This is a genomic window from Bacillus sp. JK62, assembly GCF_053663455.1.
Genome location: NZ_JBSJQA010000001.1, coordinates 230,687 through 346,029, shown reverse-complemented (window position 1 = coordinate 346,029; position 115,343 = coordinate 230,687). Strand labels below are relative to the sequence as shown.

The 115,343-nt window shown below is 45.0% G+C and carries 96 protein-coding genes and 2 pseudogenes (1 of these 98 cut by a window edge); 34 read left to right on the top strand and 64 right to left on the bottom strand.

All coding sequences use genetic code 11. The features are described 5' to 3' along the window. The 15 genes from ACWJJ4_RS01660 to ACWJJ4_RS01590 form a co-directional block, all read right to left on the bottom strand. Positions 1–1,627 carry the 5' portion of an ABC transporter ATP-binding protein gene (locus ACWJJ4_RS01660; RefSeq protein WP_101562537.1) on the bottom strand. It extends 62 nt beyond the left edge of the window, so the window shows 1,627 of its 1,689 coding nt (coding positions 1–1,627); it begins with the start codon at positions 1,625–1,627; its stop codon lies beyond the left edge, outside the window. Positions 1,628–1,722: 95 nt separating this feature from the next. After that, positions 1,723–8,145 carry an amino acid adenylation domain-containing protein gene (locus ACWJJ4_RS01655; RefSeq protein ID WP_454021380.1) on the bottom strand — a complete coding sequence of 2,141 codons (6,423 nt, stop codon included), beginning with the start codon at positions 8,143–8,145 and terminating at the stop codon, positions 1,723–1,725. Positions 8,146–8,196: 51 nt separating this feature from the next. Continuing rightward, on the bottom strand, positions 8,197–17,310 hold the full coding sequence (locus tag ACWJJ4_RS01650; RefSeq protein ID WP_101562539.1) for a non-ribosomal peptide synthetase: 9,114 nt from the start codon (positions 17,308–17,310) through the stop codon (positions 8,197–8,199). A gap of 30 nt (positions 17,311–17,340) precedes the next feature. Then, positions 17,341–24,948 (bottom strand): non-ribosomal peptide synthetase, encoded by a 7,608-nt coding sequence (locus ACWJJ4_RS01645; protein ID WP_158300408.1) that lies wholly within the window; start codon positions 24,946–24,948, stop codon positions 17,341–17,343. A 993-nt stretch (positions 24,949–25,941) separates the two neighbouring features. Then, positions 25,942–26,397: a dTDP-4-dehydrorhamnose 3,5-epimerase family protein gene (locus ACWJJ4_RS01640; RefSeq protein WP_003150986.1), complete on the bottom strand. Its 456-nt coding sequence runs from the start codon at positions 26,395–26,397 to the stop codon at positions 25,942–25,944. Continuing rightward, positions 26,394–27,242 carry a dTDP-4-dehydrorhamnose reductase gene (gene rfbD, locus ACWJJ4_RS01635; RefSeq protein WP_024085934.1) on the bottom strand — a complete coding sequence of 283 codons (849 nt, stop codon included), beginning with the start codon at positions 27,240–27,242 and terminating at the stop codon, positions 26,394–26,396. Before rfbD ends, ACWJJ4_RS01640 begins: the two co-directional genes overlap by 4 nt. Positions 27,243–27,262: 20 nt before the next feature. Continuing rightward, positions 27,263–28,210 (bottom strand): dTDP-glucose 4,6-dehydratase, encoded by a 948-nt coding sequence (gene rfbB / locus ACWJJ4_RS01630; RefSeq protein WP_014306044.1) that lies wholly within the window; start codon positions 28,208–28,210, stop codon positions 27,263–27,265. Positions 28,211–28,212: 2 nt separating this feature from the next. After that, positions 28,213–28,950, bottom strand: coding sequence for a sugar phosphate nucleotidyltransferase (locus tag ACWJJ4_RS01625; protein ID WP_003150981.1), 738 nt, complete (start codon positions 28,948–28,950; stop codon positions 28,213–28,215). A 27-nt stretch (positions 28,951–28,977) separates the two neighbouring features. Then, the gene (locus ACWJJ4_RS01620; protein WP_454021379.1) at positions 28,978–29,982 is read right to left on the bottom strand and encodes a PseG/SpsG family protein; all 1,005 of its coding nucleotides are present in this window, start codon (positions 29,980–29,982) and stop codon (positions 28,978–28,980) included. 1 nt (position 29,983) lies between these two features. After that, the gene (locus ACWJJ4_RS01615) at positions 29,984–30,724 is read right to left on the bottom strand and encodes a cytidylyltransferase domain-containing protein (RefSeq protein WP_454021378.1); all 741 of its coding nucleotides are present in this window, start codon (positions 30,722–30,724) and stop codon (positions 29,984–29,986) included. Continuing rightward, complete coding sequence (locus ACWJJ4_RS01610; RefSeq protein ID WP_102422053.1) at positions 30,717–31,838, bottom strand: N-acetylneuraminate synthase family protein; 1,122 nt, start codon at positions 31,836–31,838, stop codon at positions 30,717–30,719. The genes ACWJJ4_RS01615 and ACWJJ4_RS01610 overlap by 8 nt, the downstream gene beginning before the upstream one ends. Further along, entirely contained in the window at positions 31,838–32,701 is an 864-nt protein-coding gene (locus tag ACWJJ4_RS01605) for a GNAT family N-acetyltransferase (RefSeq protein ID WP_454021377.1), read from the bottom strand. Before ACWJJ4_RS01605 ends, ACWJJ4_RS01610 begins: the two co-directional genes overlap by 1 nt. After that, entirely contained in the window at positions 32,702–33,871 is a 1,170-nt protein-coding gene (locus ACWJJ4_RS01600) for a DegT/DnrJ/EryC1/StrS family aminotransferase (RefSeq protein WP_166705909.1), read from the bottom strand. A gap of 22 nt (positions 33,872–33,893) precedes the next feature. After that, positions 33,894–35,318: a capsular polysaccharide export protein, LipB/KpsS family gene (locus ACWJJ4_RS01595; protein ID WP_326355049.1), complete on the bottom strand. Its 1,425-nt coding sequence runs from the start codon at positions 35,316–35,318 to the stop codon at positions 33,894–33,896. Between the two features lie 4 nt (positions 35,319–35,322). Beyond that, the gene (locus ACWJJ4_RS01590) at positions 35,323–36,093 is read right to left on the bottom strand and encodes a glycosyltransferase family 2 protein (RefSeq protein ID WP_024085938.1); all 771 of its coding nucleotides are present in this window, start codon (positions 36,091–36,093) and stop codon (positions 35,323–35,325) included. Between the two features lie 280 nt (positions 36,094–36,373). Here ACWJJ4_RS01590 and gerQ point away from each other — a divergent pair, with 280 nt between their 5' ends. After that, positions 36,374–36,919 (top strand): spore coat protein GerQ, encoded by a 546-nt coding sequence (gene gerQ / locus ACWJJ4_RS01585; protein ID WP_003150971.1) that lies wholly within the window; start codon positions 36,374–36,376, stop codon positions 36,917–36,919. A 46-nt stretch (positions 36,920–36,965) separates the two neighbouring features. Here the strand turns inward: gerQ and ACWJJ4_RS01580 are convergent, their stop codons facing one another. The 8 genes from ACWJJ4_RS01580 to ACWJJ4_RS01545 all read right to left on the bottom strand — a co-directional run bounded on the left by ACWJJ4_RS01580 (position 36,966) and on the right by ACWJJ4_RS01545 (position 42,347). Beyond that, complete coding sequence (locus tag ACWJJ4_RS01580) at positions 36,966–37,337, bottom strand: DUF423 domain-containing protein (RefSeq protein ID WP_003150969.1); 372 nt, start codon at positions 37,335–37,337, stop codon at positions 36,966–36,968. Positions 37,338–37,400: 63 nt separating this feature from the next. Next, the gene (locus tag ACWJJ4_RS01575; RefSeq protein WP_003150968.1) at positions 37,401–38,720 is read right to left on the bottom strand and encodes a purine/pyrimidine permease; all 1,320 of its coding nucleotides are present in this window, start codon (positions 38,718–38,720) and stop codon (positions 37,401–37,403) included. A gap of 18 nt (positions 38,721–38,738) precedes the next feature. Continuing rightward, the gene (locus ACWJJ4_RS01570; protein ID WP_015387535.1) at positions 38,739–39,161 is read right to left on the bottom strand and encodes a YwdI family protein; all 423 of its coding nucleotides are present in this window, start codon (positions 39,159–39,161) and stop codon (positions 38,739–38,741) included. 58 nt (positions 39,162–39,219) lie between these two features. After that, positions 39,220–39,903 (bottom strand): uracil-DNA glycosylase, encoded by a 684-nt coding sequence (locus ACWJJ4_RS01565; RefSeq protein WP_012118732.1) that lies wholly within the window; start codon positions 39,901–39,903, stop codon positions 39,220–39,222. Positions 39,904–39,917: 14 nt separating this feature from the next. After that, positions 39,918–40,724 (bottom strand): glycosyltransferase family 2 protein, encoded by an 807-nt coding sequence (locus ACWJJ4_RS01560; protein ID WP_173612935.1) that lies wholly within the window; start codon positions 40,722–40,724, stop codon positions 39,918–39,920. A gap of 84 nt (positions 40,725–40,808) precedes the next feature. Then, positions 40,809–41,336, bottom strand: a complete 528-nt coding sequence (locus ACWJJ4_RS01555; protein WP_094247402.1) for a hypothetical protein — start codon at positions 41,334–41,336, stop codon at positions 40,809–40,811. A gap of 44 nt (positions 41,337–41,380) precedes the next feature. Beyond that, a complete protein-coding gene (locus ACWJJ4_RS01550; RefSeq protein WP_454021376.1) occupies positions 41,381–42,016 on the bottom strand; it encodes a permease prefix domain 1-containing protein in 636 nt (211 codons plus the stop codon). Next, complete coding sequence (locus ACWJJ4_RS01545; RefSeq protein ID WP_003150960.1) at positions 42,009–42,347, bottom strand: PadR family transcriptional regulator; 339 nt, start codon at positions 42,345–42,347, stop codon at positions 42,009–42,011. Before ACWJJ4_RS01545 ends, ACWJJ4_RS01550 begins: the two co-directional genes overlap by 8 nt. A gap of 149 nt (positions 42,348–42,496) precedes the next feature. Between ACWJJ4_RS01545 and ACWJJ4_RS01540 the strand changes: the two genes are divergently transcribed. Continuing rightward, the gene (locus ACWJJ4_RS01540) at positions 42,497–43,309 is read left to right on the top strand and encodes a bifunctional hydroxymethylpyrimidine kinase/phosphomethylpyrimidine kinase (RefSeq protein WP_003150959.1); all 813 of its coding nucleotides are present in this window, start codon (positions 42,497–42,499) and stop codon (positions 43,307–43,309) included. Positions 43,310–43,339: 30 nt separating this feature from the next. Here the strand turns inward: ACWJJ4_RS01540 and ACWJJ4_RS01535 are convergent, their stop codons facing one another. The 5 genes from ACWJJ4_RS01535 to ACWJJ4_RS01515 form a co-directional block, all read right to left on the bottom strand. Beyond that, complete coding sequence (locus tag ACWJJ4_RS01535; protein WP_229154584.1) at positions 43,340–43,615, bottom strand: DUF1273 domain-containing protein; 276 nt, start codon at positions 43,613–43,615, stop codon at positions 43,340–43,342. Positions 43,616–43,678: 63 nt separating this feature from the next. Then, positions 43,679–45,118 carry a sucrose-6-phosphate hydrolase gene (locus ACWJJ4_RS01530; protein ID WP_102422056.1) on the bottom strand — a complete coding sequence of 480 codons (1,440 nt, stop codon included), beginning with the start codon at positions 45,116–45,118 and terminating at the stop codon, positions 43,679–43,681. After that, a complete protein-coding gene (locus tag ACWJJ4_RS01525) occupies positions 45,115–46,497 on the bottom strand; it encodes a sucrose-specific PTS transporter subunit IIBC (protein ID WP_153986743.1) in 1,383 nt (460 codons plus the stop codon). The genes ACWJJ4_RS01530 and ACWJJ4_RS01525 overlap by 4 nt, the downstream gene beginning before the upstream one ends. Positions 46,498–46,714: 217 nt before the next feature. Beyond that, on the bottom strand, positions 46,715–47,545 hold the full coding sequence (locus tag ACWJJ4_RS01520) for a PRD domain-containing protein (RefSeq protein WP_003150954.1): 831 nt from the start codon (positions 47,543–47,545) through the stop codon (positions 46,715–46,717). A gap of 23 nt (positions 47,546–47,568) precedes the next feature. Next, entirely contained in the window at positions 47,569–47,883 is a 315-nt protein-coding gene (locus ACWJJ4_RS01515; RefSeq protein WP_003150952.1) for a hypothetical protein, read from the bottom strand. A gap of 526 nt (positions 47,884–48,409) precedes the next feature. On the opposite strand from ACWJJ4_RS01515, the gene ACWJJ4_RS01510 reads away from it, so the two are divergent. Then, positions 48,410–50,821: a S8 family peptidase gene (locus ACWJJ4_RS01510; protein ID WP_046560136.1), complete on the top strand. Its 2,412-nt coding sequence runs from the start codon at positions 48,410–48,412 to the stop codon at positions 50,819–50,821. A gap of 41 nt (positions 50,822–50,862) precedes the next feature. Here the strand turns inward: ACWJJ4_RS01510 and ACWJJ4_RS01505 are convergent, their stop codons facing one another. The 4 genes from ACWJJ4_RS01505 to ACWJJ4_RS01490 all read right to left on the bottom strand — a co-directional run bounded on the left by ACWJJ4_RS01505 (position 50,863) and on the right by ACWJJ4_RS01490 (position 54,727). After that, complete coding sequence (locus tag ACWJJ4_RS01505; RefSeq protein ID WP_046560137.1) at positions 50,863–51,864, bottom strand: LLM class flavin-dependent oxidoreductase; 1,002 nt, start codon at positions 51,862–51,864, stop codon at positions 50,863–50,865. 163 nt (positions 51,865–52,027) lie between these two features. Continuing rightward, entirely contained in the window at positions 52,028–52,777 is a 750-nt protein-coding gene (gene nfsA, locus ACWJJ4_RS01500) for an oxygen-insensitive NADPH nitroreductase (protein WP_021494748.1), read from the bottom strand. A gap of 102 nt (positions 52,778–52,879) precedes the next feature. Then, positions 52,880–54,067, bottom strand: coding sequence for an FtsW/RodA/SpoVE family cell cycle protein (locus tag ACWJJ4_RS01495; RefSeq protein WP_007407709.1), 1,188 nt, complete (start codon positions 54,065–54,067; stop codon positions 52,880–52,882). Positions 54,068–54,268: 201 nt separating this feature from the next. Next, positions 54,269–54,727 carry a GNAT family N-acetyltransferase gene (locus ACWJJ4_RS01490; RefSeq protein ID WP_454021375.1) on the bottom strand — a complete coding sequence of 153 codons (459 nt, stop codon included), beginning with the start codon at positions 54,725–54,727 and terminating at the stop codon, positions 54,269–54,271. A gap of 293 nt (positions 54,728–55,020) precedes the next feature. Between ACWJJ4_RS01490 and ywcE the strand changes: the two genes are divergently transcribed. After that, the gene (gene ywcE, locus ACWJJ4_RS01485) at positions 55,021–55,281 is read left to right on the top strand and encodes a spore morphogenesis/germination protein YwcE (protein WP_003150937.1); all 261 of its coding nucleotides are present in this window, start codon (positions 55,021–55,023) and stop codon (positions 55,279–55,281) included. A 43-nt stretch (positions 55,282–55,324) separates the two neighbouring features. Here ywcE and qoxD read toward each other — a convergent pair whose 3' ends face one another. From qoxD to qoxA, 4 genes are read right to left on the bottom strand one after another with little or no spacing between them, the layout of a single operon-like run. After that, positions 55,325–55,693, bottom strand: coding sequence for a cytochrome aa3 quinol oxidase subunit IV (gene qoxD, locus ACWJJ4_RS01480; RefSeq protein WP_014419185.1), 369 nt, complete (start codon positions 55,691–55,693; stop codon positions 55,325–55,327). Position 55,694: 1 nt separating this feature from the next. Then, complete coding sequence (gene qoxC / locus ACWJJ4_RS01475) at positions 55,695–56,309, bottom strand: cytochrome aa3 quinol oxidase subunit III (protein ID WP_003150930.1); 615 nt, start codon at positions 56,307–56,309, stop codon at positions 55,695–55,697. Positions 56,310–56,323: 14 nt separating this feature from the next. Then, complete coding sequence (gene qoxB, locus ACWJJ4_RS01470; RefSeq protein WP_012118743.1) at positions 56,324–58,273, bottom strand: cytochrome aa3 quinol oxidase subunit I; 1,950 nt, start codon at positions 58,271–58,273, stop codon at positions 56,324–56,326. 27 nt (positions 58,274–58,300) lie between these two features. After that, positions 58,301–59,266, bottom strand: a complete 966-nt coding sequence (qoxA, locus tag ACWJJ4_RS01465) for a cytochrome aa3 quinol oxidase subunit II (protein WP_014306059.1) — start codon at positions 59,264–59,266, stop codon at positions 58,301–58,303. A 502-nt stretch (positions 59,267–59,768) separates the two neighbouring features. Here qoxA and ACWJJ4_RS01460 point away from each other — a divergent pair. Further along, on the top strand, positions 59,769–60,014 hold the full coding sequence (locus ACWJJ4_RS01460; protein ID WP_003150926.1) for a GlsB/YeaQ/YmgE family stress response membrane protein: 246 nt from the start codon (positions 59,769–59,771) through the stop codon (positions 60,012–60,014). A 16-nt stretch (positions 60,015–60,030) separates the two neighbouring features. Here ACWJJ4_RS01460 and galT read toward each other — a convergent pair whose 3' ends face one another. The 4 genes and pseudogenes from galT to ACWJJ4_RS01440 form a co-directional block, all read right to left on the bottom strand. Continuing rightward, on the bottom strand, positions 60,031–61,572 hold the full coding sequence (gene galT, locus ACWJJ4_RS01455) for a UDP-glucose--hexose-1-phosphate uridylyltransferase (RefSeq protein WP_454021374.1): 1,542 nt from the start codon (positions 61,570–61,572) through the stop codon (positions 60,031–60,033). An 82-nt stretch (positions 61,573–61,654) separates the two neighbouring features. Beyond that, positions 61,655–61,764, bottom strand: a pseudogene (locus tag ACWJJ4_RS01450) (galactokinase family protein); the annotation flags it as partial. A gap of 46 nt (positions 61,765–61,810) precedes the next feature. Continuing rightward, positions 61,811–62,197: a GtrA family protein gene (locus ACWJJ4_RS01445; RefSeq protein WP_032857211.1), complete on the bottom strand. Its 387-nt coding sequence runs from the start codon at positions 62,195–62,197 to the stop codon at positions 61,811–61,813. A gap of 79 nt (positions 62,198–62,276) precedes the next feature. Continuing rightward, positions 62,277–62,900, bottom strand: a complete 624-nt coding sequence (locus tag ACWJJ4_RS01440; RefSeq protein WP_003150919.1) for a TetR/AcrR family transcriptional regulator — start codon at positions 62,898–62,900, stop codon at positions 62,277–62,279. Positions 62,901–63,235: 335 nt separating this feature from the next. Here ACWJJ4_RS01440 and ACWJJ4_RS01435 point away from each other — a divergent pair, with 335 nt between their 5' ends. From ACWJJ4_RS01435 to ACWJJ4_RS01425, 3 genes are all read left to right on the top strand, one after another. After that, the gene (locus ACWJJ4_RS01435; protein WP_029972917.1) at positions 63,236–63,397 is read left to right on the top strand and encodes an anti-repressor SinI family protein; all 162 of its coding nucleotides are present in this window, start codon (positions 63,236–63,238) and stop codon (positions 63,395–63,397) included. A gap of 217 nt (positions 63,398–63,614) precedes the next feature. Beyond that, positions 63,615–64,295 (top strand): class I SAM-dependent methyltransferase, encoded by a 681-nt coding sequence (locus ACWJJ4_RS01430; protein ID WP_003150915.1) that lies wholly within the window; start codon positions 63,615–63,617, stop codon positions 64,293–64,295. Beyond that, the gene (locus ACWJJ4_RS01425) at positions 64,295–64,969 is read left to right on the top strand and encodes a glycosyltransferase family protein (protein WP_326374905.1); all 675 of its coding nucleotides are present in this window, start codon (positions 64,295–64,297) and stop codon (positions 64,967–64,969) included. The genes ACWJJ4_RS01430 and ACWJJ4_RS01425 overlap by 1 nt, the downstream gene beginning before the upstream one ends. A gap of 20 nt (positions 64,970–64,989) precedes the next feature. Here ACWJJ4_RS01425 and ACWJJ4_RS01420 read toward each other — a convergent pair whose 3' ends face one another. The 6 genes and pseudogenes from ACWJJ4_RS01420 to cidR all read right to left on the bottom strand — a co-directional run bounded on the left by ACWJJ4_RS01420 (position 64,990) and on the right by cidR (position 69,748). Beyond that, complete coding sequence (locus tag ACWJJ4_RS01420) at positions 64,990–65,592, bottom strand: DsbA family oxidoreductase (protein WP_094247393.1); 603 nt, start codon at positions 65,590–65,592, stop codon at positions 64,990–64,992. Positions 65,593–65,677: 85 nt separating this feature from the next. Beyond that, positions 65,678–66,934 carry an iron uptake transporter deferrochelatase/peroxidase subunit gene (gene efeB, locus ACWJJ4_RS01415; protein ID WP_146283954.1) on the bottom strand — a complete coding sequence of 419 codons (1,257 nt, stop codon included), beginning with the start codon at positions 66,932–66,934 and terminating at the stop codon, positions 65,678–65,680. Between the two features lie 18 nt (positions 66,935–66,952). Beyond that, a pseudogene (locus ACWJJ4_RS01410) lies at positions 66,953–67,275 on the bottom strand (Efem/EfeO family lipoprotein); the annotation flags it as partial. 72 nt (positions 67,276–67,347) lie between these two features. Next, the gene (gene thiE / locus ACWJJ4_RS01405; protein WP_003150910.1) at positions 67,348–68,022 is read right to left on the bottom strand and encodes a thiamine phosphate synthase; all 675 of its coding nucleotides are present in this window, start codon (positions 68,020–68,022) and stop codon (positions 67,348–67,350) included. Then, positions 68,019–68,837: a hydroxyethylthiazole kinase gene (gene thiM / locus ACWJJ4_RS01400; protein WP_146283953.1), complete on the bottom strand. Its 819-nt coding sequence runs from the start codon at positions 68,835–68,837 to the stop codon at positions 68,019–68,021. Before thiM ends, thiE begins: the two co-directional genes overlap by 4 nt. 2 nt (positions 68,838–68,839) lie before the next feature. Continuing rightward, complete coding sequence (gene cidR / locus ACWJJ4_RS01395) at positions 68,840–69,748, bottom strand: cidABC operon transcriptional activator CidR (protein ID WP_426720671.1); 909 nt, start codon at positions 69,746–69,748, stop codon at positions 68,840–68,842. A 106-nt stretch (positions 69,749–69,854) separates the two neighbouring features. Between cidR and ACWJJ4_RS01390 the strand changes: the two genes are divergently transcribed. The 4 genes from ACWJJ4_RS01390 to ACWJJ4_RS01375 all read left to right on the top strand — a co-directional run bounded on the left by ACWJJ4_RS01390 (position 69,855) and on the right by ACWJJ4_RS01375 (position 72,144). Continuing rightward, positions 69,855–70,241 carry a CidA/LrgA family holin-like protein gene (locus ACWJJ4_RS01390; protein ID WP_007407725.1) on the top strand — a complete coding sequence of 129 codons (387 nt, stop codon included), beginning with the start codon at positions 69,855–69,857 and terminating at the stop codon, positions 70,239–70,241. Continuing rightward, a complete protein-coding gene (locus tag ACWJJ4_RS01385) occupies positions 70,223–70,903 on the top strand; it encodes a CidB/LrgB family autolysis modulator (RefSeq protein WP_012118753.1) in 681 nt (226 codons plus the stop codon). The genes ACWJJ4_RS01390 and ACWJJ4_RS01385 overlap by 19 nt, the downstream gene beginning before the upstream one ends. Before the next feature lie 129 nt (positions 70,904–71,032). Beyond that, positions 71,033–71,227, top strand: a complete 195-nt coding sequence (locus ACWJJ4_RS01380) for a YwbE family protein (protein ID WP_003150901.1) — start codon at positions 71,033–71,035, stop codon at positions 71,225–71,227. A gap of 155 nt (positions 71,228–71,382) precedes the next feature. Beyond that, positions 71,383–72,144 (top strand): MerR family transcriptional regulator, encoded by a 762-nt coding sequence (locus tag ACWJJ4_RS01375; protein ID WP_146284630.1) that lies wholly within the window; start codon positions 71,383–71,385, stop codon positions 72,142–72,144. A 185-nt stretch (positions 72,145–72,329) separates the two neighbouring features. Here the strand turns inward: ACWJJ4_RS01375 and ACWJJ4_RS01370 are convergent, their stop codons facing one another. Continuing rightward, entirely contained in the window at positions 72,330–73,517 is a 1,188-nt protein-coding gene (locus tag ACWJJ4_RS01370; RefSeq protein WP_146283952.1) for a class I SAM-dependent rRNA methyltransferase, read from the bottom strand. Positions 73,518–73,611: 94 nt separating this feature from the next. Here ACWJJ4_RS01370 and ACWJJ4_RS01365 point away from each other — a divergent pair, with 94 nt between their 5' ends. Beyond that, positions 73,612–73,995: a VOC family protein gene (locus ACWJJ4_RS01365; RefSeq protein ID WP_003150894.1), complete on the top strand. Its 384-nt coding sequence runs from the start codon at positions 73,612–73,614 to the stop codon at positions 73,993–73,995. 26 nt (positions 73,996–74,021) lie between these two features. Here the strand turns inward: ACWJJ4_RS01365 and celB (ACWJJ4_RS01360) are convergent, their stop codons facing one another. Continuing rightward, positions 74,022–75,356 (bottom strand): PTS cellobiose transporter subunit IIC, encoded by a 1,335-nt coding sequence (gene celB, locus ACWJJ4_RS01360; protein WP_094247389.1) that lies wholly within the window; start codon positions 75,354–75,356, stop codon positions 74,022–74,024. A 161-nt stretch (positions 75,357–75,517) separates the two neighbouring features. Here celB (ACWJJ4_RS01360) and ACWJJ4_RS01355 point away from each other — a divergent pair, with 161 nt between their 5' ends. Next, complete coding sequence (locus ACWJJ4_RS01355) at positions 75,518–77,275, top strand: S8 family peptidase (protein ID WP_326374907.1); 1,758 nt, start codon at positions 75,518–75,520, stop codon at positions 77,273–77,275. A gap of 56 nt (positions 77,276–77,331) precedes the next feature. Here the strand turns inward: ACWJJ4_RS01355 and ACWJJ4_RS01350 are convergent, their stop codons facing one another. The 3 genes from ACWJJ4_RS01350 to ACWJJ4_RS01340 form a co-directional block, all read right to left on the bottom strand. Continuing rightward, entirely contained in the window at positions 77,332–78,192 is an 861-nt protein-coding gene (locus tag ACWJJ4_RS01350) for a glycosyltransferase family 8 protein (RefSeq protein WP_003150888.1), read from the bottom strand. A 259-nt stretch (positions 78,193–78,451) separates the two neighbouring features. Continuing rightward, positions 78,452–79,084 carry a GTP pyrophosphokinase gene (locus tag ACWJJ4_RS01345; RefSeq protein ID WP_007407732.1) on the bottom strand — a complete coding sequence of 211 codons (633 nt, stop codon included), beginning with the start codon at positions 79,082–79,084 and terminating at the stop codon, positions 78,452–78,454. Positions 79,085–79,215: 131 nt separating this feature from the next. Then, complete coding sequence (locus ACWJJ4_RS01340) at positions 79,216–80,151, bottom strand: 1,4-dihydroxy-2-naphthoate polyprenyltransferase (protein WP_454021373.1); 936 nt, start codon at positions 80,149–80,151, stop codon at positions 79,216–79,218. Between the two features lie 443 nt (positions 80,152–80,594). Here ACWJJ4_RS01340 and ACWJJ4_RS01335 point away from each other — a divergent pair, with 443 nt between their 5' ends. The 6 genes from ACWJJ4_RS01335 (at position 80,595) to ACWJJ4_RS01310 (ending at position 86,156) form a co-directional block, all read left to right on the top strand. Then, complete coding sequence (locus ACWJJ4_RS01335; protein ID WP_003150882.1) at positions 80,595–80,744, top strand: teichoic acid D-Ala incorporation-associated protein DltX; 150 nt, start codon at positions 80,595–80,597, stop codon at positions 80,742–80,744. 15 nt (positions 80,745–80,759) lie between these two features. Beyond that, positions 80,760–82,271, top strand: a complete 1,512-nt coding sequence (gene dltA, locus ACWJJ4_RS01330; protein WP_070082563.1) for a D-alanine--poly(phosphoribitol) ligase subunit DltA — start codon at positions 80,760–80,762, stop codon at positions 82,269–82,271. Further along, on the top strand, positions 82,268–83,449 hold the full coding sequence (dltB, locus tag ACWJJ4_RS01325; RefSeq protein WP_012118762.1) for a D-alanyl-lipoteichoic acid biosynthesis protein DltB: 1,182 nt from the start codon (positions 82,268–82,270) through the stop codon (positions 83,447–83,449). The genes dltA and dltB overlap by 4 nt, the downstream gene beginning before the upstream one ends. A gap of 16 nt (positions 83,450–83,465) precedes the next feature. Continuing rightward, on the top strand, positions 83,466–83,702 hold the full coding sequence (dltC, locus tag ACWJJ4_RS01320) for a D-alanine--poly(phosphoribitol) ligase subunit 2 (RefSeq protein WP_003150875.1): 237 nt from the start codon (positions 83,466–83,468) through the stop codon (positions 83,700–83,702). Next, positions 83,703–84,881: a D-alanyl-lipoteichoic acid biosynthesis protein DltD gene (gene dltD, locus ACWJJ4_RS01315; protein WP_015387523.1), complete on the top strand. Its 1,179-nt coding sequence runs from the start codon at positions 83,703–83,705 to the stop codon at positions 84,879–84,881. Between the two features lie 183 nt (positions 84,882–85,064). Beyond that, on the top strand, positions 85,065–86,156 hold the full coding sequence (locus tag ACWJJ4_RS01310; protein ID WP_025853645.1) for a branched-chain amino acid aminotransferase: 1,092 nt from the start codon (positions 85,065–85,067) through the stop codon (positions 86,154–86,156). Between the two features lie 40 nt (positions 86,157–86,196). On the opposite strand, the gene licH is transcribed toward ACWJJ4_RS01310, so the two are convergent. The 7 genes from licH to ACWJJ4_RS01275 all read right to left on the bottom strand — a co-directional run bounded on the left by licH (position 86,197) and on the right by ACWJJ4_RS01275 (position 92,518). Next, positions 86,197–87,525 (bottom strand): 6-phospho-beta-glucosidase LicH, encoded by a 1,329-nt coding sequence (gene licH, locus ACWJJ4_RS01305; protein ID WP_003150870.1) that lies wholly within the window; start codon positions 87,523–87,525, stop codon positions 86,197–86,199. Then, a complete protein-coding gene (gene licA / locus ACWJJ4_RS01300; RefSeq protein ID WP_003150867.1) occupies positions 87,522–87,854 on the bottom strand; it encodes a PTS lichenan transporter subunit IIA in 333 nt (110 codons plus the stop codon). Before licA ends, licH begins: the two co-directional genes overlap by 4 nt. Before the next feature lie 18 nt (positions 87,855–87,872). Continuing rightward, the gene (gene celB, locus ACWJJ4_RS01295; protein ID WP_039253354.1) at positions 87,873–89,231 is read right to left on the bottom strand and encodes a PTS cellobiose transporter subunit IIC; all 1,359 of its coding nucleotides are present in this window, start codon (positions 89,229–89,231) and stop codon (positions 87,873–87,875) included. Positions 89,232–89,246: 15 nt separating this feature from the next. Then, positions 89,247–89,555: a PTS lichenan transporter subunit IIB gene (gene licB / locus ACWJJ4_RS01290; RefSeq protein WP_003150863.1), complete on the bottom strand. Its 309-nt coding sequence runs from the start codon at positions 89,553–89,555 to the stop codon at positions 89,247–89,249. A 98-nt stretch (positions 89,556–89,653) separates the two neighbouring features. Further along, positions 89,654–91,594, bottom strand: a complete 1,941-nt coding sequence (licR, locus tag ACWJJ4_RS01285; protein WP_167860524.1) for a transcriptional regulator LicR — start codon at positions 91,592–91,594, stop codon at positions 89,654–89,656. A 147-nt stretch (positions 91,595–91,741) separates the two neighbouring features. Beyond that, positions 91,742–91,876, bottom strand: a complete 135-nt coding sequence (locus ACWJJ4_RS01280) for a hypothetical protein (RefSeq protein ID WP_369719122.1) — start codon at positions 91,874–91,876, stop codon at positions 91,742–91,744. A gap of 51 nt (positions 91,877–91,927) precedes the next feature. Beyond that, positions 91,928–92,518, bottom strand: a complete 591-nt coding sequence (locus ACWJJ4_RS01275; protein ID WP_003150858.1) for a DNA-3-methyladenine glycosylase — start codon at positions 92,516–92,518, stop codon at positions 91,928–91,930. 241 nt (positions 92,519–92,759) lie between these two features. Here ACWJJ4_RS01275 and ACWJJ4_RS01270 point away from each other — a divergent pair, with 241 nt between their 5' ends. The 13 genes from ACWJJ4_RS01270 (at position 92,760) to katX (ending at position 105,649) form a co-directional block, all read left to right on the top strand. Then, positions 92,760–93,758 (top strand): FecCD family ABC transporter permease, encoded by a 999-nt coding sequence (locus ACWJJ4_RS01270; protein WP_046341504.1) that lies wholly within the window; start codon positions 92,760–92,762, stop codon positions 93,756–93,758. Continuing rightward, a complete protein-coding gene (locus ACWJJ4_RS01265; RefSeq protein ID WP_025853649.1) occupies positions 93,759–94,772 on the top strand; it encodes a FecCD family ABC transporter permease in 1,014 nt (337 codons plus the stop codon). A gap of 16 nt (positions 94,773–94,788) precedes the next feature. After that, positions 94,789–95,685 (top strand): ABC transporter substrate-binding protein, encoded by an 897-nt coding sequence (locus ACWJJ4_RS01260; protein WP_014306080.1) that lies wholly within the window; start codon positions 94,789–94,791, stop codon positions 95,683–95,685. A 102-nt stretch (positions 95,686–95,787) separates the two neighbouring features. Then, on the top strand, positions 95,788–96,138 hold the full coding sequence (locus ACWJJ4_RS01255) for an ArsR/SmtB family transcription factor (RefSeq protein WP_014306081.1): 351 nt from the start codon (positions 95,788–95,790) through the stop codon (positions 96,136–96,138). A 13-nt stretch (positions 96,139–96,151) separates the two neighbouring features. After that, positions 96,152–97,450, top strand: a complete 1,299-nt coding sequence (locus ACWJJ4_RS01250; RefSeq protein WP_070082567.1) for an arsenic transporter — start codon at positions 96,152–96,154, stop codon at positions 97,448–97,450. Positions 97,451–97,602: 152 nt separating this feature from the next. Further along, positions 97,603–97,914: a PTS sugar transporter subunit IIB gene (locus ACWJJ4_RS01245; RefSeq protein WP_454021372.1), complete on the top strand. Its 312-nt coding sequence runs from the start codon at positions 97,603–97,605 to the stop codon at positions 97,912–97,914. Between the two features lie 14 nt (positions 97,915–97,928). Next, positions 97,929–98,246, top strand: a complete 318-nt coding sequence (locus ACWJJ4_RS01240) for a PTS lactose/cellobiose transporter subunit IIA (protein WP_003150849.1) — start codon at positions 97,929–97,931, stop codon at positions 98,244–98,246. 18 nt (positions 98,247–98,264) lie between these two features. Continuing rightward, on the top strand, positions 98,265–99,584 hold the full coding sequence (celB, locus tag ACWJJ4_RS01235; protein WP_029972940.1) for a PTS cellobiose transporter subunit IIC: 1,320 nt from the start codon (positions 98,265–98,267) through the stop codon (positions 99,582–99,584). Between the two features lie 29 nt (positions 99,585–99,613). Next, on the top strand, positions 99,614–101,014 hold the full coding sequence (locus ACWJJ4_RS01230; protein ID WP_107994179.1) for a glycoside hydrolase family 1 protein: 1,401 nt from the start codon (positions 99,614–99,616) through the stop codon (positions 101,012–101,014). A 19-nt stretch (positions 101,015–101,033) separates the two neighbouring features. Beyond that, the gene (locus ACWJJ4_RS01225; protein ID WP_088056377.1) at positions 101,034–101,915 is read left to right on the top strand and encodes an ROK family protein; all 882 of its coding nucleotides are present in this window, start codon (positions 101,034–101,036) and stop codon (positions 101,913–101,915) included. Beyond that, on the top strand, positions 101,912–102,856 hold the full coding sequence (gene manA / locus ACWJJ4_RS01220; protein ID WP_088056376.1) for a mannose-6-phosphate isomerase, class I: 945 nt from the start codon (positions 101,912–101,914) through the stop codon (positions 102,854–102,856). The genes ACWJJ4_RS01225 and manA overlap by 4 nt, the downstream gene beginning before the upstream one ends. 19 nt (positions 102,857–102,875) lie before the next feature. Then, complete coding sequence (locus ACWJJ4_RS01215; protein ID WP_077723033.1) at positions 102,876–103,958, top strand: glycosyl hydrolase; 1,083 nt, start codon at positions 102,876–102,878, stop codon at positions 103,956–103,958. A 77-nt stretch (positions 103,959–104,035) separates the two neighbouring features. Continuing rightward, the gene (katX, locus tag ACWJJ4_RS01210) at positions 104,036–105,649 is read left to right on the top strand and encodes a catalase KatX (protein WP_454021371.1); all 1,614 of its coding nucleotides are present in this window, start codon (positions 104,036–104,038) and stop codon (positions 105,647–105,649) included. A gap of 38 nt (positions 105,650–105,687) precedes the next feature. Here katX and ACWJJ4_RS01205 read toward each other — a convergent pair whose 3' ends face one another. Then, the gene (locus tag ACWJJ4_RS01205) at positions 105,688–106,674 is read right to left on the bottom strand and encodes a choloylglycine hydrolase family protein (RefSeq protein ID WP_454021370.1); all 987 of its coding nucleotides are present in this window, start codon (positions 106,672–106,674) and stop codon (positions 105,688–105,690) included. Between the two features lie 316 nt (positions 106,675–106,990). Between ACWJJ4_RS01205 and ACWJJ4_RS01200 the strand changes: the two genes are divergently transcribed. Next, positions 106,991–108,349, top strand: a complete 1,359-nt coding sequence (locus ACWJJ4_RS01200) for a purine-cytosine permease family protein (RefSeq protein WP_014419229.1) — start codon at positions 106,991–106,993, stop codon at positions 108,347–108,349. 13 nt (positions 108,350–108,362) lie between these two features. Here the strand turns inward: ACWJJ4_RS01200 and ACWJJ4_RS01195 are convergent, their stop codons facing one another. The 5 genes from ACWJJ4_RS01195 to ACWJJ4_RS01175 all read right to left on the bottom strand — a co-directional run bounded on the left by ACWJJ4_RS01195 (position 108,363) and on the right by ACWJJ4_RS01175 (position 115,121). Continuing rightward, on the bottom strand, positions 108,363–109,193 hold the full coding sequence (locus tag ACWJJ4_RS01195) for an NAD(P)H-hydrate dehydratase (protein WP_317461563.1): 831 nt from the start codon (positions 109,191–109,193) through the stop codon (positions 108,363–108,365). Positions 109,194–109,284: 91 nt separating this feature from the next. After that, on the bottom strand, positions 109,285–111,015 hold the full coding sequence (cydC, locus tag ACWJJ4_RS01190) for a thiol reductant ABC exporter subunit CydC (protein WP_077723035.1): 1,731 nt from the start codon (positions 111,013–111,015) through the stop codon (positions 109,285–109,287). Further along, the gene (cydD, locus tag ACWJJ4_RS01185; protein ID WP_070082577.1) at positions 111,012–112,715 is read right to left on the bottom strand and encodes a thiol reductant ABC exporter subunit CydD; all 1,704 of its coding nucleotides are present in this window, start codon (positions 112,713–112,715) and stop codon (positions 111,012–111,014) included. Before cydD ends, cydC begins: the two co-directional genes overlap by 4 nt. After that, positions 112,715–113,731 carry a cytochrome d ubiquinol oxidase subunit II gene (gene cydB, locus ACWJJ4_RS01180; RefSeq protein WP_003150830.1) on the bottom strand — a complete coding sequence of 339 codons (1,017 nt, stop codon included), beginning with the start codon at positions 113,729–113,731 and terminating at the stop codon, positions 112,715–112,717. Before cydB ends, cydD begins: the two co-directional genes overlap by 1 nt. After that, positions 113,715–115,121, bottom strand: coding sequence for a cytochrome ubiquinol oxidase subunit I (locus tag ACWJJ4_RS01175; protein ID WP_014306093.1), 1,407 nt, complete (start codon positions 115,119–115,121; stop codon positions 113,715–113,717). Before ACWJJ4_RS01175 ends, cydB begins: the two co-directional genes overlap by 17 nt. Between the last annotated feature and the right edge of the window lie 222 nt (positions 115,122–115,343).

The following is a 115,343-nucleotide window of genomic DNA, read 5'->3' as shown; positions in this document are numbered from 1 at the left end:
CAAACGATCCTTTCTCTAATATTCTGCCCTCTTCCATATAAATAACCTCATCATATTTACGTAAAAGATCAGAATTTAGGTTGTGGGTGATTGCAATAATAGTTAAATCATTGAAATTAAGAAGTTTATCTTCAAGTAAATAACTTGTTCTTAAGTCTAAAGCGGAAGTGCCTTCATCAAGAATAAGAATAGGTTTATTTCTTATCAGACCTCTAGCCACTGCGATTCTTTGTTTTTGCCCTCCTGATAAGTTTCCACCGCTTTCTCCTACATTGTTATCTAAGCCTTTCTGATCTTTTATGAATTCATTGACACCACTATTCGAAAGTGCCTGATTTACTTCTTCTTCATTAAAGTCCTCAAATAATAAGATGTTTTCTCTTATCGATTTGTTAAACAAATAGATATTTTGATGAATCAATGAATATAGTTTTGTTAGTTCAGTTGTATCTAATCTATTTAATTCTTCTTTATCCCATACAATCTCTCCGCTGTACCCTTTATTCATCCCTAGAATTAACTTAATTAAAGTTGATTTTCCACAACCACTTTGTCCTATGATGACGTACTTTTTATTTTTTTCGATACTGAAATTTATATCTCGAAGGACTTCATTTGAACCATCGTACGAGAAGCTGAGATTTTTAATTTCAATAGCTTTTTCAAAAGTAGTCTTTTTGACTTTTTTGCTATCATCACTGTTTGTAAATATCAAAGTGTTAAATTTTTTTACAATGGGTTTAACACTTTGAAGCTGTGGAATACTCATTGTAATAATCATAATAGGGTTAACAAAAGTATTACTAAGTTGAACTAATGCGATTAAAGTACCTACTAAAACATCTCCTTGTAGCACCATATAAGATCCAATAGCTACTACTGAAAACATTGTAAGTAATCCTAATACATCAGATAAACTCTCATTCAAGGCGCCTGTTTTATCTGCTTGATATTTCTTTTCTACTACAACATCATTCTCATTCTCAAATGCTGCAAAGCTTTTTTTAGTAACATTAAATGATTTTATTACACTGTAACCACCGAATAAATCTTTAATCTTTGAAGTATAGTCTCCAATGGCTACAGAGAATATCTCCTGCTTAGTTTGCAATACTTTACTAATAAAACTTGATACCACGGCCATTACTCCAAAACATACGATTAATGCTATAAGTACAAGCGGACTTAACTTAATTAAAAGTATGATGGAAACTAAGAAAATAATGGAATTCTCCATTACCTTCAATAAAGGAAGGATATAATTTTCTTCAATAATCTTTACATCGTTAGTTAACATAGAAATATATTCAGCTGTATCGTATTGCTCAAAGTCCTTATAGTCTCTATTTAATATCCCTTTACATAGATCTCTTCTTAAATCTTTCGTAATATTTTTCACCATTTTTTTGCTACATAAATGATAAATGTATTTGATCATCCCCAGTACTAGTAAGTAAGCAAATGTAAAAAGAATCATTTGTTTAAATTCTTGTGCCGATCCTTTTGTTGCTGCGTTTACTATATCTTGTAGGATAATTGCTATATAAACTGTTCCTCCGGAAACAATAGCGCTGAATATAAAGGTAACTGCTAAAAGAATTTTGTTTTGTTTTAGATAGATCCCCATTGGGATTCCCCTCTCTTATTCAATTAAGACGACCTTAGAAGTCACTGATTAGCGAAGACCTGTATTTAGGTCTTCGCTATTTATTACTTTTTTCATCAATCTACTTCTAAAGCTACTAGAATCTCTTCTAAGTCATTAGTAGAATCTTTGACATCTTTGGCATCTATAATTGAACTAATTCTTTCAACAGTTTTTTCCTCTACTACATTTCGAGCGGTAATTTTGACCTGAAACTCTCTCTCGATATAGTTTAATAATCTAATAACTTTTAAAGAATGACCTCCTAGGTCAAAGAACGAGTCTTTAATTCCAACGTTCTCAACCTCTAATGTTTTTTCAAATAATTGTACTATAGTCTTTTGAGTTTCGGTTTTAGGTTCAACATGCTCTCCATTAAAATCTATCACAGGGTTTGGCAACTCAGCCTTGTTAACTTTCCCATTTAGTGAAGTTGGTATTTTGTCCAATTGAACAATATAGCTGGGCACCATATAATCAGGAAGTTTTTCAGAAATTTCTTTTTGCACTAGCTTAGCATCTATTCTTTTATTAGCCACTACATAAGCACAAAGATATTTTTCATCATTTAATTCTTTTATTGTCACTACAGCATCCTGGATACTTTCGTGCATTCTGAGAGCCGCATTAACTTCTTGAATCTCTACTCTGAATCCCCTAACCTTTACTTGATCATCTACTCTTCCTAGGAATTCAATCCTTCCTTGGTTAGACCATCTAACTAAGTCACCTGTTTTATACATTCTACTTTTAACTTTAAAAGGATTTGGAACAAACTTTTCATCTGTTAATTCAGGTTGATTTAGATATCCTGAAGAAACTGAGTCGCCTGTAACACATAATTCCCCTACCATTCCAGTTCCACATACATTTCCAAATCTATTAATCACATACAGTTTTGTATTAGAAATTGGTCTGCCGATTGGTATGATTTCATCGCTTTCACTATTTGAAATTTGATGAGATGCAATAGTAACTGTAGTTTCAGTAGGACCATAAAAATGATAAATATCATTTAACTTGTGTGTATTCTCTCCCACTATTTCATTTACTTCCTCTAAGGTGATTGACTCCGCTGCAATAAACAACGTATCGAATTGTGAAAGCAATGGGGTACAATTCACTTCTTTTGCATAAACCACAACTTCTCTTAGTAAGGACGGAATAAAGGTAATTTTATTTCCTGGAATAAGTTGCAACAGTTCGTCTGGTTTCTTTCTTTGGTTCTCATTAACAATTAGTAATTTTCCACCTGATAAAAGAGAAGGGAAGAGCTCTGCTGTATGCCCATCAAAGGTAAAAGCAATAGTTTGAACCATAGTAGATTCACTATTAAAGTTACCATTTTTCATTTGCCATAAAGTATGGTTCAATGAGTTATAATGGCTTACCATAACCCCTTTAGGATTCCCTGTAGTTCCTGATGTGAAAATAATATAAGCTAAATCATTAGGCTTTATAGAAACGTTAATTTCCTCTTGGTATAGGCTTGTCATATTGCATAACTCTAATTGTTTAATATCTAAGGATGTGTTTTCTAAAATTGATGAATCTTTACCGTGTAAAACTACTTTTGCTTTTACTTCATCAATCATATATTGAATTCTTTTTATAGGTTGTTCCGGATCAATTGGTAGGTACGCAGCTCCGGCTTTTAAAACCCCTAGAACACCCACCGCTAATTCTAAAGATGGTTTAGTAATTATAGGAATAATATCTCCTACAGCTGTTCCTTTTTGTATTAATGTAGCTGCTACCGAGTTAGCTTTTAAGTCTAATTCTTTATAACTTAAAGATTGCTCATCAAACTCTACAGCAATATTATCAGGATAGAGATTTACCTGTTTTTCAAATAAAGAAACTAATGTTTCGTTTATTGGAAGCGGATCTTCCGTTTTGTTATACTCTGTGAAGATTTTTTCCTCTTCTCCTGGTACAAAATAATTAACTTCGCTTAGTTGTAGGTCTGGAGTTCTTATCATTTGGTCCAGTAAGATGATCATACGAGTAAGTATTCTGGACACTTCTGACTTTCCATACATATTTAAGTCATACATAATACTTAAATAAAAATTGGTACGTTTCACAGCACCCAATGATAAATTAAAGTTTGTTAATTCACGTATATCCTGTAGTTTAAAAGGATTATTTACCGCATCTTCTAATTGATATTGCTCATAATTCTCAAATGAGAATGCATTTTTGAATAATTCATCTCCCATTTGTGATAACTTCTGAATTTCGGCTAGTGGATAATGTTCATATTGGGTTGTATTAATAGATTGTTCTTGAACGTTATTTAAAAGGGTTGAAACTGTATCATCTTTTTTTAGGTTAACTCTCACGGGAACTGTATTAATGCACATTCCCAGCATTGTCTCAACGTCTGCTAAATCAACATTCCTACCAGATACAACTTTACCGAACACAATGTCATTTTTATTGGAATAGGCCGCTAAAGTAAGTGCCCACATAGTTTCGAAAACTGTATTTATGGTATAACCTTGGTTAGCACAAAATTTTTCTAAACGCTTATACAATTCTTCAGGCAACTTATATTCTACTTTACCTACATCATCTATATCTCCACCTTCTGGATTCCCTTCAGGCTTGATGATAATTTGATCTTCAAAATCCTCTATTAATTCCTTCCAGTATTTTCGCGCTTTTTCATTATCTCCATTTCCAGCTAGTTGAACGTAATCAGAAAATGTTGTATTCTCTTCTTTTTCGTTTAGAAGTAAACTTTCATAAGAAGCACCTTCCGTTAGATGTTGATAAGTATTGAATAATTCATTTCGCAATATACTGCTGCACCAACCATCTAATATGATGTGATGGAATGTGATTAGGAGCTTATAGTCTTTTTCATCAAGTTTAATGACTGTTAGCCTTAATAAACTGTCTTTCTCGAAATCAAAACCTCTTCTTACATCTTCTTTTTTAAGCTTTTCAAATGTATTATTCTTGTCATCTTGAGAAGATAAATCTACAAAGTTAAACTCTAACTTTTTATTTTCAAGAATAAGTTGTCTTGGAATAGTAACTAAACGATGTTCTATTGCCGTTCTTAATATGCTGTATTTATTAGCAATAATTTCAAGACTTTTTTGCATTAAATCTATGTCAACATCTCTTTCCGTATAATTAATCATCTGAACCACATATTCAGAGGAATCAGGAGTGCTTATTTTTCGATAGAGCATTGCTTCCTGCATAGAAGTCAAAGGATGAATCTTCTCGACTTTATAGCCAAGCTCATTATACTTTTCTTGCACTTGTTCAAACTCTTCGTTACTCCACTTATATTCCCCTAAATCAGAGGCGGTAAGGTAATTAGTTTCTTGTTCCTTACAAAACGTTATTACTTTTTCTAACTGCTCAATAAATTGGTCCATTAACTCGCTAACAAAATCCGTAGTAAACACGTTTTCATCATAAGTAACTTCCATTCTTAAAACTTTATTGATTATAGAACCGTTAATAGTAATCGGTGATCTAAAAGCATTTTGCATTGATTTATCTTTTGCTTTTTCTATGTGACTCGTAGAAAATGTGCGACCTTGATAATCCTGTCCGAATTCCCCTAAATAATTGAAGGTAACATCAGGGTCTATATCATTAAATATCTCGGGGGACACACTATGCAAAATAAGATTTCCCATACCACGATTAGGCATTTTTCGTACTGTTTCTTTTACATTAATAATATCTTTAGAAATTGAAGTACCTAGATTCTCTAAAACTACTGGATATTCACTTGTGAACCAACCTATTGTACGATCATTTTTCACATCTTTATGAATGGACTCCCTACCGTGTCCCTCCATATTGATTGAAACAATGGAGTTATCTGTTTGTTTTTGAATAGCACGAGTCAACCCGGTAATTAAGATATCGTTTATTTCAGTGTTATAAGCTTTCCCAGCATCATACAGCATTTCGTTGGTGTATCTTTCGCTTAGCTCAATGTTCATCGTATTTAGCTTAAAGTCTGCAGTGTAAGGTTTTTTGCTAAACTTCCCTTCAGGTATTTTTGAGTTTACCTCTTTCCAGTATGGTATTTCTTTTGCTAATTTATCGCTCTTTCCATACTCTCTTAAAGCTTGACTCCATTCCTTAAATGAAATGGTTTTTAACGGAAGTTTAATTTCTTTTCCATCCAATTGCATTTCATAACCATCAATAAAATCATTAATCAATATTCTCCAAGAAATACCGTCAATGGATAGATGATGAATACAGAAGAATAGATAAAATTTGTTCATACATTTAAACAGTCCTAGCTTAAATAAAGGCCCTGTTTCGATGTTTATACTCTTCTGGATTTCTAAAGTTTCACTTATAAAGGTTTCTCTGAATTCCCCTTCATCTTGAATATGTGTAAGATCAATTACACTAAGCTCAAGATGCTTATCCTTCTCATACGGGAGAATGTACTGAGACTTACCAGAGTAAACCGCTCTTAATAAGTCGTGATGTTTAACAATCTCATTTAAAACATTTTTTATAAAATTTATATCAGGCTCAACATCAGTCTCTAAAATATAGGACTGGTTAAAATAATTTGGCTCATTAATGCGCATCTTTTCAAAAAAAGTTTCCTGAATAGGACTTAATTCTGCAGGACCTGTAATCTCTTCTTGATTGATCTTTAAGTTATCAATGGTCTTTACCTTTGAATAAATCTTTCCAATAATCTTATTTTCCAAGATATCTTTTACTGAAAGTTCATATTTTCTTTCACGAAGTTTAGAGATAATTTGAATAGCCTTGATAGAATCTCCACCGAGCTCAAAGAAGTTATCTTCCATTGAAACACTTTTATTCCCTAATACCTCGGAAAACGATAAAAGTATTTGATCAGTTTCTTCAGTTTTAGATTCATAATTATGACTGTTTATAAAATCTTCAATTAGTTTTCTCTTATCTAGTTTACCCCCTGCTGTTAGCGGGAAGCTTTCCACTTTAGCAATTTCATTCGGAATCATATAGCAAGGAAGATTCTTTTTTAATAAGTCTTTGATTTCATTAGTGGATTCCACTCTACTACCGTGATAAAAAGCAATGAAAAGTGGGGAATCATTAGATTGATCATAAATAACTGCAGCATCATTAATTCCTTCTAGCTCACGAATTCTCGCTTCTACTTCTGCTAATTCAATTCTATATCCATTAATTTTAACTTGTTCATCTGCTCTTCCCAAAAGATTTATTATTCCATCGTGCTTCCAATATCCAACATCTCCAGTTTTGTAGAGACGCTGATCTGAAATATGAGGAATAATAATATATCGTTCGTTAGTTAAGTTCGGCTTATTTAAATAACCCCGTGCAACTCCTGCCCCACCGACATATAACTCTCCTTCCTCATCAATAGCACATAGGTTATTCTCTTTAAGGATATAAATTTCACCATTTTTAATAGGACTTCCAATTGTAACCTCTTCTAAGGAGAATTGATTGTTATAAAAGTACCCACTTGCAACTACTGTACCCTCAGTAGGTCCGTAGAGATTTGCTATATCTTTTACTTTATTGGGACACAGCTTACTAAACTTAACAATTAAATCACTAGGTAAGGGCTCTGCTCCAAGGTAAATCTTCTCAAATTTGAATAGTTCATCAGTCTTATTAAAGGTTTCTGCATAATCTACTACTGCCTTGAATAAACTTGGGATCATAAAAGCCTGAGCATTAACTAGATTATCTAAAATTTCTACAGGATTAACTTTCTGATTATTATCTAATATACGTACTTGACCTCCCGCTGCAAGGCAAGGGAAGATTTCAATTACTGATGCATCAAAGATAAAGGAAGAGCTCTGTAACATCTTAGTTTTGCTATTCATATTACCAATATCAATCATCCAGTTGACCAAATTCACAAGGTTTCTATGCTCTACCATTACCCCTTTAGGATTTCCAGTAGTACCTGAAGTGTAAATGACATAGCATAAGTCTGATATCTCTGGTTTTTCATTTAAGTTATATCTGGACTTTAAAAGTGCTGAGTCCACTTCAATATATTTAATTGACTCAAAGCTTTTTTTGTCGTTGGATTTCCGAAGGCTTGAGTCTACTAATATGGTTCGTAGGCCACTATCTTCAATCATATATAGCAATCTCTCATAAGGCTGGTTAGGATCCAGCGGCAAGTATGAGCCACCGGATTTCAAAACCCCTAAAATAGAAATAAGAGTTTCAATAGAACGATTCATCATTATTCCTATAATATCGTTACCTTTAACACCGCTCTCCTTCAATATGCGGGCAACACTATTTGCTTTTCCGTTTAATTCCGAATAAGTTATGTGATGATCCTTATAAGACACAGCGATACCCTTTGGATTCTTTTTAACGGTTGATTCAAAGTATTCTACAAAGCTACCAGTAAAGTTATAGTTAAATTTAGTATTATTGAAATCCATTTGTGTTTTTGTATTTTCGTTATTATATTTGCCTGATTGTTGCTCTTTTTTATTCTCCTTAATGCTCATCACTGTTTCCCCCAAATTTTCTTTTCACTATGTCATTTTTTATTGGTTTTCTTAGCTTAATGCTTTTTGTGAGTGAGAAGATTCCTCTAATTCATTTAGAGCTGTTTGTATTTCCACTTCAATGTCTTGTTTACAGCCCTTGAATACTGGATAAGTAACAATAAGTTGATTATCTACGTCATTAATAAAGATTTCAGTTGATGTGAAATCCTCGTTCTGACCTGATAACCACTTTTGTAACTCCTCAGGAGAGACATTGTATGCCCCTTGATAGTTAACAATGAGAACTTTAGAAAATAGCTCCTCAATATCTTGTGCTCTATCAAATAGAATTTCTGAAAAGTTTACTGCTTTTTCTTTCTTTAAGGATTGGAAGTACTCAATTCTTTTCTTCAGTAAACCATCTTTAGAAAAGTCGATAGCGGCAGGGATTAAATCTAAGAAACATCCTAGGGTTTCCGCGTAATTCCCATTCATATGATTTCTTTCATCTTGAACAACTAGTACAGGATAAGTTTCATTTTCCATAGTCGTAAGACCGTTATGCTGAGCTATAGACTGAAGGATACACTCAATAATTTCCCAAGGGTTGTCCCTATATCTTTTAAGAGTATTAGGCCCTAATCTAAAAAGTTTATTTACATTGAATTGCAGGGTTTTATCACTGTTGTTATTGAGAATGTCATAAATTAGCGCTTTTTCATTTAATATTTCTCTAACGAGTTCACTATTGTCACCTAAGTTATGAATTGTGTCCTGTACTTCTTCTACATAGGAGACGTAAGATGTATTCTCGGAGATGTTGTAAGAAAAACCCTCTATTTTATTTCTGAGCTTTTCTTCGAATATTTGTGAGCTAGCCTTATCCCATACACAATGATCAATAATTAAATTGATTTGGTATCTTGATTCGGTTAATTGGCTTACAAATATATGAGACAAAGGGTTATTAATACCTGGATAATATTCTTTTAGAGTAATGTAGTCATCAATATTATTGGAGATGCTATCTCCTCCGATTCTATTCCTCATATCAAGGAAAGGAATAAACCAAGAATCGATAAATTGGTGTTCATTAATCTGTTTTTCTCCATTGGAGAAAGAATATGAACTTCTTAATGCGCTATGTTCTTCAATTATTTCTAATATGGCTGCCCTAACAATTGATGAAGCTCCTTCAAACGATATTGATAGTTGTCCACTGATAATCCCCGCGCTTGTTGAGCAATAAAATTCCTGAATTTTTGTCGGAGAGTATGTTCTTACTAAAGGTCCTTTATAGTTATCAGTTTGTTTTTCAATGAAATCAGAGTAATTAATGGCTTTATTATCTAATTGGTTATAAGCCAACAGTAATTTCAATTCATCTACTGTCTTACAACCTTGTGTATGTTCATATTTATCGAGCGGCACAATAAAATCGATAAATGAATTCCTAACTTTCAAGTTCTCAATGAGACCTGCTATATTTTCATATAGAGGTTTTGTAAGGTTCTCAACGTACAGGATTGTAAATATTTCACCATCTATCTTAAGCTCTTCAATTAGAGATGCTTTATTGTAGCTATCCAAAATAACTTGATTGATATCTGCTTTTGTATGATTCTTATCTTGAGTAACATAATCAATAAAGCTAGAAATAGCCTGTACATTTTTGTATTTTAAAATAGCTCTTACATTTATTTCATATCCTAAGCTATTCAATTTGGAAATTACTCTTATTGCTTTAATAGAATCTCCACCGATATCAAGGAAATTATCATCTGTGCTTATATCATCTTTCAAAAGAACTTCCTGGAAAGCACGGTATACGACTTCCTCTGTTTTAGATTTAGGATATAAATTTACACGTTCTTTATTTAGGATTGGCTTTGGTAAGTTTCTTTTATCGATCTTTCCGTTTAGAGTCTTCGGTATCTCGTTAATTTGAACAAGATGTGCTGGTACCATATAATCATTCAGTTTTCTAAACAAGAAATCTTGAAGATCAGTAGGATTAATCGCCTTCCTTGCAGTAAAATAAGCTACAATTTGTTCCGCTGTATTATTTTCATCTACAATAACCACAGCATCTATAACATCTTCAAATTGACGGATACAGCTCTCTATCTCAAATAATTCTATTCTGAAGCCACGTACTTTCACTTGTTCATCAATTCTTCCTAATAACTCAATGTCTCCATCTGTATTCCACTTTGCTAAATCACCGGTTTGATATAATACCTCCCCTTTGCAATATGGATGCTCAATGAACTTCTCTTTTGTTAATTTTTCATTATTTAAATAGCCTGCAGCAACTCCACGACCGCCAACAAAAAGTTCACCAATCATTCCAATGCCCACTAATTGCTTCTGGTTCATAATCAAAGCGGTGGTATTTTTTATAGGTTTTCCTACTAAAATTTTTGAGTCGTTGTAGTTTTCCTTAAATTCATATGAGGTACTACATACTGTTGCTTCAGTCGGACCATAACAATTCCGAATGATAGGTTTGTTTTCAATTTCTTTTGAGGTTTCGAAAAATTCAGAAACGACATCCAGTGTTAGTGCTTCGCCCGCTAAAGAAATGGACTTTAAGGAATGTAATTTATCTAGTACTCCATTGCACTTGGCATAATCTAACAATTCCCGATACATTGAAGGAACCATAACTATATGTGCATTATTAAAGCAACTAACCATTTCATATGGATCAGCTTTTTGATTGTCTGATAAAATGAGTAGTTTACTTCCCCCTAGAAGCGCTGGGAATATTTCGTACACTGATCCATCAAAGATGAAAGAAAAGTTTTGTACGACTATACTATTCTCATCAAGGCTTAGATGAGATATTAACCAATTGGATAGGTTTATAACATTTCGGTGTTCAATTGATACACCTTTTGGATTACCTGTTGTTCCACTTGTATATATGACATAAGCCAAATTAGTTGGATATATAACATTTGATAAGTTTTCTTCGAGGTATCCGATGTTATCACTCATCATTACAAATGGAATGTTATTCAAGTTTCCAATTACCTCTTCGCTATTGGGTCCAACAACGATTAATCTAGCCTTGGAGTCATTGATCATATAGTTGATTCTATCGATTGGCTGTTTTCTATCGATTGGCAAATATGCGGCACCAGCTTTAAGAATGGCATAAATGGCTACAATCATTTCGCAAGTTCTATCTGATATCAGGCCAACAACATCATTAGCTTTAATGCCCTTATCTTTTAGTTGTTTGGCTAGGTAGTTGGAGCGTGAATTTAACTCCTTATAGCTTAAAGTTTCTCCTTCGTATTCAACCGCAATATGATTAGGAAATTCACTTACAACTTTCTCTAACCTTTCAACTATCGTTTCCTCTTCTGGTGTATCATCCATTTCTTCATTGAAACTGTTTAATATTATGTCTTTCTCAATATCGCTTACAACGTTTAATTCAGAAATAGATTTTTCTGGTGTATCAATTACGCTAAGAAGTAAGTTTTTGAAATGATTTAATACTCTAGAAATCTCACCATAATTGTATTTATTCGTCTGATACATTAAGTTTAAGGAAAGTTGTTTTTCAATTATGATACTTAGGGCTAAATCAAAATTAGTTTGCTCACTTGCTTCTTCCATCTGCAGCTCAGCTGGTTCCGAACCTTCTTCTACAAAATAATTCTCAAAGGCTAAAATAGTTTGGATCATTCCTGCTCCTAAATTTGTTTCATTTTGAATGTCTGTTAATGACATATGATCAAATTGCCCGCTATTTAGTGCCTGATTCTGAACATCTTGTAGTAAATCCGTAAACTTTTGGTTTGGCTGACTTTTAATACGTACTGGAATCGTATTTATAAACAACCCTACTATTTGCTCGATACCCGGAATTTCTGCGTTTCTTCCAGAAACCACTTTACCGAAAATGGAGTCTGAAACATTGTTATATTTTTGAAGAAGAATCCCCCATAATGCTTCAATAATGGTGTTTACTGTTACATTGTAGTCTTTGCTTATCTTAACTAATTTTTGTGTCTCATTTTCGTTTAGTGATAATTCATAGGACTTGACCTCTTCACTTCCGTTTTCCGGCTTACCTTCTTCTATAATAGAGGTCTTTTCTTCTAAACCATCTAATAAATTTCTCCAGTACTTTGCGCTACTTTTTCTCTTATTAATTAAATCAACATAATCAGAAAAGCTGGCTTTAGGTTTAGAAAATTCATTAACCTTAAGATTGTTAACAATTGCTTCATAATATTTGAGTAAGTCGCGCACAAGTATAGGTAAACTCCAACCATCCATAATAATGTGGTGTGCCGACATAATCACTCTATAATCTGTTTCCTCCATCTTCACTATAGTGAAACGAAGTAAACTATCCTCTTCTAAGTCAAACCCTCTGTTTCTATCTTTAATTTTAGTATCGTAAAAAACATTTGTTTTATCTTTGTGCTCTGTCAAATCTAGAACATTCAATTCCACATCACGCTGTTCAGATATAACTTGTCGTGGAACACTCACCTTTTTATAGATAACACTTGTTTTTAAAATTTTGTGTTTATTTGTTATTAAGCTTAAACTCTCTATTAGAGCATTTAAATTTAATTTTTCATGCCAAGTAAAGACATTTTGCAAGAAATAATTCGAGGATTCTCCATCCTCCATCTTGTGAAATAACATACCTTGCTGCATAGGTGTTAGCGGATAAATCATCTCTAAATTTTCTCGTTTTCTACTTAATTGACTCACGCAGTATTCAAAGTCAGCAACTCCCCATTCTATTTCATTAAAATCTGAAGCAGTATGTTCGCTAACTTTCTTTAGTAAGCAATGTGACACGACCTTATTTAATTGTTCTTGCCAGTTATGTTCTAATTTCTCAATGAAAGTTGTTGATATAACTTCTGAGTTATAAGAAGTAGTGATTTCTAAGTGCCCATTAATTACTTCGCAGTTTATACTAATAGGTGTTCCAAACCTATTTTTAGAATCAATTTGTTTACCTGAACTTATATCAACAGGATAGAAATAATCACTGTTTGCTATGGCTGTTTGTTCTCCAAAATAATTTAAAGTAATAAACGGCTGTAAATTCTTTTCGTTTATAAAGTTTAATTTTTTTGCTATTCCATATCCTATCCCGTGATTAGGAACTCGTCTCAACGCCTCTTTTGTTCGAATAATATCAAGTCGAATATCATCTCCTACGTTACTTAAGACAACGGGATACATAGTAGTAAACCAACCGACTGTACGATCTATTGAAAAACCATCTAAAATCTCCGCTCTTCCGTGGCTTTCCATATTCAAGCTTACAGTATTATGGCCATTGATTTTCTGCATCGTTCGGAATAAAGATGCAAACAACAGATCTTTGACATCTAAGTTATAGGCTTGTATGGCCTTTTTAGTTAAATTTGCTGTTAACTCTCTTCCGATTTTCAGTTCACTTTCTTTGATCCCTGTACCTTCTGAGTTCCTCGCCTCTTTAGATAAGGAATGGTTAGAATCAACCTCTGTCTGTACCTGTTTCCAATAATCCAATTCTCTTTTTCTCTCTTCGGATTGGAAATAAGTTTCTATGCCCATACTCCATCTCTTATATGACAAAGTTTTTTGGGGAAGTTTAACGTCTGAACCTTTTAAATATCCTTCGTACAGGGTGTTTAAATCCTCTAAAATAATTTTCCAAGAGATATTATCTACAAGTAAGTGATGAATACATAGCAATGCTCCGTTGAATTTTAAAGAATTTATTAGAGCGCATTTGATTAACGGACCGCTCTCAATGTCTAGAGAAGTCTGCAAGTCATTTCCTATAGCTTCAATTTCGTCCAAGCTTGATTGTTGTAGAACTCGCTCAGATAATAGAAATAAATTTTCAGCCGTTTCAGGGCGAACAAATTGTTTACCATTTACATAATGGGCTCTTAATTGATCGTGATGCATTACTAACGCTTTTAAAGCCCTAGTAAACACCGAAACATCAATTTCATTTTTACTCTCCAAAACAATACTTTGGTTAAAATGATTAGGGTTTTCTAAATTAGAATTGAAGAATTCACATTGGATTGGTGTAAAAGGTAATTGACCAATCACTGCTTCATCTAATGATTGAATATCCCCTAGTTTTTTTAGAGTCAGCGCAATTCTTTTAATTGTTTTGTTCTGCATAATGCTTTTAACTGTTGCGCTGTATCCTCTCTCTCTCAATTTGGAGACAATCCTAATAGCCTTAATTGAATCTCCACCTAGTTCAAAGAAACTAGTGTCAATGCCCACTGGTTCAACTCCTAGAATCTCTGAGAAGACCTCGCATAAAACCGTTTCTATAGGATTAGTCGGCTTTTCATAATTAGAGAATTTGTTGACACTAAGTTGACCTAGATACTTTTTATTTATTTTTCCATTTGAAAGTAGCGGTAAGTCATCTAATTTAATAATGAATTCTGGCACCATATATTCAGGTAATTTCTTTAAGAGTACATCTTTAATTACTGAATTTTTTATGGGAGCGTCACTTGTAAAGTATGCTACTAAAAAGTCATTATTGGGATCTTCTTTCCTAACCACTACTGCTTCATTTATATCTGTTATATCTTTTAAAGCAGTTTCTATCTCTTGCAACTCTACTCTAAATCCTCTTATCTTTACTTGTTCATCCACTCGACCGACTAATTCAATTTCATCAAATTGATTAATATAGCCAATGTCGCCGGTTCTATAGATTAATTCATTATCTAGAGCTGAGCAGCGTACAAATGAAGCTTCTGTTAATTTCTTGTTATTTAAATATCCCTTTGAAACCCCAAGTCCACCTACACAAATTTCTCCTAAAACACCTTTTGCACAAAGCTCACTTTGATTTAAAATATAAATTTTGTAGTTGGAGACTGGTTTGCCAATTGGTATATTATCTAAATTTGTATCTTCTCTTAACTGATACGAAGTTGACGTAACAGTAGCTTCTGTTGGTCCATAAAAATTACAGATCTTTGATAACTTACTCCCTTTTATTGATTGATATCTCCTGATAAGATCACCTGAAATCTTTTCTGCTGCAAGGTTTAATCTTTCAAAAGAGTTTAAGGTTTCTTCCATCTTGTTATCAATTGCATATTCCATTAAAGCTCTGAACATTGACGGTAAGAAACTAATGTGTGCACCTGGTAACAATTTTAGGATTTCTTCAGGTTCTTTTTTCTTTTCAGGATGTATTAATAAGAGCTTTGCACCGGAAAGTAAAGTTGAAAAGATTTCCAATGCTGATCCATCAAAGATAAATGCGGTATTTTGAATATACTTTGACTGATTTGTTAACTCTGCTTCTGTTATATGCCAGTAAACTTGATTAATAATATTTTTATGAGTTATCATTACTCCCTTAGGATTACCGGTCGAACCGGAAGTGTAGATAACGTATGCTAGATCTTCTTCGGATATATTCTGCTTCACAGAAAAGCTACTTCTACCGTCTAATTCATCTAAGTGAATGATTTTTTTGTCACTTAAATCAAGTATTTGCGATTTGAAATGGTCTACTATTAAAGCGTTCATATTGCTATCGCTTATAATATAAGACAAACGTTCTTTTGGTGTATTTGGATCTAGTGGTAGGTAAGCTGCTCCAGTTTTTAGAACGCCGAGAACCGCAGCCATTGTATCAATAGAAGAATTGGCTATTATGCCGACAATCGAACCGCTGTAAACTCCTTTTTGGGATAACTCTAAGCTAATATAATTTGCTCTTTCATTTAGTTCTGAATAAGTTAAACTTTCACCTTCAAATTCAATCGCTATCTGACTCTCATTTGTGCTAACAGTCTCTTCAAATATGTCAATTAACGATTTATTTGTAGGAAATTTATCTTCTTTTTTATTTAAGCCCCTTTTTAAATCTGTCTTCTCTTTTTCTGACATATAATCAAGTTTAGAAACAGAACATTCAGGGTTCTGTAATATATTAGTGAGCAAAATTTCAAAATGATCGGCCATACGCATAATTGTAGCTTCTGTGAATATATCTGTACTGTATTCCCAGTACAAATCATAGGATTCTTCACCTTTATCAATCATTAATGTAAGATCGAATTTAGCCGTTTTGTGACAATGACTAATACCTGATAACTCTGCTTTACCTAGCTTCAAATCTGATTTAGCACCATTCTGCAGACCAAACATCACATCAAAAATTGGATTTCTAGATGTATTTCTTTCAACGTTAAGTTCTTTAACTAATTCGTCGAAAGGATAATCTTGATTTTCGTATCCTTTTAAACATTTAGCTTTGAGGAACTCTAAGAATTCTAGAAAAGAATGTTCTGGTCTCACTTCACCTTTAATTGCCAGGGTATTAACAAACATCCCTAACATATTATGAGTATCTGGGTGCGTTCTGCCTGCAATAGGGGTACCCAGAATTATTTCTTCTTGATGAGAATACTTTTGTAGTAACGTCATAAACGCAGACATAAATAACATATATTCCGTAGTCTTCGTTTTTTTACAAAGATCCTCGATGAGCACAGTATGTGCTTTTTTCATTTCCCTATTGAAACTATTTCCTTTGTTACTTCTCCAAGCTGGGCGCTGAAAATCAGTCCTTAATTCTAAAGGAGTTATTCCATTCTTAAATTCACTTAGCCAGTATTGTTTTTGTGGGTCTATATTTCTCTTATTTTCCCACGCACTATAGTTTTTGTATTGAGCTTTTAGCGGTGGTAGGGGAAAATCATTATATAACTTTCCCAATTCATCAAAAATCAGAGCTAGGGACTCTCCGTCACAAATAATATGGTGAACGTCAATTAGCAAGTAATTGTCATCGCTCGTTAAATTCTTTACTACTCTCATTCTCATCAGGGGCGCCTTCTTTAAATTGAAAGGTTGTACAAACCCTTCTAAAATTTCTCTCTCCTCTACTCCCTGTACCTCTTCATAAACTACTTTCGCTTCTACCTCTTCTTCTACTACTTGAATGAAATTATTTTTTGAGTGCATAAAATGTGTTCTTAGTAACTCGTGCCGTTCGCATAACTTCCTAAATGCTCTTTCCAAAGTGTTTAAATTTATTTGACCTTCAACTTTTAGTAAAGTAGGAACATTATAAGAAGTACTGCTTTCTTGCAAGACTTCTAATGCATAAATGCGTTTCTGGGCCGAACTCATTCTGTATTTGTGGCTCAAACTCTACACCTCTTTTAACCGTAGTTTCTATTAGATTAGTTCTTCTACTTCTTCGTCTTCTAAACTCCCCCAACTCTTTTGGTAATTTTCACTCATCTCTTTATATCCAATTAGTTTACTAATCTCTCTAACTGTTCGAGCTTCAAAAATTTCTGTCACTTTCAATTGAATGCCAGTTCTCTGCTCAATCATTGTAATGAATTGAACAGCTTTTAATGAGTGTCCACCTACCTCGAAAAAGTCATCATCTAGACCGATGAAGGTTCCTCCAAGAATATCTTGGAATACTGATAATACGGTTTTTTCCGTATCGTTTGTTGGTTCATTTGTTTGATTAAGTGATATTACTTCTGGCATTTCTAACTTTCCAAAGTGAATTTTTCCGTTTGACTTCATTGGAAGAGACGTAACAACACTAATATGTGTAGGAACCATATAACTTGGGAGCTTAGCCTTTAACTCTTGATAAATTTCTTCTTTTGTTACAGTGTCACTCTGTACATAAAGACAAATAATTTTTTCCTCATCTCTTGTTTTCACAGTTACTGCTACGTCAAATACATCAATATTATCCCTTACATTAGCTTCTATCTCGCTTAGTTCAATTCGATAACCCCTTAATTTAATTTGATTATCAATGCGTCCTAAGTACGTTATAGTTCCATCAGGCATCCATTTTCCAATGTCTCCTGTGCGGTAAAGTTTCCCTCCACCAAATGGATTAGGTACAAACTTTTCATTTGTTAATGATTCTCGATTTAAATAACCAGCTGTTATGCCCTTTCCTGCTACGCAAATCTCTCCAGGAGAGTTGATGCCACAAAGTTGATTATCATCAGAGAGAATGTAGACTTGTACATTCGAAATTGGTTTTCCAATCGATACGTTATTTAATTGCTCTCCGCTAATTTTAAAGTATGTGCAACACACAGTTGCCTCAGTTGGACCATACGTATTGTATACACTAGCATTCTGGATTAAGTTATCATAATAAATAGGTTTGATTTCCTCTCCCCCACTAATGTATGTTTTTACAGATTTAGTCCTATTCAGCTTATTAATTTCACTTAATGCTAGCGGTGAGCAGCTGATAATATTTACTTCTTTTTGGTTGATATAATCACATAATTCCTCGAAGTCAATCCCATAGAACTTTGGATAAATGCATAATGTGCCCCCAAATGATAAAGTTGGGAAGACCTCTTCGATGAACATATCGAAAGTATAGGTTGCTTGTTGTAGGAATCTAGTGTTTTCATCTACGGAAAACTCTTCTCTAAATGAATATACATATGCAAGAATATTGCTGTTTTTCAACGTAACCCCTTTAGGTTTACCTGTGGTTCCAGACGTATAAATTATGCAAAACAGATCTTCAGGATAGTACATACGTTGAAATTCCAAATTTGTATTACCTTCCTGAGGGTTAAATATCATTGTTTCCACTTTTAGTGAAATTAGATTTTCACCCCTATATTCTTCATCATCTTCGTTAGACAGTAATACATTTGCCCCGCAATCCTTAAGTATTAAGTCAATGCGCTCTTTCGGATAATTCGGATCTAAAGGTACATAAGCTGCCCCAGTTTTGAGAATGCCAATTATTGAAATAATCATTTCAGGAGAGTTTTGTAATTTTAGAGCTATGACACTATCTCGATTTATTCCTCCCTGATAAAGGTGATTAGCAATGAGATTAGACTTTTCGTTTAGTTCTTTATAAGTCAGTTTAATATCGCTATATACCACGGCTTCCTTTTCAGGGTTCAGGTTTGCATTCTCTTCGATTAGATCAATAATTGATTTATTTGCATCAAAATTTAAAGCAGTCTTATTAAAGTTCTCTAGGATGTTCTCTCTTTCATATTCAGAAATAAGTTGAAGATCTCTGAATTGAATATCTGGATTATGAACAATTTGTTTTAATATATTTTCAAGCCTTTCCATCATATTTCCGACTTCTATTTCCTGATATTTGTTCTTATTGAATAAAAGATCAAAAGTTAAGGTTTCACCTGCTTCTACTGATAAAGTAAGATCATAATTGGTTTCTTCCCTTACAGTATCTAGAACAGGAACTAACCCTGTACTACTTTGATTTGTATTGTCAGCTATATAATAGTTCTCGAAGATCAGTAGGGTCTGAATTAATTCTGGCCCTAATTCTGTTAGACTTTGGATATCCGCCAAAGAACTATACCCATTTTCCATAGAATCTATTGCCTGATTCTGTAGTTTGCTTAACACCTCTCTAACTAAATCTGTTGGCTCATTACATACACGGACAGGAATTGTATTAATAAATAACCCTATAACTTCTTCGACATTTTTGACTATACTATCTCGCCCAGATACGACCTTCCCAAACACAACATCGCTCGATAGATTATAGCTTTGAAGTAACATTCCCCAAGCTAATTCAATTACGGTGTTGAGGGTACTATTATTTTTACGTGCATATTCTTGAATAGAACTGAAAAGATTTACTGGTAAAGAATACAGTGTTCGATTAATAGTTTTTTCTTGCTTTCTAGACTCAAATGCAGGCTTAATATCATTTGCTCCGTCAAAATCATTTAGCAAGTCTCTCCAGTAATTAATTACTTCTTCGTCATCCTTATTTCGGATGATACGAACATAGTCTTCATAAGTCCCTTGTGTTTTAGTTGTAATATCTTCTTTAGATAGCTCCTTGTAATTGGTTAATCTCTCATATATATCAAATAAATCATTCATTAATATAGACATACACCAACCATCCATAATAATATGATGGAATGTCATTATTAATTTGAACGATTCTTCTGCTTGTTTTACAAATGTAAATCTAATCAAACGTTCTTTTTCAAGATTAAATCCACGCTGTAAATCATCTTTTGCTATGGATTTAATTAAAAGTTCTACATCGTCATTACTTGAAATGTCTATATATTTAAGATCAATTTCTTTGTTTTCAACTATTACTTGTCGAGGCTCGCTTAATTGTGATCTGAAAATATTAGTCTTTAAAACCTCGTGTTTTTCACTTAATAATTGAAGTGCTTGTTTAAAGGGTTCTATTTCAATTGGCTTGTCTGTGTTAAAGATTCCTTGTACAACATAACTTTCATTGCTTTCATCTTGTAATGTATGAAACAGTATTCCCTCTTGCATCGGTGTTAATGGATATATACGCTTTATTACTCCATTATCACTTTCTACTTTATCCTTAATAGCATTGAATTCATTTAAGGATAAATCTAACTCTCCAAAATCGGAAGGAGTTGTAATAATATTCGCTTGCACTCCACAATGCTTAACGATGTTTTGAACCTCTTTTTCGAATTTATCTATTAGAGATTCAATGAACTCTGTTGTAAAACGTGAAATGTCATATGATACAGAGAAATGTAGTTCGCCATCCACAATAATGCCATCCATTGAGATTGGCGTTCCAAATATATTTTCTAAAGAGATTGGGTTAGCGCATTTAAGTTCACTAACAATAAAACTCTCTTCATCTTGATGTTTTTGTTGTTCTCCTAAATAATTAAAAGTGATGTCTGATGTACTTTCTTTGAATAGATGCTCTTTATAATTATTTTTTAAAATTTGATAACCTATCCCACGATTCGGAACACGTTTTAGCGTCTCTTTAACATTTATAATATCTTGTTCAATGTCTTTTCCAATATCGTTGACAACCACAGGATAGATATTTGTGAACCACCCTACCGTCCTTTCAATCCTTAGAGTTGATAGAGGATTTTCCCTTCCGTGTGTTTCGAGATGGACTGCTGCCGTATTATTACTGTTAATTTTCGCTATTGATCTAAACAAAGCAGCCAGTAGTAAGTCTTTTACTTCCAATCCATATGGTTTAACAGATTTATAAATTAAGTTAGAAGTAACTTCTTTAGAAAAACATAAATCTATTTGATGAAGGAAGGTAGACTGGTGTTTTGGAAAACTTGGCTCAAACAGACTTTTACTTAGTTCAAGTTCAACCTTTTTCCAATACGCTAACTCTCTTTTCACACTATACTTCGTTGCCAATCTGTCTTGCTCTTCTACCCATTTTTTATAGGAATCGCTCCTACTTGGAAGGTTTTTTTCCTTTCCTTTTGACAATGAGTTATAAATATCATTTAAATCATCAATGATAATTTGCCAAGAAACACTATCCACTACTAAATGGTGGATTGTTATAAATAAATAATCCTTTTCCTTGATCATAAAGTGTCCTACTTTGACTAGAGGTCCACTGGTTAAGTTAATTGAACTTGTAATTTCTAATGTTTTATCCAAAAATAATTTCTTAAATTCATCCTTGGATTGTATTGCTGAGAAATCCTGCTCAATAAATTCATATAAACTATGGTTATCTGATGACTTAATGACCTGATGTCTGTTATCAAAGGTTGCTCGTAACATATCGTGATGCTGAACGATTTTAGAAAGAGCCGTCTTTAATATTACCGAGTTAATACTTTTCTTAGATTCTAAAACTACCGATTGATTGAAGTAATTTGGATTAGGTAAATTGCTTTTCATAAATTCATTTTGAATTAGAGAAAGTTTCACCTCACCTGTTAACTCCTTTTGTTGATTACATCCACTATTTAGAACTTTAATATTATCGATAATATTCTCTATTGCTTTACGCTCCATAATCTCTCTAAGCGTTAAAAAGTACCCTTCTTCTCTTAGTTTCGCTATAATTCTGATCCCCTTAATAGAATCTCCACCTAAGTCAAAGAAATTATCTCTCATTCCCACTCTAGTTCCAAGTACTTTTGAGAAGACATTTACTACTGCTGTTTCAAAGTCGTTACGAGGTGCTACATAATTTACATGGGATTGAAGAATCGGATCAGGAAGTTTACCTTTGTTCACTTTCCCATTGCTTGTTAAAGGTATATTTTCAACATTAATAATGAACGTTGGAATCATATAGTCAGGAACAAAATTCCCTAACATATCTTTAATCTCTTTTTCTGAGGAGTTGTTCCCTACTAAATAAGCACAAAGATAGTCTCCAACATTTAAGTTCTTAATGAGTACACTTACATCGCTAATATTTAACTCATTCTTCAGAACCCTTTCTATTTCTTCCAGATTAATTCTGAATCCCTTGAGCTTAGTTTGATCATCCATTCTTCCGCAATAAACTAAATTACCATCGGAACATTTATAAACAAGATCTCCTGTAGCATACATTTTAGCCCCTGGAATGAATGGGTTTTCAATAAATTTCTTGCTAGTAAGTTCTTGATTATTAACATATCCATAAGCCAGACATTCTCCAGAAATATATAACTCTCCGATCACTCCATATGGTTGATGTTTTAATTCAGAGTTTAAAACATACAACTGAGTGTTATTTATTGCACGACCAATAGGAACTAACATATCGTCAGTATTTATATTGTATTTGTGAGTAGCGCATCCAATGGTAGCTTCAGTTGGGCCATACTCATTAATAATAGAAATAGGATGTTTTACTTTTAGTGTTATTTCTTTGCAAGTTTGTACAGTTAACTCTTCTCCACCTACAATTAAAGTATGGAAAATTGCATTTTCTATATCTAACTGATTAACCATCTTCAAATGAGAAGGAGTTAATTTTAAAATGGTAACTTTATTTTCCTTAACTAAGTCTATTAATGCTGTAGCGTAATCTTTTGAAGGATAGATATGCATAGTTAAGCCTGATACTAACGGTAAAAAAATGGAAGTTATGGTCAAATCAAAAGAAAGTGGTGAATAGAACCCGAATGTATCTTCTTCAGAAATAATATACTTTTGTTTTCCCCAGTCTAAATAATTCAATAAGCTATTTTCCTTAATCGCTACCCCTTTCGGTCTTCCAGTAGAACCGGAAGTGTAGATGACATACGTCAACATATGTTCGTCTCTTTGGATATTGATTTCTTTATTGGGCAATTTAGAAAAATCAATTTCCTTATAGCGAAGAATATCGCCATGTAAGGAACTAAAATTAAATTCTTCTAAATTAGAAATTAATAGACTAGCATTACTATTTTCTAAGATGTAATTGATTCTATCTTTTGGAAGGTTAGGCTCAATTGGCAAAAAGGCTGCGCCAGCTTTTAGAACTCCGAGGATTGTGACGATAGTTTCAAAAGATCTATCAAACAGCAAGGCGACTACCGATTTAGGCTTAAGTCTTTGCTGTACAAGGTGCAATGCCAATTTATTAGAGGCATGGTCTAATTCTATGAACGTCATTGAACGATTGCCCATTCTTAGAGCTCTTTTATTCGGTTTAATCCGAACATTGTGATTGAATGTATCCAATACTGATCTTTTCAATTTCATTCGTGGTGTTTTTCGAAAACCATCAATTAGCAATGAATACTCTGTTTCATTCAGCATACTGATAGTTTCCAAATGTCGGGAAGGGGTTGATATTACATTTCTTAAAAATTCGTTAAACAATTTATCTATATACTCAACAGTTTGCTTTTTAAACAGCTCCGAACAATACTCCCAATTGAATTCATAACCTGATTCAGTTGCATCAATTGTTAAAGTTAAATCAAATTTAGAAACGGGATAATCGATGTCCTTGATTTCATTAAGTTCTTTTCCATCTAAAATATATTTTTTATCTTCAACATTCTGGAAAACGAACATGATGTCAAACAGCGGATTTCTGGATACATCTCTTTCTATGTCTAATTTTTCAATTAACTCTTCGAATGGATACTCTTGATGGTCAAAAATCGAATAAACTTTATCCTTCATTGTCGATAACAGGGAAGTGAATGATTGACTTTTATCAATTCTATTATTTACTGCGAGAGTATTAACGAACATCCCAACCATATTATGAGATTGAGGGTGTGTACGATTCGCTACAGGAATTCCCACAGTTATATCATCTTGCGAATTGTATTTGCTTAAAAAAGCCATAAATGCTGATAACAACACCATAAATTCTGTTGTATTATTACTACTGCAAAATGTTTTTACTAACTTACTTAATTCGTTATTTGGAGTTTTATGTATTGTCTTCCCCTTAATACTTTTCCACTTTGGGCGGTTAAAGTCTGTCCTTAAGTCCACAACCGGTGGTAATTCAGAGAATTCCTTTAACCAAAATTCTTCGTGCACTGACATATCCTTAGAGTTTTGCCAAGCGGTAAAATCTTTATATTGAATTTTATTATCTTTGAGTGACCCCCCTTTATATAAAGAAAGTAATTCATCAATAAAAATGTTGACCGAGATTGCATCGCAAATAATATGATGAAAGTCAATCATTAATAATGAACCTTCGTCAGTTTCTTGAACTTTTACACGCATTAGCGGGGCCTTTACTAAATCAAATGGTCGTAAAAATTCTTTAAAAGACTCTTGCATATCCTTAGTTACTTCTAGGTCTACTTCTAGTTTAACAGCCACTTCTTCGTGTACGATTTGGTAGAACTTATCATCCTTATTTGTAAAGGTAGTTCTAAGTAATTCGTGCCTTTTACAGAGCTCATTAAATGCCTCAGTTAGTCTATTGACATCAAACCGTCCAGAAAAATCTAAAACCTTAGGGGTGTTATAAGAAATATCATTTCCTTGTAATTGGTTTATGATATAGAGGCGCTTTTGGTTATTACTCATATAGAATTTTTTTGCCACAATCATTTCTCCTTAAGATTTTAATTTCTCTGCTGCTATTCTTTGCTTAAATTCTTCACTTTAACGTTTTATCAATTATAGTAATCAGGAGAGTATTCAAATTCATCTTTCATGGCTTTACTTACCTGATTCTTTAAATAGCACAATTATAACTTAAGAATTCATTGTATTTTTTTGGTAATTGATTTTGTTAAGTTTATTACAATCCTGCTATACACCTAAAATATTTTTTCCTTTTTAAAATGGACTAGTTTTCCTCTTTTCTGTTATGAGTATGACTATTATATCAGCCCTCTCTTTTTAAGGATACGTTAAATATATCAATCAATTCCATATATGGCAAACATTCGTAACGATTTTACCATATAATATTATATAATTCCATATTTTTCGAAAAACAAATAGAGAGCAAATGCAATAAGCATCTTTTTCAGATGTATTTCTTCTTTAAATTTGAATATATGATTTTGGATTTTCTGATAAATAAGTGAAACAGGGATATGTTCCCTCCACTTTCTGAAATAAGGATTAGGTCATAGTTGCACTGGTTTACCTTCTGTTTTGACAAAAAATAAACAAAGGGGTAGTAAGAGAGTATAAAAATGCGCCACATTAGGGATTTTTTCGAAGATAAATTGAGCGAATATGAAATAACAGGTTATTTTTAAAAACGTTCAGCCAACGTTAAAGCGCAAAATATATCCAGATTTATTCTAGCCTTAAAAAGTTACCGTATGAAGGGATTTATTACGGTACAACGACTCAAGTACACAGCAGCATAACGGCTATCACTTTATGTGATTCATAAGCTTAACCACGAATCGATGGAGACGAAGGACCTATACCTGAAACGAATGATTATTCCAATGGGCGTCTAATGGTTCCATTCGTGAAGGGAGTTTCTCTTTTCCTGGAAATAGCCCATAGTTTTTCCAGATATCACATCCACTTAAAAACAAAAAACGAAGACATCCGCTGTCTTCGTCTTGTGCGCTACCGGTGAGCCGTCTGCCAGTCAAATCCGATGGTGTCATCATTCCACGGGATTCTTTTTTCGTCAGGCTGATCCGGATTGTAGGACATTGTCGTGAAATAAATAATGGTCAGCGGGGTTTCGCCCAGCACTCTGTACCCGTGTGCGACGCCTTTGGGAATGAGAAGGAGCATCGGATTGTCTTCTCCCATGTAGTAGACATCCGTTTCTCCCTTGGTTGCCGACTCTTCGCGAAGGTCATGCAGCACGACCTGGGCGTGGCCCGTCGGGAAAAACCACAGGTCATCCTGTTTCTCATGATAGTGAAACGCTTTAATGACGCCGGGATAGCTTTTGGACCAGGAAGCCTGCCCGAAACGCTCTAAGAGATGTTCATCGTCACGGACGAGTTCTGAGAAAAAACCCCGGTCATCGCTGTGTTTGATCAGCTTTTTAATTTTTACGCCTTCGATCACTTGCACTGTCCCTCCCTTTGTAAATAATCCTGCAGCGCTTCCCGCCAATGCCTCATGCCGAGCCCCTGCCGTTCAATCGACTCAAGGCTCAACACCGAGTAAGCGGGGCGCGGCGTCTCATTTCCGTATTCCTCCGTCGTGACGGGCAGCACGGCGGCGGTTCTGCCGCTTTCTTCAAAAATAGCCTTGGCAAATTCATACCAGCTGCACACTCCGCTGTTTGCGGCGTGGTACAAGCCCGGCGGCCTGTCAAACAGACCGATCACCGTTTCGGCTAAATCCTTTGTGTACGTCGGTGCGCCGACTTGATCGTTAACGACACGAACCTGATCATGTGTATCCGCAAGTTTCAGCATCGTATTGACAAAGTTGTGCCCGCCGCTGCCGTACACCCACGACGTTCTGATAATGGTGTGGTTTTTTCCCGTTAACCGGATCAGTTCTTCGCCGAGTTTTTTGCTTTTTCCGTAAATCGTGCCCGGATCTGCGGGATCATCGGTCTGGTATGGCCGTGTTCCTTTGCCGCTGAAGACGTAATCGGTGCTGATGTGAATGAATTTCGCGCCGGTGTTTTCAGCCTCAAGCGCGGCATAATAAGCGCCGATTCCGTTTATTAAATACGCTTTGTCGAGCTCCGTTTCACATTTGTCAACGGAGGTGTATGCCGCCGTATTGACGACGATATCCGGCTTGTAATGGCTGAACGAGTGCCGCACCGAACGCTGGTCGGATATGTTCATCATCGCTTTTGTCAAGGCGATCACTTCATACCCTTCCCGCTTCAGCTGGCGGCATAACTCCCGCCCCAGCTGACCGGCCGCTCCGGTTACTAATACCTTCGTCAATCGGATCCCCTTCTTTCCGATTAGTCTTGGCTGTCTGTATACCAGCGAATGGTTCTTCTCATTCCTTCTTCAAATGTGACGTCCTGCCGCCATCCCAGCTCATTTTTCAGCTTTGAAGCATTGATGGCGTAACGGCGGTCATGCCCTTTTCTGTCTTCGACATGAGCAAACCGTTCCTCGACACCGAGCTCCTTCATGATAAATGACGCAAGCTCTTTATTCGTCCGTTCATTTCCTCCGCCGATATTGTAAATTTCGCCGAGTGTTCCTTTTTCCAGCACGAGCTTAATGGCGCGGCAATGATCTTCGGCAAACAGCCAGTCTCTGATCTGCATCCCGTCGCCGTACAGCGGAACCGGCGTGCCGTTTACAGCATGCCTGATAATGGTCGGAATCATTTTCTCGTGGTGCTGGTACGGCCCGTAATTGTTGCTGCATCTCGTAATGATGGCAGGAAGCTTATGGGTTTTCACATAAGACATGACAAGCAGGTCTGAGCTTGCCTTGCTGGCGGAATACGGATTGTTCGGAGAAAGCGGCGTCGTCTCTGTAAAAGCGGGATCATCCGGCGCCAAATCTCCGTACACCTCATCTGTGGAAATGTGAATCAGCCTGCCGGCTTTTCCCTGTAACACCGCGTCCGCCAGTCGGTATGTGCCCATCACATTTGTTGTGATGAACGGCTCTGCCTGATTTATGCTTCTGTCCACATGGGATTCAGCCGCAAAATGAATGACAGCGTCATACATTTGGGAAAAGACTTTGTCAATGTCCTCTTTTTCAGAAATGTCACCTTTGATAAAACGGAAACGGCCGTTCTTTTTTAAGGCTTCTATTTCAAGCGGCCTGCTTGCATACGTGAGATTATCCAGGACGGTAATCTGCGCATCTGTTTCTTTCAGCATCATCTTTGTGAAGGTAAGGCCGATAAATCCGGCGCCCCCTGTAATTAAATATGATTTTGGCATGATTAATGCTCCTGTCCTTTCTGTAATGCCTGATGCGCCAGGCTTCCGGCGAGATAGAGCGATTCATGCGTGCCCGCATCCACCCACCAGCCCGTTAACACATCATACGTCAGCTCACTGTGTTCAATGTATAAATTATTGACATCCGTAATTTCCAGTTCGCCGCGTTTTGAAGGAGAAATTTGTTCAATATAAGAAAACACTTCTGCGTCGTACATGTAGATCCCCGTGACGCATAGTCTGGTCGGCGGCTGCTCCGGCTTTTCAATGATCGACTTGATCCGTTTGTTTTCCTCATCAATCTCGGCGATGCCGAAGCGCTCCGGATCGTCAACTTCTTTCAGCAGCACTTTCGCTCCTTTTCCCTGCTTTGCGAAACGCTCCGTATAAGGTTTTAATGAATCTTCAAAAATATTATCTCCCAAAAGCAGAACGAACGGATCGCGCCCGGTAAACCGCTTTGCGTATGATAAACCGTCGGAAATGCCGGATGCGGCTGGCTGAACCTGATATGTGATTGAGACGCCGAGCTCTTCTCCGGTTTCGAGAAGTTTATGAAATTGCGGAATATATTCTTTTTGTGTAATCAGCAAGATATCCGTAATCCCCGCTTCTTCCAGCTTCATGATCGACCAGTAAATCATCGGATATGGACCGACAGGGAGTAAATGCTTATTGACCGCTTTTGTCAGCGGCATAAGGCGTGAGCCGGTGCCTCCGGCTAAGATAACACCTTTCACATGAACACTTCCTTACGTGTGGTTTTATCACAAATCATAAAGAATCGCCGCCGCCCGTTTGATGCCCCTGCCGTCAACCAGCGGCTTTCCGTTTTGATGAAGTCCGGTCCGCATCGGATAATCAGCGGCCAGCTCAGACATATGCCGAGCGAGCACGTCCGCCGCGGTGTGTTCTCCCAGGCCGAGATGAACGGCGGCGCCCCGTGCGGCGAATTTTTCAGCCGTCTCAGTTTGATGCTCCACTTGAGAAAGTACGATGCAGGGCACACCTGTACAAATGGTCTCATATAAAGTGATCCCGCCGGACACGACGGCCATATCAGTCCTCGTGAGAAGCGCGGCCATGTCATTTGTCTGCCTTACCATCTCGGCATAAGGCATTTGTGTGAGATGCGCGCGCACGTCATCAGCATGAGGCGCCGCGCCGCCCATGACGATGATCACTCGTTTCCGCTGAATATCAGGGATGCGGCGGCATGCTTCCATCACTTTAAAGACAAGCTTCTTCGGGTCACTTCCTCCTAAAGAGACCAATATGGTCCGGCATTCTTTTCTCAGCTGATAGAGCTGCTTTGCTTTTTCAAAACCCGGATGAAGAATCATATAATCCGGGCCTTCATATACCGCGGCGCTGCCCATTTGAACCGTCCGGCTTTTCAGCCCGCCGTAAATGCCGTTTATAACGGCATCGCATAAATGAATGACATGTTCCCTCTTTTCTTCAAATAAGACGATACGAGCCGATGAATGCTTTTTGATTTCCTCCAGCCAGTCACACGGCATATCGAGCAGATCGAATATGAGAAGGTCGGGAGCCCGCGTGTTTATTTCCCGGACAATAAATTCCTTCTGTCCCTTGTCAGGCTTGATGATCACTTCCCATTGATCAGATGACAGATAAGAAGAAGCCTCTTTATTTGTATAGAACGTTATTGAGCAGTTGTTCTTAATGGCACCGGCAAGCAGCTTCATCCGAACCACGTGCCCCATGCCGATGTCACGGCCCCCGTCCGCGAAAATCAAAACCCGCATGCTAATCAGCCTCTTTTTGCCGGATCATTTGATTAATAGCCCTGAGCTCCGGATCACGATTCAGCAGATGGATCAATTCTTTTGCCGGAATATCAGGACGCGAGCCCGCTTTTACGTACAGCTCGCGGGCCAGCCTGTAGTCCTCTTCTGTATCGACGGTCATCCGCAAGTGAGGAGCCCGGAGTTCCTGCGGGGGCTCAGGAAAGAGAAGCCGGTACCTCTCAGGAGATTCTCTTATTAAAAGGGTGACATGCTCCTGATATTTGTCCGCCAGCGTTTTGTCCGCATTGATCTCCGTTAAAAGGCGCGAGTTCACCGCCTCGCCGCCGATCCCGAGCGGTGTACCGCAGATATACGTGTAGTCTGCGTGCTGATCTAAATGCGATTGAATCAGAAAATCAAGCAGCGAAGGGTCGACAAACGGGTTATCCCCCGTCAGCCTGACTGCGATGTCCGGTTTTACTTGTTCGATGACTTGTGCAAACCGGTCAAGCACACGCTGTTCGCTGCCGCGGTGCACACGGTAACGGTTGCTGAGGCAGTGCGCAGACAGAATGTCGTCGGTCTTGCTGTCAGACGCGGCGACGATCAGATTATCCCGTGATTGATCGTAAAACGCACTTTGACGAACCCTTTTGACAATCATATCGAGGATCGTATACCCGCCGATCGGTTTCAGCACTTTGCCGGGAAGACGCCCGCTTCCCATCCGCGCCTGAATGATAAACAAAATGTCAGTCATCATATGGGCTGCCTTTCGTCAAAAGGTCATCCCAAGTGATGCCCGTGTCGGCGGGGATATCCCTGACCGCACGCACGCCGTCAGTTAAAAGCTCAAAATATCTCGGGTGAAGCCCCTGCGGTTTTTGGCCGGGACGAAGGACGGCAAGGTTTTCCGCCGTAAAACATTCGCCTTTTTGAATCGGCGCTGTTGAAAAAATGCCTCTGTAAGCGAACCTTCTGATATCCCCTTCAATCGGTGTCGTCGTTTTATGGGAACTTCCCGACAGCACTTCCGGCACCGGAGCGTGATGCCCCTGCCGCAGCTCCGCTTCAACTGAGCGGATCGCCGCAACCATTTCTTTTAATTCATCCGGATTGAGGGCGAAGGAGTGATCAGCACCGGGCAGGTTTTTATCGATCGTAAAATGCTTTTCAATCAGTTTCGCTCCGAGCCTGACAGCCGCGCACGGCACATCATACGGATGGGCGCTGTGATCGGAGAAACCGATCACTGCATCCGGGAATGCGGCGGCAAGCATGGGAATGACGCTCAGATTGCTGTATTCAGGCGGTGCGGGATATTTCGCCACACAATGCATGATCGCAATTTCTTTGTTCCCCTCGCCGGTAATGGTTTGATAAGCCTCCTGAATATCTGAAATATCAGCGCCCGCGGTGGAGAAGATAATCGGGGTCTTCAGCCCCGCGACATATTTCAATAACGGCAGATGGTTCAGCTCGTAGGAGGCGATTTTAAAAGCTGAAGGGGAAGTCGCATACAGTAAGTCGGCAGAGCCTTCGTCACATACCGTGCTTAAAAACAGCACGCCTTTTTTCTTACAATATTCAAGCAGCGGTTCGATCCACTCAGCGGGCATTTCCATTGATTGCACCAAAGAAAAAATAGAGACGTTTTTTCCCGCAGCTGTTTTGTATAAGCCGGGGTCTTTCTGATACATTTTGTCAGCCTGAAACATTTGGAACTTGACCGCGTCCGCGCCGGCCTCACTGGCCGCATCTATCAATTCAAACGCCTGGCTCAGTTTTCCGTCATGATTAATTCCGGCTTCGGCGATGATGAATACGGGCGAACCTTCGCCGATTGACTTCGTTCCGATTTTGCATGATGCCATCAGTCCGCCTCCTTCCCGGGCCACACATGATAGTAGTAATAGGACGCATCCGCTTTAAATCCCATTCTTTCATACAGGCGGACGGCTCTTACATTGTGGAGCTGCGTTCCCGCTGATACAGTCTTATGCTGAAAACGCAATGATTGTTCAATCACGTGCGCCGCTAAATGGTATCCCGCTCCTTTTCCTTCAAAGCCCGGCTTTACCGCCATCAGATCAAGGACGAATTCATCGCCTTTAGACAGCCCCTGAACAAAGCCCGCGGTCTCTCCCTTATATTTGGTGAGGAATTGTAACGAAGCTCTTCCTTCCGCGTTATTCCGCGCCCACTCTTCAAACAGGCGGTTTGCACTTTCATAGCTGAGATGGGGGTCTTGATAATACCTGCTTTTTGTAAAGGCGTCGCGGGCCAGCCGGCTGATCGCTTCCGTGTCGCCGGGTCCGGCTTCTGTAATCTCAAACGGCGGCGTGCTGTTATATACACGCACCGGACTGACGAGCTTGAGAAGACTCCCTACAAAATAAGCGTTCGGAAGCTGCTGCACGACCTGCATCGCGCCGATATCTTCAGCCGGTATTTTAATAAATATAAAATCAGTGCCGTCCGCCCGCCTTGCCGCGTAAAATTCCTGAAACAGCCTTTTGAGCTGTCCGGTGCTGTTTGCGGCTGCAAGCTTCACATTGATGATATTTTTTCGGAACAATTGACTTTCCCACGAAGAGTTTTCATATAAAATCACGCCTTGAAGGCTGTTTTCTTCCAATAAACAGAGCGACGATTCATAGGCTTCCGGATGAATGCCCTTCTGATGCAGGAAGGCATGAATCATGTCCTGCGCAAGATTTTCCCTCAGTCTGTACACCTAATCAGCCCCTTTGACGATATCCGTAACGGCTGCAATGACGTATTCAACGTCATCATCTGTCATTGACGGATAAAGAGGGAGTGATACGGTGCGGTGATAATACGCGGCCGCGGCCGGAAAATCAGTTTCCTTATATCCGTACGTTTTTTGATAATACGGATGGAACGGAACCGGAATAAAATGCACACTTGTGCCGATATTATATTGGTCTTTCAAAGCGGAAATCAGATCGTTCCGGCTGATCCCGGCCTCCTGCTCCTCTATTTGAAGAACATACAGATGCCATGCATGCCGCCCGTCATCACTGACATACGGGACGGTCAGCCCTTTCATGTCTCTGAAAGCGTCCTGGTAGCGGCTTGCAATGTCAGCCCTTCTTTGCTGCATGCTGTCAATCCGTTTCAGCTGATGAAGCCCAAGCGCTGCCTGAAGATCAAACATATTCATTTTATAGCCGGGCGTTTCGACCTCGTAGTACCAGCTTCCGTTTGAAGAATAGCGGTTCCACGCGCCTTTGCTCATGCCGTGAAGGCTGAGCACCCTGATCTGATCGGCAAGCCCGTCATCGTCCGTCGTCAGCATGCCGCCTTCACCGGTTGCCAGGTTTTTTGTCGCGTAGAAGCTGAATGCCGTCGCATCACCGATTGATCCGATCATTTTCTGTTTATAAGTGGTATACACGGCATGTGCGGCATCCTCTAAGACAAATAACTGATGCTTTTCGGCAATGGCCAGAATCTGATCCATATCACACGACTGGCCGGCGAAATGAACGGGTACAATCGCTTTTGTCCGCGGGGTGACGGCCGCCTCAATTTTTTCAGGGTCTGCATTCAGCGTAAGCGGATCGATGTCAACAAACACCGGAACGGCGCCTGTGTGCACGATTGTATTGGCTGTTGAACTGAACGTCACGGCAGACGTGATGACCTCGTCACCGGGACCGATCCCTTTCGCTTTCAGGGCCAAAAACAAAGCGGCGGTACATGAGTTCAGCGCGATCGCGTGCTTTGCCCCCGTCCAGGCGGCAAAGGCTTTTTCAAACGCCTCTACTTTCGGTCCCTTTGAAAGCCAGCCCGATTCAAGCGTATCAATAACCTCCTGAATTTCGTCCTTCCCGATCATGGGCAATGAATAGGGAAGAAAAGCTGATCTTTTTTGCACCATTTTTTTTGCGCTCCTATCTTTTTTATGAAGGGTCAACCCGTCTGAAGCTGACTCCGGTTTTTTCCTGAAGCACTTGACATAAAGCGGCAAGCGAATCCTGAACCGGGTAGTTCGCGGCGACAAAAGCACGGCGCGCCTGTTCCGCTTTTTGATATGCTGCGGGGCTTTCGCATATCCGGATTAATTCCTGAGCGAGTGCCTGCGGGTCCTCAAAGACAAATTCTCCAAGTGAATGATAATAAGGGTATCGGCGGGTTCCCGCTGATTTTCCGATCAGCACGGGCTTTTGAAACAGCATCGCTTCAAGACCGACCGTTGATGTCTGTGTCACCGCAGCGTCAACATACGGGAGAATATCATACAGCTCCATCTCTTTTTTGATGATTTTGCCTGCTTTATATTTCCGCAGCACCTGATTGTAAGCATCCAGCTTGTTTTTGCCGATTTCCCACGGATGAGGTTTAATAATGAGCTGCATGTTCTTTTGGCCGGCAAGCTCTTCAAGCACTCCCGTATAAAATTCATCAGAAAACGGCTGCGTGGCGATCAGCACCGTCCGCTGTGACGGGAGAAAAGAAAGTTTGCGGTAAAACGTGTCCCGATCTATCGGCTCTCTTGAGAAAATCTCGTCGAAACGGGGATGCCCCGTGATGATGATTTGTTCCTCCCTGCAGCCTTTTGCTTTATACCACTCCGCTTCATAAGCCCCGAATACGGCCTGATAGTCCGTAAATACGGGCAGAAACGCTTCATCTCCCATGAGCGCTCCGTGCTGCAGACAGATGCTGACGGCGTTTTTTTTCGCGGACATCAGCGCCAGCACACGGCTGTAAATATCCTCCGTCGTGCCGACTACAACGGCGGAAATCTTCTCGGCCGTAAACAAAATATCAACGGCGTCAATCGCTTCAATAAATAACGGGATGTCTTTATACAAACGTTCCTGAAATTCTCTGTTTCCGAAAGCGGGATGGCTGTGAAGCTCTTTCAAAATGGAATGGGCTTTTTCAATATAAGGGACGGGATTCCCTTTTTGTCCCATTTCCGTCAGCTCCAATTTGCAGATAACGGGCAGCCCATGATGGTCAGGCAGACTCCACCTGGCCAGTACCGCTGTTTTTGCCGGATCAAACTGCCGGTAATTTCCCTCGGTGAACCGAAGATGATCGAAATGCAGAATGACTTTTCCGTTTACCGGTTTCTCATCTGTTTTCTTAATGTTTTGCCTTTTTTGATCATAATAAGGCTGAATACCGGCTTCAGGAATATGCTGATCCGCCGGACCGAAAAGCTCTGGGTTCTGCTCCATGCTCTCCCGAAGCGCCGGACTGATATATTGATAAAAATTACTGATCAATGCGAGCGGGATGTCTTTGTAGCGAAGTGACTGAAAAAGGTCAATATACTGCCGGTACAGCACCCAATAGTTCGCTAAGTATGCCGACAAGCCCTCACCCCTTTCCAAGCTTTTTTAATGATTCCCTCAGCTCCCGGCACGTGGTCTGCTGCGGAAGGCTGTTCACAAACTCGTTTTTCTCCGCCGCGAAAAGCTGATAATGGATGGATTGATCGGTAATATAATTGATATCAAGCTCCTCAGAAATCGGGTAAAACGGATAAAAATGATTCACTCTCCAAAAGAAACGGGCGTCACCGATACGGTAAAACGCGGGGCTTTCATCCCAATAGGAACCGAATGCCGATTTGACCTGTTCCAGCACGGAAAACCGGTGCATGACCGAACAATGGTCAATGGCGCACGGCGCGTTCCACACGATCCGTTCGGCGGGCCTGGCCGTCTCCTTCACCGTCTCTTTCCGCTGATTCAGATGATAGGTTTTGGAACTTGAATACACGACGGCTTTTTCCGGGTCTTCATCAAGCTCTTTCACCATTTTCTCAAGCCGTTCCGGCACATACGTGTTGTCGTCGGTCGCATACGTCACGTACTCGCCCTCCGCCATTTCTATTGCCTGATTAATCAAAGCGGCGTAGCGTGTTTTTTCCGTTCTTTCTTTGACGCCCGATACATCGCTTTGATAAAACCGGACGCGGTCATCCGTGAGAAAAGGACGTATTTCCGCCAATGTCTCTTCATTTGAGTTGTCATCCATAATGAACAGTTCAAAGTCTGTAAACGTCTGAGACAGAATACTTTTAATAGAGCGGGCCACATAGTCACTTTTGTTATAGCTCGTCATGATCACTGACACTTTAGGCAACTCGTCACCCCCTTTTCGCACCTGAAACTACCGCTATCATATGTTCCTTATGCGGAAGATGCGCTAGGAATACAGACTATTATGTGAAAAGTCAGCATTGCGCACACAAAAAAAGCCGGCTCTGATGTCCGGAAACATTGGATCGTATTTTCTTTTTTCGCATAAATCTTTCTTTGGGCTCATATGGTGGAATAGATAAAAACAGCAGCCGCTCTGTCGGCTGTCTGATACTTGTCAGGAGGTTTCAGCATCAAGAGGTTTTCATCAAAGGAGGAACAATATGAAACCGAAAAAGAATCAATATCAGCAAATGCAGGGGATGGGGATGGGAATGGATATGCAAGGATTCCAGCCGCAGCTCGGGCCTAATCCTTATCCGCAGCCTCAGGGCCAAGGATCACAAATGATGCCGATGCAGCAGCAAATGACAATGCCGATGCAGCAAGGCCAGCAGGGCTTCGGCGGGGGGTTCCCCGGCCAGCCGCAGCAGCAGGGCGGCGGCAGCTTTCAAATCCCGTCAGGTCCATCATCGTCACAAAACGTTCCCGGCATGCTGCCGATTGAAGAGTCATACATTGAAAATATTCTGCGGTTGAACCGGGGCAAAACGGCGACGATTTATATGACATTTGAAAACAGCAAAGAATGGAATTCAAAGATTTTCCGCGGTGTGATTGAGGCGGCGGGACGTGACCATATCATCATCAGCGATCCGAAAACGGGCACCCGCTATCTGCTTCTGACCATTTACCTTGATTACATCACGTTTGATGAGGAAATCGCTTATACTTATCCGTACTCCATGTCTTCTTATTCTCCGAGATAAATCAAAAAGCCAATCGCTCACTTGACAGAGGATTGGCTTTTTTTCTTTATAAATATTTGACGGCCGCGACGATAATCATAATCCAAGAGATGATAAACGCCACGCCGCCGAGCGGTGTAATCGCGCCGAGAATGGAAATCTGCGTCACGCTCAATACGTACAGGCTTCCTGAAAACAGAACGATGCCCGCAAACATCAGCCAGCCCGCGACAGAAACACTGCCTGCGCCAGAAAGCTTTTCGGCCAAAAACGCGACAGCCAGAAGACCGAGCGCGTGATACATATGATATTGCACGCCTGTGTGCCACACCTGCAAATATTTATCGGGGATTTTCCCTTCAAGCCCATGCGCGCCGAAAGCGCCCAGCGCCACGGCCAATAAAGCGTTAATCGCACCAAGAATAATAAACACTTTCATCTATTTTTCTCCCGCCTTTTCGTTAAAGTTTCCAATTCAATCATAACCCAACATCGGCAAAATTCAACGTCCGTCATCCGATGACACGAGATTGTCGGATTTTTTCTTTTTGATAAGCTGGATTCGGTCAATCGCTATCGCCAGCAGCGTCCCGAGCACAAGGCCGTTGCTTAAGAGCGAAATCAGGATCGGATGCATCCCTGATAACGCGCTCTCCGGCACAAACATTACGCCGACCCCCGTGAGGAGCGCCAGACCGATAATGGAGCGGATTCGTTTTTGCTCCGCTTTCTCATAAGAGTCAAACTCTGTAAAGGCAAGACCCGCCATCGTGGAGAAAACGACGAAGTTTACCGCAAAGCCGACCGGTGAGGGCAGACTCGCAAACGCATTCATAAATAGCGGGATCATACTGATGATCATGACAAATACACTTCCCAAAAGAAACGGCTTTTTCGAAGGAAGCTTCGTCGTCTCAATAAAACCGGCCGCCCCTGAAATCGGCACAGGCGCTATGCCCCCTGACAGCCCGCTCAAAAGGTGGCTGATCGAAGCCGCAAACCCTGCCGGACGCTCACGCCGTTTCCCAACGGTGCCGCCGAATTTTTTCACCGCCGCTTCTACAACCCGGATGCTCGCGAGCATGTTGACAATCAAAAGCACGGTAATGAAGAGTGACGTAATGATCAAGCCGCTGTCAAACACGGGTTTTCCAAACGGAAAAAGAACCGGCAGCTGAATCACGCGATCCGGTATCTGAATCGGTTTGGCAGCGCCGAAGACGGCGAATAAGATCCATCCGCCGGCAAGCGAAAGGAGAATCGCATACTGTCTTAAGAACGTAACATTCGATCGGGACATGATGAACATCGCCGCCGTCACAACCATGGCGAGCCCGAATACAAGGCCGTCGACGCTGTTTTTTAAATAGCCGATGCCCAAAAGGCCTTTCACAATCGGCTGACTCAGCTGCATGACCAACAGCAGCAGATACACACCGGTCACAACCGGCGTAAACAGCACGGCCAGCCGTTCAATCACTTTAAAAAGGCTGAACAAAAAGAAAAAGACAGCGCTTAATAACAGCGCCCCCTGCAGCGCCCGCAGCGTCTCGCCGAATGTCGCAAACACCGTGCCCGTCAGTCCGCCGTAAATCGTGTATACGCCCCACCATAAGCCTGCCGGGCTTTCATTAATCGGCAGACGATGTCCCTGGAGACATTGGATGACCGCAGCGACGCCAAGCACAAAAAATGTGCTCTGAATCAATGCGGCAGAATCGGCATGGTTCAAGTGAAATGATTGTGCGATGGCGACAGGAACTACAATCGCAGCCGCAATCATAAATGCCGTCCATTGCAAACCCCCGAGTATCAGTTTCAAGTCAATCAACCTCTCCTGTTAAAAATCGAAAATGGAATCCCCGTTTCCGTCTTCCTCACGTTCGTCTTTCGCTTTTTTCTGATATTGGTTCAGCCCGGCGCTGCCCATCATTTTTTCAAGCAGCAGCGGGTCTGTCGAAGGAGACGCGGAAGGTTTCGGCGCCGCTTTCGGAATCGGATTCTGCACAGGCGCCGGAGCGGTGTGCGTCTGAGTGCCGAGCACGACATCACACAGAGAGCGGATGGCGGCCGCGTGCATTTTGACCTCCTCGGTGCGGGTCGCCGTTTTCGCCTGCCTCAGTTCTTCTTCCATCTTCTGAATTAAAGCAGAGATATGTATGTTCATGAGTAAATCCTCCAGCAGTAATTTGTCTTCTTCCTGCATTTTATCAAATTTCTGAGCGAATCGCAGAATGGAGTTTGTTATTTTTTCTGACGGCATACCGCCCGGAACATCAAAAAAGACGCTTCCGCCGGGCGGAAGCGCCTCAAAAAACCGTTTATTGCGGCAGGTCGGGGATGCACCAATCGATCGGCTGCTCCCCCATTTTTTCAAGGGCGGCGTTTGTACGGGAAAACGGTCTGCTCCCGAAAAAACCGTTCCTTGCCGAAAACGGGCTCGGATGAGTCGATTCAATAATAATGTGTTTCGATGTGTCAATGCGCTCTTTTTTCATCTGCGCGTGACGCCCCCACAGGATAAAGACAATCGGCTTCTCTCTTTCATTCACCACATCAATGATGCGGTCAGTGAGCCGCTCCCACCCTTTGCCTTTGTGGGAATTGGCCTGCCCGCGGCGAACCGTAAGCACTGTGTTTAACAAAAGCACTCCCTGCTTCGCCCAGCTGACGAGCGATCCGTGGTTCGGTACGGAGCAGCCGATATCGTCCTGAAGCTCTATGAAAATATTTTTCAAAGACGGCGGCTGTCTGACCCCGGGCTGAACGGAAAAACTAAGCCCGTGCGCCTGTCCTGGGCCATGATACGGGTCCTGTCCGAGAATGACCGCTTTTACATCCTCATAGGGCGTATAATGCAAGGCGTTAAAAATATCATGGCTGTCAGGATAAATCGTTTGGCTGCTGTATTCTTGTTTCAGCATCTCTCTCAGCTCTTGATAATACGGTTTGTCAAATTCATCTTTCAGCTGATTCCACCAGCTGTCTTTTAAAAGCTGTTTCAAACTGTCCGTCCCCCTTATGAACTGTGCAGTCTTGAATGGACGGGCTTTCCGTCCCACACAATGTCAGTCGGCGCCTCCCGCCTCTTCATGTCCGGCTCTTCTAGAAGAACCGCGAAGTTTTTCGTCGGGAGCTCCCCAAGCCCGTGCTTTTCGCTTAACCGGTCTAAGTACCGCTTCCGTTTGCCGCCGAGATCCGCGGACTGATTGCCGCCTCCCTCAAAAAACGCATATATGACGCTCGCGCAAGGAACACGCTTCACACAGTGCTGTTTCGCGGCGCGCAAATAAAAGTCCCAATCCCAATAATTATGGACATCCGGATCAAAATACCCTAACGTGTCATGCAGAGAACGTCTGTACATGCTGCCTGACGGAACGTACGTGGAAAATACCCGCATATCCGCATAATCCGCCGTATAGGCGAACGGCTTTCGTGACACCGGGTATCTCGTGCCGCCCCGTTCTTCAAATGACACAATTTCCGCGTCAGAATGGACAAAATCCGCATCAGCAAGTGCAGCCGCCATTCTTTCCAAATGGCCCGGCGTAATGAAATCATCATCATCGCACAGCATGATATAATCACCCGACGCTTTTTTCACACCTGCGTTCCGCGCTTCCACATGTCCGGCATTCTGTTCTAAATCAATAATCTGAATCGGCAGATCGCTGTACAGCTGCTTCGCTTGTTCGACCGATTCCCCGGCATCATTTACGATGATGACTTCATAAGGCTTAATGGTCTGCCTGGAAATCGACTCCAGCAGTTCACACAAAGCCGGAATCCGATTATACGTGACTATGACAATTGATATATTCATGACCCGCTCCTTCTGCTTTTTCTCATGTTCTATTAAAACATAAAGCGGCGGAGAGATCAGGGGGGATTTTTGATTTCGGCCCATTCAGAAACAAATCCACGTCATCCCCGCCAGCAAAACCAGAATGATCAGAAGGTCTCCCCAAACAGTGCATACCGCCTTGGCATTAAGTCTGCCCGCCTCCATGGCATTCCAAAGTTTTGATTGATAAACAGGCACCAGCACCATCGCATAGCATGTGCACAAGCAGACAAAAGCCGGCGGGACAAGCGCACATCCATCCTCATGCCAATCATGAATCAGTTCCGGTATACTCACCCCGCTGTCAATGTACAAGTATAATATACCCGCCAGCGGAATGAGCGAGCTGATCTGCAGCTCGAAAAGCTTCACCTTCCACTCACGCGCAAACGAAACGGCCCAAATCCATCCCAGCGCATAAAACAATAGAAGAAGCAAAATACTGAAAACAACAAAAATAGCGTCTTGCATCCCATTCAGAAACATAATAAAAAGACTCACAACGGGCAATGCAAGAACCAAGCCGCAGACGGTAAATACGGTAACGGCTATTTGGGCGCACGCACCGTACATCCACGAACCTAATCTCATTTTAACACCCCTATATAGATTCCCTATGTATATAGTGAAAAAGATCAGGCAAGTCTCTGCCTGCCTGCGTAAAAACCCATTTTGCCGCAAAACGGAAAACATACCGTCACAACGGCGCATACTGCCGCAAAACTCGGTGTGACCGCCGAAGGAAACAGCCTAGCCGGAACCAGATTGAACAAAAAGACAAACATAAAACATAGATTCGGCACCATTGAAGCCCATACCGTCCGCTCAGCAAGCTTTTTGCCGCCTGCCCCGAACTCTTTGCCAGCTTGATAGCCGATTTGGAACCAATACAGCACATAACCGATCATAATCAGCCATACTGACACGGAAATCCCTTTCCACAGCGCGTCAACTGCGGGATGAATTCTCCACGCGTGCATCATCGTAATCATCGCCCCCATCACAAAAAGACCGCAGTTGCAGAACAGATAAAAGAGCATAAAAGTCCGCGCGGGAACCGTCGAAGCTTTTTGAAAAGCAGAGATAATCTCAGACGGAGTCCCCACTTCCCGCAGGATAAGCTCCATCGCTTCGCTTTCGGTTTTGCCTTTTTCCAGATGATCACAAATGGCATGATGAATATGGCTTTCGATTTCCTTTAATAATTCACGGCTTCCGGCCTTGCCTTCCAGCCCTTTTCTGATTTCCCGCACATAAAGGTCCTTATCCATTCTGCCCGCCCCGCTTCAGCATCCGGTCCATCAGAGCGGAGAACAGATTCCATTCCTTCGTCCGTTCGGCTAGAATGTTTTTTCCTTCATCGGTGATCCGGTAATATTTTCGGTCGGGCCCTTTGGTCTGCTTTTCCCAGTAAGAAGAAATATAGCTTTGGCGTTCAAGCTTATGAAGCGATGGGTACAGCGTACCTTCCTTCATTTGCAGTTCATTCCCGCTTCTTTTCTCCATTTCTTTCACAAGTTCATACCCGTACATGGGCCGTTCATTCAGCAGCGTCAGCACCAGAATGACCGTGCTTCCCTTTACAAGCTCCCTGTTGAGCATTTATTTTCTCACCCTTACCTAGTAATCTTATGTAGGTATTGTACGCACATCCCCCGCGGCTGTCAAATCATTCCTCCAAGCCTTCCGTATTGTGATCGGGAGAAAATCTAACTATAATGAGATATAAAACACTGATGGAGGCCATTGATATGTCAATGCACAAAGCACTTACTATTGCCGGTTCTGATTCCAGCGGCGGCGCGGGAATTCAGGCCGATTTAAAAACATTTCAAGAAAAAAACGTATACGGAATGACGGCTTTGACCGTGATCGTAGCGATGGACCCGGAGAACAGCTGGGATCATCAAGTATTTCCGATTGATGCCGATACGATTCGCGCACAGCTGGCGACGATTGTTGACGGAATCGGCGTAGACGCCATGAAAACGGGAATGCTCCCTACCGTGGAGATCATAGAGCTTGCGGCGAAAACGATTAAAGAAAAACAGCTGAAGAATGTCGTTATCGATCCTGTCATGGTCTGCAAAGGAGCGAACGAAGTGCTGTATCCGGAGCATGCCGAAGCGCTTCGCACCCAATTGGCGCCACTGGCAACCGTCATCACGCCAAATCTGTTTGAAGCAAGCCAGCTGAGCGGTATGGATGAATTAAAAACGGTGGAAGACATGAAAGAAGCGGCCAAGAAAATTCACGAACTCGGCGCGAAATATGTATTGATTACAGGCGGAGGCAAATTGAAACATGAAAAAGCGATCGACGTGCTGTATGACGGAGAAACCGCTGAAGTATTAGAAAGCGAAATGATTGATACGCCTTACACGCACGGAGCCGGATGCACATTCTCCGCCGCAGTGACGGCAGAACTGGCCAAAGGCGCTGAAGTGAAGGAAGCCATCTATGCGGCAAAAGAATTTATCACTGCGGCAATCAAAGAATCTTTCCCGCTGAACCAATACATCGGACCGACTAAACATTCGGCGATGCGTCTTAGCGGAAAATAAAATAAATATCCCCCTCATGATCGAGGGGGATTATTTCATTTTTTTCGCGGATGACCGCAAAAACATCTCAATCGATTGCACAAACAGCGCATATTCCTTCATCTGTTCATATGTATGCCTCAGCCGATCACTCCATTCATTGTGCGGCTCAGCCCTCTTGAGCATGCGATTCAGCTGAAGCAATACTTCTTTATATTCTTCCCGCTTATCTTCCACTTGCTCTGCGGCTTTGACAAGTAAACATTTCGGCGTCATCTTCTGATTTTTCAAAGCTGAGAAAACAACTCCTTTTATTCCTGGAATCATAGGCTTTCGTTTGAAGAATAGCACAGATGGCATAGGTTTCACATAAGAAAAAAGAACGATTTTCTACAAAAGTGTCCAAATTGAGGCATTTATTTCCGTTTTTCCAACCGAAGTGACGGTTACGTCATCATTTCCCGGGAAAGGAAAATATCTGGCGCTGAATACCTCTTCTCCATCATTCAAAAACAATTCGATGGAGGATGCATCCAGAAAGAGCTGGACGGAATGCACCTCGCTGATGGCGCAGCTTCTCTTTTCTTTTTCTTCTCCGCTGAAAGCAGTGCGCTCCAGCACAGCCAGCCCCTCTTCCTGATGAAATATAAACCGGGACGCACCCCGAATTGAGATTTCAAAACCGGATTCGCAAGTGATGTCTTCCAGCAGCACTTCAGCCCGGGACGCATCTTTCACCGGGAGGCTTACAGACGAGCAATTCAATTGAAGACTGCGCTTTTGTTCATCCGTGCGGCGCGATTTCATTTCCGGGAGCGGACGCTGTATGATTCTGCCGTTGGACAGTGACAGCTGTCTCGGCATCGTTAAGCAGTGAATCCAGTGATACGCATGTGTCGGATGTTTGTCCTCATGCTGATCCGGAACGCCCATCCACGCGAACAGAATCCTCCGTCCCTTATCATCTTCCAGCGTCTGCGCCGCATAAAAATCAAATCCTCTGTCAAGCTCCGTAAATTCACCATGCTTAAATTCTGGCGGCTCTGTATGCAGCCTGCCGAGGAAATAGCCCGCCTGGTGGCTGTTATGATATTTTATCCCGTCGGCTTCAAGCCCCTGCGGACATACGAGCAGCACGTCGGTTCCGTCAAGGGAAAACAGGTCGGGACATTCCCACATATAGCCGAATGACCCGAGACCGCCCGAGTCCGCCCCCGCAATCGAACCGAGAAACGTCCAATCCGTCAAGTTCTCTGACGTGAACAACACAGCGCTTCCGGTGAGCTTTTCTGTCTGCGCGCCGAGCACCATGTAATACGCCCCGTCCTTCTCCCACACCTTCGGATCACGGAAATGAGCGGTATAGCCTTCCGGGAGACGCGTGACGACTCCTTTTTTATCAAATACGATCCCGTCTTCGGATACGGCGAGGCATTGATACGTTTCCCGATTTCCTTCTCCGTCACGGACATTGCCTGTGTACATCAGGCAGAGCCGCCCGTCTTTTTCGATGGCGCTTCCGGAATAACAGCCGTTTTTGTCATACCACTCACCCGGCGCAAGCGCGATTTCTTCCTCTTTCCACTCAACGAAATCCTTCGTCGTCACATGCGCCCAAAATTTCGCGCCGTGCCCCGTATGAAATGGCTGCCATTGAAAAAACAAGTGATAGACGCCGTTCCATTGGATGACGCCGTTCGGATCATTTAAAAGCCCGACCGGCGGCATAACATGATAGTTCTGGCGGTATGGATCTGACGCGGCTGTTTCTTGCCGCTTCTTTTTCACTTCCTCAGCCTGCAGGCGCAGCTCTTGATCCGGTGTCCTCATTTGACGGCCTCCTTTTCTTTAGCTCCCATAATGTAAGCGGCAATAAACGCCGAAACAGAGGCGATGCCCATTCCGATCAGATAGTTTATAAGATTTCCTAAACCTAGCGGAGCCGTGATGGCAATCATCGGAATTCCGGTCAGACCGTAAGCATTGGCTGCGACACCGGTCACCACGACATAGGCCCCTCCCAGCGCTCCGCCGATCATTCCCGCGATAAACGGCTTACGGTACCTTAGGTTCACACCGAAAATGACTGGTTCGGTTACGCCGAGAAAAGCGGAAAATGCGGCAGGCAGGGCGATTTCTTTCATTTTCGCTTTTTTCGTCAGGAAAAATACAGCCAGTCCCGCCGCGCCCTGAGCGACATTCGCCATCGACCAGATAGGAAGGATATAGTTTCTGCCCAAATCAGCGATGAGGCCGGCCTCAATCGCATGAAAGCTGTGATGCACACCGGTAAGCACAATAAGCGGATAAAGACCGCCGAAAAGAAGTCCGGCAACAATGCCCGCATGATCATACACATATGTCAGCGAGACGGTAATGCCTGATCCGATTGCCCTGCCAAGAGGACCTATTGCGATAAAGGTGATAAATCCTGTGACAATCACCGTGACAAACGGGGTGACCAATAAGTCGAATGCGTGAGGCACAATTTTTCTCGTGCCCTTTTCCACTTTGCTCATAATGTAAACGGCTAACAGTACGGGGATGACCGTCCCTTGGTAGCCGAGCAGCGCAATGTCGAAGCCGAAGAGCTGCATAAAATCAGGCGATGCATCCGCAAGCCCCCACGGATTCAATAGCGCCGGATGGATCATAATCCCCCCGAGCACGGCACCGAGATAGGCATTGCCGCCAAATTCCTTCGCCGCGCTGAACCCGATGAATACGGGCAGGAAGATAAACGCCGCGCTTGAAAACATGTCTAAAAGCTTAAACAGCGATGATTGTTCAGACACCCAGTGGAAAGCCTTCATCATGCCGAGCAGCCCCATTAAAAGTCCGCTTGCCACGATAGCCGGAATGATGGGAACGAATATGTTAGACAGTGTTTTCGCAAATCTTGCGGCCGGATTCAGCTTTTTTTTCGCTGCGTCCTGATGTGTCTCACGATCCTCCCGCTCCAAATCGGCTTCTTTTGAAAAAGCGTCATACACTTTATTCACAAGGCCGGTGCCGAATATAATCTGATATTGCCCCGAGCTGCTGAAAGCCCCTTTTACTCCTTCTGTCTCTTCAATATCGGCCTGGCTGATCTTCTGTTCATCTTGAATGACGAGCCTGAGCCGTGTGGCGCAATGTGTCGCGCTGATGATGTTTGATTTCCCTCCGATATGTTTGATAAGCTGTTTTGCCGTTTCTTGATAATTCATGATGTATCCCCCTTTCTAAAATCAAAAAAGACCTAAAATTCGCCAACGAAAAAGGTCAGCATGATCCCTTTTTCATGTACGCAAATTTTAGGTCTTGCCTGCATTACCAGTCACAATCCCGCCGATTCAGTTTTTTAATGCGCTTTCATTTTATTTCATGATAGCGCTTTCGTCAATATGTTTTCAAAAAAAAAGTCTGTTTCTCGAAACAGACGCGTTATTCCGGGTTTTTTTGCAGACGCTGGACATGCAGCGTAATATAGCCGGCCTCGGATTCCGGCAGTTCCAAATCATATTCATTTTTTAAGAACGCCGCCAGTTCAAGCGCACACCGATAAGCAAACGGATACTTTTTTTGGATGAAATAAAGCATCTCCTCGTCCATGGAATGGAGTGCTTCATTTGAGTCCAACCGGCTGACCGCATACCGCAAGTGCGTGACGAGGCGCTGATAGGAAATACTGTCTTCATCCACCTTCTGTTCGAAAAAGGATTCGATCTTTTCGATCATTTCTTTGATCATGGTTGTATGCTTCATCGCCGAATACATGCTTTTGGCATCCGCCTTGGCAGTGTGGATATGAAGCGCGATATACCCCGCCTCATCATCAGGCAATGATATACCGAGGGTTTGTTTCACGTGTTCAACCGCCCAGCGGCCGATTTCATATTCTTTTTTATAAAGCGCCTTAATTTCATGAAGCAATCGGTTATGCACCTGAAGGCCGTTTTGAATCCTTTCGATCGCAAAGGATAAATGGTCCGCCAGCGCAATGTGGATGTGATCGTTCAAAGGTGCCGCAAGCTCTCCCTCCGCATGGCTGATGATATCTTCAGCCGCCTCTATATGCTCTTCGGGAAGCGTTTCTAACACTTGTTTGAACTTTTCATTTTCGTCGTGCACGACAAATATTTTTTCAATTTTATGTTTTTGAATCACATCATTTTTTCTCTTTTGAAAAGCGATTCCGGGACCCATTACGATCTTTTCCCGTCCGTCTTCTTTTATTAACGCCGCATTGTTATTTAATACTTTGTCTATTCTCAAGAGGTTCGCTCCCGTTCATATGTTTAGTGGGATTGTACCCTCTTTTTCATATGATGTAAAGGTGCCGGACCCGCGCGCTCCCGTTTCGGCAATTCTTTGCGGACAGGCATCCATCGATTTTTATCCAGCCTGCCGCGGGCCGATTTCGTTTCATCGGTCAAATCCGCCGATCGGACACGGCTCACAAACGAAAAAGCCCCAGCCGTCCGCTTCGCTTTCTTATGATAAGCCGCTTGGTTTCCGTACACGGCGGCTAATGGATATCTTCCGTTACCCGGCGCCATCCAGTTCATCAGAAAGACCATCCACACCCGTAAAGATACTAGCAAACGTTTCATTGCAAATCATCCCTCCGCTTCTTTTTGACAGACAGCTTGTTCGCAGGCCTGTTTTTCTCTCCGCTTTAACGGAAAAGGCGGCCGATCCTTCTCCGCTAAAAACTAGCGGGTCTAGCAACCCTATGACTCTATGATAGACGCGGCCGGGCGAATTGTTTGTCACAATATGAGTGAAAAAACAAACTAGTTTTCAGAAGTTTTGTTGAAAGCTGATGGAAATGACCTGAAAAATGGAAAAGCCGATAAAAAAAGTTATACACACCTTATCCCTTGGTTAAGCACAGCTTAAACACAGGGTATATCCACATATCCACAAACTCGATCTATATTTTGTATAGGAACACTCGTTCCCAACAATATATATACACAATTTTATTCAGTTATACACAGGATTCTGTGTATAACTCCCTCCTTATTCACAGACCAATTTCCATAAATGAGTCATATGTCACAAGGATTATTTTGAATTTTCAAGAAATATATACTAGATTTCTAATTCAGATAAAAAAAAAAGGGGGAAACACGATTGAAAAAAGGAATCATCCGTTATCTGCTTCCGGCTTTTGTCTTATCTTTTACCTTATCCACAAGTTCACAGGCTGCGCCGGCTTCAAAACCGCAAACTCCTGATCTTGAGAAGGCTGAGGTATTTGGTGACATTGATATGACCACCGGCAAACAAACGACAGTCATCGTCGAGCTGAAGGAAAAGTCACTGGCGGAAGCAAAGGAACTCGGCAAAGCACAGACAAAAAGCAAGCTGAAAAGCGAACGCTCAAAGGTGAAAAAGAAAGCGCTCAAAACCATTAAACACGGAAAAATCAACAGGGAATATGAGCAAGTGTTTTCCGGCTTCTCCATGAAACTCCCGGCAAATGAAATCCCCAAACTGCTGAGTGATCAGGATGTCAAAGCGGTTTATCCGAACGTCACCTATCATACCGATCAGCTGAAAGATAAAGACATCACCCTATCTAAGGATGCCGTGTCTCCGCAGATGGATGACAGCGCGCCTTATATAGGGGCAAATGACGCGTGGAAGCTCGGCTATACGGGGAAAGGCGTCAAGGTGGCCATTATTGACACCGGTGTCGAATATAAACACCCTGACTTAAAGAAAAATTTCGGACAATATAAAGGATACGATTTTGTGGATAACGATTACGATCCTGAAGAAACACCGTCCGGTGATCCGAGAGGCGCGTCGACTGACCACGGAACTCATGTCGCGGGCACGGTAGCGGCAAACGGAACGATTAAAGGCGTCGCACCGGATGCTACACTCCTTGCCTACCGTGTGCTCGGTCCGGGCGGAAGCGGAACAACGGAGAACGTCATCGCCGGCATTGAACGCGCCGTACAGGACGGAGCGGATGTCATGAACCTTTCTCTCGGCAATTCTGTGAATAACCCGGACTGGGCGACAAGCACGGCGCTTGACTGGGCGATGTCAGAAGGCGTCACGGCCGTTACATCAAACGGAAACAGCGGGCCGAACAATTGGACCGTCGGCTCTCCGGGAACGTCCAGAGAAGCCATCTCCGTCGGAGCGACACAGCTGCCGCTGAACGAGTACGCCGTCTCCTTCGGTTCCTATTCCTCAGCGAAAGTAATGGGCTACAACAAAGAAGATGATATAAAAGCACTGAATAAAAAAGAAACAGAGCTCATAGAGGCGGGTATCGGCGAGCAAAAGGATTTTGAAGGCAAAGATCTGAAAGGAAAAGTCGCGGTCGTCAAACGGGGCAGCATCGCCTTTGTGGATAAAGCAGACAACGCCAAAAAAGCGGGCGCGATCGGTATGGTTGTGTATAACAATGCCCCGGGAGAAATTGAAGCCAACGTACCGGGCATGTCCGTACCGACGGTTAAGCTTTCATCAGAAGACGGCGAAAAACTCGTCAGCCAATTAAAAGCGGGCGGCACAAAAGCGACATTCCATTTATCCGTCGCTAAATCGCTCACTGAACAAATGGCAGACTTTTCGTCACGCGGCCCGGTTATGGACACGTGGATGATTAAACCTGACGTCTCTGCTCCCGGCGTAAACATCGTGAGCACCATTCCGACCCATGATCCGGCCGACCCGTACGGCTACGGATCGAAACAGGGAACGAGCATGGCTTCTCCGCATGTAGCCGGCGCAGCTGCCGTCATCAAGCAGGCCAAACCGAAATGGAGCCCGGAACAAATAAAAGCCGCTCTCATGAACACGGCGGAAACCTTAACGGACGCGGACGGTGACGTATACCCGCATAATGCGCAAGGCGCCGGAAGCATCAGAATCATGAAGGCGATCAAAGCAGACTCCCTTGTCGCCCCGGGAAGTTATTCTTACGGAACGTTTATGAAAGACAAAGGCAATGAAACGAAAAAAGAAACCTTTACGATTGAAAACCAATCGTCCATCAGAAAATCATATCAGCTCGAGTATTCTTTCAACGGCACGGGCATTACCGTTTCGGGCACAGACCGGGTCGTGATCCCCGCTCATCAAACCGGAAAGGTCAATGCGAAAGTAAAGGTCAATGCCAAAAAAGTAAAGGCGGGCACCTATGAGGGAACCGTCACAGTGCGTGAAGGCGGAAAAACAGTCGCAAAAGTGCCGACGCTCCTGATTGTAAAAGAGCCGGACTATCCGCGCGTGACGTCAATCGACGTACAGGACGGCACAACGCAGGGAACCTACCAAATTGAAACCTATCTTCCGGCGGGAGCCGAAGAGCTTGCCTTCCTTGTATATGACAGTAATCTTGACTTTGTCGGCCAAGCCGGCATCTACAAAAAGCAGGATAAAGGCTATCAATATTTCGACTGGAACGGCAAAGTCAATGGTGACACCGCACTTCCGGCAGGAGAATATTATATGCTGGCCTATGCCGCGAACAAAGGGAAATCAAGCCAGGTGCTGACTGAAAAACCTTTTATCATTGAATAACCGAACAACCCTGCTGGAGCATCAGCAGGGTTTCTTTCTGATTATTCGGCAAAAGCTTCTCGAAGCAGACGGTATGACTGAAGTTTATCTTCAAAATGATGAGTAATGGTTACAGCCATCACTTCTTCCGTTCCATATGCTTTACTGAGAGCCAAAATCTGTTCCTTCACTTGCTGCTTCGTTCCGATGATCATCCGATTCCGATTATCGGCAATTCGTCTTTGTTCATACGGTGTATACGTATTGCCGCGGACGGTTTCGTAAGACGGTACGCCGTGAAGCGGAATCCCCTGTTCACCCGCAAGCAGCGTATAATCCATGACGGCCGCGAGTTCCTCCGCTTTCTCCTCCGTATCCGCGCACAGCACAAACACCGCCACGGCTGTTTTTGGTTCTTTTCCTAATACAGAAGGTTTAAATCTGCGCTTATATTGTGCTGTCGTGCTTTCTCCGCCTTCTCCATTAATAAAGTGGGCAAACATATAGCCTGCTCCCATTTCTGCGCTCAGAAGCGCGCTTTCCCCCGAAGAACCGAGAAGCCAGACTTCCGGCGCCGTCTTAATAAGGGGTGATGCGGTCAGATTCGGAAAACGGTGATTGTCATCAGCTGCATCATGCAAATACATCGCCAGCTCACGAAGCTGCTGCGGATATTGATCAGCGTTACGCTTCCCTCCGTCATTCAGCGCCCATGATGCGATCGGCATTCCGCCCGGCGCTCTCCCTAATCCGAGATCGATTCTGCCCGGCGTCAACCCTTCAAGCACGCGGAAATTCTCCGCCACTTTATATGCGCTGTAATGCGGAAGCATGACACCGCCTGATCCTACCCGAATGTCATTCGTTTTCGCCGCAATATGACTGATCAGCACTTCAGGGCTTGAACCCGCCAACCGCTCTGAAAAATGATGCTCTGACACCCAAAACCTCTTATATCCGAGCTTTTCCGCCTCCTGCGCCAGTCTTACTGTATTCCGCAGTGCACTTTCCGCAGAACACCCTTCTGATACAGGAGATTGATCCAATATACTTAATGAAATCATCACTGTCACCTCATCAACATCGTACCACTGCTAAGCCGTTTTTTCTTTCTGTATGCTTATAAGCATCCCTGATGATAAACATTTATATACCTTGTTCCATTTTGTCGAAATATGTTACACGTGAAACATAAAAAAACCTCTCCCGGTCAGGAGAGGTTTTTTCTTAATTCTTTTGAAAACCTTTATCTTTTACATATTGATTTAAATAGGTTCTCGGTTTTTGTTTCATGAACTGCAGGATTTGATCAGACCACGTTTCAACCCGCTTGCCGTTTGTCCGTTTATCATAATAATCAGAAATGGTTTCATCATATTCCTTCATATAACTGCGGAAGTTTTCTTCATTCGTATCGTACGTGTTTTCATGATATACGGCTTGTTTCGGCAGGCGCGGCTTTTGACCGGACGGATGAGCGGGGTGACCGACTACCAAGCCGAACAGCGGCAGCACATGGTCAGGCGTTCCAAGCACTTCCGTCACCTGATCAAGTTCATTTCGAATGCCTCCGATATAACAAATGCCGAGTCCCATTGATTCCGCGGCAACACTTACGTTTTGTGCGGCAAGTGCGGCATCAATGACGCTGACCATAAACATTTCCGTATTCTCAAGAAGCTCGGTAATGTTTTCGCCTTTTTCCTCAGCAAGTTTTTTATGGCGGTACAAATCAGCGCAAAACACAAACAAGTGCCCGTTATTTTCGACGTAAGGCTGGTTTCCGGCCAGTGCCGCCAGCTTCCGCTTTTTCTCCTTATCGGTTACGCCGATGATGGAGTAAGCCTGCACGTAACTGGACGTTGACGCCGCCTGGGCGCTTTTCACTAATGTATCTATCTCTTCTGCTGTCAGAAGCTCGTCAGTAAATGATCGGATCGACCGATGATTAAGTATGGTTTCGATGGTATTGTTCATATAAAAGCCTCCTTCTCTATATATCATATCCGAAAGAGTATCATGCCAAAAGCGAAATGCTCTAAACAAAAAAAGACAGCCCGAAAAACGAGCCGTCTCACATTAAGAATTGAACAAGTAGCTTTTATATTTCGTCAGCTGCACACTTGCGTTATATACGATCCCGAAGCTGATTAATGTAGAAAGCACCGAGCTCCCCCCATAGCTGACAAACAGCAGCGGAATACCTGTAACCGGCATAATGCCGATATTCATCCCGATGTTCTGGAAGGTGTGAATCACGATAAGTGCAGTAAACCCTACGCAAAAAAACGCGCCAAATCGGTTAAACGCATGCAAGCGGTCAATCAGCACCACAAGCCTGTAAATTAAAAAGAAAAACATGACAACCGCAATGGCGCAGCCTAAAAACCCAAAACTTTCACCCAAAATCGCAAAGATAAAGTCAGTCTGTCCCTCAGGTACGTACACTTTCAGATTATGAACGCCGTTTCCGGTAATGCCGCCCGATCCGATCGCCATAACGGCCTGATCCACCTGCCAGCTTTTATCGCTCTCGGCCTGAGTCGTTGCCGCACTGGAGTCAGACATCCACGATGTAATCCGGTTAATTTGATAATCCGCAATACCGATCGAATTCGCCACATGGGGAAATTCAATTACAAGCACTAAGAATAGGCCAAGCACAAGCGCGGCCGAACCGCCGATGATGGTGATCAGCTTCCAGTTTACACCTGACATAAACACCATCACCATAACGATAAACAGACAGATCGCACCCGTTCCGGCATCCTGCAAAACGATCATCCCGATCGGAATAACCGTCCATGCCGCAATTTTCAAAAGCAGATTCACATCTTCCCGAAGTGATCTTTGATCCTTCGGGCCCGCCTTCGATATAATGGACGCGACCATCATCATAATTCCTATTTTCGTAAACTCAGAGGGCTGGAGGGTAAAGTTTCCGATTTGAAACCAGCTCTTCGCTCCGTTTTTAATCGGCGCGATGGATTCCGGCGCCACACGCAGAAGGAGCAGCGACAGCACGCCGGCAATCAATACATACAGACTCAGTTTCTCAAGCTGCTCTAAATCAAAGTACAGCAATAATCCGATGAATCCCGCACCTATAACATAGAAGACAATCTGCTTCATCCAGGCACTGCCTCCATACTGCCCGAACTGTCCAGCCGCATAAATCGCCGCAACACTAATTATTAAAAACACACCAAATATAAAAATCAAATCCCCCTGATAATAGGGATTTTGCTGTTTCTTATATCGACTCATTCTATCCCGCCTTACATTTTCATCGGAAGTCACTATTGTTTATTATACATGAACACCGTTCAAGAAAACATGATGAGGTTGCTTCCTTTTTATTTTTTACGGTTTGGGGACTACACGACATATGACGTGTCAGAAAAGGAAATGTTTCGGTCATGATAAAACTTTTCCGATAAAAAACCCCTTCTCGTCAGAAAAGGGGTTTCAGCTTATGTTTAACGTCATAAACAAGCTGTTCGGGTCCTCTTTATAATGTGCAAACGGATCACAATATTGAAACCCTGCTTTTTCATACAGGCGTCTGGCGGGGAGAAAAGCCTCCATAGAACCGGTTTCTAAGCTGATCCGCTCATAGCCCCGCCGCCTTGCTTCTTCAAGCATATGGCGGAGGATCCGGTTGGCTGCGCCTTTTCTGACATGAGGCGGAGCCGTTTTCATTGATTTGATCTCACCGTGCCGGCTGTTTAGCTCCTTTAAGGCGCCGCAGCCGAGCAGGACGCCGTCTTCCCTCGCACTCCAAAACGTAACGTCAGGCTGACGCAGCCGGTCCGCATTGAGCGCGTGTATACTTTCCGGGGGAGAATGCATGGTCATGCTCTTCAGATGCTCCTGCAAAAGCGCAATGACGTCCGGCGCTGTGACATCGTCTTTTGTTATGTCCACTTCAAAACCACCCTTGCTGTGCATGTTTTCTTTGAACATAGCAAAGGTTCACAGCCTGTGCCATTCCCTTGTCCGGAAATGTGACAGGGTATTTGACCTTTTCGGTTTCTTGTACCTATCCAAAAATGAGGCAATAGTTGCAATACATTTCTCGAAAAAGCGGTATCAAAAATTGGAAAACATGGTATAATAATCGTAACAAAATGTTCAAAAAACGACCACAAAACAGACACATTTTATTCTCTGTATTTCATTTTGGAAACGCTCCCATAAAATGAAAGGAGACATGTAAGATGGACATGTTTTTTGCTTATTTACTGGTCGCAAGCGCAACACCCCTCTTTATCTGGCTGGATAACAAAAAAGTCGCTCTTTCGGCCATACCGCCAATTATTCTCATGTGGGTTTTCTTCTACTTTTACGCAACCAGCAGCCTGTCCCCTCTCGGCCACACACTCATGATCATCCTGTTTGCCGTCAACGTCATCGTTGCCCATATCGCCGCCTTTATCATTTACGGCCTTCCGCGCCTGCGCCGGAGAAGAAGCCAATAAAGGCACACAAAACCCTCTTCGCCTGAACGAAGAGGGTTTCTTTTTATTCCTGATGTTCGGAATGTTGCTTCGCACCGCCAGGAGGGTTTCCATCCATATGGTCACCGTGATGGTAGTGCGCCGCAAAGATCCAGATGGAACCAAGGATGATAACAATCGCTCCGAAAAATCCGAAGAGCGTGTTTCCGACTTGAATTCCGCCGTTTTCGCTTTCTGTCATGTGCATGAACATGAGAAGCTGAAGGCCGGCTTGGATAAATGCGAATCCGAAAATGATCCACAGTTTTGCTGATGGGCTTAATTCCGTATATACCGCAACCCAAAGGGCCAGCAGGGTCAGAATAATAGACAACGCAAAACCTACGATATGCTTCCACGGAAAGTGGCTGTGTTCAGCAGATTTGTTTGCCATATTATAGTCCCCCCAATCCGATGAGATAGACGCCTGTAAAGATGAAGATCCAAACAACGTCTAAGAAGTGCCAGTATAAACTTGAGATAAAGATTTTTGAAGACGTCTGCGGCGTTAATCCGCGTTTCTTCAATTGCAGTAAGATGCCGGCAATCCAGAAGATACCGATCGTTACGTGCGTTCCGTGCGTTCCCAGAAGGACGAAGAATCCAGACCAGAAAGCACTTGTACCGAGAGATGCTCCTTCATGTACATAGTGGATGAACTCGTTAAGCTCACATCCGACGAAGCCCGCACCGAGAAGAAGCGTAATGATCGTCCAAATGACGACGCCTTTTAAACTTCCGCGACGCATTTCATGAACAGCGATCCCGCAGGTGAAACTGCTGATCAGAAGCAGGAATGTCATGATCATGACAAGCTTCACTTCAAATAATTCAGCCGGTAAGACTCCTCCTGCTGTTCTTCTTTGAAGAACGAAGAAGGTTGCAAATAGTGTTGAGAACAACACAATCTCTGCCCCTAAAAAGATCCAAAACCCGAGAATATTGAGTCTGCCGGTTTCAGATTGATATTCCATAGGCGCGTTAGAATTGCCGTGTTCTGCATGTTCCATAAATCACGCCTCCTTTATTCGGAAATCTTTCTTTCCGTCTCTTTTATTTCTTCAACAGGTATATAGTAGCCATTGTCATATTCAAATGAACGAAGCACCATGCAAAGCAGAATGCCGATCAAGCCGACAATGCCCATCCAGAACCATTCAAACACAAGTCCGAAGCCTGCAATACCGAACGCCACTGACATAATAAGCGGTCTTCCGGAGTTGTGCGGCATATGGATTTTCTTGAACTTGCTTTCCGGATGAATATCCGTTTTGTCTTCTTTCAATTGCAGGTACGCATCTTGAGATTTCACTTCAGGAAGCACCGCAAAGTTGTAATGCGGCGGAATCGCAGATGAAGTCGCCCACTCAAGCGTACGTCCCACGCCCCATGAATCTCCGCTGATCTCGCGAGTAGAGTAGCGGAAGCTGTAGTAGATGTTGTAGCAAAGGATTAAGAATCCGACACCCATCATGAAGGCTCCGACAGTTGAAATAAAGTTCAATGCAGTCCATCCGTCATTCGGTCCGTAAGTGTAAATACGGCGAGGCATACCTTGCAGCCCCAAGAAGTATTGAGGGAAGAAACATACATTAAATCCGATCATAAAGATCCAGAAGAACCATTTTCCGATTCTTTCGTTCAGCTTGTGGCCGAACATTTTCGGATACCAGAAAATAAATCCTGCGAAACATGCAAATACCGTACCCGCGATCAGCACATAGTGGAAGTGAGATACGAGGAAGTACGTATTATGGTATTGATAATCCGCTGCAGCCATCGCAAGCATAACCCCTGTTACCCCGCCGACAACGAAGTTCGGGATAAACGCGAGCGCCCACAGCATCGGTGTTGTAAAACTGATCCGGCCTTTATACATCGTAAAGAGCCAGTTAAAGATTTTAACCCCGGTCGGAACCGAAATCGCCATCGTTGTAATCGAGAAGAAAGAGTTAACAGACGCACTGTTCCCCATTGTGAAGAAGTGGTGGGTCCATACAAGGAAACTCAGGACGGAAATGGCGATAATTGAGCCGACCATCGCTTTGTAACCGAATAACTGCTTTCTTGCAAACGCTGAAATAATTTCAGAGAAAATACCGAATGCCGGTAAGATAACGATATATACTTCAGGGTGTCCCCAAATCCAGAACAAGTTAGCCCAAAGCATCGGCATACCGCCGGCTTCCAGCGTGAAAAAGTGAGCGCCGAACAAACGGTCAAATGATAACAGCGCCAATGCCACTGTCAAAACAGGGAAGGCGAATACGATAATAACCATTGTAATCAGCGTCGTCCATGTGAACATCGGCATACGCATCAGCGTCATGCCTTTTGTACGCATTTTCAGGATCGTCACCATAAAGTTGATACCCGTCATCAGCGTACCGATACCGGCAATCTGAAGACCGAGCAGGTAGAAGTTCTCACCAGGCCCGGGACTCATGTCGTTGCTTGCCAGCGGCATGTAACTCGTCCAGCCTGCGTTCGGAGAACCTCCGATAACGAAAGAAATATTGAAAAGCATCGCACCTACAAAGAACGTCCAGAAACTCAGGTTGTTCAAGTAAGGGAATGCTACGTCGCGCGCACCGATCTGCAAAGGTACGACAACGTTGATCAGACCGATTAAAAACGGCATCGCCATGAAGATAATCATGATCGTACCGTGAGTCGTAAAGATCTCATTATAGTGGTTTGAGTCTAAAAAACTGTTATTAGGAAGCGCTAACTGGGCGCGCATCATCAAGCCGTCGACCCCGCCGCGGAACAGCATGATAACAGCAGAGATAATGTACATGATTCCAAGTTTCTTATGGTCTACAGACGTCAGCCATTCAGACCAGAGCCATTTCCACTTTTTGAAGTATGTGAGTACAACGATGATAGCGATAGTGGAAAGCGCAATGGAAACTTGTGCGCCCAGAATTAATGGGTCACCTGTTACAAAAAATTCATCCCATCTCAATTTCATTCGGGCTTCCTCCTTTCTTGTTCAATTTCAATCTTGTTTATCGTCGGATACTTTAAATTCGTTTTTCTTTACATCTTCCCACGGGTCTGTTTTAGAGTGCGGTGATACGGCTTTGTAGCCAAGGCGTTTGCGCGCCTCCATCGCATATTCGGCATCTTGGCCGTGGTCAACGTATTTTAAGTGTGTAGAAGAGAACGTTAATTTTCCGACATTCTCCGGAAGCATCAGTTCGTCATACTTCTCTTTCGTCAGCTTTGGAGAATCGCTTTGGGCTTTTTTCACCCAGCTGTTAAAGTCTTTTTGCGTAACAGCTTTTACGTTGAATTTCTGGTCGGCAAAGTGTTCGCCGGTGAAGTTCGCGTTGCGGCCTTCATATGTTCCCACTTTGTCAGCTTGTAAGTATTGATCCATCAGCATTCCCGCCATCGCGTATTTTTGTCCCCCAAGCTGAGGAATCCATAGCGATGCCATTGAATCTGCTGAAGAAATTTTAAATAAAACCGGACGGTCTACAGGAATGTTCAGGTAGTTAACCGTCTCAATATCCTGCTCAGGGTAGCTGAATACCCATTTCCAGTCTACCGAAGTAGCATAAACAACAAGAGGCTCTTTATCCTTTGTCGCTTCAGGCGCTTTTTCTAACGAATATATCGTCTGTACGGTAGGCACAGAAAGTGCAATAACAATTAAAATTGGGATCACTGTCCAGACTACTTCTAAGAACGTGTTGCCGTGCATCTCGGGCTTGTAATTTCCGCTGTCTTTGCCTTTGCGGTCGCGGTATTTCACTAAAATGATTGTAAATAGTACGAATACGACGCCGACAATGAACAGCATAAATCCGATTGACAAGAGAATCAGATCTTTCTGCTGGTCTGCTACAGGTCCTTTCGGATCTAAAACGGAAATGTCGCTGCATCCGCCCAGTACGAAAACAACAGCCAACATCGCTAATAAAAGTAACGGTTTAAATGCTCTGAACAAGAAGATCACCATCCTTCCTATTGATGTAGTGAATCTGAAATGTACTTTCTCAAAATCTTTTCTCTATCTACCTTGTTATGCTATCAAAATCTGCCCTTATTAGCTTTATTTTTTTCTAAAGTTCATCTTTTTTTCGACCTAATGTCACAAAATCGTCAAAAAATGCATGAACTTTTTCCACTTGCGTAAATCAAACATAAAAAGTTTTAGATCATTTAGCATATATAGAGAAAAAAGATAGCGAGAACGAATAATACCAAATAAAGGTTTACCATAATAAAAATCGCTGGTCAACAAAAAGTTTCATTTTGTTAAACATTCTACAAAAGAAATATTTTTTCCTTTGCTCACACCTTTTCACACGGTTTCCATTTTAACGCAACGCATTGTGAAAAAAAAGACCGGAACGCGCCTTGATATGTTCATTATAAAAAACGCATTCATATGTTTAATATGGACAAAACGAAGGAAACATATAGGCATAAATAATAAAAAATAGGAAGTGATATTTATGGGTTTTATCGTATCTCTGATTGTCGCTATTATTATCGGCTGGATCGGAAGTTTATTTGTAAAAGGCAGTATGCCCGGGGGAATCATCGGGTCAATGATCGCCGGTCTGATCGGCGCATGGATCGGGCACGGACTGCTCGGCACATGGGGTCCTCACCTTGCCGGCTTTGCCATCATTCCGGCAATCATCGGAGCTGCGATCGTGGTATTCTTATTCAGCCTGATCGCCAGAAGCAGAGGATAAAAAAAAGCCTCGTCCCTTATGGGATGGGGCTTTTTTCCGGTAGAGCGCCCAAATGGCGGATAAACCGCCGGAAAGCCGCTCTGCCTTCTTCTGTCTGTTTAAAGACGCCGGCATGCTCCAGTATCCGCGCAAAGGCATGGCCGATTTCCTCTTTCAGAATCTGTTCCGCGTTTTCTTTCGTTACCTTCCGCTTATGCAGCACACTGAGCGCCCAATCTTTATGCTTTGCCGCAGAAGGGGCTGCCGTTAAGACCGCTTCCGGGTCCGGTGAGCACAGCGCTTCAGCCGTGTATTTCATTTCTTGTTCAAGGCGGCCCGGCAGAATCGCAAGCCCCATTACCTCAATCAGTCCGATATTTTCTTTTTTCAGGTGATGAACTTCCTGATGGGGATGAAAAATTCCCAGCGGATGCTCATCAGAGGTGCGGTTATTTCTGAGGACGAGATCTAATTCGAATAAACCGTTTCTCTGCCGGGCAATCGGCGTAATTGTATTGTGCGGTGTTTCTCCTGAACAGGCGAGGAGATCAGCCGCCTCATCGGAATAACCGCGCCATGCCCGCAGGATGGCATCCGCCGCGCCGGAAAGCTCAGACGCGCTCTCGCTTTGCAGGCGGATGACCGACATCGGCCACTTCACAATTCCCAGCACCGTTTTCGGATAGTCAGGCAGCCTGTATCGGCTTTCTGTCTCCGCCCGCGCCATCGGGAATTCATAATGGCCCCCCTGAAAATGGTCGTGGCTTAAAATACTGCCGCCGACGATCGGCAGATCAGCATTGGAACCGAGAAAATAATGAGGATACTGGCTGACAAACGACAGCAGCCGGTCAAACGTTTTTTTGCTGATCTTCATCGGTTCGTGCCGGTCTTTCAAAACGATGCAATGCTCCCGGTAATACACATACGGAGAAAATTGCAGAAACCACTGCTCATCGCCGAGAATGACCGGAATGACACGAAGGTTTTGACGCGCCGGGTGATCCGGTCTCCCCTCGTACCCGACATTTTCTTTACAAAGAACACATCCCGGATAATCGGATTGAGGCTGCTCTTTGGCAGCGGCAATTGCTTTCGGATCTTTTTCCGGTTTTGAAAGGTTGATCGTGATGTCCAGCTTTCCGTAAGCCGTCTCAGCCGTCCACCCGACATTCCGCTGTATTCTGTCCGAACGGATATAATACACATCCTCTGAAAATCGGTAAAACGCCTTTGTCGCCTGCTCCGGCCCGTGCACCGCCTTTGTTTCTTCAAAACGACGCACAATCTCGGACGGCTGCGGGGCAAAGCAGCCCATGATCTTCGCGCTCAGCAGGTCGCGATAGGTGTCTGTATCGGCTGCAATCCGGCCCGTTTCTGCCGCCCATTCATAAATCGGGGCCAATATGTCCGGCAATGATGCCGCCGATTCATTTTCTTTCTGTTCTGAAGCCTCCGGATGGGTAATATGCAAAGTTTCATATAAACGGTTTCTTGTATATTCAATATCAAGAAATGAAATCAGCTCTTTTTGCAATCCGTACCGGATTAAACGTTCCACGTGCCGCTCAATTGCCATCGTCATCCCCCTTTAGTTCTCTCGCTCCGATATCCGCCGTGTAAAAGTCAGTTTCTCCCTGTCTTCTCCTCATAGCGGCCCCCGTTAGCTCTCCGATGAGATTCACTCTGCCGGGCGCAAAGAAAAAGCGCAGGTCTCGGGCTCCCCGAATACATCAGCAAACGCTTTCTTTATTTTGCGCTTCAAACGCATCCCCCTCCACCATTACACTTTCCCCCCGGGACGCGGAAAGAAACGGTTATGACACGCCTTCTTCTTTCGCTTTTCTGAAGACAATCCACTTGCTGGCCGCATAGTTGACGACTACGATAATGACGTTATCGGCGATTTTCGCCAATGTTTCGTTCATATGAAATTGACTGACCAGAAGAATCATCATGGCGAGATCGATGGCGAGAGACAGTACCCGCACGCTGAAAAAGGCCGTTAATTCTTTCATCAGACTCCGCATCCCCGCGGTCTTTTGCTGAAAGACATACCGTTTATTCGTAACATAAGCAAATAGAACGGACAGAATCCAAGCGGCGACAGTCGCCGCCTTGTAATCCATCTCAAATGCCGACGTCAGAATGTAAAAACTGACGATATTCACGATGGTCGTGAATATCCCCATAATGATATACATCATAATTTCTCTGTAGCGCATGGCAGTTCCTCGCTTTCTGAAAGACTTTTCTAAACCTTTTGTCAAATCAAGAAGAACGTTACCCTGATTTTCTGCCGCTGACAAAAACATAGAGCGCGTCAAACATGCTGCGGAAAGTAACCGGCCTTCCCAGCACATTGGATTGCTTAATCATCCCGTCGATGAGCGCGCACATCATGTTAGCGGTATGCTCGGTATCTATATGGTCTTCTATTAAATTTCTCGATTTGAGCCAATTTATGTACATGGTGCTTTCTTCTATCCATAACTTATAAAGACGGATATAAGCTTCATATTCACTGACGACTTTGTAAGTAGGCATATGAACGGCAAAAGACACAACATTCCAGGCAGGCTTGCTGTTTACAAACCGCATCAACAGGCTGGCCGCGCTGGCCGCGGCTTCACAAAGCGTCAACGGCCGCTCTGTTTGCTTTTCTAATTCGTCGAGATAGCCAGTGATGATCCTTTTTTTAATCTGACGCCTCTCTAACAAATGCTTCAGAAAATCTTCCTTGCTTTCAAAATGAACGTAAAACGCCCCTTTGCTGAAACCCGCCGCTTTACTGATGTCATCGATTGAGACTGAATCGTAAGCTCTTTCAATCAGGAGATGAAGGCCTGCGTCAATAAAACTTTCAAATGTTTCTTCTCTCTTAATTTGAAATTTGTTTTTTTTCATTTTTTACCCCAGCTGTTTGATCATTCACTTTATCTTACACCGAATCATTCTTTTGCGGTATTTTTTATGCAAAAAGAATATGCTATTCGACGTTTTGAGGGTAAATATTAATAGGTCATATGGTTTATTTTTATTTGCATACTATCCAGTCAGTATTTATTTGTTTATTATTATATGTAAGAATTCTTGAAGGATTTTGGTTATTTCAGTCATTTTCTTAGGGAATAGGTAGGTGAATTCATCTTCAATTTGGGATTACCGGCCAACTATGTGTGATATTTGTTATACATTGGCTGCTGTAGCTGGGCAAATCAATTTTTCAATTGGAGGTTCTTATGAAAACTCATGTAATGAAAGATATAGATCAAGATTGGCAATTGTTAATTCAAGAGGCTAGAATCATGGGTTTGAACATTGACGATGTGAGGCGCTTCTTAAATACTGAAAAAGCGGTGAAGAAAAAAACACCAATGAAAAACACCATCCGCCAGCGGTAAGATTACAGGCGGATCCTTTTACTATATGACCTGCCACAGTCCGCCCGCACCTGAGTTTTCAAAGGAACACCCGCAATAAGAGGGGAATCAGAGAACAAACCGTATACCGGACAACCATTCCCGTCCGTATTCCGCAATTGAACAGCCAAACATGGTGATATGAGATCCCCCCGCTGCATATCTTGTGTATTATGCCCATTTATGAGGTGATACACAGATGGATACGAATCCCTATTATGATGAAAAACAACAGAACTACTACGAAGGCCTGAATCCTTATTTATTGAACAAAATAGACGAAAACTGGCGGACAGTGCTTGATGTCGGCTGCGGAACGGGCAATTTAGGAGCGGCGATCGAAGACCGCGGAATAACGGTTTACGGCATTGAAGCGTATCCCGAAGCCGCAAAAAAGGCGGAAAGCAAATTGAGCCATGTGCTTTGCGGCGACATTGAATCCGCCATTCTTCCGTACGAATCAGAGCAATTCGACTGCATGCTGTTCGGAGACGTTCTTGAGCATCTTATCGACCCGTGGACAGTGCTGAAAAAGCTTCGTCCTTATGTAAAAAAAGACGGCACTGTGCTTGCATGCATACCGAATGTCGGCCACATCTCAGTCGTGCTGGAGCTTTTAGCCGGCAAATGGACGTACAGTGACGCCGGATTAATGGATCAGACCCACCTGCGTTTTTTTACCCGGGAAGAGACTCTTTCATTATTTAAAGCCGCCGGCTATGAGGTCAAACGCATTGAGGCGATCCGCGTTGATCACCCTTCTTACCACAAAGCCATCGCATCATTGCACGAAGTATGCGTACAGCTTGGCATAAGGCATGACTTTATGACAGAAGCATCGGCCTATCAATATGTGATTGAGGCCGAGAGGAGCATGTAATGGATGCACATTCATTTCTGTTTGTCGTCTGTGTGAATGATGAGTCGCTGTACTCCCGGTGCAAGAGCCATATCATGCAGCTTACCGTCCCCCCTTCATACTCCGTTGATATCTTGCCGATATACGATTCAGCAAGCATGGCCTCGTCCTACAACAAAGCGCTGAAACACCCCTCCAAATATAAAATTTATCTGCATCAGGATACTTTTATCATTCATCAGCATTTCCTTCATGACATGCTTCATATCTTTCAATCTCATCAGGAGCTCGGCCTTCTCGGTGTCGCCGGCTGCAAAACCCTGCCGCCGAACGGCATTTGGTGGGAAAGCGGACAGCGGATGGGAAAAGTGATTGAATACCGGGGGAATGCTTATCACCCGCTGGATTTTGAGCACGGTGATGAAGACGGCCTGTTTACGCCCGCTGACGCCATTGACGGCTTGTTAATGGCGGCTCAATATGACGTGGAGTGGCGGGAGGATTTGTTTCGCGGCTTTCATTTTTACGACACATCACAGTCGCTCGAATTTCAAAAACACGGCTATCAAGTCGGCGTCGCCTGCCAGAAAGACCCTTGGTGCCTTCATTTTTGCGGCGACTCATTTGACGCCGCGGCATATGAAGCGGACAGACAAACATTTATCAAACATTATATGGCAAAACCCTCTCGCTGATCGAGAGGGCTTTTTTCGGGTTAACGTTTATTCAGTTCCCGCTCAATGATTTGTTCAAAGGTTTCCTTTCCCGCCGCGCCAGGGATTCTCTCATCGCCGATGATAAACGTCGGCACTGCCGTAATGCCGGCTTCCTCATAAGCATGGCGGAGCGCTTCCCGCTGTACGTCCTTGTACGCTCTTGTCTCAAGCGCCTCTTTGAAGGCAGCGCCGTCAAGTCCGGCTTCTTCCGCAAGCTTTGTCAGCACGCCAACGTCACCGATATTTTGTTCTTCCTGAAAGAACGCCTGAAAAACGCGTGTATGGTATTCGCTTCCTTTCCCATGTTCCTTTGCGAAATGAAAGCCTTCAAATGCCAAATCCGTGTAAGGATGCGGTGACACGCGGGGGAACGTGATTTCAACGCCTAACGACTGCGCCATCGGCTCAATGGAGTTTTTCCACATCTGCCGCTTGGCGGGATCATTCACCGGATCAAGTTTCGGCGAGGGGCTCGGACGCAATTCAAACGGCATCCATTCCACCTGTACGTCCTTGTCTTTGATAGCTTCTTCAAACGCCGTTTTGCCGACATAGCAAAACGGACATACATAATCCGAATATACTTTAATCTGCAGTGTCATTGTAAGTCTCCTTTCCTTATCATTTTAAGTTGTAACTTTTATAGTTACAAGAGTTTTTTAAAAAACACCTTCCATATGGAAGGTGTCACGATTCCAGCAGCCTTTGGGCGATATATTCTCCTTTTTTACAGCCCCCGGGACAGGCGAATAAGGAAGAGCCGATCGTTTGTGTGTATTCATTCAGCGCATCCTTTGCCGCCAAAGCCTTCAGCATCGGGACAAATTGGCGGTCCGGGTCTTTTTGAAAGCAGATAAACAGCAGGCCTGCGTCAACATAGCCCGTCTTCGGATCAATTCCGTCCGTATAGGAAAATGCCCGGCGCAGGATCTGTCTGCCGGTTGATTTTGCCACGCTGACATGCGAGTCGGCGGGAATTTGATTCAGCTTCACGGGATCGGTTTCCTTTTTTTGTCCGAAAGGCGCGCCCGAGCTTTTCACCCGCCCGAACGTGTCCTCTTGTTCCTTCAAGGATGAACGGTCCCATATATCTAAAAACATCTTAATTTTCCTAAACGCCATGTACGTGCCGCCCGTCATCCAGTCCGGCTCTCCTGATTGAACCCAAACGATCGAATTCATCAGGTTTTCATCCTTCGTGCTTTGGTTGCCGGTGCCGTCTTTGAATCCGAAGAGGTTGCGCGGTGTTTCTCCGTTTTTTCCGCCGCTTAAGAAACCTTTATTGAGAAAGCGGACTTCACACACACCCGATGCCTGTTTCATCAGGTTGCGCACCGCGTGAAACGCCGTTTGTTCATTATCCGCGCAGACCTGTATGACGATATCACCGCCGCCTTGTTTCTTATCGAGCTTGTCGTTAGGCATCGGCGGAATATCGGCGAGGTGCTTCGGTTTTTTATCTTTCAGTCCGAAGCGGTCCTTCCCGTCTTTCTCGAAAAACCCGGGGCCGAAGCCGAAGGTAACGGTCAAATTCGCCGGTGCCAGATCCTGCGACTCCCCGGTATTCTGCGGAGGCATATATTTATTTTTCTGTTCGCCTGACGGGACGGCGCCTGAAGTCAGCAGCTGCGTCAGGCTTGTCCATTGTTTGAAAAGGGAGATGACATCGGCTTTGTCGCTTGACATGACATCAAACGCCGCAAAATACACATACGTCTGATGGGCCGTTGTGATTCCTGCTTGGTGCTTTCCGTAAAAAGGAACGATTTGATCACGATCATGTTTTTCATCATTCTTCTTTGAAGCGGTGGCCGCCGGTTTGAAGAGCGGCGCGAGTCCTCCGAGGCCGCTCGCTCCGACAGCGACGGCTGCGCCCGCGACGGCGCCCCACTTCAGGACATCCCGTCTGTGGATCTGTTTTTCCTTGTTATGTTCATCGCTCATGCTGTGTCTTAACTCCTTTTAAAGCACATCGGCAATCTTCGACATGGTTTCAGAAAGGGCCGTCAGCTTCGTGCTTATCTCTCTGATTTGATCTGTACTTAATGTATCACAAGACGTATACGATTGATCGCACGTTTTGTATTTCGACATCAAAACTTCAAATTCGCTGAATTCCGCATTAAGTTTTTCCGTGACCTCGAAATGATCTCTCACTGCGCGCTATTCACTGTTTTATAGAGGGCTTTTGAGCCTTCGGCGCCGACGGTGATTGGTTCAGGCGTCACTTTGAGAGAAGCGATAGAGCCGTCAAACGCTTCGGTCGATATTGCAAGCTGATTGCTCTGTTCTTGACATACGGCTTATATTCTCCAAGTCCGTCACTGCCTTTTTGCACACACAGAAAAAGGGCCGCCCTATCGGGACAGCCCTGCTTTGGAGCGCCGAATTTCCTCTGAAAACTTCCGCGCCGCCGCTTTTGGATCTTCGGCTTGGCTGATGGCGCTGATCATGCTGACGCCGTCTGCACCCGCTTCAATGACGGGCGCCGCGTTGTCAGCCGTAATGCCGCCGATTCCTACAATCGGAATGGTGATGCCCTGACGCCGTACCTCTTCAATCAATGTAACGCCCTGCACGGCTTCAGCATCTTTTTTTGTTTCGGTCGGATAGACCGGGCCCATTCCGACGTAATCGGCTCCGGCTTCTTCCGCCCGCTTCACCTCGGAGACGTTATGTGCTGACACACCGAGAATCATATCGCCGATTGCCGCTCTCGTTTCTTCGGCGTCTGCGTCATCCTGTCCGATATGCACTCCGTCCGCCTCAAGGCGCAAGGCCAATTCGACATCATCATTAATGATGAAAGGAATCCCGGCCTGCCTGCAGACATCCTGCACCCGCTTCGCGAACAGGACACGTTCATCCCCTGTTAAAGAACCGCTCCCCTTTTCCCGAAATTGAAAAAGCGTAGCGCCGCCCTCAATTGCTTTTTTCACCACGGAAACCGGGTCTGCGCTTGTATTGTTTGATCCCATAATAAAATAAACCGATAACATATCCTTCATCATTTCCCGAGAAATACGCGTCATTTTTCTATCACCCTTTCAATTGCGGCAAGCTCGGCCGCTTCTTGTTCTGAGATGCTTGCCAGCTTGTTTAAAAGCTCAATCTGGAAGCTGCCCGGCCCCTTATGGGAGGTGTCCAAAGCGGCAAGCTGAGCGGCGCTTCCGTATACAGAAACGGCTGAAACGGCCGCTTGCAGAACGTCCTGCCCCGCTGCGCAGAAGGCTCCGATTACAGACGTCAGCAGGCATCCCGCCCCCGTCACCTTCGTCAGCAGTTTATCACCGTTATGTACGGCGTATGTATCGGTGCCGTCGGAGATGACGTCGGTTTTTCCGGTAATCGCAATGACCGTCTTCAGCCCGCTTGCAGCCGTCTTAGCGAGCTGAACCACATCTCCTCCGGCTTCCCCCGCATCCACGCCTTTTATCTTCCAATCAGGGGCGCCGGCAATATTGGCGATTTCCGCGGCATTTCCGCGAATGACGGACAAGCGGACCTCCTGTATGATCTTGCGGGCTGATGCCGTCCGAAACGGCGTGGCGCCGGCGCCTACCGGATCAAAAATGACCGGAACACCGTTTTCATTGGCCGATTTTCCGGCTGCGATCATAGCTTCAACCGACGCCGAGCTGAGGGTGCCTATGTTCAGGACGAGCGCTCCGGCGATTTTCGCCATGTCGGCGGCCTCCTCAATTGCATAAGCCATAACGGGTGATGCGCCGAGCGCGAGCAGTCCGTTAGCGGTGAAGTTCGTGACGACATTATTGGTGATACTGTGAACGAGCGGGTTTTGATCCCGCACTTTACTCAAGTGTTGAGCTGCGGTTTGTGCGTCCATGTCTAATCATCCTTTTTTCTCTTTTTCGGATTCCATAAATATGATTTCGTATGCTCCAGCCAGGCTCTGGCGGCAAAGGACATATAGCGGTCCTTCCGCCAAATGATGGCTAAGTGCCACGGAATGACCGGATGAACGAGCGGAATGGTTCTGACTTTGTCAGGATCAAGACCGCGGCAGATTCTTTCCGGCAGCAGGCCGATACCGAGATTGGCGGATACCATTTCGCTGATAAAGTCCCACTGTGACGTTTCATAAATGACGTGCGGCCTGAATCCGGCTTTCACGCATTCCGTCATAATTCGATTATGAAGGACAAAATCCTCCCTGAAAAATATGAACGGCTCTTCTTTCAATTCATGAAGATTGCATTCTTTCTCGTCAGCGAGCCGATGTGACGGATGGACGACGAGCATAAGGGTTTCCTTGACGATTGTGAAGGTATGAAAAATCTCTTCATTCGCGGGAAGGACGACGACCCCGATATCAAGCGAGCCGTCCTCCACCCCTTGCTGCACTTTAATAGAGCCGTCCTCAACAAGCTGAAACGTCACATCGGGATATGTGACGCGGAAGTCACCGAGCACTCTCGGGAAAAAGCCGGACCCGATCATCGGCGGAAGACCGATGCGGACGTGCCCTTTCTTCACTTCCATAATATCGTTCAGCTCTGACGTCAGGTTTTGGAATGACTTTGTGATTTCCTGCGCCTGCACATACATGCTCTGCCCGGCGTCAGTCAGTTCAACTTGCCGGCCATTGCGGTAAAACAGCTTAATGCCGAGCTCCGTCTCCAGGTTTTTAATCATTTTTGAGATTGTCGGCTGTGAAACATACAGAGACTGCGAAGCCTTCGTAAAGCTTTTCAAACGGGCCACTTCCAAGAAATACGTTAAGTGCCGTATATCCATTACATTTCATCCTTTCTATAGACAAAAGGAATACATATTATTCTTTATATGTATTTTACCTATAGCAAAACCTTCTGTACAATATAAATATAAGGGAGGCATCATTATGAAAAAATTGCTGCTTACCGTTATTCAAATCGCTCTGCTGTTTATATTTGCGCGTCTGATCAATTGGGTCACGGCGGCTCTTCATATAAATATTCCCGGCAGTATAATCGGGATTGTGATTCTTTTCACATTATTGCACTTCAAGATTATCAAACTTGAATGGATTGAGCTTGGCGCAGCATGGCTCCTCGGTGAGCTGCTGCTGTTTTTCATCCCGTCTGCCGTCGGAGTGATTGAATACGGAGATATTATGTCTAAATTCGGCGTAAGCATTTTACTTGTCGTCGTCATCAGCACATTTGTCGTGATGGTTTCAACAGGTACGCTTACACAGCTGATAGCAAAAAGAAAGGAGAAAAAACAAACGTGTTCATCGGAATCATAAGTTTATTCTTAACTGTCTTAGTGTATTTGGGCGCGAAAAAACTCTACATTCGTTTTCCGCGGGTGTATACGTCGCCGCTTCTGATTACGCCCGCTGTTTTGGTCGTCCTGCTGCTTCTTGTCAATGTCCCGTATCAGACATACAATCTCGGCGGCGGACTGCTGACCGATATGCTTCAGCCGGCAACAGTGGCGTTCGCCATCCCGCTTTATAAATATTTCCCGATTTTAAAGAAATACGCCGTGGAAATTATTTTGAACGTAGCGGTCGGTTCATGTATCGCCATTCTGTCAACAGCCTTTATCGCAAAATGGTTCCATCTCGGCAGCAGCTTAGTCGACAGTCTCGTGCCGCGATCCGTGACGACGCCGATTGCCATGAACGTTTCAGAAATGATCGGCGGGATGCCGGCCGTTACAGCGGTTTTCGTCATTTTAACAGCTTTATTGGGAACGATCATCGGGCCGATGGTCATCCGCTATTTCCGCATTGATAACGAAATTGCCCGGGGCGTGCTGCTCGGAACTAGCGCGCACGGAGCGGGAACATCTAAAGCATTTGAGCTCAGCTCCGTATCAGGAACGATCTCAAGCGTGTCCATGATTCTCGCCGCGATTATGACACTGTGCGCGGCCCCGATTTTGCTTTCGTTTATGTCATAAAAGACTGCTCCTTACAGAGCGGTCTTTTTTTAGTTGCCATGAAGAATTGATTTGTCTGTCCTTCATAAAAAGACGAAAACACGATATGATAAGACATGAAGTGAAAAGACTGAAGAACGGATGTGTCATATGAACGGCCAGCAGCGAAGCAGCATCAGAAAAGGACTTGAAGTCGATATCGTCCTGAAAGCCGATCAGCGTTCAGGAAAGCTGACAAGAGGAATCGTCAAGGATATTTTGACGAACTCAAGCTTCCACCCGCGCGGCATTAAGGTCCGCCTTGAAGACGGGCGAATCGGCCGGGTGCAGCACATTATTGAATAGAAAAAAGCCGGAGCTTCACGCCCGGCTTTTTTTCTTTAATTTCAGCAATGAAATCCTCATATGTTCTCCCTTTATATACAAAAAATTTTTAACCAACTATTGACTCTTACGTTGCGTAATACTTTAGAGTAGCCATTAAGGAGGCGGCAAACGTGATGGGTATGAAAGTAAAAGAAGTAGCTGAACTGATTGGAGTAAGCATACGCACTCTCCATCATTACGATCAAATTGGATTATTGACTCCTCAGGAAACGACCGATTCCGGTTATCGGCTTTATTCTGAAGAGAATCTTGAACAGCTGCAGCAGATACTATTTTTCAAGGAGCTCGATTTCTCCTTAAAAGAGATTAAAGAAATCATTACTAATCCTTCATTTAACCGAAGGGAAGCATTCATTTTACAAAAGAAAATGTTGATTGAGAAACGGAATAGAGTCGATAAGATGATTGAAACCATCGATAAATCAATCAAACATATGATGGGAGAGATTTGCATGACGAACAAAGAGCGGTTTGAGGGAATGAACTTCAATCATAATCTTTATGAGCAAGAAGCCCGCAAACGGTGGGGTGATCAACCTGTCGATAAGGTAAATATTAGATTGAAAAACATGACTGATGGTGAGCAAAAAGATTTATCTGATAAGTGGATTGCAATGTTCAATAAATTTGCACTCCTTATTAACCAATCTCCCGATTCCCCAGACGTACAAACAGCTATCAAAGAGTGGTTTGATTTTCTCAATGAAAATTTTGGTGAATATTCTTTTGATGCCTTTTACGGATTAGGTCAACTCTATATTGAAGATGAACGCTTCACTAAGAACATCGACCGGTATGGTGAAGGGTTGGCGAAGCTCATGAGTGATGCCATTACAATTTATATAGATACTCAAAAAAAGGGTGGTGCCCATTAAAATCATTATCGAGGATACAATTGGGCGGAGGGATTAGTGAGGCCACTTTACTCGGCACAGATGAGATACTAAGTAATAGCGGTTTTTTTCTTTAAACAGTAAGATATGAAGATTATTTTGTCCCGTATTAAAGCGATGGAAGAGGGTTTTCTTTTCCCCCTCTTTCCACGCTATAAATGATCATCCTATTTTTTCCGCAAGAAAACAACCTTCAAATAGTTCCCTTCTTTAAACGCCGGAATCGTTTTGAAATCTTCCGGAAGCGTGTATTCTTCCAAAATGTCGTAACGCTCATTTGTTTCTTTAAAGGCGGTCTCTATAAAACCTTTAAATTTCTTCATATTGAAGGCGCTGCTGTTTGTCGAAGCGACGATGATGCCGTTTTTTGCGGTGATGGCGATCGTTTCCTTCAGCAGGTTTTTATAATCTTTCGCCGCGCTGAACGTCCGTTTTTTTGTGCGGGCGAAAGAAGGCGGATCAAGGATGATGAGGTCAAACGCCAGCCCTTTTTTCTCCGCATAGCCGAAGTATTTGAAAACATCCATGACTTTAATGTCATGCGCCTCATAATCAATTCCGTTGGCGCTGAACTGTTCAATCGTTTTTGCGAGACTGCGGTTGGCGACATCGACGCTTGTCGTTTTCTCAGCTCCGCCAAGCGCCGCCGCAACGGAAAATGCCCCCGTATAAGAGAACGTATTCAGCACCCGTCTGCCGTTTGCATACTTGTCCCGAATCGCTTTGCGTACATGACGCTGGTCTAAGAAAATGCCCGTCATCGCCCCATCGTTTAAATCCGCCGCGTACCGTATGCCGTTTTCTTGAACAATGACCGGAAAATCCCCTCTTTCGCCTTTGACAAAATCGTCGTCTTCCACGTATTGCCCGGCAGTATCGAATCGTTTCTTTTCATAGATTGCTTTATAAGAAAGCTCCAGTCCGTCAATCGCCTCAATCATGCTGTCCTTATAAGCGTAAATGCCTTTACTGTACCATTGAATCAGCAGATAACCGTCATAAAAGTCAATCGTGACGCCGCCGATGCCGTCGCCCTCACCGTTGAAAAGCCGGAACGCCGTCGTATCGGGCGCCTTAAACAGATGAGTTCTTGCTTCAGCCGCTTTTTTCAGCTTGTCCAGAAAGAAACGTCCGTCGATCCGTTCATCTTTCGCGCGGGACAGCACCCAGCCGACTCCTTTATTCTGCAAACCGTAATAGCCTTTTCCGATAAACTCACCCTTCTCGGATGTCACATCAAAAAGATCGCCCTCTGTTAAATGAGCCGAGCTTCCGGACAGAGCGTCTTTTTCAATCAGGGGGAATCCTTTTTTCAGCTTTCCGGCAAATGTATCTTTCACTGTAAGTAGCTTCATTGTGCATTCCTCTTTCGTTTTGCTTTCTCTTATCGTACCATAAAACATGATCAACACCGCATTGTCCCGAAAAATTCAAAACAGGGGGAAAACCATGACAGCCAAAAGAATCGACCATACAGGCATTATGGTCAAAGATATTGAAACATCCATCGCCTTTTACCAAGACGTTCTCGGTATGCAGTTAAAGGATCGTATCACTCATACGAACGGCATTATTGAACTTGCCTTTCTCGGCTTTCAAGAAGGGCCGGAGACAGAAATTGAGCTGATCCAGGGCTACAGCAGCGAGCTTCCCGCAGAAGGAAAAGTGCACCATGTCGCTTTATTGACTGAAGATATCGCGGCGGAGTTCACGCATGCGAAGCGTCAGGGCGCCGTATTCATTGATGAAGAAATCACGACGCTTCCGAACGGATACCGCTACTTTTACATTGAAGGACCTGACGGAGAATGGATCGAATTTTTCCAGCGTTAAAAAAACGGGCGAAAGCGCCCGTTTTTTTATGTTTCTTCTGTGACGTTTTGTTCCGCCGCCCGTTCCTCTCTCCATTTTTGAAGATCCCAAATTCGGAAAAACGGATAATAAATGATAAATGTAATCAGGAGATTGATCAGCTGCATGACCGAACCGGAGATTTTCCCGCCCGTCGCCAAATAACCGGAAATCAGCGGCGGCATCGTCCACGGCACGGCGATTCCCGCCGGTTTTGCCACCATCCCCGTGCTCATCCCGATGTACGTCGCCGTAATGGTCAAGAGCGGCGCAACAATAAAAGGCACGATTAACAGCGGATTCATGACGAGCGGCATCCCGAAAATAATCGGTTCGTTAATGTTAAAAATCGCGGGCCCGATGCCAAGACGGCCGAGCTGTTTCATCTGTTTGCTTCTGGAGCGCACAAGCATGGTCAGCACAAGGGCAAGCGTCGCTCCGCTTCCGCCGACATTAATCCATATTTGAAAGAACTGTGTCGTAAAAATGCTCGGCAGCGCTTCTCCCGCCTGAAAAGCCAAACGGTTGGCGTCCATCGCCCCGTACCAGATCGGCGACATGACGCCGCCGATTATGGACGCGCCGTGTATGCCGCACGACCAAAGCAGCATTTGCACGAATTCGGCGATAAGACTTCCGCCGAGACTCCCGCCCAAAATAGACAGCGGGGTGCCCAGCAAATCGCCTACGACATTGTGGAGGCTTTTAAAAGGAGTCATTTCAATAAACAGACGGGCCAGCCATACAAGCGTAATAATAATGAAACCGGGGATGAGCGCAACGAACGATTTGCTGACCGCAGGCGGCACTCCGTCAGGCATCTTAATGACGATATTTCTTTGTATAATAAACCGGTACACTTCCGTAGACAGCATTGCAATGATCATCGCGACAAACAGACCTTTGCTTCCGAGCAGCGAAATCGGTATGCCGCCTCCCACCATAATCTCTGTTGACGAGCCATCAGGGATAAACGGAATCTGATACGGCGTCGCCAATAAAAAGGCGGCAAGGGCAATGGCTCCCGACGACAGGGCATCCACCTCATAGCTTTCCGCAAGCCGGTAAGCAATCCCAAAGGCGGCGACAAGCGCCATAATGTCAAAGGACGCATTCACGGGATACCCGAGCTTTTCAACCCAATTTTCACCGAAAAGACCAGCCATAAAATCGGCATAACCGGGAATCGGAAGACTCGTCAGAATCAGAAAAACCGATCCGATGATGATAAGCGGCATAGTCAAAATAATGCCGTCCCGCAAAGCTCTTAAGTGCCTTTGGCCGGCGACTTTTCCGGCGACAGGCATGATTTTTTCTTCCATGACCCGATTGAACGTACTCATTTATCAAAAACCCCCTTTTTGAGTTCATTGCGCAGATGTCTTAAAGCATTTTCTCCATCATATTTTGGAAACGCTTACATTTGCATACAGAAATTTTCCTTATCCCTCAGGAAAAAAAGAATTCCGCACTGCCGATATATAAAGAAAAAGGGGGAATCGCAATGTATCACACCCTGAAACCGATAATGGCCGCGGCCTTGTGCGTCGGACTGTTCTCCGCCGCGGCGCCCGCGCACGCCGAGACGCACGCCGAGACGCACGACCGGGACGTTATCGTGGTGTACAAAAATCAAAACGGCAAGGAATCCGCCATAGACAGCGGAGCGGATGTGGAACAGACCTATCAGCATCTCCCGGCAGTCGCCGTATCAGCCGATTCACAAACGGTGAAAGACCTGAAGCAGGACCGTGACATCTTATATGTAGAAGACAATGTATCCTTTCAGGCAGCAGGCGGTTCTGATATCCGCCCGTTATCAGCGGCCCAAAGCAGCAGTTATGCGCTGCCGCAATGGGATATAGAACCGACTCAGGTCAAGCAGGCGTGGAAAGAAGGCTTGACGGGGAAAAAGGTGAAAGTGGCTGTCATTGACAGCGGCATTTATCCTCATGATGACCTTTCCATTGCCGGAGGCTATTCCGCAGTCAGTTATACTTCCTCATACAAAGATGACAACGGACACGGGACGCATGTCGCCGGAATCATTGCGGCCAAACATGACGGATACGGCATTGACGGCATCGCGCCGGATGTCCGGTTATACGCGGTTAAAGCATTAGACAGAAAAGGTGCGGGAGATCTTAAAAGCCTTCTTAAAGCGATCGACTGGTCGATCGCCAATAAAATGGACATCATCAATATGAGCCTCGGGACAAACGCAGACAGCAAAAGTCTTCACGACGCCGTTGACAAAGCTTACAAAAAAGGAATCGTGATCGTAGCCGCCGCAGGAAACGACGGCAACAAAAAACCCGTCAATTATCCGGGCGCCTACAGCAGCGTAACGGCAGTCTCAGCGTCAACTGAAAAAAACGGGCTCGCGTCTTTTTCCACGACCGGAAAACAAATTGAATTTGCCGCACCCGGCACAAATATTACGAGCACATATCTGAATCAAATGTACGCCACGGCTGACGGCACATCTCAAGCCGCGCCGCACGTCACCGGCATGTTCGCGCTGCTCAGGCAGAAATATCCGGAGGAAACAAATACACAGCTCCGGCAGCAGATGCAGCAAAACGTCAAAGATCTGGGCGCTCCCGGACGTGACAGCCGATTCGGGTACGGACTGGCGCAATATCACACAAAGCAAAAGAGCTTTGCCGAACGGGCCGTAATAAAAGCGGAAAAAACGAAAAAGCAAGCAGATATCAATGAAGCAAAAACGGCAGTCAGCAAACTGTCCAAGTCAAAAGGAAAAACCGCTCTCGAGGCGCGGATCAATAAAGTTCAGACGGAAAGAAATGTGACGGACGCAAGAGACAAAGTCCGGACTGCCGAAAAACAAAAGAAAAAAACCGCCGTCAACGCCGCACAAAGCGCCATCCGCAAATTACCGGCCGGTTCAGAGAAAAAAGGGCTGCAAAAGCGGCTGAACGCTGTCAACTCAAGCCTTTTGAAAACAGCTGAGGCCAGCGTCAAGCAGGCGGAAAAAAAGACCTCTGAAGCCAACACCGCCAAAGCCCAAAAAGCAGTCAGCGAAATCCAGCCGGGAAAAGAAAAAACCGCTCTGGAAAAACGGCTTGGCCGGATAAAAGATAAACTCAACCTGCAGCAGGCAAGGGACAAAGTAAAAACGGCGGAAAAAACCAAGACGAAAAAAGCAAAATCAGCGGCGCAAACGGCAGTCAGCCGATTGAAGCCGTCTGCCGAAAAGACCAGCCTGCAAAAACGCGTGCGTGCGATTCGGGTGAAATAATAAAAAAACGCTTGTGAGCCGGTCAACGGCTTCACAAGCGTTTTCATCACACCTGCCTATTGGTTCATGGCCGGGCGGTCAATCGTGTTCCATTTCGTAAAGGACATATATCGGAAATAATGATCACGATACGGGTGCGAAGTGCCTGTATTCCAAGGCTTGTCCCCGCCGCAGAAATGGACGATGGCCGGTTCGGCACGTGTTTCTCTATAACGTATACGGTCGATCAGTTCAGGAGGCGTTTTCTCATTCATGATAATATGCGTCTGCGCGTTCCAGCGCGGATGCAGTTCATGCCATTGATCATATAAAATCGCGTTAAGCGCGTCCTGATCATGAAACACGAGAAAATCCTCCGAGCTGTTATCATTGATAAAATCAATCACTTTTTTAGAAATATTCTGTTTTCTCCAAGGTTCGAAATCTATAATCATAATACCGGAATTAAAATACTTGGCAGTGTCGCTGATATTCATTTTTTTCAGTCTTTCATGCTGTCCGGCATCTTCTACCGCCGCAACTATTGCCGGGGAAATATCCAAGTCCCATAAAACCGAAATATCTTCCATCACAATTGCATCGCAATCGATGTAAATCATCCGCTTTACGGACTCATCCTTAATTAAATCAGGGATAGAAATGCGGTAATAAGCCGCTTTTGTAATGTGGCTGCTTTCGACTGCATGCTTGTATTGATCAGCGTCTACTTCTAAAAATTCAAGCGGCGTTCCGAATGACATCGCGGTCTGTTCAAGCTTGTCCTTGTTTTCGGCAGTAATTCCGCCGTCGATCACATATAATTTGGCATTCCTTGTTTTATCCATATTCATCAATAAAGAAGCGAACATCCCACCCAAATGACGAGCATAATTATCATCGGCACATGATACGATATGCATTGTTTCATTCTTTCCCACTGATATTCATCTCCCTTTTTGTTGTACAAATGTCTTTCCCTTTTTTAAAAAAGTAAACCTCGATCTTACACATTTTTTCTGCGGGAATGTGCTGTTTGCGATTTGATATCTATTGCATTCTCTGTTCAAATTCAATCAGGATTTCAGCCTGAATCATCGTCAGAATAAATCGCGCGGGAAAGCGAAAACACCTAAACATAAAAACAACCAGCCGGACTGCACATAAAAGCGGTCCGGCTGGTTGTGACGGGTCAATCGTTTAATCGACTTCTTTCTTAATCCCAAGCATCTTTTCGTCTAAATAATGGGCGATGTCCGCCGCTTCCTTCAGCTCGTCGGTCAGATGCTTTGGGACTTCGTTATTTAATTTGTAATAAATTTTGTGTTCAAGGCTCGCCCAAAAATCCATGGCGATGGTGCGGATTTGAATTTCCGCCTTCACATATTCCACACGATTCGTCAAATAAACGGGAATTTCAATAATCAAATGCAGACTGCGGTAGCCGTTCGGCTTCGGATGTTTGATATAATCCTTCACCTTTACGATCTTCAGGTCCTTATGCTGCTTCAGAACCTCAGCGACATTATAAATATCGGAAATAAAGGAACAGATAATCCTGACACCCGCGATATCATGAATATGCTCTTTCATTTCCTGCGTCGTCACATCGCAGCCTTTTCGCATCAGTTTATTGACGATGCTTTCAAAACTTTTCACGCGTGATTTTGTATGCTCGATCGGGTTATGCCCGTGAATCAGATTATATTCCTGGCTGATGATAGAAAACTTCGTATCCAGCTCATCTAAAGCGAATTTATAAACTAATAATTCATTTTTCCAATCTTCCATGACCGTTTTTAAATCATCCATATGGGCTGTTGACAAGTCCATTTTTTTCATCTCCTTGCTTTGCTGTCCATATATGAGACGGGTCAGTCCGCGGTCAGGTTCTTTACAATATCGTGAAGATTATGTCATAAAAAAAAGCAAATGCCGATTATGGCATTTGCCCTTTCATTTGATCAGCGGAAATAACTGATCAGGAGTCCGATTGAAAGCAGGAATCCGAAGAATGTATTGGTTTGCGCCGTTGATTTCATCGCAATAATCATGTTCATCGGCATTTCGTTTTTCACAAAGCCTTTCACGGCCTGAACGGGTTTCGGCACGCTCAAAAAGACCAGGAACAGCCACGGGCTTGTGTAACCTATGATGACAAGACCGACGATCCAGATGTAAGCGATGGCAAAAGATGCGGCCAGTATCATAACGGCCCCTCTATGCCCCATCAAAATGGCCAGCGTTTTACGTCCGCCTTTTTTATCTTCCTCAATATCACGAATATTGTTGGACAGGTTAATCGCTCCGACCAGGATGGCGATCGGGATGGAAATCAAAATGCTCTGTTCATTAATTCTGCCTGTCTGAATGAAGAAAGAAATAAGGACAAATACAGAGCCCATGCAAATGCCGGAGAACAGTTCCCCGAACGGTGTATACGCAATCGGCAGCGGGCCGCCCGTATACAGATAGCCGATCAGCATGCCGGCAAGGCCGATAGCCGCAAGCCACCAGCTGCTGCTCATGCAGATATAAACACCGAGCACGAGGGCAATCGCATAAGAGCCGAGCGCCAGCTGCAGAATTGTTTTCGGCTTCATGCCGTGGCGGACGATCGCTCCGCCGATACCGACGGAATCCTCCGTATCTAAACCGCGTTTAAAATCGTAATATTCATTGAATAAGTTCGTGGCGATCTGGATCCAAAGACAGGAAAACAGCATGGCCAAAAACAGCAGGAAATCAACCTTTACGTAAAACATCGCCAATACGGTGCCGAGAAGTACGGGCACAAACGATGCCGTCAATGTATGAGGGCGGGTTAGCTGCCACAAAATGCGGCCCATGCTTTCTTTCTCGGGCGTCTTTTGGCTGCCCCCCATATTGTTTTGATTCATTTTCCTCTTCCTTTCTATTAAAAGGCTTTCACAGTCAGCCGATAACAGTAGTATTGAATTGGGGTTTTCACGTTTTCTGCTACCTTATCTATCATAATAATTTCTTCCTCATTTCACAAGATGCGGCGCTTTATCAGCTATCCTGCCGGAAACGGCTTTTCGCCCTTCTCCATTGGGGTTCGGCACAAGCCTGCTTAAGAAAAAGCCGCCAAAATTTTTTTACCTCGTTTATATTTACGATAAGTTAAAAATCCCGCCTGAACAGCGCTTTTTTAGTATGATCATTTTCCAATTTATACATGCGTGTTTTCCATCCTTTTGTTTCTCATTCATTTTTAAGGAAATTTTAAGCTTAGGATATTAGACATATTTTGAAACTTTTTGTTAATCTAATCGTCATATACTGGTGTAATTATTGAATACGCGGGGAAGGAATTTTGAATATGATGCAAAAATTAAAACGTGCTTATGAAAATACATTGATCAAATGGACGTTTCATACGGGCTTTTATTTTCTGATATTAGTATTGCTCTTTTGGATGTATGGATTTCATACAGCGAATACCGGCACTTATATTTACAACGATTTCTAATCGGGGAGGATAACTATGAAACTACTTGATGCTATAAAAACATACGCAGACGCCAAGCCGCAGGCCATAGCGTTTCGTTCCTTAGATCATTCCCTCACTTACGGGGAATTATGGGATTTGTCGGAGCGGGTTGCGTCCGGCATTCAAAAACATACAGCTGACGGTTCGAAAGCGCCTGTCCTGGTTTACGGACATATGGAGCCGAATATGATCGTTTCTTTCTTGGGAAGCGTCAAAGCGGGCCGCCCTTACATCCCTGTCGATGTTTCCATTCCGGCGGAGCGGATCGTCAAAATCATTGAAAGCTCAGGCGCAGAGCTGCTTATCAGCGTATCGGGCGATGCAGTCGATACGGGAAGCAATCTGATTAAAACCGTTACGCCCGAAGAGCTTGCAGCTGACGGAGATGCAGACCTCAGCCGTGAGAACTGGGTAAAAGAGCTGGATACGTTTTACATTATTTACACGTCCGGCAGCACGGGAAATCCGAAGGGCGTACAAATATCGGCTGATAACCTGCAAAGCTTCACTGACTGGATCTGCAGGGATTTTCCTGTGGGCGGGGGTAAGACATTCTTAAACCAAGCTCCGTTTTCTTTTGATTTATCTGTCATGGACATTTTCCCGTCGCTTCAAACGGGAGGTACGCTGCACTGCGTAACGAAAGACAAAATCAATAAACCGAAAGTACTATTTGAAGAGCTGGAGAAATCCAAACTGAACGTGTGGACATCGACGCCGTCTTTCGTCCAAATGTGTCTGATGGACCCCGGCTTTACGCAGGAGCTCCTGCCTGAGGCAGAAGTATTTATGTTTTGCGGAGAAGCGCTTCCGGCTGCCGTGGCACAGGAACTGTTAAACCGTTTTCCGAAGGCCCGCGTATTCAATACATACGGCCCGACTGAAACAACGGTTGCCGTCACCTCCGTTGAAATTACGCAGCAGATTATCGATGAAAATGAATCTCTGCCCGTCGGTTTTGCAAAACCCGATATGAATATCTTCATCATGGATGAAAACGGGAATAAGCTTCCGGACGGAGAAAAAGGGGAAATCATCATCGCCGGCCCGAGCGTGAGCAAAGGCTATCTCGGTGAACCGTCTCTGACGGAAAAAGCGTTTTTCTCAATTGACGGCCAGTGGGCATATCACACGGGTGATGCCGGTTATGTTCAGGATGGTCAGATTTTCTGCCAAGGACGCCTTGATTTCCAGATTAAGCTTCACGGCTACCGCATGGAGCTGGAGGAAATCGAAGTACATGTAAGGCAGTCTCAATATGTGCGCACGGCGGTTGTCATCCCGTATCAGCCTAACGGACCAGTCGAATATTTAATCGCCGCCATCGTGCCTGAAAAACATGATTTTGAAAAAGAATTCCAGCTGACAAGCGCCATTAAGAAAGAACTGGCCGCTTCGCTTCCGGCCTACATGATTCCGAGAAAATTCATTTATCAGGATCACATTCAAATGACTGCGAACGGAAAAATCGACCGTAAACGCATTGGCGAAGAGGTTCTTGTATGACGCCTTACAGCTCGTTTTTCTTCTTTATCTTACTTGGAATCCTTCTTTTGCCGACGATTATTTTAGGGCTGAACGGCAAGAGATTCCAAGGATACAACATGTTTATATCCATCATCGTATTGGCTTTGATTTTCGCGCATGATCTGCACGGCGTGATCGCACTATGTATCTTTACGCTGTGGCAGGTGCTTTTAATCAGGGGTTATCTCGCTTACAGACTGAAAGCCAACAGCGGCTTTGTCTTCAGTATGGCCGTGATCGCGTCCATTTTACCCCTGTTTTTATCTAAATTATGGCCGTTTTTCTTCCCGCCGGCGCCTCATCACCCGGTTCATAACCTGATCAGTTTCTTAGGAATTTCTTATTTGACATTTAAAGGCGTCCAGCTGATCATGGAAACGAGAGACGGACTGATTAAAGAAAAAATGCCGCTTCACCGCCTTTTGTACTTTATTATGTTTTTCCCGACCATTTCTTCCGGCCCGATCGACAGATACCGCAGATTTGCCAAGGACGAACAGAAAGTATGGACAAAGGGAGAATACGCTGATTTACTGTATACCGGCATTCATAAAATTTTTATCGGTTTCTTGTACAAATTCATTATCGGATATGCGATTAACACGTATTTCATTATGAATCTGTCTCATATCACCCACAGTAAACTGTGGGGTAATGTGCTGTACATGTACGGATACAGCTTGTACCTGTTTTTTGATTTTGCGGGTTACACGATGTTTGCAGTCGGTGTAAGTTATATCATGGGTATCAAATCTCCGGAAAACTTTAATAAGCCGTTTATCAGCAAAAACATTAAAGACTTCTGGAACCGCTGGCACATGTCCTTATCCTTCTGGTTCAGAGACTACGTATTTATGCGCTTTGTATTCTGGATGACAAAGAAAAAATGGATAAAGAACCGGATGGCCGTCTCGAACATCGGGTATTTCCTGCTGTTCATGCTGATGGGCGTCTGGCACGGACTCGCCCTGCAATATATTGTATACGGCCTGTACCACGCCGTATTAATGACCGGGTATAACTTTTTTGAGAAATGGAATAAGAAATACAAGTGGCTGCCCGCCAATCGTTTTACGGCCTTTTTAGCCATCGTCATCACATTCCATTTCGTATGTTTCGGATTTTATATTTTCTCAGGAAAACCATTTCATCACTAAAGGAGATTGAAAACACATGGAATTTAAACAGGAAGTATTAGACGTATTAGCTGAAGTTTGTCAGGAGGACGCTGTGAAAGAAAATCCTGATATTGAAATCTTTGAAGAAGGACTGCTTGATTCTTTCGGAACAGTAGAACTGCTGGTCGCCATCGAAAACCGCTTCGGCATTACAGTGCCGATCACTGAATTTGACCGTGACGAGTGGAATACGCCAAACAACATTGTAAACAAACTGACTGAGTTGAAGTAAATGAAAAAGCGTTTCTTTGGACCAATTATTTTAGCGTTTGTCCTGTTTGTCGGAGCTATCGCAGTTCCGGCTTCATGGCTTACGCGCTTCATTCCTGAAAAACGTGTCGAAGAGTCGGCGGCGGCCTTAAATCCGAATATGTTCCAGGGGCTCTATCTGCAAAACAAAATGTTCGAAGACTCGAAGTATATGCCGATTTTCGGTTCTTCCGAGCTTTCAAGACTGGATGAGTTTCATCCGTCCAACTATTTCCAAGTGAACAACCAAGGCTTTACGCCTTATCTTGTCGGAAAAGGCGGGGACCAATCCTTGATACACGCCGTGAACTTTGCGGCGCATTATCAGCAGCTGAAGGGCAAAAAGCTGGTATTCATTGTTTCTCCGCAATGGTTTATCAAAAAAGGTTCTGATGAACAGCACTTTGCGCCGAATTTTTCATCACTTCAAGCATTGGATTTAGCATTTAATAACCAGATTGATCCCGCGGTCAAAAAGAACATGATGAAGCGCATGCTCCGTTTTAAAGTCGTTCAGCATGATGCCGTCCTTTCTGAATTATACAAGGGAATGGTCAACGGACAATCATGGAAAGTGAAAGCGGTCATGCCGGCTGCCAAAGCTTATTATTCTCTGCTTGAGAAAAAAGATCTTTATTATTCAATGGGAGAAACCAAGGGCCCTGAACGGACGATCTCTGAAAACCTGAAAGGGAAATCGTGGTCAGAGTTAAAAACAGCTGCCGCTCAATTAGGAGAACGGAGCTCCAAGTCCAATCCTTTCTATATCGATGACGCTTCTTATAAAAAGATTAAGAAGAAAGTAAAGAGAGTGAAAGGAATCAACAAAGGAAGAACGTACGCCAAATCAGTCGAATATCACGACTTTGAGGATATGCTGGACATTCTGAAAGATGCCGGCGCTGAACCGATGTTCGTGGTTATTCCGGTCAACGGAAAATGGTATGACTACACCGGCTTCCCGAAAAAAGGCCGGACTGATTACTACAAAAAAGTCACTAAGCAAATTAAAGCGAAGGGCTTTCAGGTTGCCGACTTATCCGGGCACGAATATGATCCCTACTTTATGAAAGACACCATCCATATCGCCTGGAAGGGCTGGGTGTACGTCGATAAAGCAATGGAGCAGTTTTACAAAACCGGCAAGGTGACGGTTCACTGAGCACGGTGATGACAGAATACGTAAAAACGAACACGCAGGGGGCATTCTCTCCCCTGCTTTTTATGTGATTTGATTTTTTCACAAATTTGAGGAAAACTATTGCGAATATTTGTTGAAGGTATACAATAGAATATAAATTATTTTCAAATAAGTTTGACAATAACACCAATAGGGAGACAGAACATTATGAAACAAGACATTCGTGTTGAATTGACTTCAGCCAAAAAACCGAAACCGGACCCCCATAACCTTGCGTTCGGCAGAATTTTCACCGACCATATGTTTGTTATGGATTACGACGCCGGTCAAGGCTGGTATGATCCGAGAATTATCCCTTATCAGTCCATCTCAATGGATCCTGCGGCCATGGTTTATCATTACGGCCAAACCGTTTTTGAAGGGCTTAAAGCGTATGTAACGAAGGATCAGGAAGTGCTTCTGTTCAGACCGGAGAAAAATATGGAGCGCCTGAACCAGTCAAATGACCGCCTTTGCATCCCGCTCATTGATGAAGAGCTTGTTCTTGAAGGCCTGAAACAGCTCGTAGCCATCGACCAAGACTGGATTCCGAAAGCGGAAGGCACTTCCCTTTATATCCGTCCGTTTATTATTGCGACTGAGCCTTTCCTCGGTGTAGCGGCATCCCATACGTACAAGCTGTTTATCATACTTTCCCCGGTCGGCTCTTATTACAAAGAAGGCATTAAACCGGTAAAAATCGCCGTGGAAAACGAATTCGTGCGCGCCGTCAAAGGCGGCACCGGGAATGCGAAAACGGCCGGCAACTACGCTTCAAGCCTGAAGGCGCAGCAGGTTGCGGAAGAAAAGGGATTTTCCCAGGTTCTATGGCTTGACGGCATTGAGAAAAAATACATCGAAGAAGTCGGCAGCATGAACATCTTCTTCAAAATCAGCGGCGAGATCGTGACGCCGGAGCTGAACGGAAGCATTCTTGAAGGAATTACGAGAAATTCCGTCATCACCCTTCTCAAACATTGGGGACTGACTGTGTCTGAGCGGAAGATTTCGATCGATGAAATCATCCAGGCGCATCGTGACGGCCGATTGGAAGAAACATTCGGAACCGGTACGGCGGCGGTCATTTCTCCGGTCGGCGAACTGATCTGGAATGATGAAAGTCTTGTCATCGGCAGCGGTGAAACCGGAGAGATCTCGAAGAAATTGTACGATACCATTACAGGCATTCAAAAAGGCGCGGAAGCCGACGTGTTCGGCTGGACGACGAAAGTCGCCTCACTAAGCGAATCAAAATAAGCAAAAAACCCGGAAGCGAATCCGGGTTTTTTTACTGCTCTTATGCTTCAATCGACTTAAAGAAATGGGGCAGATGTTCTTTGTGGGCCTCAAGCATTTCATCCAGAATGGCCTTTGCCACGGAGTCTGACGGGACAAGAGGGTTGATCGTCATCGCAAGAAGCGCCGTTTGATAATCTCCCGTGACGGCTGCTTCAGCGGCGACGCGCTCAAATGATTTGATTTGCTGGACGAGTCCGCGGACAGACACCGGCAGATCACCGACGGCGATCGGTTTCGGACCGTCTTTCGTCATGACGCAGTTCACTTCGACCGCTGAGTCATTCGGAATGCTGGCGATCGCGCCGTTGTTTATCGTATTGACGGGCTGGATATCATGTTTGTCGTTATAGATGGAGCTGATCAGGTTGCAGGCCGCGTCACTGTAGTACGCTCCGCCCCGTTTTTCCAGCTGCGGCGGTTTGATGGCGAGATTCGGATCTTTGTACAGTTCGAACAGTTCTTTCTCAACCTTCTGCACGACCTCGGCGCGTGTGCCCTCCGTCTGTGACGCTTCTATTTCATGCTCGAGCATTTCTTTCGTTTTGAAATAATAGCGGTGGTAGCCGCAAGGAATCAGATCGAGCGCCTTCAGGAATTCAGGCTCCCATTCCGCTCCGGAAATATTTTTCATCGTCATGGCGTTTTCCGGGTCTCCCATGGCTTCAATGACTTGATCCTTCACGCTGACGCCGTCTAAGAAAACATCTAATCCGAAGACCATGTGATTCAGCCCGGCAAATTGCACTTCGATCCGGCTGACATCCACATCCAATGCTTTTGCGACGCCCATTTTAATGCCGATCGGCACATTGCAGAGGCCGACGACTTTTGTCAGGTTCGAGTAGCGGAGCAAGGCCTCGGTAACCATGCCGGCAGGGTTTGTGAAATTCACAAGCCATGCATTCGGGCAAAGCTCTTCGATGTCTTTCGCGATTTCCAGAATAACCGGGATGGTGCGCAGCCCTTTGAATAAACCGCCCGGACCGTTTGTTTCCTGGCCGATTACGCCGTATTTTAACGGAATCCGTTCATCTTTGGCGCGGGCCTCAAGAAGGCCGACGCGGAATTGAGTCGTTACGAAATCCGCATCCTTCAAGGCTTCTCTCCGGTCAAGCGTCAAGTGAATCTCTATCGGAACACCCGCTTTTTCGACCATGCGTTTTGCAAGCGTGCCGACGATATTGAGTTTTTTCTCGCCTTCGGGAATGTCGACGAGCCATAATTCTCTGACAGGCAGTTCCTCATAGCGCTTAATGATGCCTTCCACAAGCTCCGGTGTATAGCTTGAACCTCCGCCGATCGTTACAATTTTAATTCCTTTTGTCATATTTTTGCTCCCCCTTGCAGACTCACTTTTTCGTAAATCTCGACTAACTCAGCGGCCAAGTCTTTCACGGTCATGGCATTCATTAAATGATCTTGCGCATGCACCATTAAAAGCGTCATGTCTGTTTTTTCTCCGCCGGCTTCATTTTGGATCAATTCTGTCTGGTAATGATGGGCTTCGGTCAGTTCCCTTGCGGCTTCCTGCAACTTTTCTTCCGCCATGGCTCTGTCCCCCCGCTTTGCGGCGGCAATGGCTTCCATTGATGCGCTTCTGCCGTTGCCGCCATGCAGGATGATCTGAAAAATGGTCTGTTCCATTTTTTCATTCATGTGTTTCACTCCCTTTCTCTACAGCACGGCTTTTTCGTCTCCCTGTACGGCTGGCGCCTGCGATTGTTCAAGTTCGTTTTCTTCTTTCAGCTTTTGCGAATCCCACATTCTGAAGAACGGATAGTACACGATAAAGGCTGTGATGATATTAATCGCCTGCATGACAGCCCCTGATATTTTTCCGCCCGTGGCAAGATAGCCGGAGAAAATCGGCGGCATCGTCCATGGGACGGCAATGCCGGCAGGTTTGGCGACGAGGCCAGTGCTCATGCCGATATAGGTAAAGACCAGTGTGACAAGCGGTGTGATAATGAACGGAATGAGAAGCATCGGGTTCATGACGATCGGCATTCCGAAAATAATCGGCTCATTAATATTAAAGACAGCCGGCCCGATGGCGAGTTTCCCAAGCTGCTTCATCTGCTTGCTTCGCGAACGGAGAAACATGGTGACCACGAGCGCCAGTGTCGCGCCGCTTCCGCCGATGTTGATCCAGATTTCAAAGAACTGCTGGGTGAAAATATTCGGAAGCGCATCGCCCGCCTGAAACGCAATCCGGTTGGCATCCATCGCTCCGAACCAGATCGGCGCCATGACGCCGCCGACAATGTTCGCCCCGTGTAATCCGCACGCCCACAAGAGCATTTGAACCGCTTCGGCTACCAGGCTTCCGCCGAGACTTCCCCCAAGAATCGAGAGCGGCGTCCCCAGTACAACGCTTACAATGTTATGAAGGCTTTCAAACGGCGTCGCTTCGACAATTAAACGCGCACCCCAGATCAGAAAGATGACGGCAAAGCCGGGAATTAAAGCGACAAATGATTTGCTGACCGCGGGAGGCACGCCGTCCGGCATTTTGAAGACGAAATTCCGCTGGATGATCAGGCGGTAAATTTCCGTCGACAGCATGGCGATGATCATCGCGACAAACAGCCCTTTGCTTCCCATGAGAGACAGCGGGATGCCGCCGCCCACCATGATTTCCTCTTTGGCGCCGGAAGGCAGAAACGGAACTTTGTACGGCGTTGCCAAGAGAAACGCCGCCAAAGATATCGCACCGGCCGATAATGCGTCCACCCCGTATTTTTCGGCCAGGCGGTAGGCGATTCCGAAAGCGGCGACAAGGCCCATGATTTCAAAGGTCGCATCAACCGGATATTGCAGTTTTTGAGACCAGGCGCTTCCGAACGTCTTTGCCATGAAATCCGCATATCCCGGAATCGGCAGGTTGCCGATGATCAGAAAAAACGAACCGATGATGATAAGCGGCATGGTGAGGATGATTCCGTCACGCAATGCTTGCAGATGCCGCTGGGAGGCAATTTTTCCGGCAATGGGCATGACTTTCTCTTCTAAAAACTGGTTCACCTTATTCACACGGCCCGCCCCTTTCTACGATGCGTTTCCGAGCTGTTCCGCTGATTTCAGAACCTCCGCTCCGTTGCAAGTGCCGTAATGGACGGTATTGATGACTTCAACCGGCACTCCTTTTGATTCACCCAATTTTTTCAGCTGCGGAAGCAAATAACGGACTTGAGGCCCAAGCAGCAATACGTCCGCTTTATCAATATGCTGGTTGACTGAATCGCCTGACACCGCCCAGATTTTATATTCTTTTCCTTGTTCCTGCGCGCTTTTTTCCATCTTGGTGACGAGTAAGCTTGTTGACATCCCTGCTGCACAAACGAGTAATATATTCATGTAAAAGACCTCCTGAAAGTTTGATATTTTGTATGTCTCGATGTTAGTACCATCATATTATGAAATCGCTTTCATAACTACTCAGGCTTTTTCCGCTGCTAACGGAAAAAAGGTGCTGATCGTTTGTCTCTGAATACTCGTAAAACCTCCTGATAGGTTGTGCATTTTAAGAGACGGCTTACCGCGGCCGGATCATCCAACATCCCGCCGAGCCATTTGTACATATGCTGGAGGTCGGCTTTGCTTTCTTTCTCGACGCAGAGCAGGCAGACAAATTGGACACGCTTATCCGCCCAGTCAATCGGCTTCTTCAGCGTGCATACCGCCCAAAACGTCGTGTCTGTCTGCGGAACGAGCGGGTGCGGAATCGCCGTAAGATTGCCGAAACTCGTAGGAGAAATCGCTTCCCTTTCAAAAATAGAATCGGTCAGAGAATCAGAAGCGAGGCCGGCTTCTGCAACCTGCTGTCCGAGAAAACGGATGACGTCCTCCTTCGTCTCCAGATCCTGCTGCAAAAATACCAGCTCCGGTTTCAGAAAGTTCAATTGTTCCCGATTTTCTTCCAGCATGGCGTCGATTTTTGTAAAATCCCCGCCGCCCAACAGCGTATGAACCTTCAATACGGGAACAGGCAGGTCTTTTTTGATCGGCACTGTGCTGACCACAAAATCAATCGACTCAAAGGAAAGCTGGTCAAGGCTGCAGTAATCAGCCGTTCCGACGATTTCAAGACGCTTTGCGAACCGGGATCGGAGCTTTTCTCTTAAAAGCTGCGCGCTGCCGGCGCCGGACGCACAGACAATCAGACAGCGTTTAGGCGGCCGTTCCGTCTTTCTCCTTTCAATCGCGGCTCCGAAATGAAGCGCCAAATACCCGATCTCATTTTCATGAATATCAATGCCGGTTTGCTCCTTGATTACGATTCCCGCAATCACTCCCGCTTCAAATGCGAGCGGATAATTTTCCTTTATGGCGGAGAGCATCGGGTTTCTCAGGTTCATTCCGTACCGGTTTCGGTTAATCGCCGGCTTGATATGGAGCGCAAGACCCGCTTTCAGCTCATTGTCGTCCGTGATTCCGAGCTTCAGCTCCCGCTCAATGGCTTCAATCATGGCCTCCGTCAAACGGCTGGTTTCCCCGTCTATCAGCCTTGTAAGCTCTTTTCCTTCCATTTGTGACTGGGTCATGCGCTTTGTCCCGAGCAGGTGAATGGCGATATAGGCGGTTTCCTGTTCAGGAAAGGTGACCGAAAGTGCCGATTCAAGCTCTTTTACGATGGCTTCCGCTGACTGATATTCTGTTTCGAGCTTAATATCATGAAGATCTTCCGGAATGAGAGATACATAGTTTTCTGTCCGGATTCGTTTGCAGGCAATGGCGATATGGATGATGAGATTGTTCAGGCCGAAGAAAGAAAGCGGGATCTTATGGTTTCGAACCTGCTTCATAATGGCTGTGCGAATCACATGAATGTCGTCTTTCGGCAGAATACCGGCCTTTTCACTCAGGAGATCAGGCTCGGGCTCGCGGTCGTCCACTAAGTATTCCGCCATACAATAACGGAGGCGGAGCTCTTCGCCGCGCAGCTTAAAGCCGTAGTTCGGCCTTGTTTCCAAAATGATGTCATAGGGGCGGAGCCGTTTTTTGACTTCTTTTAAATCAGATTGAAGTGTGGATTTACTGATGAACAGTTCTTCCGCTAAGTCATCCAGCTTGAGGTAGCCGTCGGCCAGAAGCATTCTTTTCATCAGGTAATCTATCCGTTCATCGGGAAAAATCGGCACGGTGCTGTTCTGCTGGAAATTGTCCTGAAGCCAGTTTTTAAACGGCTGCTCATTCCGGATCAGCAGCTTATAGCCGCTCCCTCTGACAGATTGAATGGATGCGCCGTGTTTTTCTACAATGGTTTGCAGTTCCTTTATGTCATTGCGGACCGTCCGCGTCGTTACCTTTACATTTGCAGCGATGACTGAGCTTGTAACCGGTGTTTCAGCAGCTAAAAGCAAGCGCAGAAGTTCACGAAGCCGCCCATGAAGCATGAGAAAAACCTCCTATCAGATCAGATGCAGACGTGAAAAATGGGCAAAAAGAATGAGGAAGGGGTAAATGTATGTAAATTCTATACTGGGGAGGATTTCAAGTCAATGCGGCAATCCGATGCCAAGCCCGTAAAAAAAACAGCCGGATCAGCCGGCTGTTCGGGATGCGGACATGCGGTTCCGCTTAGATGCCTTCCGTTCTTTTATGATTTTTCTGATGATCGGATAGATGACGGGCGCCCATTTGATAATCGTTTTGAAAAATTTTTTCAATGTCTGAATCCCCTTTCTTTTACCTTGTCTTTCCCCTGTTATCAGCGTTTATAAACATGGTCAGCGTGAGACATACCGGTTCCCCGTCACCCAATAGCGCCACGGATAATCCCGGGCTTCTCCGCTGTTGTCAATCCCGATTCTCGGGCCTGTTGATATATGTTCAGGCGTAAAGCCCTCCGTAATATACAGCGGCGGTTCCGTGATCATGCCGCCGTAGTCGTTCATTGAAATGCCCATCGCCTTCGTCAGTTTTCCCGGGCCGTTTGTCCACTCTCTCGGGGGTCTGCCCGGTCTCCTGCTCTCCATCAGGAACTGTCCTTCATGAGGCTCCGCCGCCCTGATTAACACGGCCTGCGGAATGCCGATGTCCGCGGCGACGACGTTCATTAATGTATGAGTGTGCATGACGTATGTATAAATGCGGCCCGCCTCATGGAACATAATTTCCGTCCGTTTCGTGCGCCGGTTGCCGAAGCTGTGCGCCGCCCGGTCATCCGCTCCCATATAAGCTTCCGTTTCCACGATAAAACCTGAAGCCGTTCCCTCATCCGTCTCCTTCACCAGGAGACAGCCGAGCAATAAAGGGGCAAGCTCCACTGACGGTCTCTGGTAAAATTCAATCGGCAAAGGCTTTCCTTCTCCCGCCATTTGCCTCCCTCCTTTCTGAATATAGCGATTTCCTCTTTCACGTTTTTCACTTCTTTTTTACAATATAAACATGAAAGAAAAAAGGGCATCATTGTTGAACACTCTATTGCGTTTTGAAAATCGGCCCGGTATAATATGATGGTTCAAATGAAAATGATTCTCATATTCAATAAATGCCGGACAATGATCATAAAAGTAGGTGAATTGATTTTTGAGCGATTCTGTCACGTCCGCAAGCCGTCTGATCAGCATCTTAAAAAACGGGGTTTTCTTCCTGATCGCGGTGGTCGGGCTGCTTGTTTCTATTTTTTTCGCCGTCTCATTCGGCGCGAAAGACATTACTTTACATACGGTTTGGTCGGCTGTTGCTGATTACAATCCGAACATAACGGGCCAGCAGATCATTCATGAATTGCGTCTTCCGAGAGTGCTCGGCGCGGCCGTTACAGGAGCCGCTTTTGCCGCAGCCGGCGCCCTCATGCAGGGTGTCACGAGAAATCCGCTTGCCGATTCGGGTGTCTTAGGCGTAAACGCGGGCGCCATGTTTGTTGTTGCGCTCAGCTTTGCTTTTTTCCCTCATTTGTCATATGCCCTGCTGATGGTGATGTCATTTTTGGGAGCACTGGCAAGCACCGGCTTGATTTTCTTTATCAGTGCGGCGGGAAAAGGCAGCATGACACCTTTAAAGGTGACGCTTGCCGGGGCGGTCGTGGCCGCGCTTTTACATTCACTCAGTACCGGTGTAGCGATTTATTACGATTTAAGCCAGGATTTGGCCTTCTGGTACGCCGGCGGGGTGTCAGGGATCAAGTGGGCTCATTTACAAGTCCTTGTTCCCGTGATTGCGGTCTTCATCATTCTCGCGACATTCATGGGCCGGTCCGTCACCCTTCTCTCAATGGGAAATGACGTGGCGGCGAATTTAGGGGTGAACACGGCTCTGACGCGTGCCGCGGGATTAATGATCGCCGTCGTTCTTGCCGGTGTGTCTGTTTCCGCTGCCGGCGCGATCGGCTTTGTCGGGCTGGTCATTCCTCATATCGCCCGCAAGATCGTCGGCGTTACGTACAGGCTGATTATTCCGATGTCCGCGTTGCTCGGCGCGATTCTTTTGATTTTGGCCGACTTGGCCTCACGCACGGTCAGTCCCCCGAGAGAATTGGCGATAGGCATCATGGTCGCACTTGTCGGTGTCCCTTTCTTTCTTTATATTGCCCGCAAGGAAGGGAGAGACTTATAAATGAAAGTGCAGAAAGAAACAAAAAAAGCGGCGGCGGCAGGTCTCGTTCTGCTGGTCATCGCCGTTTGCATTATTCTGATCGGGCTGCATACGGGCTCATTCCGGCTTTCTCCCCTCACCGTGGGAAAAACGCTGTTCGGATACGGCACGTTTCAAAGCACGACCGTTTTATTCGATTACCGGCTCCCCCGGATTTTGGTGACGATGCTGGCCGGTATCGGCTTAGGCGTGTCGGGCGCTGTTTTGCAGGGTGTATCCCGAAATCCGCTTGCCGATCCGGGCATTCTCGGACTGCATGCCGGCGCTTCCTTCGGTTTGATGATGTATATCACATTCTTTCATTCCCTGGAGGCGCAGGCGTCGATGTTCATCCCGCTGTTTACGTTTGCGGGCGGAACACTCGCCGCCCTGCTGATCGTAGTGCTTACGTACGACAGGCTGAACGGTTTTTTAACGATCCGCATGCTGTTGGTCGGGATCGCCGTTTCCGCGGGCTTCAGCGCCGTTACATTGTTTATGTCGCTGCGCCTGAATGAAGAAACTTATACATTCGCTTCCCGCTGGCTGGTGGGAAACGTCTGGGGCAGAGATTGGATTCACGTGTGGTCGCTATTGCCCTGGATCGGCATTCTCGCACCGCTTGCATGGCTGAACGCCCGGTCTTTGAATATTTTAATGCTCGGTGACCAGGCAGCCGCGGGGCTCGGCGCACACGTGCAGAGAAAAAGGATCATGCTGATCGCCATAGCGGTCGGCTTGTCCTGCGCGAGCGTCGCGATGGCCGGCGGAATCGGCTTTATCGGCTTTGCCGCCCCTCACTTGGCAAGACGGCTCGTCGGCACCATGCATCAGCATATTATTCCGATTGCGGGATTAATCGGCCTTGTCATTCTTGTCGCGGCAGACACCATCGGCCGGTCTTTGTTTCAGCCGAACGCCATTCCGGCCGGCGTGGTTGCGGCAGCCATCGGCGCGCCGTATTTTCTCTATCTCGTCATGAAAATCAAATCATAAAACAAGGAGTATTCCCATGAAAAAAATAATTGCGCTCATCAGTTTCATGTGTATTTTCTTACTGGCTGCCTGCCAATCCGATTCATCACAGCCGGAGTCAAAAAAGAAATCCGGCGATCATAAAATCGCTTCGATGTCCATTCACCTGACAAATGATCTGCTGGCTCTCGGCGTTACACCTGCCGGTTCCGTCGTGGGCGGAGAATTAAAAGATTTTCTCCCTCATGTGAAAAATCAGCTGAAAGACACGAAAAAACTCGGACCTGCCTCAGACCCGGATATGGAAGCTTTACTTGAGCTGAATCCAGACAACATTTATCTTGATAAAGAATTTGCGGGAAAAGATGTGTCAAAATACAAGAAAATCGGAAACACACACGTTTTCGACCTTGATAAAGGCACATGGCGTGATCATTTAAAAGACATCGGAAAAATCGTCAACCGTGAAAAAGAAGCGAAAACATTTATTCAAGATTATGAAGATGAAACAAAACAAGTCAGATCCATGATGAATAAGGAATTAGGGAAAAACGCCAAAGTCATGGCGATCCGCGTGAACGCAAAAGAGCTTCGCGTCTTCAGCACACGCCGCCCGATGGGACCGATTCTGTTTGACGATCTGAAGCTGAAACCGGCTGACGGCATTAAAGAAATGAACACCTCCCGCCCTTATGAAGTCATTTCTCAAGAAGTGCTGCCTGATTACAACGCGGATGCGATTTTCGTGGTCGTTAACAGAGACGACAAGTCACAGCAAGCCTATAAAGAATTGCAAAAAAGCGCTGTGTGGAAAGGGCTGAAGGCCGTGAAAGCAAACCATGTCTATAAAATTGCCGATCAGCCTTGGCTTGATTATTCGGCACTGGGAAATAAATTAGCAATGGATGAAGCGAAAAAACTGTTCCAAAAATAAACATGAGCCGGTTTTGCAAAAAGTGCAAGACCGGCTTTTTTATATTACCGTTTACTTATATAAACATTCGCTTATATAATAGTTTAAAAAAGGAGTGAGCGCATGGAACGGCGGCATAATGCTTTAAGTTCCGAAGGGATCAGCCAGTGCCTCAAACTTCTAAGCGACCCGACGAGGCTTTTGATGCTGAAGCTTCTGGAGGATAAGGAATATTGTGTCTGCGAGCTGACGGCTATTTTTCATATAAGTCAGCCCGGCATCAGCCAGCACTTGCGGAAATTAAAGAACGCCGGCCTTGTGCGGGAAAGACGCGAGGGCCAATGGCGGTACTATGCCATTCATCCGTCCGGACCGGAATACGCGCTGGTTTGCTCGATTCTGCAGCAGATAGATGAAAAGGACGAAGTTTTACAGACATTGCGGCAAAAAGAAGTCACTGTTACATGCCGGTAAGGGGGATATATTCTTGGGAGTTGCGGTTTTATCAGCGCTGATTTTTGTGCTGACACTTGTGTTTGTCATATGGCAGCCGAAACATATATCAATCGGCTGGTCTGCCTGCGGCGGAGCGGTCCTCGCTTTGATCGCCGGAGCAGTCAGCCTGCACGATATCGCGGAAGTGACGGGGATCGTCTGGAATGCGACACTCGCCTTTATCGCCATTATTATCATTTCATTAATTCTTGACAGTATCGGTTTTTTTGAGTGGGCCGCGCTGCATATGGCCATGGCGGCCAAAGGCAGCGGGCTGCGGATGTTTCTCTATGTGTCGGTCTTAGGGGCTGTTGTCTCCGCCCTGTTTGCCAATGACGGAGCGGCGCTCATTTTGACGCCGATCGTACTGGCGATGGTGCGGGCTTTGAATTTACCTGAAAAACTGGTTTTTCCGTTTATTATCGCCGGAGGATTCATCGCCGACACCACCTCGCTGCCGCTCGTTGTAAGCAATTTGGTCAATATCGTATCCGCCGATTACTTTCATATCGGATACATTGAATATGCATCACGCATGCTGGTGCCCAACCTCTTTTCTTTGGCGGCAAGCATTTTGGTGCTGTATCTCTATTTCAGAAAAAACATTCCGAAACGGTTTGACACCAGCCTTGTGAAACATCCTGCATCCGCCATTAAGGATGAGCGCCTTTTCCGGTTATCGTGGGCTGTCCTGGCCGTTTTATTGATCGGGTATTTCGTCAGCGCGCTGCTGTCGATACCCGTTTCCTTCGTTGCCGGTTCCATCGCGGTCATTTTTCTCATTCTGGCGCAGCGAAGCCCCGCCGTCCCTGCGAAACAAGTCATCAAGGACGCCCCGTGGGCCATCGTGTTTTTTTCTGTCGGCATGTATGTTGTCGTGTACGGCTTGCGGAATGCCGGACTGACGGATCTTCTTTCTCAGCTTATTCAGAAAGCGGCGGATCACGGATTGTTTGCGGGCACACTCGGAATGGGTTTTATCGCTGCGATCCTCTCCTCCGTTATGAATAACCTGCCGACGGTGATGATTGACGCCATAGCCATCAGCGGAACGGACACTCACGGGCTGATGAGAGAAGCATTGATTTACGCGAATGTTATCGGTTCTGACCTTGGGCCGAAAATCACGCCGATCGGGTCGCTGGCGACATTGTTATGGCTCCACGTGCTGAGCCGGAAAAACGTGAAAATTTCCTGGGGAATGTATTTCAAAACAGGTCTGATATTAACCATTCCGACGTTATTCATCACCCTGATCGGACTTTATATATGGCTGTTATGGCTCGCTTGAGAAAAAAACCTTTTAAGTTGAATCTTAAAAGGTTTTTTTGTGTCAAAAATCCGAAAAGTTAAACTTTTATATTTTAAAAGTATAGACATTTAATTTCAAAAGATTATAATATTCATGAAAACGTTTTAACTTTATGAAAGAAGGGATTCCTCATGAAAAGAATTTTATTAGCCTGCAGCTCAGGCATGTCCACCAGCCTTCTTGTCACGAAAATGCAGAATTACGCCAGCTCCATCGGTGAGGAGGCCGAGATTTGGGCAGTCGGACAGGATAAAGCAAAAGAAGCGATGAAAGACGCAGACGTCGTACTGATCGGCCCGCAGATGAGTTTTTTAAAAGGCGAGCTTCAAAAAGAGGCGGACCCGCTTCACATCCCCGTTGATGTGATTGATATGATGGCATACGGCATGGGAGACGGCAAAAAAGCATACGAACAGGCCGTTGCCTTGATAGAGAACAAATAAAGGAGGCGATAAGCATGGAAACGTACACGGATGAACAGATCAGTTTTCAGCTGATTCTTCACAGCGGCAATGCCCGCAGCTGTATTATTCAATCGATACGCGCTTATAAAGACGGCCGGCCAGATGAGTCAGACACCTTTCTGACAAAGGCTGAAGAAGAACTGGGAAAAGCGCACGACATCCATTTTCAGATGATTCAAAAAGAAGCCGGCGGCGCCAAAACGGATGTCTCTCTGCTTTTTATGCATGCTGAAGATCACTTAATGTCAGCGCTTTCAATGAAAGAGCTCGTCAAAGAAATGCTCGACTTATTTCAATCAAAAAATTTATAAAAAGCCGGGGGTGAAGACGTGTTTGAGAAAATCAGCCAATTCCTTGTCCCGATCGCGGGCAAATTAAACAATAACCGCTATTTGCAAGTTTTACGGGATGCTTTTATGCTGGCGTTTCCGCTGACCATTTTCGGTTCGGTGTTCGTCGTGCTGACGAACCTGCCGTTTTTAAACAAAATCATGAGCAGCTCCGCCCTGTCTGTCTTTCAATCCGGATTTGGCGGCGCTTCGACGGCGACGATGGGGATTATGTCTATTTTTGTCGTCTTCGGGATCGGCTATTACCTTTCCAAAAGCTACGAAGTGGAGGCCGTATTCGGCGGAGCGATCGCATTGGTTTCTTTTCTGCTGCTCACCCCTTTCGTCTTAGAGCCGGAAACGGGCAAAGCGGTCGCAGGCGTCATTCCGGTTGACCGGCTTGGAGCAAAAGGAATGTTTCTCGGCATGATGACCGCTTTTTTGTCAGGTGAAATCTACAGAAGAATCGTCCAGAGAAACTTAACGATTAAGATGCCTGCCGGTGTTCCTCCGGCTGTTGCTAAATCGTTCGCCGCATTGATCCCGGCTTTTATCACGCTTACCGTCTTCCTCTTGATCAATGCGGCTGTCACCCAGATCTTTCACACCAATCTGCATGATGTCATTTATCATACGGTTCAAGCCCCGCTTGTCGGACTTGGAAGCGGCATCATTCCTACATTAATCGCTGTTTTCTTTATTCAGATTTTATGGTTTTTCGGACTTCACGGACAGATCATTATCAATTCCGTGATGGACCCGATCTGGAATACATTACAGGTCGAAAATTTGGCTGCGTATACAGCGGGAAAAGAGATTCCCCATATTATTTCTAAGCCGTTTATGGAGATTTACACCGTCGGAATGGGCGGAACCGGAATGACATTGGCCATAGTGATCACCATCTTGCTTTTTATGAAAAGCAAACAGATGAAACAGATATCCAAACTCGGTCTCGCGCCAGGTATTTTCAACGTCAATGAGCCGGTTATTTTCGGTTTGCCGATCGTGATGAACCCGATCATTATCATTCCGTGGGTGATCGCGCCGATGGTTGTCACGCTCGTCACCTATCTGGCCATGTCGGCGGGGATCGTGCCCCCTCCTACCGGCGTGACCGTGCCCTGGACCGTCCCCCTTTTCATTAACGGGATTATGGCGACCAATTCCGTCATGGGCGGCATTATGCAGCTGGTCAACCTCTGTATTGTCTTTGTCATCTGGTTCCCGTTTCTTAAAGCGCTGGACAAATTAAATATGGCAAAGGAAAAAGAAGCCGAGACCGAGCAGCATGCACGGGATGACAGCATGAGTATGTAATCAAAATCGCAGTAAGGGAGAGAAATCAATTGACTGAATCAAATATTCAATATCGTTTTCCGGAAGGATTCTGGTGGGGGTCTTCCGCCTCCGCCACCCAAACAGAAGGCGCCGCCGACAGAGACGGAAAAAGCCAAAACATATGGGATTACTGGTATGAAAAAGAGCCGAGCCGTTTTTTTAACGGCGTCGGCCCCGGCGACACGTCACGTTTTTATGATCAATACAAGGAGGATATCCGGCTGATGAAAGAAATCGGCCACAACTCCTTCCGGCTGTCTATTTCCTGGTCAAGATTGATTCCGGACGGAACTGGAGAGGTCAATCAGAAAGCGGTCGCGTTTTATCAGGACGTCATCGATGAAATGCTTGCCCATCGCATTGAGCCGTTTGTCAATTTGTTTCACTTTGACATGCCTCTCGCCCTTCAGCGTAAGGGGGGCTGGGTCAGCCGGGACACCGTTGACGCGTTTGAACATTACGCCAAAACATGCTTTTCGCTATTCGGTGACAAAGTGAAAAAATGGTTCACTCACAACGAGCCGATTGTGCCGATTGAAGGCGGCTACTTATACGACTTTCACTATCCGAATCACGTTAATTTTCAAGAAGCGGTGCAGGCCGGCTTCCATACCCTGCTGTCGAATGCAAGGGCTGTCAAAGCCTACAGAGAATTGAAACAGGACGGACAAATCGGAATCATTCTGAATCTGACGCCTTCTTATCCGAGAAGCTCACACCCTGAAGATCTGAAAGCATCCCGGATTGCCGACGCCTTTTTCAACCGCTCATTTTTAGATCCCGCCGTAAAGGGCGAATTTCCTGAGGAGCTTGTCGAGATTCTCAAGGCGGAAGGCTTTCTCCCGCGTTATGAGAAAGAAGATCTCCGCCTCATTCAGGAGCATACGGTTGACCTGTTAGGCGTGAACTACTACCAGCCGAGACGCGTCAAGGCAAAAGAACATGTTCCGAATCCGCACGCCCCTTTCCTGCCTGAGCGTTTCTTCGATCCGTATGTTATGCCCGGACGGAAAATGAACCCTCACCGCGGGTGGGAAATATACGAAAAAGGAATCTATGACATTCTCACCAATCTCAGAGAACATTACGGAAATATCGAATGTTTTATTTCCGAGAACGGCATGGGAGTTGAAGGCGAGGAACGCTTCCGCGATGAAAACGGCATCATTCAGGATGATTACAGGATTGAATTTATTCGGGAACATCTCAAATGGGTGCATCGGGCCATCGGAGAAGGTTCAAATGTAAAAGGCTATCATCTGTGGACTTTTATGGACAACTGGTCTTGGACAAATGCTTATAAAAACCGCTACGGCTTTGTATCTGTCAATCTGGAAAACGGGGGCGAACGGACCGTCAAAAAAAGCGGCCGCTGGTTCAAAGCCGTTTCCGATCAAAACGGATTTTAACAGATGAGGAGGTACAGCCATGCTTGGAGGTATTGAAGCCGGCGGCACGAAATTTGTCTGTGCCGCCGGACAAAAAGACGGCACCATTCTGGACAGGGCGGAGTTTCCGACGGGAGAACCGGATGACACACTCAGACAAGTCATCCGTTACTTTAAAGATTTCCCGATAGAAGCCATCGGCATCGGGTCGTTCGGACCGATTGACATCCGCCCCGACAGTCAAACATACGGGTGCATCACCGCGACGCCGAAGACAGCCTGGCGGAACTGCCCTATTCTTCAAACGATCAAAAACGCACTGCATATTCCCGCAGGCTTCACCACCGACGTTAATGCGGCGGCGCTCGGAGAAGCTTCTTTCGGCGCGGCCAAAAACGCGGACAGCTGCCTCTATTTGACGGTCGGCACTGGCATCGGAGCGGGCGCCATCATGAACGGCAGATTTGTTCAAGGGCTGTCTCATCCTGAAATGGGCCACATTTATGTCAGAAGACACCCGGACGACGGCTACAAAGGCAATTGCCCTTACCATACAGATTGCCTGGAAGGCCTCGCGGCAGGTCCCGCCATTGAGAAACGCTGGGGGAAAAAAGCATATCTGCTGGCGGATCAGCAGGAAGTGTGGGAGCTTGAGGGCTTTTATATTGCCGAAGCGCTTGTGCAGTATATTCTCATACTTTCGCCGGAAAAGATCATTCTCGGCGGGGGCGTCATGAAGCAGCATCAGCTGTTCTCTTATATCCGTCAGCACGTGAAAAAGCGGCTGAATCAATATATTGATCTGCCCGACATTGAACACTTCATCGTTCCCCCTCAATTAGGAATTCACTCCGGCGCTGCCGGTTCGCTCGTATTGGCGGAGCGCGCATTAGAGACGGCAAACCGGGAGGCGGGAAAATGACGAAACTCTTATTTCTGGAACCGGTTTTTAAAGAAAGATTATGGGGCGGGACGAAGCTGCGCGATACATTCGGGTATGAGATTCCTTCTGAGCGGACGGGAGAGTGCTGGGCGATTTCAGCTCATCCGCACGGTACATCCATCGTGCGGAACGGGCCTTTTTCCGGAACATCATTACACCGTCTCTGGAATGAACACCCTGACCTGTTCGGACATCCGAAAGAAGACGCTTTTCCCCTGCTCACAAAAATTCTTGACGCAAATATGGACTTATCCGTGCAGGTTCATCCGGATGACGCATATGCACATCGGCATGAAAACGGAGAACTCGGAAAAACGGAATGCTGGTACGTGTTGGACTGCAAAAAAGACGCGGAGCTCATTTTAGGGCACCGCGCCCAAACAAAAGAAGATTTCGTTCGGCTCATTGAACGAAACGAGTGGGATCACCTGCTCCGCCGCATCCCCATTAAGCCCGGCGACTTTTTCTATGTCCCGAGCGGCACCCTGCATGCTTTATGTGAAGGTACGCTCGTCCTTGAAATCCAGCAAAGCTCTGATGCCACCTACCGGCTTTACGACTATGACCGGACGGATGGGAACGGGAATAAACGCGAGCTTCATCTTCAGAAAGCAATTGACGTAACAGACATTCCCCATACCGATGAAAATGTAAAAAGCACTAAGCATCGGATCGGAGATGCTCTTATTACGATACTCGCCGAAACACCTTTCTTTTCAGTTTATCAATGGGATGTGAGCGGGAAAGCATCATTCCCCGCACCCGGCCGGTATTTACTCGCAAGCGTCATTAAAGGGCGCGGAGAACTGGATGGATGCCCCGTTCACAAAGGCGATCACTTTATCGTGCCGGCGGATTCCGGAGATTTTGTTATAGAAGGAGATTGTGAGGTTATCGTTTCACATCCTTCATCATCTTAAAAATCAGGAGGTCTTTTATATGCTTAAAAAGTTAGCAGTCTGCCTGTCTATCGTTTTATTACTCTTAGGAGCCGCCAGTCCGATATCGGCTCACACCGTTTATCCCGTCAACCCAAATGCCCAGCAGACGACAAAAGATATCATGAACTGGCTGGCGCACCTGCCCAACCGTTCAGAAAACAGGGTCATGTCCGGAGCGTTCGGCGGGTACAGCGATGTCACTTTTTCAATGACAGAGGAAAACCGCTTGAAAAACGCGACGGGACAGTCTCCCGCCATCTACGGCTGTGACTATGGGAGAGGGTGGCTGGAAACAGCGGATATCACCGATACTATCGATTACAGCTGCAACAGCAGCTTAATCTCATACTGGAAAAGCGGCGGCCTCCCTCAGGTCAGCCTGCATCTCGCAAATCCGGCCTTTCCATCCGGAAACTATAAAACGGCCATCTCAAACAGCCAGTACAAAAACATCCTGGACCCTTCAACTGTGGAAGGAAAACGGCTTGAGGCGCTGCTCAGCAAAATCGCCGACGGCCTTACTCAGCTGAAAAATCAAGGCGTCACCGTTCTGTTCAGACCGCTGCATGAAATGAACGGCGAGTGGTTCTGGTGGGGGCTGACAGGCTACAACCAAAAAGACACGGAGAGAATCTCGCTGTACAAAGAGCTTTACAAGAAGATATACCGCTATATGACAGAAACAAGAGGATTGGATAACCTTTTGTGGGTGTATTCGCCGGATGCCAACAGAGACTTTAAAACAGACTTCTACCCAGGCTCATCTTATGTGGATATTACCGGTCTGGACGCTTACTTCACTGATCCGTATGCGATATCAGGCTATGATGAAATGCTGTCTCTGAAAAAACCGTTTGCCTTTGCCGAAACCGGTCCGTCCGGCAATATCGGAAGCTTTGATTATGCTGCTTTTATTAATGCGATCAGGCAAAAATACCCTCAGACCACGTACTTTTTGACATGGGATGAACAATTAAGTCCGGCGGCCAATCAAGGCGCGCAAAGCCTTTATCAAAACAGCTGGACGCTGAACAAGGGCGAAATATGGAACGGCGGGTCCTTGACGCCGATCGCGGAATAACCGCTTCTTTTGAAAATCGGTTTTAAAAAACGGCTCTGCTGGGCATATTGTTACCGTTCAAAAAGGAGGGTTCAACAATGGAAAATAACAAAAACAGCGAAGAAACGCTTTCCAGTAAGACGACCGGTAAAGGCGAGTCAGAAGACACGCTGACAAACCGGCAGGGCCATCCGGTCACTGACAACCAGAATGTCAGGACAGTCGGCAATAGAGGACCGACGACATTGGAGAATTATGATTTTTTGGAGAAAATCAGCCACTTTGACCGCGAACGGATTCCCGAGCGCGTCGTTCACGCGCGCGGCGCCGGCGCACACGGATACTTTGAGGCGTACGGAAGTTTTGGAGACGAGGAGATTTCTAAATATACAAGAGCGAAAGTGTTTCAAAAGAAAGGAACGAAAACTCCGGCGTTTGTGCGGTTTTCTACCGTCAACCACGGGAAGCATTCCCCGGAAACATTGCGTGATCCCCGGGGTTTTGCCGTTAAGCTTTATACCGAAGACGGCAACTGGGATCTGGTCGGCAACAACCTGAAAATCTTTTTTATCCGTGATCCGCTGAAGTTCCCGGATCTTGTGCACGCATTTCAGCCTGATCCCGTTACGAACATTCAGGACGGCGAGCGTATTTTCGACTTCATTTCCCAATCACCGGAAGCGACTCATATGATCACTTTCTTGTTTTCGCCGTGGGGCATCCCGGCCAACTACCGGCAGATGCAGGGCTCAGGCGTCCATGCCTACAAATGGGTCAATGAAGAAGGAAAAGCCGTGCTCGTCAAATATCACTTTGAACCGAAACAGGGCATCCGCAACCTGACACAGAAGGAAGCGGAAGAGATTCAGGGGAAAAACTTTAACCATGCGACACAGGATTTGTATGAAGCGATTGAAAAAGGCGATTATCCTGAATGGGAAGTGTATGCGCAAATCATGACTGATGACGAGCATCCCGAGCTGGATTTTGATCCGCTTGATCCGACCAAGCTGTGGTATAAAGACGATTTCCCTTGGAAGCCGATCGGTAAATTGGTTCTGAACAAAAACCCGGAAAACTACCATGCCGAGGTGGAACAAGCATCATTCGGAACGGGCGTGCTTGTGGACGGCCTTGATTTTTCAGATGACAAATTACTTCAGGGGCGGACATTCGCCTATTCAGATACCCAGCGGTACCGCGTCGGCGCAAATTACCTGCAGCTTCCGATCAACTCGCCGAAAAAGCATGTCGCCACCAACCAGGAAGGCGGGCAAATGCAGTATCGTGTCGATCGGGCAGAAGGACAAAACCCGCACGTCAACTATGAGCCGTCCATTATGGGAGGACTCACCGAAGCAAAGCAGGATGGGAAAGACCATACACCTCATGTCGAAGGCGATGTGAAGCGGGAAGCGATCGACCGGCCGAATAATTTCGGCCAGGCCGGAGAAACATACCGCAGATTTTCGGAATTTGAACGGAACGAATTGATCACAAACCTGGTCAATACGCTTTCTTCCTGCCGGAAAGACATTCAGGATCAAATGATTGAGAATTTCACAAAAGCAGATCCGGACTACGGAAAACGTGTTGCGGAAGGGCTGAAAAAAGCCACCGAAAGCAGCAGCGGCGGGCCGATCGGCACTACAGATACGGCCCAAGCCGCAAAACAGGCTGAACAGGAAAGCCATCCGTCTGATCCGTATTAAATAAAAAAACAGGACAATCGCGTCCTGTTTTTTTTGAGCTAATTCAGCTCCTGCATATTCTGCTCCGCCGCGGCCGCAAATACTTTCGGCTCCGGACGGTCAAGATCTTCATGGAATAAACTTACTTTGTGAATCTGCCGGTTGTCGTACAGATGAAAGTAGTAGTTTCCGGTGTCACAGCACATGACCGACGTATACTGCGTATAATCAATTTCATTCTCCTCTGTGATCACCGCGCCTTTTGGAATATTCACATTGGACAGCACGTGAAAAGCGGCCGTAACGCCATCCGTTTCATGGGCGGAAGGCTCTAAATGCTCTTTCAGATAAGCGGCTCTGATGAACCGGGATGGCGGCGTGTAATCACCGGGAAGCCCGATCGTTCCAGATCCTTGGCCGAAAGCGGTTAATGTCATTCCGCCCAATGTTTTGCTTTCTGACTGCTGCGGCCTGATTCCGATATAATGGCGCAGATTGGTCACATGCCAAGGAAATTCCGGACTGTTGGTCATCACTCCGGGTTTATTGTCATATACTTTCATTCCCTCCGGTGTCGGCTCGATGACAATGCAGCCGCCCGTGCGGTCTGATAAAATCCAATGAAGAGGCAGCACCGTATCCAATAACATTAACTTCTTCTCTACAATCGTCAGCATTGAGAGCTTTTCCTTTATGTCTTCAAGAGAGTCACAGTTTGATAAGGCCCAGGTGACAAACTCATGAGGAGCGATGTGACAGGTGCCCTCCCGTTCCGCTTTCTCGTATCCCGCAAAGCCCGGAAAATACAGCGTCGCACACGACAGCCCTTTTTCATTTACGCCGTCGGCAAACAGAACATTGCCGAGATTTCTCCCCATGCCGATAAATGCGTATTTCGTCTTATGCATCCTGCCGTCAGCTTCGCTTTTCCAGCTGTACTGACGAGGGTAAAGCACGACGTCCGTACCGAGCTGAAATGCAAAATCCATCGTTCGCGCCAATAGGTGATTACCGTCTGTCGTTTTCAATGTAAGACTTGTACACATATCATCAATCCCCTTTTCATTAATGAAATTTACACAAAGTAAACTATTCTTTCAGCTTAACGAATAATGGTTCCATTCGTCAAAAGATTGACACATTTCTCCTTCATACATATTAGTCCGTAAGCGTATCCATGCCTTTTAAACCCTGGCAAATCGTTTTGGCGGCAGTGTTTGTACCGTTTTTCAAAAAAACCTTTGAACGGCTGTCAGCGGGGCTTTACAATGTTTTTCCTGCATGCTGGAATTTGTAAACGGCAGGTCAATCTGTTAAGCTATGTCTTTATGTTAAAGAAGAACATACGGAGGAGATTATCTATTGAAAGTAGAAAGGCGAACGATTGAACATATTCCGCATGACGAAAGACACGGAAAGGCCAAAGATTTATTCCCCGTCTGGTTCGGGGCTAATATGCATATTACGACGTTAGTCACAGGCACACTGCCCGTTACAATGGGACTCGATCTCTTTTGGAGTATCGCCGCCATTATAATCGGAACCTTTATCGGCGCAATCTTTATGGCGTCTCATTCCGCACAAGGACCTCAGCTCGGAATTCCGCAAATGATTCAAAGCCGCGCGCAATTCGGCGTGATCGGAGCGATTCTGCCCCTCTTTTTGGTCATGTTTATCTACCTGGGCTTCTTTGCGAGCAGTACGATTCTCGCAGCCGGTACACTGAGCAGCTTTGTCCCGATTCCGGCTTCATGGTGTATTATCGGCTTAAGCGCCATCTGTTTTTTACTCACGATCTACGGTCATGATCTGATTCACAAAATGCAGAAAATCCTCTCTTGGACCTCCTTTGCCGTTTTTTTTGCTGCAACGATTCTTATTTTTCAACTGCCGATTCCTTCAGGAAGCTGGGTGCCCGGCTCATTAGATCTGCCTGTTTTTCTAGTGGCGGTCAGCGCGGTGGCCACATGGCAGCTGGCATATGCGCCATATGTCGCAGATTATTCCCGTTATCTGCCGGTCAAAACACCGGCATCGCATACTTTTTGGTACAGCTATGCAGGTACGTCAGTCAGTTCCATCTGGATGATGCTTCTCGGCGCCATTTTGACGACGGCGCTCCCGGAATTTACCGCTAATGCGGGAAATGAGATTGTCCGATTGTTCGGTCCGTTTTCCTTTATTATGCTGATCATCGTCCTGTTCGGGCAAATGGCGATCAACGTCTTTAATTTATACGGAGCCTTTATGTCAACCACGACTACCTTGGAGCCGTTTTTAAAACTGAAGGTGACGCCGAAAACGAGAGTGGTAATGATCCTTTGTGTGACGGCAGCGGGTACTGTATTAAGTCTCTTGGGCCAAAGCAATTTCATGGAACTGTTTTTAAATTTCATCTTTTTCATCAGTTATTTCTTAATTCCATGGACGGCGATCAACCTCGTGGATTACTATTTTATCCGCCGCGGAAAATACCACGTCAAATCGATGTTTGACGTCAACGGGCAATACGGCAGGGTCAATTGGATTACAGCGGCCGCCTTCGTTTTGTCGATTATATTAGAAATCCCGTTCATCAATACATCCTTTTACATCGGGCCGCTCGCTGAAATATTCGGCGGAGGCGACATTGCCTGGGTCATCGGCCTGGCCGTTCCATCGCTGCTGTATTATGTCCTGATGAAATCAAGGGTAAAACAAAAAGAGGCGCCTTCCCTGTGAAGACGCCTTTTCTTTATTCATATTCCTTCCATACACGCGGCAGCAGTTCAGAAAGTTCGTGCGCCAACAAGGTATGGGCGGAGCGCTCTTTCGTCCATAATTCCGCACATTCGCCGTGAAGGCGGACGGCGTTCAATACGGCATGCTTCGGGTCTTGATGACAGCACAGCATGCCGAGAATCATTCCCGTCAGCGTGTCGCCGGTCCCGCCTTTTGCAAGCGCGCCGTTTCCGGTTGTATTCCTGCGGCATTCCCCGTCGGGAAAAGCGATAATGGTTTCGTTTCCTTTCAGGACAATCGTGACATGAAGCCGCTCCGCCCATTCCGCGGCATATCCCGCTCTGTTCTGCTGAATCTCTTGTATCGGAAGGCCTGTCATTCTGGAAAATTCGCCGGGATGAGGCGTCAAGATCACGGGAGCTTTCCTCTTCGGATAGGTTCTTTTCGTAATGGCGCCCGCATCCAGTATGACGGGATAATCGCCAGAAAGCAGCTGATCAGCCGCCTGCTGCACTTCGTCTGTTTGGGGAAGGCCCGGCCCGATGGCAGCGGCCCGGACGGTTTCCCCGGGCTGGCCCGCCGCGGCTTTTTTCCAGCCGTCCCGCCAGTACGTCGCTTCCGGCAGCACTGGGACGATAAGCGGAATGACGCCTGCCGATGTACCGATGACGAGCTTGCCGACACCGCTTCTCATCGCGCCCAATCCGGCCAGAAGGGCGGCTCCCGGCATGTCATCGCTCCCGGCCAGCAATAACGCCGTCCCGAACGTTCCTTTATGGCTGTCCGCCTCCCGTTTCGGCAGCGTATCTTTCACATCCTGTTCCGTCCAATCTATTATATTCATCTCTGTACCTCCTCTTCTGTCTCCTATTTATATTCCAAACAAGAAGAGATTTTAAACCGCACAAAAAAAACAGCCGCTCGTTTGCGGCTGTTTATGTTCTGATCGGAACATCAAGACGGTAAAGCTTCCGGTACCGTTCGTTTTCTGCAAGCAGTTCTTGATGGGTTCCTTCCATTTCTGCTTTTCCATTTTCTAAAAAGACGATTTTATCAGCTGTTTCCACACCCGCTAAATGGTGTGTAATCCAGAGGATCGTTTTCTCTTTAAAAACATCAAAAATCGTATCAAGCAATTCACGTTCAGTGACCGCATCAAGGCCGACCGTCGGTTCATCTAGGATAATGACCGGCGTGTCTTGGAGCAGAATACGGGCAAGCGCGATCCGCTGCCGTTCCCCGCCTGAGAAACGAATCCCCGTCTCCTGCACGGACGTTTCATATCCGTCAGGCAGTGATTCAATATAATCATGCAGCTTCACTTGCCGAGCCGCACGCTTAACATCTTCATCACTCGCCTTGCCGTTTCCGAGCCGGATATTGTTCATAATGCTCGTGTTAAAGAGATGAGGTTTCTGATTCAAAACGGCCACCGCTGAGGAAATCTGCTCCTGCACGGCCGCAGTTTCCAGCCCGTTCAGCATCACCTTGCCCGAATCGGGAACTAAGGCGCCTTCAATTAAAGCGAGAGAGGTCGACTTACCGGAGCCGCTCCTGCCGAGCAGCGCCATTTTTTCCCCCTGGCGGAGAGTGAAGGAAAAACGGTCAAGCACATGACTGTGCTGATCATAAGAAAACGTCACGTTATCAAATGTAAGTGTCACATCGGATACATCCAGTTTCTCATCGGTCTGCTTCACCTCACGACTTCGCAGCTCCGGAGCCGCCTTACTCATTCTTTTGATGGAATCTTGATAAGAAGGCACTTCCGTCAGCGCATCCGAAAGGGGCAGAAACGCCTCCGTCAATGGAAATACGACAAGCACAAAGGCCGCGATCATCGTGTTGGCGATGCTGCCGTCCGCATACTGACCCGCCGTCCAGAACAGCATGATTAATATGAAACCGCCGACGAGGCATTGCGCGGCGAGATCACGCCATCTCGTAAACCGCTGACGTTTGCTTTCAAGGTCAAACCATGCCTTCTCTTTCTCTTCATAAGAGGAAATAAAGGCCGCCTGTCGTCCCGAGAACATCCAGTCGCTCACGCCGAGCACGGCATCTGTCAGCCGGCTGTAGAGCGTATTCCGGCCGCTTTTCAGCCTTATGTTTTTCGCTCTCGTCACAAGAAGCGACACAACCGGAAACAATACAACCAATATAAACAGGTAAATCGCCGCAAAAGCGGCAAACGGCCAGGAAAAAAAGCCGAGTCCGATAACGGATGCCGCATACAGCAGCAAAGCGGAAACCGCCGGGAAAATCGTTTTTAAAAACGCATCCTGCAAATGCTCAATATCCTCAGCCAAAATGCCGAGCATGTCGCCCGTCCGAAAACGGGATGAAAGCATGAGCGAGGCCGGCTCCAGCATATTGTAAAGCCGCACCCTCATGTCGGACACGATTTTCAAAATGATATGGTGTCCCGTCAGACGCTCGGCGTACCGTGAGACTGAACGGGCAATCCCGAACGTCCGCACGGCCACAATCGGAACGTACACCAGCAGGATATTCTCAGGCCTTGTCGCCGACTTAGAGATCAAAAAACCGGAAGTGAACATGAGAAAGGCCGCCGAAAAAATCGTCACCGCGCCTAAAAAAATCACAAGAACAAACAAACGGGCATTTTGCTTTATATACGGCAGAATCCATTCTTCTTTTCTCATGTTCTTTCCCCCAGTTGCGCCTTTACAAGTTTGGCGTATACGCCTTGTTTCGCCATCAATTCGTCGTGGGTGCCGATTTCCGCCACCGCGCCGTCATCAAGCACGATAATTTCGTCCATCTCAAGCATCCAGTGAAGACGGTGAGTGGCCAGAAAGACAAGTTTGTTTTCAAACAGGTCTTTCATCGTTTCTTTTATTTCATATTCTGTTTCAATATCAAGGTGAGCGGTCGGCTCATCCAAAAGGAGAATCGGCCGGTTTCCTAAAAAGGCTCTGGCCAGCGCGACACGCTGAGCCTGCCCTCCGCTGAGCGCCCGTCCGCCCTCGCCGATCCGGCCGTCAAGGCCGCCGGGCAGATCGCGGATCAGTCCGGAAAGACCCGCTGAATCAGCAGCGCGCGCCGTTTCCTCACGGGAAGCATCAGGATGATAAAACCGGATATTATTCATAAGCGTGTCATCAAAAATGTACGGATGCTGCGGAATATAAAGCAGCTGCTTCTGCCAGCCGTCCGACTGAAGATGCGAGCGGGATTCACCGTTTACCTTGATCTCACCGGACGCAGGCTCTAAAAAGCCGCCCAGCACATCAATGAGTGTCGATTTTCCCGCACCGCTTTCCCCGATAATCCCGATTTTCTTCTTCCCTTTAAAGGACAGATGAAATTCAGACATCGATTCTCGGACGGACAAACGCGCAAGCTGTAATTCATCCCCGTCAGTCCACGTATCAAGTTCGAGCGGCTTTTCTTCTTTAAAACCGGGCTGCGCCAAAATCGCTTGAATGGTTTTCCCCGCCTCCTGCCCGTTTAACGTCGCGTGGTAATCATTTCCCACTTCGCGGACCGGGAGAAAATATTCAGGCGCGAGAATCAGCGCTGTCAATGCCGGACCGAGCAGAATTTGTCCGTCTATCAGCCGCAGGCCGAGAAACACCGCCACTGTCGCCACCGACAGCATCGTAAAGAAATCCAGGGCGAATGATGATAAAAACGCGACCCGGAGCGTGCTCATCGTCGCCTTGCGGTATCTCTCACTGACATGAAAGATGTTTTTACTGTGTGATCTGCTTAATCCTAAAAACCGCAATGTCTCCAGTCCGCGGAGCGAATCCACGAAATGATTGGAAAGCGTCTGATAGGACTTCCATTGGCGATCGGCTTTTTTCTGTGCGACAAGTCCGAGCAGAATCATAAATACAATCAAAATCGGAAGCGCAAGAATCAGAATCAAAGCCGATGTTTTATCCTGAAAAAACACGTAAATAACAACGGCCGCCGGCACAATCGCCATGCTGACCATTTTCGGCAGAAACAGCTCTAAATAACGGCGGAACTGGCTGATGCCTTCCATCGCCAGCGTCACCATCCGGCCTGTCCCCTCTTTTTTCGCAAAGCGGGGGCCGAGACGGAACAATTGCTCAAGAAATCTTTTTCTTAAGTCTGCGCCGGTTTGCGCGGCATATTGGTATACGATTTTCTGCCGGACCGCTGTTACCGCATGCCGGACCAAAAACGCAAGCAGGAAAAAGCCGATAACCGGATAAAGAGAAGCAATCCGCTTCCCGTTAAATAATCCGGTTACCGCCTGGCTCAGCCATTCCGCCTGCAAGATGATGGCGGCCGTTTGTATAATCGTTAATCCCGTAATGATCGCAAGAATCCGCTTCATTCCTTTATAAAGAAACAGGTCTTTTCCCATTAATAAGTCATAGGCTCCTTATGGCTGACGCGTTTCCGGAAGACATAATAGCTCCAGATCTGACTGCCGATGACAAACGGCAGCAGAGTCAGTGCGGCAATTGTCATGACTTTAAGTGAATAATCACCGGATGACGCGTTAGCTACTGTTAAGTCATACGCGCTTTTCAGCGAGCTGACCATGACGCGCGGGAACAGAGAGATAAAAATCATCGCAACTGTCAAAGCAAGACCCGCGCCGGTCATACCGAATGCCCAGCCGTCTTTTTTCTTGCTCATGAACACAACAGCAAGAACGTTGCAGATGACAATCAGCACGAATACCGGAATCGTGATGTTTGCCCGGCGTGTAAACATATCCGTATCGTATGCAGACATCGCAAAGAAAGCAAGTACAACAAGAAAGATAACACCGATTACGCGTTTTGCCATTTTTCTCGCACGCTCTTGTAAATCACCGATCGTGCGCAGTGTGACAAACATTAAACCGTGCAGGAATGAAAGAAGGGTGACGGCTGCTCCGCCAAGGACGGAATACACGTTCACAATATCTGAGAAACCCGCATGCATATTCATATGGCCGTCAATCGGCATGCCGCGGAACAAGCTTGTGAAGATAAGGCCGAATACAAACGGCGGGATAAGGCTGCCGAAGAAAATCACCCAGTCCCATGTTTTGACCCATTTTAAATGATTCACTTTTCCGCGGAATTCAAACGCCACCCCGCGGCCCATTAAAGCAAGAAGGATGATGATAAACGGAATATAATATCCGCTCAGCATCGTCGCATACCAGTTCGGGAATGCCGCGAAGATCGCTCCCGTACCTGTCAGCAGCCATACCTCATTCGCATCCCAGAACGGGCCGATGGTGTTAATCAGCACTCTGCGTTCTAATTCATTATGGCCAAGAAATCGGGTCGAAATGCCGACACCGAAATCAAAACCTTCTAAAAAGAAAAATCCAACAAACAAAACTGAAACGAGTACAAACCAAAGATCATGAAGTGACCCCATGGTAGACCTCCTGACTGAACGGATCCGTTGATACAGGAACATCCTTGTGATCATCATGGTCCGCACCTTTTTTAATTTCACGAACGAATAGGAAGACAAGCAGCGCGCCTAAAATCAAGTACATGACGCCGAAACCGATAATTGAAAACAGCAGAGATCCCGTCGTTACGTTAGGCGAAACGGATTGTGCGGTTGTCATTTGCCCCATAACCGTCCACGGCTGGCGGCCGATTTCAGTCATAATCCAACCGGCAGAGTTCGCAATGAACGGGAATGCGATCAGTGCGATCATGCCCCGTAAATACCACTTGCTCGTATGAAGCTTTTTGCGGCGGTTCAGAATAAAGCCTGCAATCGCGGCAAAAATCATAAGCGCGCCCGCTCCCGCCATAATGCGGAAACTCCAGAACGTCGTTTTGACAGGCGGGATATAGTCGCCTTTTCCGTACGTTTTTTCATATTCTTTTTGAAGTGTTTTCATCCCTTTCACACTGCCGCTGAACTTCTGGTAAGCCAAGTAGCTCAGTGCGTAAGGAATTGAAATTTCTGATGTGTTTTTTTCTTTATTCGTATCAATATTCGCAAAAGCCGTCCACGCGGCAGGATCACCGCTGTCATCCCAAAGCGCTTCACTGGCGGCCATTTTCATCGGCTGTGATTCCATTAAATGTTCAGCCTGCATGTGTCCGCTGAACGCAACACCGATACCGGCGATCAGACCGACAATCATCGAAAGCTTGAAAGATTTATGGAAGAAAGGCACTTCTTTTTTCTTCAATAATTTAAATGCGCTGACACCGGCGATAAAGAAAGCACCCGTCGCAAGCGCTCCGAAAATGACGTGAGGGAATTCAACCCAAAGCTGAGGGTTTGTCAAAAGCGCTCCGAAGTCATTCATTTCCGCGCGGCCGTTTTTAATCGTAAAGCCGACCGGCTCCTGCATGAATGAGTTTGCCGTCAAAATCCAGAAAGATGACATAATCGTTCCGAAGGATACAAGCCAAATGCAAAGCAAATGCACTTTTTTAGATAAACGGTCCCAGCCGAAAATCCATAATCCGATAAAAATAGACTCCATAAAAAATGCCAAAAGCGCTTCAATCGCAAGCGGAGCCCCAAATACGTCCCCGACAAAACGGGAATAATCAGACCAGTTCAATCCGAACTGGAATTCCTGAAGAATTCCTGTGACGACGCCGACAGCAAAGTTAATTAAAAAGAGATGCCCCCAAAATTTAGCCATTTTGAGATAGGTCTCTTGTTTTTTGACAACATAAAGCGTCTCCATCAAAGCAACCATAAACACAAGCCCGATAGACATAGGCACAAACAAGAAGTGAAACAATGTTGTAGATGCAAATTGAATGCGGGCTAATACCAACTCACTCATGATGTTTTTCCTCCAATCTGGTAAATTGCTCAACATTTCACAAACATAGTGGAATCATTGCTCGGTATTTCACAAAAAATGATATATTTGCTCAACGTTTCACAAATTCGTCAAAACTATTGAAATATCAGCCTGTACACCCTGGGGGACAGCGGCTGTCATAGAAATGATTCAATATCATTACTTTACAACGATTCAGCCCAAAAAAAAAGATCAATATAC

Coding starts and splice junctions, on each gene's coding strand:
- ACWJJ4_RS01540 (WP_003150959.1), top strand. CDS start 42,497: ATGTCAATGCACAAAGCACTTACTATTGCCGGTTCTGATTCCAGCGGC.
- ACWJJ4_RS01255 (WP_014306081.1), top strand. CDS start 95,788: ATGGAACGGCGGCATAATGCTTTAAGTTCCGAAGGGATCAGCCAGTGC.
- ACWJJ4_RS01390 (WP_007407725.1), top strand. CDS start 69,855: ATGAAAAAATTGCTGCTTACCGTTATTCAAATCGCTCTGCTGTTTATA.
- ACWJJ4_RS01175 (WP_014306093.1), bottom strand. CDS start 115,121: ATGAGTGAGTTGGTATTAGCCCGCATTCAATTTGCATCTACAACATTG.
- qoxB (WP_012118743.1), bottom strand. CDS start 58,273: ATGAAATTGAGATGGGATGAATTTTTTGTAACAGGTGACCCATTAATT.
- ACWJJ4_RS01555 (WP_094247402.1), bottom strand. CDS start 41,336: ATGAGATTAGGTTCGTGGATGTACGGTGCGTGCGCCCAAATAGCCGTT.
- ACWJJ4_RS01435 (WP_029972917.1), top strand. CDS start 63,236: ATGAAAACTCATGTAATGAAAGATATAGATCAAGATTGGCAATTGTTA.
- ACWJJ4_RS01525 (WP_153986743.1), bottom strand. CDS start 46,497: ATGAATTATCAAGAAACGGCAAAACAGCTTATCAAACATATCGGAGGG.
- qoxD (WP_014419185.1), bottom strand. CDS start 55,693: ATGGCAAACAAATCTGCTGAACACAGCCACTTTCCGTGGAAGCATATC.
- cidR (WP_426720671.1), bottom strand. CDS start 69,748: ATGGATATACGGCACTTAACGTATTTCTTGGAAGTGGCCCGTTTGAAA.
- ACWJJ4_RS01195 (WP_317461563.1), bottom strand. CDS start 109,193: ATGAATATAATAGATTGGACGGAACAGGATGTGAAAGATACGCTGCCG.
- ACWJJ4_RS01425 (WP_326374905.1), top strand. CDS start 64,295: ATGGATGCACATTCATTTCTGTTTGTCGTCTGTGTGAATGATGAGTCG.
- ACWJJ4_RS01260 (WP_014306080.1), top strand. CDS start 94,789: ATGAAAAAAATAATTGCGCTCATCAGTTTCATGTGTATTTTCTTACTG.
- ACWJJ4_RS01340 (WP_454021373.1), bottom strand. CDS start 80,151: ATGAATCAAAACAATATGGGGGGCAGCCAAAAGACGCCCGAGAAAGAA.
- ACWJJ4_RS01370 (WP_146283952.1), bottom strand. CDS start 73,517: ATGAAGCTACTTACAGTGAAAGATACATTTGCCGGAAAGCTGAAAAAA.
- ACWJJ4_RS01620 (WP_454021379.1), bottom strand. CDS start 29,982: ATGCGGGTTTTGATTTTCGCGGACGGGGGCCGTGACATCGGCATGGGG.
- ACWJJ4_RS01225 (WP_088056377.1), top strand. CDS start 101,034: ATGCTTGGAGGTATTGAAGCCGGCGGCACGAAATTTGTCTGTGCCGCC.
- thiM (WP_146283953.1), bottom strand. CDS start 68,837: ATGGACGCACAAACCGCAGCTCAACACTTGAGTAAAGTGCGGGATCAA.
- ACWJJ4_RS01375 (WP_146284630.1), top strand. CDS start 71,383: ATGGGTATGAAAGTAAAAGAAGTAGCTGAACTGATTGGAGTAAGCATA.
- ACWJJ4_RS01600 (WP_166705909.1), bottom strand. CDS start 33,871: ATGGTGCAAAAAAGATCAGCTTTTCTTCCCTATTCATTGCCCATGATC.
- ACWJJ4_RS01580 (WP_003150969.1), bottom strand. CDS start 37,337: ATGAAAGTGTTTATTATTCTTGGTGCGATTAACGCTTTATTGGCCGTG.
- ACWJJ4_RS01570 (WP_015387535.1), bottom strand. CDS start 39,161: ATGCCGTCAGAAAAAATAACAAACTCCATTCTGCGATTCGCTCAGAAA.
- ACWJJ4_RS01205 (WP_454021370.1), bottom strand. CDS start 106,674: ATGTGTACAAGTCTTACATTGAAAACGACAGACGGTAATCACCTATTG.
- dltA (WP_070082563.1), top strand. CDS start 80,760: ATGAAACTACTTGATGCTATAAAAACATACGCAGACGCCAAGCCGCAG.
- galT (WP_454021374.1), bottom strand. CDS start 61,572: ATGGCAATTGAGCGGCACGTGGAACGTTTAATCCGGTACGGATTGCAA.
- ACWJJ4_RS01515 (WP_003150952.1), bottom strand. CDS start 47,883: ATGAAACGTTTGCTAGTATCTTTACGGGTGTGGATGGTCTTTCTGATG.
- ACWJJ4_RS01610 (WP_102422053.1), bottom strand. CDS start 31,838: ATGGCATCATGCAAAATCGGAACGAAGTCAATCGGCGAAGGTTCGCCC.
- rfbB (WP_014306044.1), bottom strand. CDS start 28,210: ATGCCAAAATCATATTTAATTACAGGGGGCGCCGGATTTATCGGCCTT.
- nfsA (WP_021494748.1), bottom strand. CDS start 52,777: ATGAACAATACCATCGAAACCATACTTAATCATCGGTCGATCCGATCA.
- ACWJJ4_RS01615 (WP_454021378.1), bottom strand. CDS start 30,724: ATGACTGACATTTTGTTTATCATTCAGGCGCGGATGGGAAGCGGGCGT.
- ACWJJ4_RS01355 (WP_326374907.1), top strand. CDS start 75,518: ATGTATCACACCCTGAAACCGATAATGGCCGCGGCCTTGTGCGTCGGA.
- dltB (WP_012118762.1), top strand. CDS start 82,268: ATGACGCCTTACAGCTCGTTTTTCTTCTTTATCTTACTTGGAATCCTT.
- qoxC (WP_003150930.1), bottom strand. CDS start 56,309: ATGGAACATGCAGAACACGGCAATTCTAACGCGCCTATGGAATATCAA.
- ACWJJ4_RS01380 (WP_003150901.1), top strand. CDS start 71,033: ATGAACGGCCAGCAGCGAAGCAGCATCAGAAAAGGACTTGAAGTCGAT.
- ACWJJ4_RS01240 (WP_003150849.1), top strand. CDS start 97,929: ATGGAAACGTACACGGATGAACAGATCAGTTTTCAGCTGATTCTTCAC.
- cydC (WP_077723035.1), bottom strand. CDS start 111,015: ATGAGAAAAGAAGAATGGATTCTGCCGTATATAAAGCAAAATGCCCGT.
- celB (WP_094247389.1), bottom strand. CDS start 75,356: ATGAGTACGTTCAATCGGGTCATGGAAGAAAAAATCATGCCTGTCGCC.
- ACWJJ4_RS01430 (WP_003150915.1), top strand. CDS start 63,615: ATGGATACGAATCCCTATTATGATGAAAAACAACAGAACTACTACGAA.
- licA (WP_003150867.1), bottom strand. CDS start 87,854: ATGAATGAAAAAATGGAACAGACCATTTTTCAGATCATCCTGCATGGC.
- ACWJJ4_RS01420 (WP_094247393.1), bottom strand. CDS start 65,592: ATGACACTGCAGATTAAAGTATATTCGGATTATGTATGTCCGTTTTGC.
- ACWJJ4_RS01275 (WP_003150858.1), bottom strand. CDS start 92,518: ATGGCGGGAGAAGGAAAGCCTTTGCCGATTGAATTTTACCAGAGACCG.
- cydD (WP_070082577.1), bottom strand. CDS start 112,715: ATGGGAAAAGACCTGTTTCTTTATAAAGGAATGAAGCGGATTCTTGCG.
- dltD (WP_015387523.1), top strand. CDS start 83,703: ATGAAAAAGCGTTTCTTTGGACCAATTATTTTAGCGTTTGTCCTGTTT.
- ACWJJ4_RS01560 (WP_173612935.1), bottom strand. CDS start 40,724: ATGAATATATCAATTGTCATAGTCACGTATAATCGGATTCCGGCTTTG.
- ACWJJ4_RS01365 (WP_003150894.1), top strand. CDS start 73,612: ATGACAGCCAAAAGAATCGACCATACAGGCATTATGGTCAAAGATATT.
- ACWJJ4_RS01550 (WP_454021376.1), bottom strand. CDS start 42,016: ATGGATAAGGACCTTTATGTGCGGGAAATCAGAAAAGGGCTGGAAGGC.
- dltC (WP_003150875.1), top strand. CDS start 83,466: ATGGAATTTAAACAGGAAGTATTAGACGTATTAGCTGAAGTTTGTCAG.
- ACWJJ4_RS01655 (WP_454021380.1), bottom strand. CDS start 8,145: ATGAGCATTAAGGAGAATAAAAAAGAGCAACAATCAGGCAAATATAAT.
- efeB (WP_146283954.1), bottom strand. CDS start 66,934: ATGAGCGATGAACATAACAAGGAAAAACAGATCCACAGACGGGATGTC.
- ywcE (WP_003150937.1), top strand. CDS start 55,021: ATGGACATGTTTTTTGCTTATTTACTGGTCGCAAGCGCAACACCCCTC.
- thiE (WP_003150910.1), bottom strand. CDS start 68,022: ATGACGCGTATTTCTCGGGAAATGATGAAGGATATGTTATCGGTTTAT.
- ACWJJ4_RS01535 (WP_229154584.1), bottom strand. CDS start 43,615: ATGATTCCAGGAATAAAAGGAGTTGTTTTCTCAGCTTTGAAAAATCAG.
- ACWJJ4_RS01505 (WP_046560137.1), bottom strand. CDS start 51,864: ATGATTTCATTAAGTATATTGGATCAATCTCCTGTATCAGAAGGGTGT.
- gerQ (WP_003150971.1), top strand. CDS start 36,374: ATGAAACCGAAAAAGAATCAATATCAGCAAATGCAGGGGATGGGGATG.
- ACWJJ4_RS01440 (WP_003150919.1), bottom strand. CDS start 62,900: ATGAAAAAAAACAAATTTCAAATTAAGAGAGAAGAAACATTTGAAAGT.
- ACWJJ4_RS01460 (WP_003150926.1), top strand. CDS start 59,769: ATGGGTTTTATCGTATCTCTGATTGTCGCTATTATTATCGGCTGGATC.
- ACWJJ4_RS01545 (WP_003150960.1), bottom strand. CDS start 42,347: ATGCTCAACAGGGAGCTTGTAAAGGGAAGCACGGTCATTCTGGTGCTG.
- cydB (WP_003150830.1), bottom strand. CDS start 113,731: ATGGGGTCACTTCATGATCTTTGGTTTGTACTCGTTTCAGTTTTGTTT.
- katX (WP_454021371.1), top strand. CDS start 104,036: ATGGAAAATAACAAAAACAGCGAAGAAACGCTTTCCAGTAAGACGACC.
- licH (WP_003150870.1), bottom strand. CDS start 87,525: ATGACAAAAGGAATTAAAATTGTAACGATCGGCGGAGGTTCAAGCTAT.
- manA (WP_088056376.1), top strand. CDS start 101,912: ATGACGAAACTCTTATTTCTGGAACCGGTTTTTAAAGAAAGATTATGG.
- ACWJJ4_RS01265 (WP_025853649.1), top strand. CDS start 93,759: ATGAAAGTGCAGAAAGAAACAAAAAAAGCGGCGGCGGCAGGTCTCGTT.
- ACWJJ4_RS01215 (WP_077723033.1), top strand. CDS start 102,876: ATGCTTAAAAAGTTAGCAGTCTGCCTGTCTATCGTTTTATTACTCTTA.
- ACWJJ4_RS01335 (WP_003150882.1), top strand. CDS start 80,595: ATGATGCAAAAATTAAAACGTGCTTATGAAAATACATTGATCAAATGG.
- ACWJJ4_RS01345 (WP_007407732.1), bottom strand. CDS start 79,084: ATGGACTTGTCAACAGCCCATATGGATGATTTAAAAACGGTCATGGAA.
- ACWJJ4_RS01245 (WP_454021372.1), top strand. CDS start 97,603: ATGAAAAGAATTTTATTAGCCTGCAGCTCAGGCATGTCCACCAGCCTT.
- ACWJJ4_RS01445 (WP_032857211.1), bottom strand. CDS start 62,197: ATGTATATCATTATGGGGATATTCACGACCATCGTGAATATCGTCAGT.
- ACWJJ4_RS01530 (WP_102422056.1), bottom strand. CDS start 45,118: ATGAGGACACCGGATCAAGAGCTGCGCCTGCAGGCTGAGGAAGTGAAA.
- licR (WP_167860524.1), bottom strand. CDS start 91,594: ATGCTTCATGGGCGGCTTCGTGAACTTCTGCGCTTGCTTTTAGCTGCT.
- licB (WP_003150863.1), bottom strand. CDS start 89,555: ATGAATATATTACTCGTTTGTGCAGCAGGGATGTCAACAAGCTTACTC.
- ACWJJ4_RS01495 (WP_007407709.1), bottom strand. CDS start 54,067: ATGAGTCGATATAAGAAACAGCAAAATCCCTATTATCAGGGGGATTTG.